At 57.2% G+C, this 115,343-nt stretch carries 90 protein-coding genes (1 of these 90 running past the window's edge); 41 read left to right on the plus strand and 49 right to left on the minus strand.

What is annotated here, in order from left to right:
* Nucleotides 1-350 precede the first annotated feature (350 nt).
* Genes AS89_RS0107695 through AS89_RS0107710 form a run of 4 tightly spaced genes read right to left on the minus strand, consistent with a single transcriptional unit; the run spans nucleotide 351 to nucleotide 8,901 of the window.
* Nucleotides 351-4,112: a type I restriction endonuclease subunit R gene (locus AS89_RS0107695; RefSeq protein ID WP_010131921.1), complete on the minus strand. Its 3,762-nt coding sequence runs from the start codon at nucleotides 4,110-4,112 to the stop codon at nucleotides 351-353.
* Nucleotides 4,109-5,962, minus strand: a complete 1,854-nt coding sequence (locus AS89_RS0107700) for an RNA-binding domain-containing protein (protein ID WP_010131922.1) — start codon at nucleotides 5,960-5,962, stop codon at nucleotides 4,109-4,111. Before AS89_RS0107700 ends, AS89_RS0107695 begins: the two co-directional genes overlap by 4 nt.
* 43 nt (nucleotides 5,963-6,005) lie before the next feature.
* Nucleotides 6,006-7,316 carry a restriction endonuclease subunit S gene (locus tag AS89_RS0107705; protein WP_010131923.1) on the minus strand — a complete coding sequence of 437 codons (1,311 nt, stop codon included), beginning with the start codon at nucleotides 7,314-7,316 and terminating at the stop codon, nucleotides 6,006-6,008.
* Nucleotides 7,306-8,901, minus strand: a complete 1,596-nt coding sequence (locus tag AS89_RS0107710; protein ID WP_010131924.1) for a type I restriction-modification system subunit M — start codon at nucleotides 8,899-8,901, stop codon at nucleotides 7,306-7,308. Before AS89_RS0107710 ends, AS89_RS0107705 begins: the two co-directional genes overlap by 11 nt.
* Before the next feature lie 329 nt (nucleotides 8,902-9,230).
* Here AS89_RS0107710 and AS89_RS0107715 point away from each other — a divergent pair, with 329 nt between their 5' ends.
* On the plus strand, nucleotides 9,231-9,659 hold the full coding sequence (locus AS89_RS0107715) for a DUF1810 domain-containing protein (RefSeq protein ID WP_010131925.1): 429 nt from the start codon (nucleotides 9,231-9,233) through the stop codon (nucleotides 9,657-9,659).
* Nucleotides 9,660-9,788: 129 nt separating this feature from the next.
* A complete protein-coding gene (locus AS89_RS0107720; RefSeq protein WP_010131926.1) occupies nucleotides 9,789-11,945 on the plus strand; it encodes an Ig-like domain-containing protein in 2,157 nt (718 codons plus the stop codon).
* A 77-nt stretch (nucleotides 11,946-12,022) separates the two neighbouring features.
* On the opposite strand, the gene AS89_RS0107725 is transcribed toward AS89_RS0107720, so the two are convergent.
* Nucleotides 12,023-14,071: an NADPH-dependent 2,4-dienoyl-CoA reductase gene (locus AS89_RS0107725; RefSeq protein WP_010131927.1), complete on the minus strand. Its 2,049-nt coding sequence runs from the start codon at nucleotides 14,069-14,071 to the stop codon at nucleotides 12,023-12,025.
* A 229-nt stretch (nucleotides 14,072-14,300) separates the two neighbouring features.
* Between AS89_RS0107725 and AS89_RS0107730 the strand changes: the two genes are divergently transcribed.
* Nucleotides 14,301-14,945 (plus strand): TetR/AcrR family transcriptional regulator, encoded by a 645-nt coding sequence (locus AS89_RS0107730; RefSeq protein ID WP_081475697.1) that lies wholly within the window; start codon nucleotides 14,301-14,303, stop codon nucleotides 14,943-14,945.
* 53 nt (nucleotides 14,946-14,998) lie between these two features.
* On the opposite strand, the gene AS89_RS0107735 is transcribed toward AS89_RS0107730, so the two are convergent.
* The 6 genes from AS89_RS0107735 to AS89_RS0107760 all read right to left on the minus strand — a co-directional run bounded on the left by AS89_RS0107735 (nucleotide 14,999) and on the right by AS89_RS0107760 (nucleotide 21,259).
* A complete protein-coding gene (locus AS89_RS0107735) occupies nucleotides 14,999-16,084 on the minus strand; it encodes a DUF3570 domain-containing protein (RefSeq protein ID WP_010131930.1) in 1,086 nt (361 codons plus the stop codon).
* A 182-nt stretch (nucleotides 16,085-16,266) separates the two neighbouring features.
* Nucleotides 16,267-16,497, minus strand: coding sequence for a DUF4266 domain-containing protein (locus tag AS89_RS0107740; protein WP_010131931.1), 231 nt, complete (start codon nucleotides 16,495-16,497; stop codon nucleotides 16,267-16,269).
* Nucleotides 16,498-16,500: 3 nt separating this feature from the next.
* Nucleotides 16,501-16,986 carry a TlpA family protein disulfide reductase gene (locus AS89_RS0107745; RefSeq protein ID WP_010131932.1) on the minus strand — a complete coding sequence of 162 codons (486 nt, stop codon included), beginning with the start codon at nucleotides 16,984-16,986 and terminating at the stop codon, nucleotides 16,501-16,503.
* Between the two features lie 38 nt (nucleotides 16,987-17,024).
* Nucleotides 17,025-17,681, minus strand: coding sequence for an outer membrane beta-barrel domain-containing protein (locus AS89_RS0107750; protein WP_029249880.1), 657 nt, complete (start codon nucleotides 17,679-17,681; stop codon nucleotides 17,025-17,027).
* A complete protein-coding gene (locus AS89_RS17155) occupies nucleotides 17,651-18,490 on the minus strand; it encodes an SH3 domain-containing protein (protein WP_010131934.1) in 840 nt (279 codons plus the stop codon). The genes AS89_RS0107750 and AS89_RS17155 overlap by 31 nt, the downstream gene beginning before the upstream one ends.
* A 45-nt stretch (nucleotides 18,491-18,535) precedes the next feature.
* On the minus strand, nucleotides 18,536-21,259 hold the full coding sequence (locus AS89_RS0107760) for a PD40 domain-containing protein (protein WP_010131935.1): 2,724 nt from the start codon (nucleotides 21,257-21,259) through the stop codon (nucleotides 18,536-18,538).
* Between the two features lie 463 nt (nucleotides 21,260-21,722).
* Between AS89_RS0107760 and AS89_RS0107765 the strand changes: the two genes are divergently transcribed.
* The 15 genes from AS89_RS0107765 to AS89_RS0107835 all read left to right on the plus strand — a co-directional run bounded on the left by AS89_RS0107765 (nucleotide 21,723) and on the right by AS89_RS0107835 (nucleotide 39,900).
* Nucleotides 21,723-22,835, plus strand: coding sequence for a hypothetical protein (locus AS89_RS0107765; protein WP_010131936.1), 1,113 nt, complete (start codon nucleotides 21,723-21,725; stop codon nucleotides 22,833-22,835).
* Between the two features lie 4 nt (nucleotides 22,836-22,839).
* The gene (locus AS89_RS0107770) at nucleotides 22,840-25,422 is read left to right on the plus strand and encodes a LamG domain-containing protein (protein ID WP_010131937.1); all 2,583 of its coding nucleotides are present in this window, start codon (nucleotides 22,840-22,842) and stop codon (nucleotides 25,420-25,422) included.
* An 87-nt stretch (nucleotides 25,423-25,509) separates the two neighbouring features.
* Nucleotides 25,510-27,081: a twin-arginine translocation pathway signal protein gene (locus AS89_RS0107775; protein ID WP_010131938.1), complete on the plus strand. Its 1,572-nt coding sequence runs from the start codon at nucleotides 25,510-25,512 to the stop codon at nucleotides 27,079-27,081.
* A 48-nt stretch (nucleotides 27,082-27,129) separates the two neighbouring features.
* Nucleotides 27,130-28,137 carry an FAD:protein FMN transferase gene (locus AS89_RS0107780; RefSeq protein ID WP_010131939.1) on the plus strand — a complete coding sequence of 336 codons (1,008 nt, stop codon included), beginning with the start codon at nucleotides 27,130-27,132 and terminating at the stop codon, nucleotides 28,135-28,137.
* 191 nt (nucleotides 28,138-28,328) lie between these two features.
* Nucleotides 28,329-28,892 carry a hypothetical protein gene (locus tag AS89_RS0107785; protein ID WP_010131940.1) on the plus strand — a complete coding sequence of 188 codons (564 nt, stop codon included), beginning with the start codon at nucleotides 28,329-28,331 and terminating at the stop codon, nucleotides 28,890-28,892.
* Nucleotides 28,893-28,911: 19 nt separating this feature from the next.
* The gene (locus tag AS89_RS0107790; protein ID WP_138976381.1) at nucleotides 28,912-31,050 is read left to right on the plus strand and encodes a tetratricopeptide repeat protein; all 2,139 of its coding nucleotides are present in this window, start codon (nucleotides 28,912-28,914) and stop codon (nucleotides 31,048-31,050) included.
* Nucleotides 31,047-33,950 (plus strand): tetratricopeptide repeat protein, encoded by a 2,904-nt coding sequence (locus AS89_RS0107795; protein WP_010131943.1) that lies wholly within the window; start codon nucleotides 31,047-31,049, stop codon nucleotides 33,948-33,950. The genes AS89_RS0107790 and AS89_RS0107795 overlap by 4 nt, the downstream gene beginning before the upstream one ends.
* Entirely contained in the window at nucleotides 33,937-34,593 is a 657-nt protein-coding gene (locus AS89_RS17160; RefSeq protein ID WP_010131944.1) for a tetratricopeptide repeat protein, read from the plus strand. The genes AS89_RS0107795 and AS89_RS17160 overlap by 14 nt, the downstream gene beginning before the upstream one ends.
* A complete protein-coding gene (locus AS89_RS17165) occupies nucleotides 34,594-34,893 on the plus strand; it encodes a hypothetical protein (protein WP_010131945.1) in 300 nt (99 codons plus the stop codon).
* 99 nt (nucleotides 34,894-34,992) lie between these two features.
* On the plus strand, nucleotides 34,993-35,679 hold the full coding sequence (locus AS89_RS0107810) for a MotA/TolQ/ExbB proton channel family protein (protein WP_010131947.1): 687 nt from the start codon (nucleotides 34,993-34,995) through the stop codon (nucleotides 35,677-35,679).
* A gap of 51 nt (nucleotides 35,680-35,730) precedes the next feature.
* Nucleotides 35,731-36,270: an ExbD/TolR family protein gene (locus tag AS89_RS0107815; protein ID WP_010131948.1), complete on the plus strand. Its 540-nt coding sequence runs from the start codon at nucleotides 35,731-35,733 to the stop codon at nucleotides 36,268-36,270.
* Nucleotides 36,267-36,788, plus strand: a complete 522-nt coding sequence (locus AS89_RS0107820) for an ExbD/TolR family protein (protein ID WP_010131949.1) — start codon at nucleotides 36,267-36,269, stop codon at nucleotides 36,786-36,788. Before AS89_RS0107815 ends, AS89_RS0107820 begins: the two co-directional genes overlap by 4 nt.
* A 12-nt stretch (nucleotides 36,789-36,800) precedes the next feature.
* On the plus strand, nucleotides 36,801-37,820 hold the full coding sequence (locus AS89_RS0107825; protein WP_010131950.1) for an AgmX/PglI C-terminal domain-containing protein: 1,020 nt from the start codon (nucleotides 36,801-36,803) through the stop codon (nucleotides 37,818-37,820).
* Between the two features lie 410 nt (nucleotides 37,821-38,230).
* A complete protein-coding gene (locus AS89_RS18170) occupies nucleotides 38,231-39,028 on the plus strand; it encodes a LuxR C-terminal-related transcriptional regulator (RefSeq protein WP_010131951.1) in 798 nt (265 codons plus the stop codon).
* Nucleotides 39,028-39,900 carry a LuxR C-terminal-related transcriptional regulator gene (locus AS89_RS0107835; protein ID WP_010131953.1) on the plus strand — a complete coding sequence of 291 codons (873 nt, stop codon included), beginning with the start codon at nucleotides 39,028-39,030 and terminating at the stop codon, nucleotides 39,898-39,900. Before AS89_RS18170 ends, AS89_RS0107835 begins: the two co-directional genes overlap by 1 nt.
* A gap of 254 nt (nucleotides 39,901-40,154) precedes the next feature.
* Here the strand turns inward: AS89_RS0107835 and AS89_RS0107840 are convergent, their stop codons facing one another.
* The 9 genes from AS89_RS0107840 to cysK form a co-directional block, all read right to left on the minus strand.
* Nucleotides 40,155-40,544, minus strand: coding sequence for a DUF2237 family protein (locus AS89_RS0107840; RefSeq protein WP_010131955.1), 390 nt, complete (start codon nucleotides 40,542-40,544; stop codon nucleotides 40,155-40,157).
* Between the two features lie 2 nt (nucleotides 40,545-40,546).
* The gene (locus tag AS89_RS0107845) at nucleotides 40,547-41,164 is read right to left on the minus strand and encodes a DUF2939 domain-containing protein (protein ID WP_081475700.1); all 618 of its coding nucleotides are present in this window, start codon (nucleotides 41,162-41,164) and stop codon (nucleotides 40,547-40,549) included.
* A 43-nt stretch (nucleotides 41,165-41,207) separates the two neighbouring features.
* A complete protein-coding gene (locus AS89_RS0107850) occupies nucleotides 41,208-42,290 on the minus strand; it encodes a M48 family metallopeptidase (protein WP_010131957.1) in 1,083 nt (360 codons plus the stop codon).
* Nucleotides 42,287-43,684, minus strand: coding sequence for a YjgN family protein (locus AS89_RS0107855; protein WP_010131958.1), 1,398 nt, complete (start codon nucleotides 43,682-43,684; stop codon nucleotides 42,287-42,289). The genes AS89_RS0107850 and AS89_RS0107855 overlap by 4 nt, the downstream gene beginning before the upstream one ends.
* A gap of 234 nt (nucleotides 43,685-43,918) precedes the next feature.
* A complete protein-coding gene (locus AS89_RS0107860) occupies nucleotides 43,919-44,503 on the minus strand; it encodes an outer membrane protein (RefSeq protein WP_010131959.1) in 585 nt (194 codons plus the stop codon).
* Between the two features lie 89 nt (nucleotides 44,504-44,592).
* The gene (locus AS89_RS0107865) at nucleotides 44,593-44,868 is read right to left on the minus strand and encodes a type II toxin-antitoxin system HicB family antitoxin (RefSeq protein ID WP_010131960.1); all 276 of its coding nucleotides are present in this window, start codon (nucleotides 44,866-44,868) and stop codon (nucleotides 44,593-44,595) included.
* A gap of 119 nt (nucleotides 44,869-44,987) precedes the next feature.
* Nucleotides 44,988-45,194 carry a hypothetical protein gene (locus tag AS89_RS0107870; protein WP_010131961.1) on the minus strand — a complete coding sequence of 69 codons (207 nt, stop codon included), beginning with the start codon at nucleotides 45,192-45,194 and terminating at the stop codon, nucleotides 44,988-44,990.
* Nucleotides 45,195-45,418: 224 nt separating this feature from the next.
* On the minus strand, nucleotides 45,419-46,258 hold the full coding sequence (gene cysQ, locus AS89_RS0107875) for a 3'(2'),5'-bisphosphate nucleotidase CysQ (RefSeq protein WP_010131962.1): 840 nt from the start codon (nucleotides 46,256-46,258) through the stop codon (nucleotides 45,419-45,421).
* A 156-nt stretch (nucleotides 46,259-46,414) separates the two neighbouring features.
* On the minus strand, nucleotides 46,415-47,332 hold the full coding sequence (gene cysK, locus AS89_RS0107880) for a cysteine synthase A (RefSeq protein ID WP_010131963.1): 918 nt from the start codon (nucleotides 47,330-47,332) through the stop codon (nucleotides 46,415-46,417).
* 158 nt (nucleotides 47,333-47,490) lie between these two features.
* Here cysK and AS89_RS0107885 point away from each other — a divergent pair, with 158 nt between their 5' ends.
* From AS89_RS0107885 to AS89_RS0107935, 11 genes are all read left to right on the plus strand, one after another.
* Nucleotides 47,491-48,177, plus strand: coding sequence for a lysoplasmalogenase (locus AS89_RS0107885; protein WP_010131964.1), 687 nt, complete (start codon nucleotides 47,491-47,493; stop codon nucleotides 48,175-48,177).
* 62 nt (nucleotides 48,178-48,239) lie between these two features.
* Entirely contained in the window at nucleotides 48,240-48,896 is a 657-nt protein-coding gene (gene yrfG / locus AS89_RS0107890; protein ID WP_010131965.1) for a GMP/IMP nucleotidase, read from the plus strand.
* 196 nt (nucleotides 48,897-49,092) lie between these two features.
* Complete coding sequence (locus AS89_RS0107895) at nucleotides 49,093-49,473, plus strand: RNA-binding S4 domain-containing protein (RefSeq protein ID WP_010131966.1); 381 nt, start codon at nucleotides 49,093-49,095, stop codon at nucleotides 49,471-49,473.
* 242 nt (nucleotides 49,474-49,715) lie between these two features.
* Nucleotides 49,716-51,251: a S1C family serine protease gene (locus tag AS89_RS0107900; RefSeq protein ID WP_010131967.1), complete on the plus strand. Its 1,536-nt coding sequence runs from the start codon at nucleotides 49,716-49,718 to the stop codon at nucleotides 51,249-51,251.
* Between the two features lie 84 nt (nucleotides 51,252-51,335).
* Nucleotides 51,336-51,800 carry a DUF4124 domain-containing protein gene (locus AS89_RS17175; RefSeq protein ID WP_010131968.1) on the plus strand — a complete coding sequence of 155 codons (465 nt, stop codon included), beginning with the start codon at nucleotides 51,336-51,338 and terminating at the stop codon, nucleotides 51,798-51,800.
* 242 nt (nucleotides 51,801-52,042) lie between these two features.
* A complete protein-coding gene (hslO, locus tag AS89_RS0107910; RefSeq protein ID WP_010131969.1) occupies nucleotides 52,043-52,921 on the plus strand; it encodes an Hsp33 family molecular chaperone HslO in 879 nt (292 codons plus the stop codon).
* Nucleotides 52,922-53,311: 390 nt separating this feature from the next.
* Nucleotides 53,312-54,859 carry a phosphoenolpyruvate carboxykinase gene (locus AS89_RS0107915; RefSeq protein WP_010131970.1) on the plus strand — a complete coding sequence of 516 codons (1,548 nt, stop codon included), beginning with the start codon at nucleotides 53,312-53,314 and terminating at the stop codon, nucleotides 54,857-54,859.
* Between the two features lie 156 nt (nucleotides 54,860-55,015).
* On the plus strand, nucleotides 55,016-55,696 hold the full coding sequence (locus AS89_RS0107920) for a D-Ala-D-Ala carboxypeptidase family metallohydrolase (RefSeq protein WP_010131971.1): 681 nt from the start codon (nucleotides 55,016-55,018) through the stop codon (nucleotides 55,694-55,696).
* 36 nt (nucleotides 55,697-55,732) lie between these two features.
* Nucleotides 55,733-56,461: a D-Ala-D-Ala carboxypeptidase family metallohydrolase gene (locus AS89_RS0107925; protein ID WP_010131972.1), complete on the plus strand. Its 729-nt coding sequence runs from the start codon at nucleotides 55,733-55,735 to the stop codon at nucleotides 56,459-56,461.
* A 96-nt stretch (nucleotides 56,462-56,557) separates the two neighbouring features.
* Complete coding sequence (locus AS89_RS0107930; RefSeq protein ID WP_010131974.1) at nucleotides 56,558-57,679, plus strand: AI-2E family transporter; 1,122 nt, start codon at nucleotides 56,558-56,560, stop codon at nucleotides 57,677-57,679.
* A gap of 87 nt (nucleotides 57,680-57,766) precedes the next feature.
* A complete protein-coding gene (locus AS89_RS0107935) occupies nucleotides 57,767-58,309 on the plus strand; it encodes a DUF3833 domain-containing protein (protein ID WP_010131975.1) in 543 nt (180 codons plus the stop codon).
* 40 nt (nucleotides 58,310-58,349) lie between these two features.
* Here AS89_RS0107935 and AS89_RS0107940 read toward each other — a convergent pair whose 3' ends face one another.
* From AS89_RS0107940 to glnA, 7 genes are all read right to left on the minus strand, one after another.
* Nucleotides 58,350-59,159 carry a bestrophin-like domain gene (locus AS89_RS0107940; RefSeq protein ID WP_010131976.1) on the minus strand — a complete coding sequence of 270 codons (810 nt, stop codon included), beginning with the start codon at nucleotides 59,157-59,159 and terminating at the stop codon, nucleotides 58,350-58,352.
* 98 nt (nucleotides 59,160-59,257) lie between these two features.
* The gene (locus AS89_RS0107945; RefSeq protein WP_010131977.1) at nucleotides 59,258-60,052 is read right to left on the minus strand and encodes a bestrophin-like domain; all 795 of its coding nucleotides are present in this window, start codon (nucleotides 60,050-60,052) and stop codon (nucleotides 59,258-59,260) included.
* 84 nt (nucleotides 60,053-60,136) lie between these two features.
* Nucleotides 60,137-60,472: a zinc ribbon domain-containing protein YjdM gene (locus AS89_RS0107950; RefSeq protein WP_010131978.1), complete on the minus strand. Its 336-nt coding sequence runs from the start codon at nucleotides 60,470-60,472 to the stop codon at nucleotides 60,137-60,139.
* Between the two features lie 133 nt (nucleotides 60,473-60,605).
* The gene (gene glnG / locus AS89_RS0107955; RefSeq protein WP_010131979.1) at nucleotides 60,606-62,018 is read right to left on the minus strand and encodes a nitrogen regulation protein NR(I); all 1,413 of its coding nucleotides are present in this window, start codon (nucleotides 62,016-62,018) and stop codon (nucleotides 60,606-60,608) included.
* A 59-nt stretch (nucleotides 62,019-62,077) separates the two neighbouring features.
* Entirely contained in the window at nucleotides 62,078-63,151 is a 1,074-nt protein-coding gene (glnL, locus tag AS89_RS0107960; RefSeq protein ID WP_010131980.1) for a nitrogen regulation protein NR(II), read from the minus strand.
* 394 nt (nucleotides 63,152-63,545) lie between these two features.
* Complete coding sequence (locus AS89_RS0107970) at nucleotides 63,546-64,226, minus strand: DUF4124 domain-containing protein (RefSeq protein WP_010131981.1); 681 nt, start codon at nucleotides 64,224-64,226, stop codon at nucleotides 63,546-63,548.
* A 250-nt stretch (nucleotides 64,227-64,476) separates the two neighbouring features.
* Nucleotides 64,477-65,883, minus strand: coding sequence for a glutamate--ammonia ligase (gene glnA, locus AS89_RS0107975; RefSeq protein ID WP_010131982.1), 1,407 nt, complete (start codon nucleotides 65,881-65,883; stop codon nucleotides 64,477-64,479).
* A gap of 391 nt (nucleotides 65,884-66,274) precedes the next feature.
* Between glnA and thiI the strand changes: the two genes are divergently transcribed.
* Complete coding sequence (gene thiI / locus AS89_RS0107980; RefSeq protein ID WP_010131983.1) at nucleotides 66,275-67,747, plus strand: tRNA uracil 4-sulfurtransferase ThiI; 1,473 nt, start codon at nucleotides 66,275-66,277, stop codon at nucleotides 67,745-67,747.
* 154 nt (nucleotides 67,748-67,901) lie between these two features.
* Here the strand turns inward: thiI and AS89_RS0107985 are convergent, their stop codons facing one another.
* The 4 genes from AS89_RS0107985 to AS89_RS0108000 all read right to left on the minus strand — a co-directional run bounded on the left by AS89_RS0107985 (nucleotide 67,902) and on the right by AS89_RS0108000 (nucleotide 78,623).
* Nucleotides 67,902-68,477: an energy transducer TonB gene (locus tag AS89_RS0107985; protein ID WP_158217350.1), complete on the minus strand. Its 576-nt coding sequence runs from the start codon at nucleotides 68,475-68,477 to the stop codon at nucleotides 67,902-67,904.
* Between the two features lie 25 nt (nucleotides 68,478-68,502).
* Nucleotides 68,503-70,584, minus strand: a complete 2,082-nt coding sequence (locus AS89_RS0107990; protein WP_010131986.1) for an alpha/beta hydrolase family protein — start codon at nucleotides 70,582-70,584, stop codon at nucleotides 68,503-68,505.
* 70 nt (nucleotides 70,585-70,654) lie between these two features.
* Nucleotides 70,655-73,444 (minus strand): TonB-dependent receptor plug domain-containing protein, encoded by a 2,790-nt coding sequence (locus tag AS89_RS0107995; protein WP_010131987.1) that lies wholly within the window; start codon nucleotides 73,442-73,444, stop codon nucleotides 70,655-70,657.
* Between the two features lie 100 nt (nucleotides 73,445-73,544).
* Nucleotides 73,545-78,623, minus strand: coding sequence for an autotransporter outer membrane beta-barrel domain-containing protein (locus AS89_RS0108000; protein WP_010131988.1), 5,079 nt, complete (start codon nucleotides 78,621-78,623; stop codon nucleotides 73,545-73,547).
* A 420-nt stretch (nucleotides 78,624-79,043) separates the two neighbouring features.
* On the opposite strand from AS89_RS0108000, the gene AS89_RS0108005 reads away from it, so the two are divergent.
* From AS89_RS0108005 to AS89_RS0108020, 4 genes are read left to right on the plus strand one after another with little or no spacing between them, the layout of a single operon-like run.
* Entirely contained in the window at nucleotides 79,044-79,898 is an 855-nt protein-coding gene (locus tag AS89_RS0108005) for a MipA/OmpV family protein (RefSeq protein ID WP_010131989.1), read from the plus strand.
* 2 nt (nucleotides 79,899-79,900) lie between these two features.
* Nucleotides 79,901-80,266 (plus strand): DUF3019 domain-containing protein, encoded by a 366-nt coding sequence (locus tag AS89_RS0108010; RefSeq protein ID WP_010131990.1) that lies wholly within the window; start codon nucleotides 79,901-79,903, stop codon nucleotides 80,264-80,266.
* Complete coding sequence (locus AS89_RS17180; protein ID WP_010131991.1) at nucleotides 80,266-81,018, plus strand: response regulator transcription factor; 753 nt, start codon at nucleotides 80,266-80,268, stop codon at nucleotides 81,016-81,018. Before AS89_RS0108010 ends, AS89_RS17180 begins: the two co-directional genes overlap by 1 nt.
* Nucleotides 81,018-82,217 (plus strand): sensor histidine kinase, encoded by a 1,200-nt coding sequence (locus AS89_RS0108020; RefSeq protein WP_010131993.1) that lies wholly within the window; start codon nucleotides 81,018-81,020, stop codon nucleotides 82,215-82,217. Before AS89_RS17180 ends, AS89_RS0108020 begins: the two co-directional genes overlap by 1 nt.
* Nucleotides 82,218-82,253: 36 nt before the next feature.
* Here the strand turns inward: AS89_RS0108020 and AS89_RS0108025 are convergent, their stop codons facing one another.
* On the minus strand, nucleotides 82,254-82,811 hold the full coding sequence (locus AS89_RS0108025) for a hypothetical protein (protein WP_010131994.1): 558 nt from the start codon (nucleotides 82,809-82,811) through the stop codon (nucleotides 82,254-82,256).
* 2 nt (nucleotides 82,812-82,813) lie between these two features.
* Nucleotides 82,814-83,995: a TIGR03032 family protein gene (locus AS89_RS0108030; RefSeq protein WP_010131995.1), complete on the minus strand. Its 1,182-nt coding sequence runs from the start codon at nucleotides 83,993-83,995 to the stop codon at nucleotides 82,814-82,816.
* A gap of 395 nt (nucleotides 83,996-84,390) precedes the next feature.
* Between AS89_RS0108030 and AS89_RS17185 the strand changes: the two genes are divergently transcribed.
* Nucleotides 84,391-86,877, plus strand: a complete 2,487-nt coding sequence (locus AS89_RS17185; RefSeq protein ID WP_010131996.1) for a transporter substrate-binding domain-containing protein — start codon at nucleotides 84,391-84,393, stop codon at nucleotides 86,875-86,877.
* Between the two features lie 384 nt (nucleotides 86,878-87,261).
* On the plus strand, nucleotides 87,262-89,070 hold the full coding sequence (typA, locus tag AS89_RS0108040; protein WP_010131997.1) for a translational GTPase TypA: 1,809 nt from the start codon (nucleotides 87,262-87,264) through the stop codon (nucleotides 89,068-89,070).
* A gap of 63 nt (nucleotides 89,071-89,133) precedes the next feature.
* Here the strand turns inward: typA and AS89_RS0108045 are convergent, their stop codons facing one another.
* The 4 genes from AS89_RS0108045 to AS89_RS0108060 form a co-directional block, all read right to left on the minus strand.
* Nucleotides 89,134-91,020 carry a C39 family peptidase gene (locus tag AS89_RS0108045; RefSeq protein WP_010131999.1) on the minus strand — a complete coding sequence of 629 codons (1,887 nt, stop codon included), beginning with the start codon at nucleotides 91,018-91,020 and terminating at the stop codon, nucleotides 89,134-89,136.
* A 256-nt stretch (nucleotides 91,021-91,276) separates the two neighbouring features.
* Entirely contained in the window at nucleotides 91,277-91,837 is a 561-nt protein-coding gene (locus AS89_RS0108050; protein ID WP_010132001.1) for a glutathione S-transferase, read from the minus strand.
* 128 nt (nucleotides 91,838-91,965) lie between these two features.
* The gene (locus AS89_RS0108055) at nucleotides 91,966-92,742 is read right to left on the minus strand and encodes an outer membrane beta-barrel protein (protein WP_010132002.1); all 777 of its coding nucleotides are present in this window, start codon (nucleotides 92,740-92,742) and stop codon (nucleotides 91,966-91,968) included.
* A gap of 285 nt (nucleotides 92,743-93,027) precedes the next feature.
* Nucleotides 93,028-93,561 (minus strand): macro domain-containing protein, encoded by a 534-nt coding sequence (locus tag AS89_RS0108060; protein WP_010132003.1) that lies wholly within the window; start codon nucleotides 93,559-93,561, stop codon nucleotides 93,028-93,030.
* Between the two features lie 81 nt (nucleotides 93,562-93,642).
* On the opposite strand from AS89_RS0108060, the gene AS89_RS0108065 reads away from it, so the two are divergent.
* Nucleotides 93,643-94,776 (plus strand): GGDEF domain-containing protein, encoded by a 1,134-nt coding sequence (locus AS89_RS0108065; protein WP_010132004.1) that lies wholly within the window; start codon nucleotides 93,643-93,645, stop codon nucleotides 94,774-94,776.
* A gap of 30 nt (nucleotides 94,777-94,806) precedes the next feature.
* On the opposite strand, the gene AS89_RS0108070 is transcribed toward AS89_RS0108065, so the two are convergent.
* Entirely contained in the window at nucleotides 94,807-95,196 is a 390-nt protein-coding gene (locus AS89_RS0108070) for an acyl-CoA thioesterase (RefSeq protein ID WP_010132005.1), read from the minus strand.
* A 228-nt stretch (nucleotides 95,197-95,424) separates the two neighbouring features.
* On the opposite strand from AS89_RS0108070, the gene AS89_RS0108075 reads away from it, so the two are divergent.
* A complete protein-coding gene (locus AS89_RS0108075) occupies nucleotides 95,425-97,104 on the plus strand; it encodes an NAD-dependent malic enzyme (protein WP_010132006.1) in 1,680 nt (559 codons plus the stop codon).
* Between the two features lie 51 nt (nucleotides 97,105-97,155).
* Here AS89_RS0108075 and AS89_RS0108080 read toward each other — a convergent pair whose 3' ends face one another.
* From AS89_RS0108080 to AS89_RS0108115, 7 genes are all read right to left on the minus strand, one after another.
* Nucleotides 97,156-98,067, minus strand: a complete 912-nt coding sequence (locus tag AS89_RS0108080) for a polyphosphate kinase 2 family protein (protein WP_010132007.1) — start codon at nucleotides 98,065-98,067, stop codon at nucleotides 97,156-97,158.
* Entirely contained in the window at nucleotides 98,054-100,636 is a 2,583-nt protein-coding gene (locus tag AS89_RS0108085) for a plasma-membrane proton-efflux P-type ATPase (RefSeq protein ID WP_100169307.1), read from the minus strand. Before AS89_RS0108085 ends, AS89_RS0108080 begins: the two co-directional genes overlap by 14 nt.
* 343 nt (nucleotides 100,637-100,979) lie before the next feature.
* A complete protein-coding gene (locus AS89_RS0108090; RefSeq protein ID WP_010132010.1) occupies nucleotides 100,980-101,759 on the minus strand; it encodes a P44/Msp2 family outer membrane protein in 780 nt (259 codons plus the stop codon).
* 215 nt (nucleotides 101,760-101,974) lie between these two features.
* Entirely contained in the window at nucleotides 101,975-103,126 is a 1,152-nt protein-coding gene (locus AS89_RS0108095) for a PQQ-dependent sugar dehydrogenase (protein ID WP_010132011.1), read from the minus strand.
* A 153-nt stretch (nucleotides 103,127-103,279) separates the two neighbouring features.
* Complete coding sequence (locus tag AS89_RS0108100; RefSeq protein ID WP_010132012.1) at nucleotides 103,280-105,184, minus strand: DUF885 domain-containing protein; 1,905 nt, start codon at nucleotides 105,182-105,184, stop codon at nucleotides 103,280-103,282.
* 167 nt (nucleotides 105,185-105,351) lie between these two features.
* Nucleotides 105,352-106,206 (minus strand): mechanosensitive ion channel family protein, encoded by an 855-nt coding sequence (locus AS89_RS0108105; protein WP_010132013.1) that lies wholly within the window; start codon nucleotides 106,204-106,206, stop codon nucleotides 105,352-105,354.
* A gap of 148 nt (nucleotides 106,207-106,354) precedes the next feature.
* Complete coding sequence (locus AS89_RS0108115; protein ID WP_010132014.1) at nucleotides 106,355-107,395, minus strand: NAD-dependent epimerase/dehydratase family protein; 1,041 nt, start codon at nucleotides 107,393-107,395, stop codon at nucleotides 106,355-106,357.
* A gap of 206 nt (nucleotides 107,396-107,601) precedes the next feature.
* Here AS89_RS0108115 and AS89_RS0108120 point away from each other — a divergent pair, with 206 nt between their 5' ends.
* Nucleotides 107,602-110,061, plus strand: coding sequence for an Ig-like domain-containing protein (locus AS89_RS0108120; protein WP_081475702.1), 2,460 nt, complete (start codon nucleotides 107,602-107,604; stop codon nucleotides 110,059-110,061).
* 63 nt (nucleotides 110,062-110,124) lie between these two features.
* On the opposite strand, the gene AS89_RS0108125 is transcribed toward AS89_RS0108120, so the two are convergent.
* Nucleotides 110,125-112,272 carry a prolyl oligopeptidase family serine peptidase gene (locus tag AS89_RS0108125; protein WP_010132016.1) on the minus strand — a complete coding sequence of 716 codons (2,148 nt, stop codon included), beginning with the start codon at nucleotides 112,270-112,272 and terminating at the stop codon, nucleotides 110,125-110,127.
* Between the two features lie 96 nt (nucleotides 112,273-112,368).
* On the opposite strand from AS89_RS0108125, the gene dtd reads away from it, so the two are divergent.
* Nucleotides 112,369-112,815, plus strand: coding sequence for a D-aminoacyl-tRNA deacylase (dtd, locus tag AS89_RS0108130; RefSeq protein ID WP_010132017.1), 447 nt, complete (start codon nucleotides 112,369-112,371; stop codon nucleotides 112,813-112,815).
* Here dtd and AS89_RS0108135 read toward each other — a convergent pair.
* Entirely contained in the window at nucleotides 112,746-113,954 is a 1,209-nt protein-coding gene (locus tag AS89_RS0108135) for an aminopeptidase (RefSeq protein WP_100169308.1), read from the minus strand. The genes dtd and AS89_RS0108135 overlap by 70 nt on opposite strands.
* Between AS89_RS0108135 and AS89_RS0108140 the strand changes: the two genes are divergently transcribed.
* Nucleotides 113,953-114,186, plus strand: coding sequence for a hypothetical protein (locus AS89_RS0108140; RefSeq protein ID WP_033230172.1), 234 nt, complete (start codon nucleotides 113,953-113,955; stop codon nucleotides 114,184-114,186). The genes AS89_RS0108135 and AS89_RS0108140 overlap by 2 nt on opposite strands.
* A 42-nt stretch (nucleotides 114,187-114,228) precedes the next feature.
* Here AS89_RS0108140 and AS89_RS0108145 read toward each other — a convergent pair whose 3' ends face one another.
* Nucleotides 114,229-115,011 carry an esterase/lipase family protein gene (locus tag AS89_RS0108145; RefSeq protein WP_138976383.1) on the minus strand — a complete coding sequence of 261 codons (783 nt, stop codon included), beginning with the start codon at nucleotides 115,009-115,011 and terminating at the stop codon, nucleotides 114,229-114,231.
* A 94-nt stretch (nucleotides 115,012-115,105) separates the two neighbouring features.
* Nucleotides 115,106-115,343 carry the end of a twin-arginine translocase subunit TatC gene (gene tatC, locus AS89_RS0108150; protein ID WP_010132022.1) on the minus strand. Its footprint extends 503 nt past the window's final position, so only the last 238 of its 741 coding nucleotides appear in the window; its start codon lies off the right edge, out of view; its stop codon occupies nucleotides 115,106-115,108.

Raw genomic sequence — 115,343 nt, forward strand, 5'->3', positions numbered from 1 at the left:
CGAAAACGGCCGCGTACCGAAAGGGTGCGGCCTTTTTTGTATGGTTTCGAAGGGCGGTTGAGAACTACCACGGTTCGACTAATTGCGAAAGCAATTAGCAACGAGCGCAAAGCGCGAAGCCCGCAGGGTCGTAATAGCCCAAAGGCTATTACGATTCTTCCGCCTAACCACCAATCCTGCCCGCCCAGCCACACCCAAATAAAAGCTTCTTAGATTCCATCCGAATTACCGGCGTAAGATTCACTCTTCCCGACACCTCGTCCCGAACGAAGTGCGCTACCAAGCTGCGCTACTCAATAAGGCCTAGCCATTTAATGCCTAGTAGCAACATCTGACGTCCGAATCTCACCTCAATCACCCTGATCTCTTAGCACTTGCCGTAAAGAAACATCTAACAATATGGGGCTACTCTGCTCTTTATTATTTTTCTTCCAACGTTTAGTTAGATCACTCTTCATGCGCTCAAAACCATCTGAATACTTCGGATATTTTTCAAAAAAGGCGAGAATAGAACCCACCCCTTTTCCAATTCCAATCCCTAGCACAAGCCCGATAAGCAGTTCTACGCTTCCCGACCTTGCAACCTTCAAACAAAAATAACTTTTAATACCAGATTCACTTAGCGCTTCTTTTTGCTCTCTAAACGCCGCATCCAGAATTGAAATAGAGTGAAAATAAGAAGTTAATATTTCAGGGCTAACTACACCTAGGCTAAACAACTCCTGATATTTTCCCGTGGCACTCAAACCAACGAAGTCCTTTTCATAGGGCTGATCGAGTGAAATCGTTATTTCACCGAACTCTACCATGCCAGGAACACGCATAATTTGATCATAGCCATACAAGGCTCGGTCACCGACAACTATTGGAGAGGGCGCACTAAACTTCTCGTGCGCACTAAGCTTTTGATACCTCTTGAAATTCTCCGCCTGTTCGAAAATTTCCTTGTAGACCTCATCGCGATCCACCGGCGGGTAGCCGTGTTTGGCCAGCACCAGTATCAGACCGACTTTCAGTTCGGCTTTGATATCGTCGCGCTGACTCCAGTCGGTGTACTTAGACTTGTCATCCACCACGTCTTTCACCGCCTTGGATAACTCCAGCAGCTGGTCTTCCGGGTAGCTGAAATCGTATTTCACCGCGAGCTTTTTCAGGATGTCGTAAAAGGCTTTCTCTTCCAAATCAATACCGAGATCGGCAAAGGATTCCTTCTCCCGCTTCAGCGCCTGGATCAGATCCATGATCTCATCAGAGAAATCTTCCAGTACCTCACTCACCAGCACATCGTCTTCTTTGCGCTCGTTGTAGTGATCTACCAGCTGGCGGAACCTCTCCGAGAAATCCATCCCCTTGGTTTTGTTGATCTTTTTAAAGTCTTCAATCGCCTTGGCCAGCAGTTTCTGCAAGAGCTTGATCTTGGTGTTCGGCAGTTTGATTTTTTCGATCTTGGCTAGATAGTCGTCGGCGAAGATATCCGTCTCACCAGCGTCGTCTTCGCCCAGCTTGAAGATTTCCTCCACGCCGTCTGCTTTTAGTGCCTCGGTAATCATCTCGCGCACGCGGGCATTCATCTGCGCCACGTCGGGGGCATCGCCCTTGGTGAGCTTGAATACGATGGAGCGTACCGCCAGGTAAAAGTGAATCAGATCGCGCTCACTTTGACTGATACGGTCTGAACCGCAACAGATGTCGTAAGCGGCTTTGAGGCGCTTTACCAGCGCCATAAAGCGCTTTTCGATCTTGTCGGTGAGCTGCACATACTCGGCGGCCATATTCAGGCAGTTGAGCTGCTCCAGCGGGCTGCCGGTAAAGTAGGGTTTGCTGTCGAACTTGTGGAAGATCTTGCTCAGCAGGTCCAGGTGATCCTTGACTACGATCACCGACTGGGCGATCTCCTCGATATTCTGCTGGTCGGCCTTGTTGTAGTGGGCCAGGGCCAGGTTCATCTGCTTCTTGATGCCGATGTAGTCCACCACAAGGCCCTTGTCCTTGCCCTCGTACTTGCGGTTAACGCGGGAGATGGTCTGGATCAGGTTGTGGCGCTGGATCGGCTTGTCGATATAGATGGTATCCAGGAAGGGCACATCGAAGCCGGTGAGCCACATATCCACCACAATGGCGATCTTGAAGTTGGACTTGGGATTCTTGAACTGGCGGTCCAGCTCCTTGCGATACTCCTTGGTGCCCAGCATGTCGTAGAGCGCTTTGTCGTCGTCCTTGCCCCGGGTCATGATCATCTTGATCCGCGCCATGGGCTTGAGCTCTTTGCGCTCCCTGTCCGTGAGCTCGGCGCCCTCTTCCGCCGCGAGTACTTCGTTCCACTGCGGGCGCAGCGCGATCACCTCTTGCCAGAAGCGGTAGGCGATCTCGCGGCTACTGCACACGAACATCGCCTTGCCCTTGACGGTGGCGCCCTCTTCCAAACGCTGTTCGTAGTGGTGGACAAAGTCGAGCGCCAGCGCCTTAATGCGATCCGGGTCGCCGAGGATCGCATTCATATTGGCGCTGGCCTTTTTGCTCTCCTCGATCTGGTAGTCGCTGGTGCCGGCCTCGGCGCACTCGGCGTAGTAGTCCTCGATCTCCTTGAGCTTGTCGTTATCCAGCATCACCTTGGCGGCGCGACCTTCGTAGACGATGCGCACGGTGATCTCGTCTTTCACCGACTCGGTCATGGTGTAGCTGTCCACCACCTCGCCGAACACATCCAGGGTGGCGTCGATGGGGGTACCTGTAAAGCCCACATAGGTGGCGTTGGGCAGGGAGTCGTGCAGGTACTTGGCGAAGCCGTAGGTGCGCTTGACGCCCTTGTCGGTGACGCGCACCTTCTGGTCCAAGTTGATCTGGCTGCGGTGGGCCTCGTCACTGATACAGATCACATTGGCGCGCTCGGTCAGTAGCTCGGTGTCTTCGGTGAACTTGTGGATGGTGGTCAGGAAGACGCCGCCGCTGTTGCGGCCCTTCAGCAGTTGCCGCAGGTGTTCGCGGCTTTCCACGCTCACCACATGCTGGTCGCCGATATAACCCTTGGCATTGGTGAACTGGCCGGAGAGCTGGTCGTCCAGATCGGTGCGGTCGGTAATCAGCACAATGGTGGGGCTGGCAAACTCCACGCTCTTCATCAGCAGGCGCGTCAGGAACAGCATGGTGAAGCTCTTGCCGCAGCCGGTGGCGCCGAAGTAGGTACCGCCCTTGCCGTCGCCGTCCGGTTTGCGGTGCCGCAGGATGTTCTGGTACAGCCGGGTGGCGGCGTAAAACTGCGGGTAGCGGCAGACGATCTTGTCTTCGCGCTTGGACACATCCGGGAAGTAGACAAAGTGGCGGATCACTTCGCGCAGGCGCGCCTTGTCGAACAGCCCCTCGAGTATGGTGTGCAGGGCGTTGATGCCATCCTGCTCGATGGTCTCGTCACCGGTCACCTTACGCCAGGTGTAGAAGAAGTCGTAGGGCGTAAACAGCGAGCCCATGCGCGAGTTGACGCCGTCACTGATTACGCACAGGGCGTTGTATTTCATCAGTTCGGGAATATCGCGCGCATAGCGGGTGGTGAGTTGCTTCCAGGCATCATAGATGGTGGCGTTTTCGCGGATCGCGCTTTTGAATTCGAACACCACCAGCGGCAGGCCGTTGATATAAAGAATGGCATCGGGGATGCGCTTTTCTTTGCCCTCGATTTCCAGCTGGTCGACCACCCGATAGATATTGCGCTCCTGATAATCCGGCAGCTTCTGCGCCACCAGTGTTTCCACCTCGCCCTCTTCGGGGATGCGCCGCTCCGGCAGACCGGCATAGTCGATCAGCTGGATATACAGGTCTTTCTTGCTGCGATCTTCGCGCTTCAGTAGAAAGCCATCCGCCACGCGCTTGTGGATGGCCTTGTTGCTGTCGTACAGATCGGCGGCGGGCAGCCGCTCCAGTTCGGTGATCACCGCCTCGATTTCCGCCGGGGTGACCTGGTCCTCCGCGTAACGCTGGCGGAGAAAGCGGCGCAGGTCGTCTTTGATCAACACCTCGGTAGCCGCGCGCTGCAACTGGCCCCCGGGAGTATTGCGGAAGCCCTGCTGGTCCAGCAGGGCAATGATTGCCTGCTCAAGTTTCGCCTCGGTGAAACTCATTCTTCACCGTCCCGATTGGTGATGTAGGCCTGACTTGGGTGATTGGGCATGGTCGGATACTGATAGCGCAAGCGCTTGTCTTTAATCATTGGCTGCAAATAGTCTTTGCGAACCACCCCCTCGGAGCGCTGCAAAAGCTCTATGAGCTGCTCAAGCGTGCAAGGCTGTTCCGCGCATAGCGCGAGAATCACTTCCTCAACCAAAGGTTTTGCCGCCTTTTTCGTGGAGGCGACGGGATGTGCAATAGACCTGAGTCGATCCAAACCCCCAGAGCTATCGCTCAAACCCCCAGAGCTATCCCCCAAACCCCCAGAGCTTGTATGCGCCTCATAAACGTCATCCAACCGTGCTTCCGCCAGGAAATACACCGTTCCGCGACCGCTTCCACCCTGGAAAAGTAGTTTTTGCTCAACCAGACGAGCAAAAATGGCCGATAGGTCACGAGGGTGAATATCGATTACCGACATCATGCGGCTGTGATCTACCGTCTTCTCGATATGCGCAGTGACTAGGATCAGACGCTCGCGATCATCCAAGCCGTCGAATACTTCCTCGCCCAGCTGCTCGCGTAACTCCTGTATAGCCTCTTCCGGCACCAAGCTAAGGGTATGTAACTCCAGCAATGTTTGCTGGGAGGGTTGCTCCTGCTCACGCAATAAAGGCGTGCGCCAATGCTGGCGCCGCCAGCCGTCAAAGATCTTGGGAAGACCCGAGCCCGCACTTTCACCGAGACCGATATAGCGGAACATATCCTGAATCAACCGATTGCGGCAGTCGCTCTCTCCACCTTTCAGCGCCAGCTCTACCGGGATACGCATATTGCCGGGATTGCGGAAACCGAACATATCCGGCCGTTTGACCACCAGAATGGATGCGCGGCCACTATAGTCCGCGTGCACTAGTGCGTTGACCAGCGCCTCGCGCAATGCCCGATGCACAAAGGTTTCGTCCTGGCGCTGATCGCCGTGCACCTCAAACGGCACCTTAAGCTCCGCGGTCAGCTTGCGGATAACCCGCTGATAGAACTCAAACAAATTGCCGGCCCAGGCACCATCCAACGTCAGCCGATCAATCCAACCAGCATCGCGGCGGGCCTCGGGGCGCTCCTGATAATCCAGCATGTAATTGGGAAATGCCTCCTTGATGGAGGGTAGCTTGCCAAACATCAGCAGACCTGCGCGGGTAGGGCCTGCGTGACCACTCTCCCGGTCTCTACGCCAGGCGCCTATCGAGCGCAGGAATTCAAGGGTATCCAGCTCATTCCAGGGATGATCCGGTTGCAGGTTGGCGTATCGCTGGCGGTAATCGCGGATGGACGCTGCATCCAAGTCTTCCAACCCGAAACCGCGCAATACGACATTATCGCGACTATCTTCGACCTGCTCGGCCAACATGCGCTTGACCACTTCCTCCGGCGCACGAATATCCGTACTGTTAAAGCGCTTGTAGGTGCCGCCTATAGGATTGCCCTTGATAAAAACCGGGCGAGCCTCGCGGGCGGCGCGGGGTACATGGACGTGAATAATGGATTTCCCATCAATCTCGATACAACGAACCCCACCCTCCAGCAATACATTGCCACTTACCAGTGAGCGATCGTTGAGATTGCTCCAAATTTCGTCGATGACTTTGCCGGTATTCTGGATGCCCGCCAGGGAAAACTTCCCATGCTTATCTTCCTCCAGTCCCAGAAAAATATCGCCGCCCTGGGTATTAGCAAAAGCGCTATAGGTTTCCCACAGGCTTTTAGGACAGGCGCCCTTACCGTCGCGACCCTGCGCCAGCTTGCACTCCACATCCGTGCTTTCTTTCAGAGCCGCAATATCTTCCAGGCTGCTAATTTCAATCATGGGGCGAGGCTCCTTAATATTCTTCCGTGAACCGGGTCATGGACTAGATCACCTCGGCAAGCTGCTGTTCTGCTTCAGGGATTTCAAGCTGTCCAGAAAGAAGCTTTGGAAGTAAGCTGTCGCGGACGTTTTCCAAAGTTTGATTCTGGGCTTCATTTTCATACCGCTTCGTATACAACGAAGATACAAATTTATCGTATGCTGAAACCAGGTCTTTTGGAGGAAGTACTACTGAAACGTTATGAACGTAGTTTCTATTAAGGGTTGGCACAGCAGACCCAGAGTTGTACTTTTCTAAATCCATCGATTTAAGGAGGTAGTAGGCGTGATACGGAGAGGACCGCTTAAACTCTTTCACCCAGAGCGTTGTGTTTAGCGGCCAAAAATCTCGTTCAACAAAGCATACCTCACCGAGCTTACCGCTTCTGCCTGTTGTTATTCCTGGGCCACTGACTTTGAACTCATTGTGAGTACCGTCTTGACCCGAAGCAGCCATCAAAGCGAATTCACCGTCGGTTCTGGAACTTTTAGGTAAATCAAATCCCCTTTGAAGCACCAATAAATCTTCAAGCACCCCAAATTCCCATCCGTCCGGAATCCAACCCATCTTTTCAGTAAATACAAAACTGCTGGGAAACAGCTGCTGAATCTCGGCGGGTAGGGGCTGCGCGGTGGCTCCTGTGGCGGTGCGCATTTCTTGTCTGGCGCGCGCTCTGGCTTGCAGAGCGTCGGGGATGGAATTGCCGGCGGCCAGGGCGTTGTCGATGACCGGATCAAAATCCACAAACCAGCTTTTAAACAGCGCCTGGGCCATGGATTCCAGGGTGGTGTTGATTTTGCGACTGACTTCAATTTTATCGTCAAGAGCACCGATAATCGCAGATACCTTCTTCTGTTCAGGTAGCGAAGGAATTCTTATCGGGAAAGAAGGCAGCTCTTTTAAAGCTATACGGTCAACTGTCGCTCCGCTATTAGTGCGAGCAAAAATTTCTCTCTGAAAGTCAGGACCTAAGTAAGCAAAAAGAAGGTAGCGGGGATCAACCTTGTCCCGTTTGGGACGCAGTAACCCCATCCTTCTCCCGAGACAAGCACGAATACCACTCGGCATTAATGCGGCTTCTCCAAGCCGGGTTTCGTATGAAAATAATACGTCATCCTCTTCTGGAGTTACACGCTTCGTCCATTTGACAAACTGCTCCTCACTGATTCGAGCTGACTTAGAAAGGTCTAACCGTCCTTTCTCTAAGCTAGAGATGCTTAAAAAATAAGGACCTTCTTCAATTTTCTTTGGTGTGGCATGCGGACCGTCAAAGACTTCGGCTATTTCACCAATCGTTGTCCATTCACTCCCCATAACCTAACCCCGCCAGCTTCTGCTTAATTACTGAATCCAGCTGTTCCGCTTCCGCCATCTGCCGGTAGAGGGTTTGGGTGAGATCGCGCATCTTTTCTTCAAACAGTTCACCGTCGTCCTCCACCTCGGCGGCGCCCACATAACGGCCGGGGGTCAGCACATAGTCGTTGGCTGCAATATCGTCCAGGGTGGCGACCTTACAGAAGCCGGGAATATCCTGGTAGTCGCCGTCTTTGGCTTCGCCGCGCCACGCGTGATAAGTGCGGGCGATCTCGGCGATATCGTCGACGGTCAGTTCCTTGTGGATGCGGCTGATCATGCTGCCCATATTGCGGGCGTCGATAAACAGTGTCTCGCCCTCGCGGTTGCGGTGGTTGCTGTCGCTGTGGCCGGGGATGACTTCGGCCTTCTTGTTTTTGGTGATAAACCACAGGCACACCGGAATCTGCGTGGTGTAGAACAGCTGGCCCGGCAGCGCGATCATGCAGTCCACCAGGTCGTTTTCGATGATCTTCTTGCGGATCTCCCCTTCGCCCTTGGTGTTGGTGCTCATGGAACCGTTGGCCAGCACAAAGCCGGCGACGCCGTTCTCGCTGAGCTTGCTGATCATATGCAGGATCCAGCCGTAGTTGGCATTGCCGGTGGGCGGCACCTCGTAACCGGCCCAGCGCGGATCGTCGGTGAGTTCGTCGGGGCCGCGCCACTCCTTCAGGTTGAACGGCGGGTTAGCCATGATGAAGTCGGCCTTAAGGTCCGGGTGCTGGTCCTTGAAGAAGGTGTCGGCGGGCACCTCGCCCAGGTTGGCGGTGATGCCGCGAATGGCCAGGTTCATCTTCGCCAGCTTGTAGGTGGTGCTAGTCTGCTCCTGGCCGTAGATTGAGATGTCTTTCTTGTTGCCCTGGTGGTTCTCCACGAATTTCACCGACTGCACGAACATGCCGCCGCTACCGCAGCAGGGGTCGTAGATCTTACCGTGGTAGGGCTCGATCATTTCCGCCAGCAGGTTGACCACGCACTTTGGGGTATAGAACTCGCCGCCGCCCTTGCCTTCGGTGGCGGCGAAGTTGCCGAGGAAGTATTCGTACACACGCCCGACGATATCAGTCTCGCTGGCTGCGCCGCCTTCTTGCTCCACCACCGTGTCGATATTGTTGATGGAGTCGATCAGCGCGGCCAGCTTGCTGCCATCCAGCCCCAGGCGGGAGAAGTAGTTGTCCGGCAGCGCGCCCTTGAGCGCCTTGTTGTTCTTCTCCACCGTGAAGAGGGCGGTATCGATCTTGATGGCGATATCGTCCTGCTTGGCGTTTTGGGCGATGTAGTCCCAGCGGGATTCCGCCGGCAAGTAGAAGACGTTCTTCATGGTGTAAAACTCCACCATGTCCACATAGTCACCCTGGCCCTCGGCAATCAGCTCGCGCTTGCGCTGTTCGAACTTGTCGCTGATGAACTTAAGGAAGATCAGCGACAGGACCACGTGCTTGTATTCAGAGGATTCCACGCTGCCGCGGAGCTTGTCGGCGGTATCCCACAGGGTTTGTTCGAAGGATTTTTGTTTACTGGATTTTGCGGCTGGCTTTCGGGCCATTACGTTTTACACCTTTTGCGACCCGCGAGACACGATTAGCCCTCGCGAATACGATTAAATTTTGTGCAATCTTTAAGGTTGGATGTGAATTATTCTGCCGGAACTGGCGGGATATGTCTCTAAGCCAAACGAGCTATTGGGTCGAAAACGCCACCCCCAACCATTGTTGTAATCAACGGGTGGCTTTAATCGAATCCATGCGCACAGAATGGCCGGGGCAGAGGGATTCGAACCCCCGCCATCCTGCTCCCAAAGCAGGCACGCTACCAGCACCCCCAAGGTGGCCTATCTACACTCAAATCTGAGCCCCAGGAGGCTTGGAAACAACCATGAACGACCCACACAACCTACAGCGCTTCCTAGACGCCCAAGCAATCTGTTACCCCGAGGCCCTCGCCGAAATCCGCGCTGGTAACAAACGCACCCACTGGATGTGGTTCATCTTCCCGCAAATCGACGGCCTCGGCCGCAGCTCCACTGCCCGGCACTACGCGATAAAGAACCGCGAGGAGGCAGAGGCCTATTTAGCCCACCCGGTTCTCGGCGCCCGTCTGCGCGAATGTTGTGCGGCTCTTCTTGCCGTACAAGGCCGCAGCGCTCATCAGATATTCGGCAGCCCGGATGATATGAAACTGAAATCCAGCATGACGCTGTTTGCGATCATCGATGGTCGCGAAAGTCAGTTTAAGCAGGTGCTGGAGCGTTATTATTCTGGCGAGCTCGACAGCGCAACGCTGAAGTTAATCGAGCAAAACTAATTAACACCAAAATATTTCTGCCTCCGGCCAATTACTCCTGTGCCCCGCCTTTGGTCGAGCTTTTCTGGCAGCGAAAACCACATATAATCGCCGACCACTCAAAACAAAATAGTCATAAAGAAAAATATAATGATTGAGCAACAAAAGATCCGTGCTGGGCTTCTGGCGAGCTTTGCCTTGCCCTTATTCCTTACCGGCTGTGGCGGCGGTGGTGGTGATAGCACTCCAGCGCCACCCAATGCGACCGCGCAAAGTATTAGCCTCGACGAAGACACCAATATCGAAGGCCAGGTTTCCGGCACCGCACAAGCCGGCGGTGCCCTGACTTTTGAGCTGCAGCAGGGTCCGGAAAATGGGCAGTTGAGCCTGAGTGGTACTGCGTTCAGCTATACCCCCAACCCGGATTTCGCAGGCCAAGACAGCTTCAGTTTTGCCGCCGTCGAAGATGGTCGCCGCTCCTCGCCAGCGACCGTCACCATCACCGTCAACCCGATTAATGATGCCCCGGTTGCCACTAGCGGTAGCTTCTCTACGGATGAAGACATCGTATTGACCGCGATGCTGCCGGTTGAAGATGTGGACGGGGATCAGCTGAACTACTCGGTAACCGCTGAGCCGGCAAACGGTGAGCTGCAGATTGCTGCCAGCGGTGAATTTAGCTACCAGCCGGCCAAAGACTTTTTCGGCACCGATGAGTTTCGCCTGACCGCCAGTGACGGTGAATTTGAAACCGACGAAGTCACCATCACCCTCACCATTGCAGCGGTAAATGACGCACCGGAAGTGCCCGAGCAAATTTCCGCGAGCCTGACTGCAGGTGCGACACAGACTATCGATTTACAGATTGTCGATGTCGACAGCACCGATCTCACCACTACGGTTGTTGAACAGCCACAAGTAGCTGAAGTGGCGAGTATCGATAACGACCTGGGCAGCATGAACCTGTCCACTACTTACGGCACCTGGGGTGCAGACCAGCTCGCATTTATTACCAATGACGGTGAGCTGGACTCCAATACCAGCGTAATGAATGTCGACATTGCCGTTGCCCAGACTACTACTGATGAAGCTGTAACGACCCTGAGCTCCGCGCGCAGCACCACCATCGATATTCTCGCCGATGGTCCGGAAGGCATGCTGGCCATGACCGGCCTGTCTTACGGCGAGCTTGGCGCTACTGGTTCTGGAGTGCAGCAGCAGTATATTGCGTTTGTCGATTCGGCCGGCGTGCCGGCTGTTTCTGGCTACATTCTGGCGGGCAAAGGTATTCCCATTCCACTTGCTCTGGGTGTAAATGACAGCACCGCCTTTACCATTGCTGCAGATGAAAATAACCAGCTGCTGTTCGGTGCGCTTTCCGCGGCTGGGGCATTTACCACCAATTCCGCGCTGCCATCATTTGAAGGGACAAACTATATCCAAGTAACTGCAGAGTACGTGGTAGGTGACGGCTTCATCGTGTTCAGTAATGACGGCGTTATCCGCTACTACGACCAGCAGGGTAATGCGCGCTGGAGCCAGCCTCTTACCCATGACTTGGGTTTTGAGATCGGTGCCTGGCATACCCATGACATACGCATAGACGGCAACAACGCGCATTTTGTCGGCATGCTGATGTCGTGTGACCAAGACTCTTGTGCATCGATGACGGGCGCGGGAAGTTTCTCGCTAAAACTGAACCTGGCAACCGGAGAGATCGCCGAGCTGTATCAGCCGAAAACCAGCAGCATGGCTGGCTACCACCTGCAGATCACCAGCGACGGCCGCGTGCTGATGGCGCACCGCAACCAGCTTACCCTGCTGGCAACTGACGGCTCCACCGAGTGGGTGCAGAGTGTCAATTATGCCGATCTCTCGCGCATCGGCCTGACGGAAGCGGAAGACATCATGTGGTGGAGCCACGATATCAACAATGACTCTTCCACCGTTACCCGCCTGAGCATCGGTGGGGAACTGCAGGCGCAAAGCTCGTACAACCATGGCATTTCCTACCCATGGGCCGAGGATATTGTTGTCGACAAATATGGCAATACTTTTATCAAGCTGACCGACCGCTACAACGATCCGGACTACAACGGCGATCACGTTGTACTGCATTACGACTACACAACCGGTGCACAGTGGGTGCAGCGTAATGAGGGCCAGTATCAGCCACAGTCTTACATCCCACCAGTAATGGTATTGAAAGACGAGCTGCAGTTATTTTCCGGGTTTTATGACTACTACGGTGTTTCCGATGGCGATGCTTATCTGCAGAAGCTGACCATCGACCGCAATATTCCGTAATTCTCTATTCCTTAATACCCTGCAAAAAAAGCCCCCGCACACTGCGGGGGCTTTTTTATTAAGGTCTGCGCCACTTTTTACATTGAGGCAGCCAGACGCATTCCTTGGTCAATCGCTCGTTTGGCATCCAGCTCGGCCGCTTCATCCGCGCCGCCGATCAGGTGATACGGCTTGGTCAGGCCTTCTACCAGTGCTCGCGCCGGCTCCTGGCCGGCACACAGGATGATGTTATCCACATCCAGCACCTTGGTTTCTTCGCCAACCTTGATGTGCAGGCCTTCATCATCGATTTTCACGTATTCACAACCGGGGATCATATTCACCCCTTTGTTGGCGAGGCCGGTGCGGTGTATCCAGCCGGTGGTTTTACCCAGGCCGCCGCCCACTTTGCTGGCCTTGCGCTGCAGCAGGAATACTTCGCGCGGTGACGCGGGCACTTCGGCCTGCACGCCTTCGATACCGCCACGCGCTTGCAGGCTCATGTCCACACCCCATTCGCGCATAAATGCAGGGATATTCTGTCTGGTGGCTTCGCCGGCGTGAGTCAGGTATTCGGATACGTCAAAGCCGATACCGCCGGCACCGATGACCGCGACTTTTTTGCCAACCGGTTTTTTGTCTTTCAGTACCTCCAGGTAACCGAGTACTTTTTCGTGCTCAACACCGGGGATTGGCGGTACACGTGGGGTAATGCCGGTGGCCAGGATCACTTCATCAAAGTCACTGTTGTTCAGCTGCTCGGCGGTTACCGGAGAACTCAGTTTGAGGGTAACGCCGGTGATTTCGATACGACGCTGGAAGTAGCGCAGGGTCTCGTAGAACTCTTCCTTGCCCGGGATCTGTTTGGCGATATTGAACTGGCCACCGATCTCGCTGGCGGCGTCAAACAGGGTGACGTCATGGCCACATTCTGCGGCAGACGTGGCAAAGGCCAGGCCCGCAGGGCCGGCACCGATGACCGCGAGCGTTTTCACGTTGCTGGTGGGCAGCAGGTTCAGTTCGGTCTCGTGACAGGCACGCGGGTTTACCAAGCAGCTGGTCATCTTCATGCTGAATACGTGATCCAGACAGGCCTGATTACAACCGATACAGGTGTTGATTTCGTCTGCACGGTTTTCCGCCGCTTTCTTGACGAATTCTGCATCTGCGAGGAACGGGCGCGCCATGGAAACCATGTCGGCATCACCGCGCTGCAGCACTTCTTCGGCCACTTCCGGGGTGTTGATACGGTTGGAGGTGATTACCGGCACGGACAGTTCCTCGCGGAACTTGGCGGTAACCCAGGTAAACGCGGCGCGCGGTACCTTGGTGGCGATGGTGGGGATGCGCGCTTCGTGCCAGCCGATACCGGTATTGATAATGGTGGCACCAGCTTTTTCGATGGCTTTACCCAGGGTGACAATTTCTTGGTAATCGCTACCGCCCTCAACCAGGTCGAGCATGGACAGGCGGTAAATAATAATAAAGTCTTCACCCACCGCTTCGCGCACGCGGCGCACCACTTCTACCGGCAGGCGCATACGGTTTTCGTAGCTGCCACCCCAGTCGTCGTCGCGCTGGTTGGTACGCGCGGCGAGGAACTGGTTGAGGAAGTAACCCTCGGAGCCCATGATTTCCACACCGTCGTAACCGCTCTCTTTGGCCAGCACGGAGGTGCGCACGAAGTCGACAATCTGCTGTTCAATTTCTTCTTCGGTTGCGGCCTGCGGTTTGAACGGATTGATCGGCGCCTGGATGGCAGACGGGGCAATCGGATTTTCGTTAAACGCATAGCGGCCGGTGTGCAGGATCTGCATACAGATTTTGCCGCCTTCTTTATGCACCGCGTCGGTAATGATGCGGTGGTCTGCGCAGTCCTCTTCGCTCCACAGCATTTTGGTGTGCTCGTGGGTGGCGGCGCGCTTGTTGGGACCAAAGCCGCCGGTGACGATTAGGCCAACACCACCGCGGGCACGCTCGGCAAAAAATGCAGCCATACGCGCGTGGCCGTTGGGGGCCTCTTCCAGGCCGGTATGCATGGAACCCATGAGTACGCGGTTGCGCAGAGTGGTGAAGCCCAGGTCGAGGGGCTCGAGCATTTTCGGGTAAGGATTGTTCGCGGCGGTATTGGTATCAGTATTGCTCATCACGTTTTCCCTTGAATCTGTTTTTCGTTGGCGCATCACGCGAAGCCAGCGGCTACTACACACGCGCTCGTTACTTGTGGTGACCGGGGAGCCATCGGTACCTGGCCTGTCCATAATTTGCGCCATCTCGCGGCGCTGTCTAGATATTGTCTTGACACTGTCAAAATGCGTATTGCTACCATATGCTCAGGTTTTGACAGTGTCAAGATGGCCTGATAGATTGCGCGACATGACCACATCTTCCACACGCAACGCATCTAGTAGTTCAAGCCGCTCTGGTAGCTACCACCACGGGGACCTCCGTAAGGCCCTGGTGAACGAGGCTGTGCGCATCATTCGCGAGGAGGGTGAGAAGGCGCTGTCCATGCGCAAGCTGGCGCTGAACATCGGTGTTTCGCGCACCGCGTCATACCACTACTTTGCGGACAAGCAGGCGCTGCTGTGTGCCATCGCGGAGGAGGGGTTCCGGCGCTTCAATGTAATGCTGTCGGAGGTGCACCACGCCGGCCAGCGGCCGCCGAGTGCAAAGAGCATGCGGGATTTTGTCGCGGGTTATGTGCAGTTTGCGACCGAGCAGACGGAGTATTACGACCTGATGTTCGGCGGGCATATCTGGGAATCGCGCACGTCGACCGACTCCCTGCGGGAAGAGTCCCACAACAGCTTCCGCAATTACGTGAGTAGCGTGCGCAGTTGGCAGGAAAATGGGCTGATTTCAGACAAGGTGGACGCGCTGCGGTTCTCTCAGGTGAGCTGGAGCACGCTGCACGGGATCAGCCGGCTGATTATCGATGGTATTTACGTGGACTCTGCGGCAATCGAGCCGATTTGTGAGAATGCAGCGGAGATGTTCTGGCGGGAGCTGGAGCCCTAAGCTACTCCCATCTCAACATCCAAACATCCCGCCATCCCACTATCAAACTTTTCTCAGAACCACATCGACCAGTAAGCGCGCACTACGTGTGCGTTGAAGTTGTAGGCGGGTTCGTCACCGGGCAGTACGCTGTCACCCCCATTGTGCACGCGCACATCGTGGAAGTTATCGTAATCGAATAACACGTAATCCCAATACAGGTTCAGGGTATTTTTGCGATTGAACGGTGCCCAGCGATCCGGCACCAAGTAAGTGGCACCAAAGCCGATCGCGGTGCTGGTGAAATCACTGAGCTCTTTATCCCGCGCGCGGAAGTTGGTGGCATCCACATAGGGGAACAGATCGCTATAGAAGTCGGCGCCCTTCTGTTTGTAGAAGCGCAACTTGCCTTCAAGAATCAGGTTTTCACTTTCCAGCGGATGGGTATAGCGAAACTCCAGGTTATCGGAGTTGATGCCCCAGCTATCCGCGTAGCGCCGATATTCTGTTTTTACTGCCGCCCGGTAGGGCAAGCGGTATTTCGCGCGCAACGCCACCGCATCACTGTTGCGGGTGGTTGGGTAGAGCTCCGCCTGGTAGCTGAAACCAAGCGCGGAAGACGGATCCAGGTAGCGCACACTGCGATACGGATTATTCAGGAAACCCTCGTCAGCGACGGTTTCGACGCTCAGCTCGGCAATCAGCTTGGTGGTGAGGATCTGGCTCCAGCTCAGGGAATAGCGGCGGTGCTCCGCATGGGCGAGAAACTCTTCATCGCCGTTGCGCATCACATCGTCGCTACCATAGGTGGCGCGCATGGACAGGGTGCTGAGGTCACCGAAAAAATCCTGCGAGATACCAAAACCGACGGTTTCCGCCTGGTAGTCGTTTTCGCTGGAATTGGTATAACTCAGGCTCATGGTGGTTTTTTCCACCAGATAATCGGCCCCTACGGAAAACTCATCCCGCTGCTCGGTATAGCGACTGGCTGTTGCCTGTACGTCGATGGAAGCCCCGGAAATCATATCCACATAGTAATTGGCCGACAGCGAAACATTGTTGCCAATGTTTTTGCGCACCAGCACCGACGGCCCATCGATGGTAACGCCACCACCACTGTAGGAGTGGTACAGGGTATCGAGCCGCTCCTCCGGCAGCACCGCAGCTTTCGCAGTCGATACCAGTAAAACTGAACAAAGTAAAAATTTCGTGAGGGCGTAGCGAGCGAACGAAATTTGGTGTGCGCCGGAACGCAGGCACCGCAGCGCACACAAAGTGCGTGAGGATGGCGAGTACCGCCGACCGCCAAAGTTCGGAGCGCAGTAGCTCTCACGAAATTTTTTTAGTTACAGCCACAGCCGCCTCCTGACCCACCTTCAGCACCACGGGCAGCCTCACGCGCTTCGTATACGTGATTCATAAAGCCGGCCGCCACCGGGTCCCGCTCAAAACTCATAATCGGGTCGGCGAGGTAGTGCCGCTCGTAGGGCTGCACCCAGGGTTCGGGCATTATGGTTTCGCAGCCACCCAGCAGTAACAGAGCCGGCAGTAACAGAAGCGCGCGCTTGGTCATGGCTTATTCCCGGATCAGTTCCTTGATGATTTTTTTGTACTCGGCTTCGTCACCGGTGCGGTAACCCTTGTGCACGTAGCGCACGTTGCCATCGCGGTCGATAAACACGGAGCTCGGCATGGCCTGTACGCCGAACAGCTTGCTCACGTCACTTTTGGAATCGAACAGGACCGGGAAATCCACTGGGATTTTATTCAGCATGGCCTGCGCGTCTGCCGGGTTGGCATCCACGTTCACACCCCACACCTGAAAGCCCACCGGCTCGTAGCGCGCGTGCAGGTCGTTCAGCAGTGGCATTTCTTCACGGCAGGGGCCACACCAGGAAGCCCAGAAGTTCAGCATGATCACTTCGCCGCGCTGCTCACTCAGCTTCAGGTTGCCATCTTTCAGCGAGGCCAGGGTGAAATCGCTGGCGGGGATCTTGGCGAAAACGGGGGCAGCAGCCAGCAAGGCTGCGCTGGTGCAAAGGGCGGCAATCAATTTACGCATGGATTGACTCCAGTAGTGTCTGTCTAGTTATTGTGTATTCAGAAATAAATCGAAACACCCAGTTGGGCGGAGAGATTGTTGGTGGTCAATGGCTCACCAAAGATCTCGTGTTCAAAAATGTGGTCGCGCACATCCAGGCGCAGGGCCAGCCAGTCCTGCGCGAGCATACGCACGCCGACACCGACGTTATAGGTGAAGTGTTCTTCACCGGCGAAGTTGGTATTGCCGGCGCCGCCGATCAGATACAGATTGCTGTTGAGCGCGAATTTATCCAGGATGAAAATTTCCCCAGGCAGGAAGTTCCAGGCTAGGGACAGGTTGTACATACTGAGATCGCGCTCGTCGTCGGTGAGCAGCGGCGCCGAGCCACTCAGGCGCTCGTAACTGGATTCACCCAGGGTGGCCTGGCCGTAGGCCGCTTCCATAAAGAAGTCTTCGTTGATGTGGTAGGCAAGGCTACCGCCGATCATGCGGTTGGTACCGAAGTCTTCGACACTGAGGATGCCACCGAGATAGACCGTGAACTCAAAGTCTTCACTATCGATCTTGGCCTCGCGAATCTCACGACGCTCCAGATCCGGCGAAATAATATCGTCGATATCGCCCGCGCTTTGCGCAAGCGCCGTGGAGGACATAGTACCTGCCAGCAGAAGGCTCGCGAGCTTTACATAAATACGTCGAATCCGAGTTTCCACTCGACTATCTCCTGGTTTTCTTCCCGCGAGGTCAGCAGGTAATGATTTGCAACTTCCGCGCGCAGGGCAAAGCGACGGGATAAATAGGTGGTGACGCCGATACCGGACAGCATGGTGGTGTCCTGGCGGTCTTCGGTGGCGACGATGGTGGCGTTGGGTGAGGTGATATTGATTCCGGTGCCGAGCAGGAAGTACGGGGATAGCCGCCACTGCGGAAAGGGCTGGTGCACCACCGCCACCTGGAAGGTGCGGCTATCGGAATAGGCGCCGATGGTCTGCGCTGCGCGCAGTTCCGCGGACAGGTTGCCGGTAAAGCGGTAGCCAAGGGACAAGCCCATGGAATTGGCACCGGCAAAGTCACCGTAGGCAAAGCCCATCCGGAAGCTCTGGTCCCGGTAGTCGTCGATACCTGGGGTGGGCACCACTACCTGTTCGCCCTCGGCGGTGTAGATTTCGTCGAGGTCGGCAATTTTGGCCCAGCCGGTTTTACCGGTGCGGGTCATAACCTTGACCCAGTCGGTACGGCGCTTCAGCAGCCACAGGGGCTCGCCATACTCCACTACATGATCGATCACATAGCCGCGGCCGGGGCCGGTGAATAAGTTGAGGAACTCCGCTCCGACGATAACTCGTTCGGTATCGAACGCCAGCGTCTCCGGCTGTCGGTCTTCGAACTGACGCGCGGAAAAGCTGTCGGTGACGAATACCTCACTCGACTCTTCTACCGAGTCACCAATCGTTTCCGGCTGCGCCGCGACGGTTGAGGAAAAACTCCCCAAGCCCCCCAAGATACATAGGGCCGCGGTCATTGCCACAGCCCTGCTTGCTCTAATATCGAGCTGCCTGTTCATTATTTAGTTAACCGGCGCTTCAAATGGATTGTTGTAATACTGCGCACCGATATCCAGCCATTCGGAAATCAAACGCAATTCCGCAGCAGACAATTCTCCCTCATGTATGCCCCCCGCTTCAAATACATTGAAGAAACGGCTGGCGTTGGCACCGTTGGTGTTCATGATCCGCTGAATATTGACAGTAACCATAACAGGAATCGGGTTGCCATCGGCATCGAGGATCTGCTCGCCGTTTTCATCGACCTCAAATAGCGGGTTACCGTCGTCATCGGTGTCCTGCACCAGCACATTCTGTACCGCGCCATCGCGCAGCTCTTCGGTGGGATTGTCGAAAATTAACTCAACATAGGAGGTGCTGTAGTTGTTGTTCACACCAGACGGGTCGCCGCGGAGATCCAGCTGCCCTGGCGGTACCTGCGCCATGCCCGCGGCATCGCGGTTGCTGTGGCAGGCGGTACAGGTGCGATCTTCCAGCACCGTACCCATGTCATCGGTAATTTCACGGGGCAGGTCCCAGATGGGCTGAATATGGTCGGGGTAGTGAATCACCGTGCGGCAATCCGCGCTCCAGCTGCTCAAACAGGGAAGAGTGGTCGGCGCCGGCGTGGTCAGGTCGCTCATCAACAGCTCGCTCGACGGATCCTTGGCGCGCAGCGCCGGGTCGGTCCAGTTGTCGGCAAACTTCAGGTCGCCCTCCAGCTCCGGGTGCCCGGCCACGCGCGCCAGCAGCTGCGCCATGGTTTCCCCCATGTCGGCAGTGAGGCCCGGCTCAGTATTGGCGAAGGGGGCGGCACTCGTGGGAGCACCGGCCCAGGCGGATTCCGGTTCCATATCCGTGCGCCCGTGCGGCACTTCGCTGTCTGCGAGGTGACAACCCTGGCACTTGCGCAATTCGCCAGCGCGGAACTGCAGCCAGTTGTTGTGACGACCGAACAGGCGGCGGCCATTTTCATCCACCACGGAAATGGCCAACGGGGTATCTGCCGGTACTTTTACCCGCACCGAGCCGTCGGGTTGAATCGGGGTATAACCAATGATTTCGCGCATCAACTGGCTGCGGTTGCGGCCAAACGCCGAGCGGTCGAAGTCCAGCACATCATCACTGGGAATGCCCACCGCCTTGACCACGCGCAGGAAGCGCGCCGGGCGCTCGGCGGCGGTGGTCTGCAGCGGGTCGGCAAGGACATCGATGTCCAGCAGCTGCATGCCGTCGATATCGTAAACGCTGCGAATATCCAGCACCGCCATGCCTTCATCGAAAAGATCGCGGTCAATATCGATACCGGGGATCGGCTGCGGGATAAAGGTCGGCACCGGGCGGGTATCCGCGGTAACCGCTTCGCTAATCATGATGCCGTCTTCCGGCTGGATGATTGGGCGCTGGGTGCCCTCGGCATAATCGTAAATCCACAGGCCGTAGAGCGGGTCGGCCGGTTCGATGTCCGGGGTTGCCAGCCACTCGTCGGTACAGGGCTGGGTAATGCCGGCCTCGGTTTCCGTTGCGGTGCCCGGCTCGATCACCCGGCACTCGCTCCAGCTCACCAGCAGACGACTGGTGCCATCGTGAAAGGCCCAGGCATTGGCAAACAGGCCGTGGGGTGACAGGCCGCCGTCGATAATGACCTGCTCCACCGACAGGGATTCCTGCCCCTGCAACACACCCTGCTGCTCTGGTTCGCTGTAGGCCTCAACGAAATTTTCGCCGTCGATCACCACCATGTCGCCGCCGTAGGCAATGCCCTCTGGTGCGCGCAGGGTCACGAGAATACGCCCATCCGGCATCTGCTGTGGCTTGCTGAAGGTAGCGGTAACCGGGTCGGTACCGGAGCCTGTACCGGTGGCCTGGCTGTGGTAGCCGTAATACAGCTGCAGGTCGGTACCGTCGGGCTTGACCGTATACAGGCTGAGGCGGTCACGCCCGCCCATATTGTCCCAGCGGTTGAACAGGATGCGGCCATTGGCCAGGACGGTCGGCGTAAGATCGTGGCTCTGGTTATAGGAAATTTGCTGGATATCGCTGCCGTCAGCTTCCATCACATGCAGCACGAATGCCGGGTCGTCGAGCCCTTCCGCCAGTGCGGAGAACTGCGGCTTGTTGTCATCCAGCAGCAGTGCGCGGGAGCGGCGCTGGCGGGTGGAGGTAAACACCAGGCGCCCATCGGGCAGGAACGCCGGGGAAATATCGTCGCCCTCCTCGGCAATCAGGTCCGAGGAAATAACCCGGGTAAGCTGTGCAGTCTCAAATTCGTATAGCCAGATATTCCAGCTCGGCTGCTCGTCATCATCCAGCCCTTCAATATTCGGCGCGCGCATGGCAAAAGCCAGCTGGCTACCATCGGCGGATACCGTCAGGTCTTTCACATCGTAACCACCCTCAAAGACGATGCCCGCCTCTTCATCATTGACGAACAGGCCCTCGGTCAGGGAGCGCTCTGGGGCGGTGGCAGTGGCGCGATCGCGCAGCAGTAGCTCAGCACCTGGATTGAAGGTGGCGGGGCGGTAGATGCTGTCGGCCGCAAGCGCACCCTCTTCATCCCGCGGTAGCGCGCGACGCACATACACCACCGGGTAATCCACAACGACGGGGTCTTCTGCCTGATCGCCTCCGAGGCCAGAACCATCACTTGAGCCACCGCCGCAACCGGCCAGTGCAATCGCAGAAAAAATAGACAGTAGTGACAATTTCCGACGGGCGGCCAGGGTCCGTGCACCAAAAGTTTTCAAGAACTCGTCCTCTTTACCCGCTACATCGTTCCGCGACGGATAATTACTCAATGATTTATTGTGAATTTTTAATGACAACCCGAGGGGGGAACGCAGTAACCACTCACCATTTACATCACAGCCTCACTGCATTTTGCTGGATGCTCGTCTGACAACGCAGCGCGATTTACCTTCGATTCTCCCGCCGGCAAATTTCGATCTCAAGCAATGCGCGGGGAAATTGCCAACCAGAACACGCTTTATATTTTTTCCGCTGGCGAATCCCTTGGTCTTCTTTACTATCTCTTCCACTCGCAATGTATACAAGTTGTACGGTACGACCGTCCGACAATAACAAGACGCAAAACGCTCCATGATGAAAATGACTTCGTCCGCTACCCGGGCGCTGCTTGCAGCAACCGCCTGCCTCAGCGCTGCTATCTCTTTGCCGACATTGGCTGGGCCGCAAGAGCAAGCGGCGCAAATGCACAGCCGCCTGACCGGCGTGAAACCCAGTGTCAGCGTACTTACCGAAATGGCCGAACACATTGCCAACGGCAATGCCGCCAGCGCAGCCCAGCTGGCAATGGAAAATGATTCTTTCTACAACGTAACCCTGAAGAACCTGGTTACGCCATGGACCAATCGCGACGGCGACAATTTTGCGCCGTTGAACGACTACACCGCAACCGTGATCGGCATGGTGCGCGACGATGTGGACTTCCGTGAGATTCTCTCTGGCGACATTATCTATACCGGCGCCTCCGGTTTAGGCCTGCCCGCCTACAACAATGCCAACAACGATCACTATGCGGCATTGGAAGCCGCTGGCTACCCACTGCAGACCACCCTGGAACGCCAGGCCCAGTCGTCAGTAACCGGCTTGCCCAGCGATGCCACCGCCGGGGTAATGACCACCCGTGGCGGCGCCAAGGCATTTTTCTATGCCGGCACCAATCGCGCCATGTTCCGCTTTACCCTGATGAACCACCTGTGCCGCGACCTCGAGCAGGTGCACGACACCTCGCGACCACCGGATCGCATTCGCCAGGACGTGAGCCGCAGTCCCGGTGGCGACAGCCGCGTATTCCAGAACAATTGCGTCGGCTGCCACAGCGGCATGGATCCGATGGCCCAGGCCTTCGCCTACTACAACTACGAGTACGATGTGGAAAATGACCCAACCGGCGAAGACGGCCGGCTGGATTACAACCGCAGCGGCGATACCGACCCCAGCACCGGCACCCGAGTGCAGGCCAAAAACCATATCAACAGCGCCACCTTCCCCTACGGCTTTGTCATTCCCGATGACAAGTGGGACAACTACTGGCGCGAGGGCCCGAACCTGCATCTCGGCTGGAGCGATGCGTTGCCGGGCAGCGGCAACGGCGCCAAGTCCATGGGCCAGGAGCTTGCCAACAGCCAAGCCTTTGCCCAGTGCCAGGTCACCAAGGTGTTTGAGCAGGTGTGCCTGCGCGCACCGGAAGACAGCGCCGACCGCAATCGCATCAGCAGTATCACCGACAGCTTCACCAGCAATGGCTACAAGCTGAAGCAGGTGTACGCCGACACTGCTGTTTACTGTGCGGGGGAGTAACGCCATGAACTACGAGACTCCAGCGACCAGCACCAGCCACAAGAATTCCCTGCAGACCATGTCCGATTTTTGCCAGCTTGTTGTGCGCCCGCGCCTGCGCCGGGCCGCACTGTTATCCACCATTCTCAGTACCGCCGTGCTGGTCGCCTGTTCCGGCGGCAGCGGGCAGTCCACCGAAGAACTGCCCAACACCAATCCCGATTCCGGTGATACCAGCTATGCCGGCCCGGCCCCGGAAAGTGAAGACGTACAGAACTACAAGCGCTATATCTGGGACAACCTGGCGGCGGAAAACCGCTGTGGCAGCTGCCATGTGGAAGGCAACCAGAGCCCGCGCTTTGTGCGCGGTGACGATATCAACCTCGCGCACAGCGAAGGCCGCGACCTCGTCAACCTGGGTGCGCCGGAAGAATCCCGCCTGGTGACCAAGGTGGCCAGCGGCCACAACTGCTGGCTCGCCAGTGCCGATGCCTGTGCGGACATTATCACCGGCTACATCGCCGACTGGGCCTCTGCGGCTGGCTCGGTGGCCAGCACGATTACCCTGACGGCACCCACCGAGCGCGATGTCGGCGAGAGCAAAAGCTTCCCCGAATCCAGCGGCAACTTCGAGAACACCATTTATCCGTTACTGGAGCAATACTGCTCCAGCTGCCACAGCGAAGATGCCGGTACCGCACAACAGCCGTACATTGCCAGTAGCGATGTGGACCAGGCCTATGAGGCGGCGAAGTCGCGGATTGACCTGGATAGCCCGGAGAACTCCCGCCTGGTAGTGCGCCTGGGTAGCGACTTCCACAACTGCTGGAGCAACTGTGCGGACAACGCCGATACCATGGCTGCGGCAATTCGCGAATTTGCCGACGGGATTTCGGTAACCGCGGTGGACCCCAGCTGGGTAATCAGCAAGGCGCTGTACCTCACCGACGGTGTGGTAAGCAGTGGCGGTGGCCGTATCGACAACAACGCGATCGCACTGTACGAATTCAAAACCGGCAGCGACGACATCGCCTACGACACCTCCGGTATCAACCCCGCCATCGACCTGAAGCTCTCCGGTGACTACGAATGGCTCGGCTCCTGGGGTGTACAGCTGACCGGTGGCAAGGCCCAGGCAACCACCGCCACCAGCAAGCGTCTGTTCGACACCCTGAGTGGCACCGGCGAATACACCATCGAAGCGTGGGTAGCCCCGGCCAACGTGGTACAGGAAGGCCCGGCGCGGATCGTCAGCTACTCCGGTGGCAACGATATCCGCAACTTCACCCTCGGCCAGGCGATGTACAACTACACCTTCCAGAACCGCAACGATGCCAGCACCAATGCGGATGGCATGCCGGCGCTGATCACCGACGATATGGCCGAACGCGCGCAGGCAACCCTGCAGCATGTGGTGGCCACCTTCGACCCGATCAACGGTCGCCGCCTGTATGTGAACGGTGAATTCACTGGTGACGAAGACCCAGTAGAGCCGGGCCTGCTGTCGACCTGGGACGACACCTTCGCGCTGGTACTGGGCAGCGAAGTCTCCAACGAAAACCAGTGGCACGGCTCCGTGCGCCTGCTGGCAATTCACTCCCGCGCACTGAGCCAGGACGACATCCTGACCAACTACGATGCGGGCGTGGGCGAAAAATACCTGCTGCTGTTCAAGGTCGAAGAAGAGACCAACGTGCCGGAAGGCTACGTCATGTTCGAGGTACAGCAGTTCGACAACCACGGCTACCTGTTCAGCGAACCCAAGTTCATCAGCCTGGAAGACGGTGTTACCCCGGACGGTATTGTGATCCAGGGTATGCGCATTGGCATCAACGGTCGCGAGGCCGTAGTTGGGCAGGCGTGGGCGAACCTCGACACCACGGTGAGCGCAGCGGATTACGATGCGGAGACCGGCCAGAAATTGTCTCCCCTCGGTACCATCATCACCCTGGAGAAAGGCCCCACCTCGGACGAGTTTTTCTTGACCTTTGAACGCCTGGGCAATCAAGAGTTTGTCCGCGTGGAAGCGACTCCGGCGGCACCGGCCGCTGCGGCCGACCTGGCGCCGCAGCCACGTATCGGTATCCGTCGCTTTGAGCAGATCCATGCCGCGCTGTCTGCCGCCACCGGTATTCCCAGTGCCCATCCGGAAGTGGTGGACACCTGGGAGAAGGTGAAACAGCAGTTACCGGTCGAAGCGGATATTCAGGGTTTCCTCGCCGCCCAGCAGATGGGTATTACCCAGCTGGCAGTGAAGTACTGCAGCACCTTGGTCGACGACAGCAGTGCGCGCGCCAGCTACTTCTCTGGCTTCGACTTCTCTGCTGCGGCGGACACGGCATTTAACACCGACACAAAGCGTGCCCAGGTTCTCGACCCGCTGCTGGAAAACCTGCTGGGCCGGCCGATCACCTGGAGCGCTGCCGTGGGCGGCCACACCGCGCAACTGGGCACCGCACCGGATGAAAGTGCGGTGCGCACCGAGCTGAATGGGCTGATCGACAAAATGACCGCCTGTGGTACTGGCTGCAGCGCCGACCGCACCGCCACCACCGTCAAGGCCGCCTGTGCCGCCGCGATGGGCAGTGCGATGATTTTGATCCACTAAATTTTTGCGCCTGCGCTTCGCCGAGCGGAGCGCAACGACAACCAAACGCAATTAAAAATACGCAAGACCCGGGAACCCGGAAACGTCATGAGCAAGAAAAAACATTTTGAACTGGACCAACCACTGCGCCATCCGGACCACCACCGCCCGGTAAGTCGGCGGGACTTCCTCGGCCAGGGTTTCCGTGCCGGTATGGCGACCGTGCTGGGCGGTTCCGTATTCAGCCTGTTCGCCAATCCGGCACAGGCAGAAGTCAGCCTGTCGTCAGACTTGGAAGCCATTCGCGGCCTGTGCGGCGTCAGTAAAAACGGCGCAGGCAAGATTCCCTTTATCTGCTTTGACCTGGCCGGTGGTGCCAACATTGCGGGCTCCAACGTGCTCGTCGGCAAGCAGGGTGGTCAGTTCGACTTCCTGAGCACCGCGGGTTACAGCAAGCAGGGCCTGCCCGGCGACATGGTGCCCTCGCTGACCGACGGTACCGGCAACCCGCTGTACAACACCGACCTGGGCCTGGCATTTCACAGTGACAGCCAGATGCTGGCGGGCATCCTGGAAAAAGTCTCTCCCGGTACCGCGGGTGCCATTAATGGAGCGGTGATTCCGGCACGTTCGGAAAACGATACCGGCAACAATCCGCACAACCCCATGTACGGTATCAATCGCGCGGGCGCCAACGGTTCACTGCTGGCCCTGATCGGTTCCCAGACCAGCGAATCCGGTGGCAACTCCATGGCGCCGATGGACCTGATTAACCCGGAAGTTCGCCCCACCAAAATCGACCGTCCGTCGGACGTTACCGGCCTGGTAGACGTGGGTGACCTGGTTGGCCTGCTCAGCCAGGAAGACACGGTTGCGGTGATGGAATCCATGTACCGCATCTCCAACTCCAAGCTCGGCAAGGTCAATACCCGCGTCACCAACGATGCCGTGATTAAAGACCTGGTGAAGTGTGGCTACATGAAGAGCGCCGATCTCGCCGCGCGCTTTGGCGACCCGTCTGCACTGGATCCTGCGCTGGACCCGGATATTGTCGGCCCTGCCGGTATTTTCAGCTCCAGTGAATTCCTCAGCGATCGCGAGTTCCAGAAAGCAGCGTCCACCATGAAGCTGGTGATCAATGGCTATGCCGGTGCTGGCACCATCACCATGGGCGGTTACGATTACCACACCGGCGATCGCGCCACCGGCGAGCTGCGCGACCTGCGCGCTGGCCGCTGTATCGGTGCCTGCCTGGAATATGCACGCCGGGTTAACCAGCCGCTGATGGTTTATGTATTCAGTGATGGCTCCGTATTTAGTAACGGTATGATCGATGACTCCGCGGAAGGCCGCGGTAAAGGTGTGTGGACCGGCGACAACCAGCAAACCGCTGCGTCTTTCTTCCTGGTGTACAACCCTGCAGGGCGCCCGCAGTTGCTGGGCGGCAGTGCTGATGAGCAGGCACGCCATCAGCAACTGGGTTACATGCGCGCGTCCGGTGATGTGGAAACTGCCGGTAGCCCGGCGGCGAACAACGTCAACCAGCTGGTGCAGACCGTGGTACTGAACTACATGGCGCTGCACGGCGAACAGGGCAACTTTGGTAGCCTGTTCCCCAATCACGGCCTGGGCAATGCCAGCCTGATGGACAGCCTGACGGCGTTCCAGCCGATCATCTAATTAATAATGAGTTAGCGACGTAACAAGATGTACCCGATTCGCCTTCTAATGTTGGCCTGTTGCCTGTGTGGCGCCGGCACGGCACATGCCGAGTGGCACTACGACAAGCAGGCCATTATGGGTACCGAGGTACATCTGCAGTTCTGGCACGAGGACAAGGCGCAGGCGACGCAGATTACCTCCGCAGTGATGGACGAGTTTCGCCGTATCGATGGTGCGCTTTCGCCGTACAAGGAAGATAGCGAGCTGTCGCAAGTGAATCGCACCGCGGGCAAGGCAGCGGTAAAGGTATCCGATGAGCTGGCACGAATTGTGGATAAGTCCCTGTTCTATAGCCGGCAAACGGGCGGGGCCTTCGATATCACCTATGCGACGGTGGGCAGCCTGTATAACTTTCGCGAGAAAAAACAGGCAGACAAACAAACCACCGACAGCCTGCTCGATGCTGTGGGCTACCAGCATATCGAGCTTGACCGCGCGTCAGGTACACTGCGCTTCGCTGACCACCGTACCAAGATTGACCTTGGCGGTATCGCCAAGGGCTACGCGGTGGACCGTGCTGTCGATATTCTGAAACATTACGGTGTTACCAATGCCAATGTAAGTGCCGGTGGCGACGCCCGCCTGATTGGCGACAAACGCGGTAAACCCTGGCTGGTTGGCATTCGCCACCCCAGAGACAAAAGCAAAAATGCCGCGGTAATACCGCTGGAAAATACCGCCCTGTCCACATCCGGGGATTACGAGCGGTTTTTTATCGATGACGACGATCACCGGGTGCACCACATCTTCAACCCGGCCACAGGAAAGCCCACCGAAAGTGCCAGCCAGCACCGCGGCCAGAGCAGTGACGCTCAGAACGAAGATGTACAAAAATTAATTAGCGTTAGCGTGATTGGCCCGCAGGGTTTCGATACCGATCCACTCTCCACCAGTGTTTTTGTCCTGGGCAAAAGCAAAGGGCTCGCACTGATCGAGCGCATGGACGGATTTGAAGCCATCGTGATCGATGCCAACCGCCGGATGTTTTTCTCGAGTGGACTTGGCAACCCCTGAGCAGGTCACGATGAAAAGTGCCCGGAGAGAATCCGCTTGGACCCAAAGGGCTAACGCAAAAGAAATACGTGCACCAGCACGACAAAAATGTGAATAAAGTCACACACAAGGTGTGACACCCTGACATAATCGCGCCCCCGTTTGTGCGAATAATTAACGACAATCGAACACTCTATTTTTCAGGTTTTACCATGTTCTCCCTGCGTCACCTTCCCAGCCCAAGCACCGGTATCCGTACCAAATTCGGTGCGCTGCTTACCGCACTCACTTTGATGACCGCAGGGCAGGCCTTTGCCCAGGAAGGCGACTTTCCCGCAGAGGACCTGGAGTCCCTGAAAAAAGAAGTGTTGAAGCTAAACCGGGATCTGCTGGTACTGGAAGAAGACCTGCTGTTCCCCGCGCAAAGCCAGGTGGCGGTGTACGTTTCCATGGACGTTGGCCACTTTTTTGACCTGGACTCGGTAAAGCTGCATATCAACAACAAGCTGGTGGAAACCCACCTGTATACCGAGCACCAGAAAGATGCCCTGTTCCGCGGCGGCATCCAGCCCCTGTTCAAGGGCAACCTGAAGTCCGGCGAACATACCATTACGGCGTTTTTTAATGGCACCGGCCCCGAACAGCGCGAATTCAAGCGCGCCGCCAGCCTGGACCTGAAAAAGACCGATGAACCCGCAGTGATCGAACTGCGGATTTCCGATGCTGGCAGCAAGCAGCAGCCGGAGTTCACTGTCGTCGAATGGCCGGCACCCTGAGTTTCCCATGGGGTCTGCTGTGCTTAAACAAGCTTCTCTGGCGCTCGCGCTGACCGGCATTATTGCCGGGGCCAGCCCCTGTTTTGCGCAGGAGGCGCCTGCACCAGAGCCTGCCGCGGCGGCGGGCAAGCAAAAATTTCAACAGGCACAGGACATGCGCTACGGCGCCGCCCTGTACCACTACTTTCAGGGCAACACCTTTGATGCCCTGAGCACCCTGATGGTGTCCGACCTGCGCGGCGGAATCTCCCATCATGCGGACAACGCCGACCTGATCCGCGGCGGTATCAGCCTGGCATTTGGCCTCGAGCGCCAGGCAGCCACACTGTTCGAGCAACAGCTACAGAAAGCCGTCGATGAAGAAAATCATCAGCGCCTGACGCGCTTTCGCCAGATCGCCTGGATGAAGCTTGCAGAGCTGAATTATCGGCACCAGAACTGGGACACCGCGGCCCAGCAGCTGGAAAAATCCGGAGCCATCCACGAGACCACCCTGACCCTCAACCTGGCGATCCGCAACAACGATCTCGGTCAGGCCGCGCAGCTGTTGCGTATGGCCGACCTTCCGGTGGCGGAGCGCGTGCTCGGGCACAACAACCTGGCCGCAGCGTTTGCACGCGGCGAATACTTCCCGGCAGCGGCCGAGGAATACCAACGCGCAGCCGACCTGGTGGACACCGTCACGCTGGATAAAGATCTCGACGAGGCACTGCGCGAAGAGCTGTATATCCTGCGGGACAAAGCGCGCATCGGCGCGGGTTACGCCCTTACGCTGCAAGGGGATTACACGTCGGCAGCTGATGAATTCCGCCGGGTGAGGCTCGACACACCCTGGTCAGCGGATGCGCTGCTCGGCCTCGGCTGGGCGTCGGTGAATGGCCAGATGCACACCCAGGCGGTGGATGCGCTGGGCTACCTGATCCGACAGAACCCGTTGCTACCGCAAGTACAGGAAGCACTGCTTGCGCTGCCGTACACCTACGAGGCACTGGACCGCCCGAAGCTCGCGCTGCGCACTTACCAGAGTGCCGAGCAGCAATACCAGCGCGCCCTTACCGACCTGAACAATCTGCACAGCGCCGCCGCACAATTGCAGTTCGCGGAGATTGATGGCGACGAAAAAATCGACCTGCAGCGCTATGGCTGGCTGGAAGATGCAGAAACCCCCGCACTGATTCGCATGAACCAGCACTACCTGCTGCAGATGATGCAAAGTGATCGCCTGCAGCTGCAATTGTCGGAACTGCGCGATCTGCAACAACTGCGCCGGGTGCTGGATCGCTGGCAGCAACGCCTGCCCGAGTTTCACAACCTAATCGAGGAACGCGAGCAGCGCCGACTCACTATTGTGCAGGCACACGACAGTGCCCAGTACGACCAGCAGGTACAAATCGCCGAGCAGCAACTGGATGAATTACAGACGTCGCTGCAGCGTATCGAATCGGAAAAAGACAGCCTCGCCTTGTTAGCCACGCAAACCGGCGAGACGGCAGAGTTCCTGCAAATGCTGCGCGAAGCCGAACAGCGATACATGCGCTTGAGTCGCGCGGGCAAAACCAGTAACTATCAGCAGCAGACCCTGGCGCGCGCACGTGGCATTTTGCAGTGGCAAGCGTCGGAGCAGTACCACCAGAACCTGTGGGAAAAACGCAAAACCATCACCGAGCTGGAAAACGTCCTCGTCGATGCCGCGCGCAATCAGCGCCAGGTCGCGCGCATCGCTGCCGAAGCGCCACAACTCAACCTACTGAGCGGCAGCGTCGACGATGCCGGCCTGCGCATCAATCAGCAGCGCAATGCGATTGACCGCGCCAGCGCGGTCATCGAAACCCAGATTCGTTCAGACCTGCAGAGCGCCCTGAGCGGCGCCCGCGACCGTGTTGAGCAATATATTGCGCACACGCGCCTGGCCATCGCCCGCATTCAGGATGCCGCCATGCAAGGCCAGTACGACCTGCCCACCCCGCCCGCAGCCGAAGCGGCGACGGAGATAGAGCCTTCAGCGGGTCAAGAGCCTTCAGCCGGAGAAGAGCCCTCAGCGGGTCAAGAGCCCTCAGCGAATAGAGAGCCTTCAGCTGAACAAGAGCCCTCAGCGGATAGAGAGCCTTCAGCTGAACAAGCGCCCTCAGCGAATCAAGAACTGGAGCCGGCACTGTGAGTGTTTTGTTTTCACGCCCGCACCGCAAACAATTGCTCGCTCTCGCGGTGTGCGCAACGGCAGCACTGGGCGGCTGTGCCGGTTATGTGGATAACAGCAAGACCCTGGCGGACCTGCCAACGGCTGCGCTGCCACCGGAGCCTCTGGTCGCCATGCCCAAGCTGGAAATTCCGGCGCTGATCAACAGCTACCAGAAAGCGCTGTCTTCGCAACAGGATCCCAAGACCCGCCGTCAGATCCAACTGCGCCTGGCGGACCTTGAAATGGAACGCCTGGAACAACAGCAGGAAGACAACCCGGAAATGGCCGTGGCCTATGCCGAGGCCGTGCGCCATTACGAAGCGCTGCTGAAAACCTCTGCTGACGACGATTACCTGGCCTACCGCCTGGCCCGTGCCCGCGCCCTCGATGGCAATGCACCGGGCGCCCTCGACGCACTGGAAACCATTGTTCAGCGCAACCCGGAGTCGCCCTTTATTGCCGAGGCGCTGTTCCGTCGCGGTGAAGCCGCCTTTGGGCGCAAGCAGTACCGGGCCGCGGAGCGCGATTTTGCCGAAGTGCTGTCCGAGGGCGATACGCCCTTCGCGCGCAACGCCCGCTACATGCTCGGCTGGAGCCAGTTCAAAGATGCGCGCTACAAGGCCGCCAGCGAAACGTTCCTGACGCTGATGGATGACCTGCTGGCGGAGAACAGCGAAGAGCAAAAACTTCTCGGCCAGCTCGATAAAGGTGAGCGTCGCCTGGCCAACGACACCCTGCGGGTTCTGGCACTGGGCTTCAACTATCTGGGCGGTGCCGAGGTCATCGAGTCGTTTGTCTCCGACGCAGGTCCGCGCTCATACCACCACCTGCTGTACCGCGGACTGGGTGACTGGTATGCGGAAACCGAGCGCTACCGGGATGGTGCACAAACCTTCCTGACCTTCGTGTCGCGCTACCCGCAAACCGACCAGGCGCCGCAAATGCATGTACGCGCGGTAGAGATCTTGCAGCAGGGCAACTTCCCCAGCGAAGTGATCCCGGCGAAACGCGAGTTTGTTGCGCGCTACGGCAGCCGCGCCGGTTACTGGCAAACGGCGGCGGAACCAAAACGACGGTTGCTGGAGGTGCATCTGAAGCCCTGGCTCGAGGAGCTGGCACGTTTTGACCACGCCCGCGCCCAGGCCCTGGCCAAAGAGGCACAGAATCCGAAGAATCGCGGCAAGGCCGCGGCCCGGGCCCAGCAACAGTCGCGCGAAGCCTTTATCGTTGCCGCCACGCTGTACCGCGAATTTACCGACACCTTCCCGGACGATCCCAAGACCCCGGAGCTGACCTTCCTGATGGCGGAAAGCCTGAATGAAGCCGGGCAATATGCGCAGGCATTTGGCGCCTATCGCCGGGTGGCCTGGGGCTTTTCCGCAGAAACTGGCAACACGCCGCCACAAGCGACCGAAGCCGGTTATGCGGCGATCCTGATGGCCGGGCGTGTGTATGATGCCGAAAAGCAGATCAAGAACAATGAAGAGCAGGCCAACCTCTGGCTCGACCTGAAAACCGAAACCAGCCTGCGTTTTGCCGACAGCTGGTCACAGGATCCCCGTGCATTGCCGGCCCAGCTGGATGCGGCCCACAACTTGTTTGCCCAGTATCGCCACCAGGAAACCATCGATGCGGCCATCAAGGCGGCTGGCTGGCAGCCACCGCCCAACCCCAAACAGCGCCGCAGTATTCTGCTCCTGTTAGGCCACAGCCAATTTGAAACGGAAAACTACCCGGCAGCGGAACTGGCCTATGCCCAGTTGCTCGGCGGCATGGCCAGCGACGACCCGGATTACACCAGCACCCGCGACCGCTTGCAGTCATCCATCTACAAGCAGGCGGAAGTGATTCTGAGCCAGGTGCCGCTGACCACCGACAGCATGGAATTCGTGGCACCCACGGAAGAAGCGATTGAGCTGCTGTTGCGTGTGCGTGAGAGCGGCCGTTCCGCAATCGCGGCAACCGCGCAGTACGATGCGATCAACCAGCTGATGCGCCTGGAGCGTTGGCCGCGGGCACACACCGAGCTGGTGGACTTCCGCAAATTTTATCCACAGCATGAGCTGACACCGACGCTGACCGCCAAAGCCGTCGTGGTGTACCAGAGCATGGACCTGCCGGAAGCCGCGGCCAGGGAATTGCTGGTGCTGGCACAAACCGATAGTGACCCGAATGTGCGCCGCGATTCGCTGTACCTGGCGGCGGAGCAGTTTGAGGTTGCGGGCAAGCGCGCGCGTGCCATTGATGCGTACCGCCAGTATGCCCGCGACTGGCGCGAGCCGGCGCTGCAAAACCTGGAAGCGCAGCATCAGCTGGTCACCCTGTACGGCAAAGCCGGCGACCAGTCCGCGCGTAACCAGTGGTTGAAGAGCCTGGCGAGCAACAAGGTATCCGAGCCGCGCGGCCGCTACCTCGCTGCGTTTGCGCAAAATGAACTGGCGAGCCAGAGCTTTGCGCGCTTCGAGCGGCTGGCGCTGACCCTGCCGCTCAAACAAAGTCTGCGCAATAAAAAGCAGGCGATGGAAACCACCGTTGCGGACTACAAGAAAGTACTGGAATTTGGCATTGCCGAATTTACCACCGCAGCCAACTATCGCCTGGCAGAAATTTATCGCCAGTTGAGCCGCGACCTGATGGATTCGCAGCGCCCCAATGGCCTGAATCCGCTAGAACTCGAGCAGTACGAAATCCTGCTGGAAGAACAGGCCTATCCGTTCGAGGAAAAAGCCATCGAACTGCATGAGGCCAACATCAAGCGCACCGCCGATGGCGTCTACGACGAGTGGATCAAGAACAGCTTCTCCTCACTGGAAAACCTGCTCCCCGCCCGTTACCGCAAACCCGAATCAACTGTGGAGTGGAGCGATGCCGCCTATTAATCGCGACCTGCGCGCAGGTGCCGCCCTACTGGCACTGGGCGCACTACTGCTCAGTGGCTGTGCCAGCAACCCGGGTACGCCCGACGCAGACGCGGTGACCTCGCCCAGCGCCGACGGTGCATTGGTGAAACGGGTGGCCTCACCCAACCCCTACCTGAGTGCAGCATCCGGCGTGCCTTCTGGTGCGCAACAGGCACTGGCGAACGCGCGCGGTTACTTCGAACAACAACAGTTTACAGCGGCGGAAACCGAGCTCCAGCAAGTGGTAAGCCAGTGGCCGGAACTATCTGGAGCCTGGCTCAACCTGGCGAAAGTGCAGCTGAAGCTGGAACAACCGGAGCAGGCAGAGCAAAGCCTGCAACAGGCGGTTACTGCCAACGCCAGAAACGTGTTTGCCTGGAACTCCCTCGGTGTATTGCTGCGTGACCAGGGGCGTTTTGACGAAGCGCGCGAGGCGTATCAGAGCGCGCTGAGCCAGTGGCCCGACTTTGCCATGGGCCACCGCAACCTGGGAATTCTCTTCGACCTCTACCTGCACAAACCGGAACAGGCCTTGCATCACTACCGCGAAGCCCAGGCACTGGAAACAGAGGAAGACCGGATGCTGAAAGGCTGGATTATGGATCTGGAGCGCAGACTGTAAATGAAACCGATCAAACGCGTCCGTATGGCAGCTGCTGCCATTAGCTGTACCTTTGCGTTGCTTTCAGGCGCGGCACTGGCGCAGGAAGATGACGGTGATGTTATTTCACTGGAGTCCACCATTGTCGGTAGCCAGGAACAGCCCAAAGTGCTGTACATCATTCCCTGGAAGCAGGCCACCAGTCTGGAGAAAATCGAGAGCACATTGCCCAATGCAATCACCCATAGTTTCCAGCATCAGGAATACTCGGAATTGCACCGGGAAATTAAATTACTCAAGGCCGCAGATGCCAAAGAATAAATGGGGCTACTAGTACCAAGAGACTAGCGCCCAAATAACGTTTTCAGAAATACATTCAACTTAATCACAACAAGAATCTTTACGTCCCGGAGATTTACCATGGAGTTTTTCAACACACTGCTGCGCTTTTTCCAAAATGGCGGCGCCTTTATGTATCCCATCGCACTGGTGCTGGTCATCGGTATTGTGCTGGTTGTGGAGCGCTGGGTTTTCCTGTCCCGAGCCAAGCTCGCCAACCTTCGCGCCTACGGCCAGGTTTTGCCAATGATGCAGCAGCGTAATTTCGCCGCCGCGCTCAAGTTCGCCCAGGGTGAGAAGGCTCCGGTAGGCCAGATCGTTGCCGCCGGCATCAGCACCGCCCAGCATGCGCGCAAAGATGAAAACATTGCGATGGCCATCGAAGAGAGCATTCTCGAAGCGGTGCCGCGCCTGGAGAAACGCACCAACTACCTGGCCACCCTGGCCAACATCGCCACGCTTCTGGGCCTGCTGGGTACCATTATCGGCCTGATCGCCGCGTTCACCGCGGTAGCCAATGCCGACCCATCAGAAAAAGCCACCATGCTGTCTTCCAGTATCTCGGTTGCGATGAACACCACCGCCTTCGGCCTGATTTCGGCCATTCCCCTGCTGCTGGCTTACTCCATGCTGCAAAACAAAACCAACGAGATCATCGACAGCCTGGAAATGGCCGGCGTGAAGTTTCTTAACCTGATTACCCTGACTCGCGGTCAGAAAGCCGAAGCGGCGGCGCGCCCTGCGGCCAAAGCCGGTGCCCCGGCTTAATCCCCCGAGCGCTAGACCCGTAAACGTTAAGAACTAGAACAAGAGAGAGCCATGGCTATCCGACGCAGGCTGGAAACCGACCCGGATCTGGACATCACCTCTTTTATGAGCCTGATGACCGTTCTGGTGCCGGTATTACTTCTGAATATGGTGTTTTCCCATATCTCCGTACTGAACCTCAACCTTCCGGGACTGAGTGATGCCAGTGCGGCGGAGCAGAAAGAAAACCAACAGCTGGAAATGGTGCTGCGCGCCGAATATATCGACATCAATTATCCGGCGGGCATTCGTGTGAAGCGAATCCCCAACCGGGACGGTGAGCCGGATTTGAAACTGGTGTCTGATGTGTTGCAGGAAATCAAACGCGCCCTGCGGGATAAGGATATCGACAAGAAAGATGTGGTGATCCTCTCTGAACCCGGGACCTCTTACCGCACGCTGGTAAGTGCCATGGACACCGCGCGCTCTTTCCGCGCGGTGGTTGCGGCTTCCGTAGTAGACGCGGAGCTGTTTCCACAGATTTCCCTCGGCGACGCGCCCCAACAGGGTGACGCAGCGCAGGACAAGCAGCTGGCAGGCAACGCATTATGAAAGCGACGATCGGCGGCAAGCTGAAAGGGCGCAAACAGCGCCGGCATAAAGAAACGAAACTGAATCTGGTATCCCTGATGGATATCTTCACCATCCTGGTATTTTTCCTGTTGGTGAACTCCTCCGATGTGGAAGTACTGCAGACGGACAAGACCATCAAACTACCGGAATCCACCTCCACCCAGAAACCGGAAACCACCACGGTAGTGCGCGTGAACGGCGACCAGCTGTTTGTGGGTAACCGTATGATTGCGACGGTTGCAGACATCTCCGCGGACCAGGAGCAGATCGAACCGCTGCTGAACGAGCTACAGTACCTCGCCAGCCGCGCGGAACCCCTGCCGGAAGAGAAACAGGACCTGGGGCGCCCGGTGACCATTATGGGTGACGAAGAAGTTCCCTATGCGCTGCTCAAGCAGATCATGAACACCTGTGCGGCAGCGGACTACCGGGATATCGACCTGGCGGTAACCCAGACGACACCGCAGGACCCAGCGGCACCCGCCGCTGGCCAGTAAGGAGGTATGCACATGACAACAGCCTCCCAAGCAAGCGGCCGCGCGGCGTTGATGCCGTGGCACTACTACAACTCAAAACTCCCCTGGGCCTCCACGGAAGAGGAGGACCAGCGGTTTGGCAAGTTCCTGCGCTCCGGTTTTATCGCGTTCGTGGTACTCGGTGCCTTATTCACATTTATTCCGGCGCCGGAACTGACCCGTGAGCAAAAAGAACAACTGCCACCGCAGTTGGCGCGGGTCATTCTCGAGAAAAAAGAGCTGCCCAAGCCGGTGGAAAAACCCAAGCCGAAACCGGTAGAGAAAAAGGTTGAGAAGCCCAAGGAAGTTAAAAAAGAAAAACCCAAACCGGTGGAAAAGCCCAAGCCGAAACCAATCAAGACCGTCAAGCCAAAGCCACTGAGTGAAAAGGCCCCGGCAGCAGAGGTTGCCAAGGCGCGGGAGAAGGCGGCAAATAGCGGCCTGATGCAGCTGCAGGACGACCTGATGGATATGCGCGATAGCCTCGACGTATCCCAGGTAGCCAATGCCAACTCCCTGGCGAGCGGCGCCGCCAATGCACAGAAGATTGATCGCTCGATGATCAGCGATAAATCGAAGACTGCCAGTGGTGGTATCAATACCGGGCAGCTCAGCCGCAACACCGGCGGTTCCGCCCTGTCTGGCCGCGAAACCACTCAGGTGGAAGTGGCGGAGGCGACGGCGGCGGCCGAGTCCAGCGGTAAGCAGGCGCGCCGTGAACGCGGCTCGCGCGGTGAAGAGTCCATTCGCCAGGTTATGGAAGCCAACAAAGGCGCGATCTTCGCGATCTACAACCGCGCCCTGCGCCGCGATCCGACACTGGCGGGCAAGGTTACCGTGAAACTGGTAATCGAGCCCAACGGGGTTATTTCTGCGGTAACGCTGGTAAGCAGTGAACTGGAAAACGCGGACCTGGAGCGCAAGTTGCTTGCGCGCATTCGCCTGATCAACTTTGGCTCCGCCAATGTGGAAAAATCCACCCTCAACTATTCCATCGACTTCCTGCCGTCCTGATCGCTAGCGGTCACCTGTACCGGTGAGCCCGGGTCTGAATGTAATCAGCCGGGCTCATCGGAACCCTTCACCGAAATCTTTCATCGAATCCCGTCATCGCCACCCGATTCTCCCACCTGCCAGCCACCTAATTACGCACTAGCGGGGCTCATCTGCCCATTTTCCGCACAGGACACTCCCGTACTTTCCTGTATTTTTTGCCAGCACGCGCGCTTTTTTAAGCTCATCCGGCAAATGGGATTGCAAGATGCGCCCAAGTTCTGGTACAAGTGTCTCACTATAAATGTGACGACGTTCACAATAACCTCAGGGGATGGCCGCCCGACGCGTGCTTCATTGTGTCGGCTACGCCACAGGCCAGATGTTGATTCCGCCGGATGGTTCGCGGAAAGGTAAAAGGGACAGCCACAGTGGCCATAGAAGAAAAAGAAAAAGTGCCGGATACGGGACTGCTCACCGATGTATGGGAACAGAGCCAAAACGTGTTCGCCAAGGGGAAGACGGACCTGAGCAAGGTACCGGTAGACGAGCTCGTGGGCCGGGTGTTCAGTAATGGCCCTCACTACCACTATGTATTTGACCTGTTCGACCAGGAACTGGTGTATATGAGCCCTCTGGTGGAGCAGGTGCATGACCTCAAGATTGGTGACATGACGTTCCAATCGATTCTCGACCAGATTCATCCGGACGATATGGAGTTCGTTGCCAGCGCAGAGGCCACAGCCATACGCTTCCTGCAAGAGCGCATCGGTATGGATAAGGTCACCAGCTATAAGGCGTCCTATTGCTTCCGCTTCCGGGTGAAAGGCGGCGAATACCGACTGTTCAACCACCAGTCCCTGGTGCTCGAAACAGACGACCATGGCCGGGTCAGCAAGGCGCTGAATGTACACACCGATATCTCCCACCTGACGACGAAAAATAACTACCGTGTGTCCCTGATTGGTCTGGATGGGGAACCTTCCTTCCTCAATCTCGAAGTGGCCCAGCACTCCAAAGCCGCGCAATCCCAGCGGCCAAACTTTACCGAACGGGAATTGTCGGTCATCCGGCTGGTATCGAAAGGCCTCACCAGTGCGCAGATTGGCGAGGCGCTTTCCTTGTCGGAATACACCATCAAGAATCATCGCAAGCGCATTTTGAAAAAGGCCGGCTGCCAGAACATGAGCCAGCTGTTGGCGAACTGTGTGGGCGCAGGCGTGATTTGATGGACCTCCCCGTTACCCTGCCACCGAAGGATCTGCACGAGTCGCGGGACACCAGGGAATCGCGGGATGCCGCCCACCGTGTACACGCTAGCGCGCGGCACAATGTGGCACAGCAGCGACTAGAGCTGGATCGTTTTATCAGTGCGAGCTTTAGCAGCGGCCCCTGTTATTACTATGTGCTGGATTTTCGCAATCTCGACAAGCCCTTGCTGGTTAGCCGGGATATCCAGCCGCTGCTGGGATTGGATCCGGAAAACACAACGCTCGAGTCGTTACTGGTGCGGCGACATCCGGAGGATATTCCGTTTGTTACCAGGGCCGAAGAAACCGCCTTCGCCATTTTGCAGAACCGGATTGGCATGGCACGGATCACGGAATTCAAAATTTCCTACTGCGGCCGCCTGCGCGTGGCCGATGGTAGCTACCGGCTGTTCAATCACCAGACCATTATTCTTGACGCCGATGAACGAAGCGGTGTCGCTCGCACGCTGGGCATTCATACCGATATCAGCCACCTTGCCGAGCGGGGGGTGCGTAAACTATCGTTGCTGAATCTGCATGGCGGGGAAAGCTACCGGAATATTGATGTATTCGATAACCCCGAGCACTCTCTAACCACCCCGTCACTCTCCAACCCGCCATTCGCCGCGCCATCACTCAGCACCTCCCTTTGCACCCGACGCGCATTTACCCGGCGCGAAATGGAAATTGTGCAATTACTTGCGCAGGGAAAGACTAGCGCTGCCATCAGCGAGTTACTGGGAATTTCGGCGCACACGGTAAAGAATCACCGCAAAAATATTCTCAAAAAAGCCGCTTGCAAGACGACAGGCCAATTAATTTCGCAGTGTCTAAATGAAGGACTGATTTAGGACAAAGGTCGAATCAGCGAGGAAAAGAGGTGGGTAAATAGGTCCGAATGGGCTATTGCCCAGAATCTTGAATAGGCGCATCCTAAATTCTGAGCAGACCGCACGCTGATAACACGGGCGGCCGAGATAAGGATTTCGCGCTCACCAACATATTTCATCCTGTGAGTTGGTTACAGCCGCGAGGCTGGCTCTGGGTAGGCCCGGACGGCTTACCTCAGAGCATTTTTTTCTGCAGCACCGCCTTTCTAATTTTCCTAATTCAAGTCCACCGCGTACCGACGCAACACGTCCATGGGTACAATCTCCAGCGCCTTGACATGAGTGCGCTGCAAAAACACGCGCGGTGCCATGTCGGCTTTCTGCGCTTCCAGCCAGCGGGCCGCACACAGGCACCAGCGGTCTCCGGGATTGAGCCCCGGAAATCCAAATTCCTCCATCGGCGTACTCAGATCGTTGCCGCGCTCAGCGGAAAACTTCAGAAAATCTTTGGTCACTTCAACGCACACCGTATGTGAACCAAGGTCCTGATCATTGGTATTGCAACAGCCGTCGCGAAAAAAGCCCGTCAATGGGTCGCTACTGCATGGCACCAATGGGTCGCCAAATACGTTCAATGACTCGTGCATTTCCAAAGTTATTGCCATGATTATTCTCCACCGGGTACTTCATCTACCAGTTCAATATCGACCAGCTGCCAACGCAGTCCATGCCGCTGCAAACGCAACATTACACGATCGAAAGTATCGCGATTGCCGCACACCACCTCCACCGTATTTAGACCGGTAAAGTACCAGTGTTGCAGCCGCCAGTGTTGATCGTGTTCACCGTCGGCCGCTGCGACGGGTTTGCCCCCGGGTGTAGCGGGCTGCGAGCCCTGGGTGCGGGATGGAGGGCTTGTGCGCGAGCTACCCAACTCGCGCTCGAACTCGCGCCAATCTTTTTGCCCCTGAATAAACTGCACAATACCCTGGGGGCTGATCAAGCGTTCCAGTAGCGGGCCCACCAACAGATCGGCTCCCGCATTAAATAAATCCCCGAAGGCTGGGGGGAGGTCCTCGCCAATTGACTGACGGAGCTCGTCGCGCAAACGAACTTTGATATTTTGTCGCAGCAGGGGGAAATCCACATAGCGCTCGAGCTTGGCCATATCCTCCTGCTGGGCGGCAGCAATCAACTGATGCGCCGAATACCAAGGGAGCGCCACATAGCCCATCACCAGTACGATTAAAACGACCGCGACCCGCAATAGCCACCTAGCCATCATTCTCCCTCGTCGGCATTACCCTGCCGCATTCAAACCAGCAAACTCACTCGCGGGTAATCGCAATACGCTCTTCGAGATGCGGGTGGGTGCTCAGGTAGCGCAACCAATCCGCATTGTCATCCGCAGCAGTATCCGCCGTGCTCTCTTTGTCATCCATATCCGTTGCTTCGCACTCTTCCCAGTCGCAACGCTTGCTGTGATACAGCTTGGTTAGAATACTGGCGAGTGCATCCGGCGAGTGGCCGCGCTCGCGCAACATCTCCACCGCATAATCATCGGACTCCAGCTCGAACTGCCGGGAGTATGAGAGCTGGGTAAATACGATCGGTGCCGTGAGCAATACATCGCCCAACGCCGACACCTCACCAGTGACTAGGGCCAGGGTCAGGGTAAACGCAGAGGCCTGTATTACCTGTCGCAACGAATGGCGATGCGCCACATGGCCAAGCTCATGGCCAAATACCGCGAGTAACTCTTCGTCCGTATCCGCGAGGGCAATTATCTCGTCGGTAAAAATAATGGTACCGTCGGGCAACGCAAACGCATTCGCACCCTGTGCACCACCACCAAAGAAATGCAGTTTCCGAATATCGTAGTCCGGTGCAAATTCCTGGAAAGTATCGCGGATTTCCTGCTGGCGTTCTTCACTCAGCGCGGTTTCGGTAAACGAATACTCCTGCAGAAACTCCAAGGTTTCCTGCGCCGATTGATCCAGCAAATTATCCGGCAATTGATAGGCCAATGCCTTACTACCGGCGGGAACGCCCCAGGCAAAATAACCCCAGATCAGCGCGGCCACCACCACTGCAGCCAGCGCCACCATTGCCAAGTGGTTTTCCAGCCGGTGGATCAATGCATAACCGCGACCGCCAATGGCTGCACTCAACATATCCAGGTGCTGGTGGTCATCACTTTCAAACTGACCCGCCTGGTTCGCGAAGCTCAGGTAGCGCGGCGTGCGCCCCAGTTTTGGCGACAGGCTCAGGTGATCCAACTTGGCTCGTAGGAGCTCTTTGCCGTACACCAGCAAGTGGACGCGGTCACCGAGGCATTGCAGACGGGCGGGCAAAACGGCGCTGGTTGCGCCGTCCTGCCATTGCCCTGTTATGGTGTATTGCTTATTCAAAAGCCGACTTCCATATCGAATACATCGCCAAATTCCTCACCGAAGGCGGATTCATCAGGCTGGCTGATCGCGGCAAACTTATCCAGATCCTGCGCCACATCCACAGCGGTATGTTCCGCCGCATACTGTGCGACGCGTACCTTGGCCCATGGAATATAAAAGCCCAGTGTGATCACCGTGAGCAGGAAGTTGCTGATCATCAACCAGCCATAGGATTTCATCTGGTAGCGCGCCTTGAAATCGTGCGAGGACAGGCTGGTGTTGTTAAAGATCAGGTTCTGCATATTAGTGACAAAATACAGGATACCAATCGCATAACCGATCAGCATGGCAACGCCGGTCAGTGCCGCCAGAGGCGAGTAGATAAGACCTAGCACCAAACCAATGACCGCACCGGCAATAACGCCGGCGATACCAATACCGATGGCGATAAACACCAGACCGTAAAAATCACCCACACTCGCGCGGAATGAGAAGCTCTGGTTACCGTAACGGTGATGCTCAATTACGTAGCGCTTTTGCTTGTAGATCATAAAGGGGCTCAATAGGCCCAGGCTCAGCATGGACAGAATCGGCCAGCCGAGAAAGTTGATCAATGCATCGACATAGCGCCCAACAAAACGGAAGCGAATATTGCGGTAGGTACTGTTACGCGCATAAAACGCGAAGGTCCGGTTCAGCACCCACGGAAAAACAAAAACCAGGCCGATTGCCAGCACAATCGCGGCGCCAGGTGAAAAGGACTGCAGTACCAGGAAACCGATCAGCAATGCGACGGCAATCAGACGGCCGATCAACATTTTCACCGGGTCTGCGGTGAACGCGAAACTCGCATTATCAAGGCTGGTGTTACCGTAAAAATACTGCGCATTACGCACCTTGGCCCAGGGCGCATACAGGCCCAGGGTAACCAGCGTCAACAGGATGTTTACAATCCAGATTTTAAAGTATTCGTAGCCATTACCCGAGAAGACAAAACCCACATGGCGCTTTTCGGTTGCACCCTCGCTACCGCCACCAGAGGGCGGCATCTCGCCGTCGCCGGCAACCGTGGCCTGGCGTGCGGCGTTTGGCGCTGTTGCAGCCGCAGCTGCCACATCCGCGGCCTCATCGGCAGTAGCGCCCGCGCCCGCAGTTTCCACGGCCAGTGCCTCTGCATGAATCTGTGCGGGAGCGCGCTGGGCACCGATACCCAGGTCGGCGAGCTTGCGCTCGTAGCGAATCGCCAGGTCTTCGGGAATATCCCGCTTTACCACCGTTGGGGCTGCAGCGAACATCTCCGCTGCGCGTTCTTCAGTGATACCCGCGTAGCGTGCCAGGGCAGCAATGGCTTGCTCCCGGCTTTTCCCCCCAACCGCTTCACCGGTAATTTCAATATTGTACTTATTGTCCACTGATCATTCCTTGTTCAACTTTTAGTTATTACAAATGCATGATCATGATGCCACATTTGGCCTCAACACACCTGTTTCGACGCCAGATACCGGAGATTCGCGGACGGGAAGCAGGAGGCGTCGCGTGTTAATGGGAGGCGACGGGGGAGTAGGTATCGAAATTGGGGAGGTACCTGCCGACCATGAAATCTATGCCCGGCAGGAATATGGGGCTTTCTTTACCGCAAGGCGGTGCTAGAACCGGTAGCTGAAATTCAATGTCAGGGTACGTAAGTGCCCCAGGTCAAAGCGCACATCTTCCACGCCATCAAAGAAGTAGAAGCGCGTATCGACATCGTTGTACATGTACTCGATCGAGGTATCGAAGTCCTGGGTCCACTTGTAGCGATAACCAATACCGGCATTCCAGTAATCGTCATCGTAGTCGTTGTTAATCTCGTAGATGAAACCGTCGCGCTGGATGTTATCCACATCAAACTCACCGTAGTTCCAGCCAATCATCCAGTACAGGCACTGGACATCGCAGGTAACGGTAAAGTCGACTTTAGCGCCGATGCCCCACTGATCGATGTTTACGCTGCCATCGTCGAAGCCGGTGTAGCGCAATTCAACCTGCCAGATACCCGCTGCAGGCGTGACACCAATGCTGGCATACCCGGCAAAGTCCTGTTCGTCATTGATCTGTAGTTCGCCGGCACCCAAACCAACACTACCGACAATGAAATATTCACCATTGCAGTAGCCATCGATGGGGTTATTCCACTGTGCCACCGCGGCACTGGAGGCGAACAGCGCGAGAAGAAATACCAAAGTTTTCATTATTTGACTTCCCTGTTTACGAGCAATGAATCAAAACATCCTTTTTTGATTCAGAGATCCTGGCGTGAAAATTCGGGCCTAACGGATTGCTAATTACGAGAACTGAAGGCGTTCTGCTCGATGTCGATGATTGCCCAGATGCCCCCGGTAAACGCCGGATTTTGGCGCAGCGTTTCCAGGTCGCCTGGGGTTGGCGGTACATCGCCGGCAGCATGCAGGTCGTCGAGCCGCGCAACGATAGTCTCCGCCATTTTCTGTAGCGTGAGTTCGAGCGTGTCACCGTGGCAATGGCAGTGGGGCAGATCTGGCGCGATGGCACCGTAGCCGGCAAATTCGATATTGTGTACCACAACCGGGTAACGCATGGGCTTTCTCGTTTCAGTTAGCTTTTATCCCATCAAGCGTAGACCCAATTATTCGAGATTGAGCAAATTTCTCTGCAAAGAAAATAAATGTGCGACGCGTGCAAAAAAGTGTGCGAACGCTAACGAGGAATTCGCCCAAGTAAGGCGCGGCGGGAAAAGATCATTTCCCGGTAGGTTTGCTGTAACGAGTGGTCGGGCAAGTGATCCGCGCTTTGCATGTCCTGCAATTGGCGCGACAGCCAGGTAATTTCAACTTGCAGGCGCTGGCGCAGATGCCGGGTTTCTGTTTCGTTGACGTTTACATGGGTACTGCGGAAATTGGTCATGGCTTACCCTGCGGTTCAACCCGATGGATGGAACCGGCCACCGGAATACTGCAGGGAAATTGCTTGCCCGCAGTATCAACAGCTGTCAGGAATTCAGGCAACGACGCCTAAAACAACAGCAGTGGCCGAGATACATCTTTAAGCCTAGACCAAGATAGGCAATTTTACCGGGAGGGTAAGGCGGTGGGGCTGTATACCCCGCCACCGAGGTGTTGCCGGTGTGTTTATTCACCCAGCAACAAAGATTTCCAGGCAAAGGACTTGTCACCAATCACGTAGAAAAACGGATTCAGCAACTCGTCTTTCTGGTTGTAGCGCAGCAGGTCAAACTTGTCATCAACCACGATACCGCCCGCGGCTTCCACCACGGCTTGCGCTGCTGCGGTATCCCACTCACAGGTCAGCGCCAAGCGCGGGTACAGGTCCGCGGCACCTTCGGCCACCAAACACAACTTGAGCGAGCTGCCCATGTTCTTCAGGCCGGTTTCACCCAGGGAGCCTTCAATGCGTGCCAGCAGTGCGTCAACGGCGCCGGCGCCATGGCTGCGGCTGGCAACGATTTCGATCGGTTGCTTGTCATCCAAACGCGGCTGCATCGCGCGCACCGCGATGGACTTCTCTCCGCCGGCATCACGCTTGATCGCGCCGAGGGATTTGGCACCGGCGTAGGTGATGTCCAGCACGGGCACATGCACCACCCCCAGCACCGGCTCGCCGTTTTCAATCAGCGCCACGTTCACGGTGAACTCGCCATTGCGGCGGATAAATTCCTTGGTGCCATCCAGCGGGTCGATAATCCAGTAACGGTCCCACTGGCTACGCTCCGCATAGGCCGGCATCTCGCCTTCTTCGGACAACACCGGCACACCGTCTAACAGTTGCGCCAGCGCCGGCTCGAGAATCTTGTGCGCCGCCAGGTCTGCAACGGTCACCGGGGAATCATCAGATTTGGTTTCCACCTCCAGTTCACCGCTGGCGTTGTACACCCCGAGAATCGCTTCACCGGCTTCGACCGAGATCGCGATCACCTTATCCAGCAGTTCCCTGCTCACTACGTTTGCCATGATTCCCCCAATACAAAATTATTCAGTTACTGCATCGGCCGACGCGAAGGTGGTCGACAGCCCAAAATCGGTAAGCGGGAATTATACGTGCGCCGCGGCAGGATTTGTGGCTTGATCCGGCCGCGGCGATTACAGAGGCCAATTTCGAGGTTGTGATCAGGCGGTGAACAGGTCTTCGATAGACAGGTAGCGCTCACCGGTGTCATAACTGAAGATCAACACCCGGCTACCCGGTGCCAGTTCGGCCTCTTTTTGCTTCACTGCGGCCAGCGACGCACCGGAGGAGATACCCACAAAGAGCCCCTCCTTGAGCGCGCACTGACGGGCCATTTCGAAGCTGTCTTCCTCGCTCACCGGCACAGTACCATCCAGCGCCTCGCGATTCAGGACCTCGGGAACAAAGCCCGCACCAATGCCCTGCAGCCGGTGCATGCCCTTTTCCTTGCCCGCGATCACCTGAGATTTCTCCGGCTCTACGGCAAACACTTTCAGGTCAGGTATGGAGGCTTTCATCACCTCCGCACAGCCAGTGATATGTCCACCGGTACCCACACCAGTGATCATGTAGTCCAGGCCTTCCGGGAAGTCAGCCAGGATCTCCTTGGCCGTGGTGTTGCGGTGCGCACTCACATTGGCGGGGTTGGTGAACTGCTGGGGCATCCAGCTATTGTCATGCTCGGCGAGAATTTCCTCGGCCTTGGCGATGGCACCAGGCATACCGTTTTCCTTGGGAGTGAGCACCAACTCAGCGCCCAGCGCCTTCATGATCTTGCGGCGCTCAACCGACATGGACTCGGGCATGGTCAGGATCAGGCGATAGCCCTTCACCGCGGCCACCATAGCCAGGCCGATACCGGTGTTGCCGGAAGTCGGCTCGACAATGACGCCGCCAGGCTTCAGCGCTCCGGACTTTTCCGCATCTTCGATCATGCCGAGGGCGATACGATCCTTGATGCTGCTGCCCGGGTTAAAACGCTCCACCTTCATCCACACCTCGATATCGTCGCGAAACAGATGGTTGATACGCACGTGGGGGGTATTGCCAATGGTTTCGAGGATGTTATTTGCCTTCATCTGTCGCTCCCTGAATCAATAAAAGGTGATGGTCTCAGTAAAAGTGGACTAGTGGTCGAAAATGTCACCGCCTGTCGGATTGTACGACACGGCCATTTCGCCAATACTCGAGCAAGAATACTCCCCATATCACCAAATATAAAAACTGGAGCAACTCAATGTCCGAAATAGCGATGCCCTCCCCATCTGCCGCCGCGCCCAAGCCCACCCCCCTCGCGCTGTTCGCGGTGTCGGCCGCTGTCTACATCGCACTGCGTGCCGCAGGCGTGGAAGCCCTGTGGATGGCAGCGCTTAAGATAGTGCCCATCGCGACCCTGCTGTGGATCGCAGCCACTTCTCTGCGTGGCCTTACGCGCACTCTCACCCTGGTCGCGCTGGCATTCTCCGCTACCGGTGACGTACTGCTGGCGGTGCCTTTCACCAATCATTTTGTATTTGGCCTGGGCGCCTTCCTGCTGGCGCAGCTTACCTATGCGGTTAACTTCCTGCGGGCAACCGATCTGGGCAGCCGGCGCTTTATGCTGCGCGGCGCGGCTCTGGTCTTGGCCGCACTATTACTGGCGCGGCAGGTGTTGCCCGGCGCCGGTGAGCTGGCGCTGCCGGTGGCGTTTTACATTGTGGCGATTGTATTTATGGCGCTGGCGGCAGCGGCGCACCGCAGCGGCTCATCCTTGCTGTTCGCGGGTGCCGTGACGTTTATGGTGTCGGATGCGCTGATTGCGCTGGACCGCTTCGTGGACCCGGTTCCCATGGCGGGTATGTGGATCATGGTCACCTACTACGGCGCTCAGGCACTGCTGGTGATGGGACTGATTCGCACGGATTTGGCGGCGCGGCAGGCTTGAGGGCATAATAGCCGGCCATTTTTTGTGCAATAGCGGGCGCCAGCCCGCGGAATAGGTTGGTTATGCTGGATTGGAGCCGGATCGATACGGTGCTGTTGGATATGGACGGCACCCTGCTGGATCTGCATTACGACAATCATTTCTGGATGGAGCACCTGCCGCTGCGCTACGCCGAGGCCAATGGTATTTCGGTACCTGAGGCGCAGCAGCTGGTGATCGAAATGACCGATGAGTTGCGTGGCACCCTGGACTGGTACTGCCTGCAATACTGGTCGGACGTACTGAAGCTGGACGTGCTGGCGATCTACCGGGAGATCGAGGACCGCATTGCCCTGCGCCCGCACACCGACAATTTCCTGCGCAGCCTGCGCAACATGAAAAAACGCGCCCTACTGGTCACTAATGCGCACCCGGATGGTTTGAGTCACAAGTTGGCCATTACCGGTATTGATCAGTGGCTGGATGAGATTGTTTCATCCCACGATCTGGGGCACGCGAAAGAAAGCACACTGTTCTGGCACTCATTACAAGAGCGCCAGCCGTTCAACCCGGAACGCACCCTGTTTGTGGATGACAACCTGCATGTGTTGGGCGCGGCGCGGGACTACGGTATCGAGCACTTGCTGTGTATCCGCCAGCCGGACAGCAAGAGCCCCGCGCGGGAGATTTCCGACTTTCCCGCGATTCATGATTTTGATGAGATTCTTCGGGCCCCTTAGCTTTTCCTTGTTAGTGCTCTCGACTCGCGCCCTGTGGCGGTCGCGCACTGGGTGGCGTTTTTCAGGACCACTGTAAACCCATCCCTGGGCGTTGCGGCGCAAACTTCCTGTTTGCGACGCTCCTGAAAAACGCCACCCAGCGCACGACCTTCTCATCTGACCTTTTTACTTCGTAGATTCTTTTATTTGATTGCTGATGGATAAAGTTCGTATTGATAAGTGGCTATGGGCCGCTCGTTTTTTTAAGACCCGTAGTATCGCCAAGCAGGCTATTGAAGGCGGCAAGGTGCATGCGGGTGGCCAGCGGGTGAAAGCCAGTAAAGAAATCACCTCCGGCACGCTGCTCACTATTCGTCAGGGCTGGGATGAACGCGTGGTGGAAGTTATTGCGCTATCTGACCAGCGTCGCGGCGCAGACATCGCGCAAACGCTGTATCGCGAGACGGAAGAAAGTATTGCCAAGCGCGAACAATTTGCCGCCGACCGCAAGGCCAATAACGCAACGATTTCGCATGAACGACCAAACAAAAAACAGCGTCGGCAGATCCATAGGTTCCTGCAAGAATCACAGGACTGAGTACAGGTGTGAAATGCGAAGGCCAAGTTGCGGGTGGAGCTTTTCAGGAGCGTCGCAAACAGGATGTTTGCGCCGCAGCGCCCAGGGATGGGTTCACAGCGGTCCTGAAAAGCTCCACCCGCGACTTGGCGGCCACACAGGTCCAGTGTGCCCATCAGAGCGTACCGAACTCAGCCAGAGCACAAAACCGCCAAAGTGCTAAACTGCCCCAAACTAACGAATAATCAAGACGCGACGCCGCAATGAAACACCTGCTGACTCTTTGCCTGCTGATTCTCTGCTTCTCCCAGATCGCCCACGCGGACAATCGCGAACGCGAGCAGCTCAAGCGCTCGATTATCAAGATCTACACCACTGCCGCCGCCCCCGACTACTTCAACCCTTGGGCACTGCTCAATGCCCAGCAACTGTCGGGCTCCGGCGCTGTGATCGACGGTGAGCAAATCCTTACCAACGCCCACGTCATTGCTAACGGCAGCTTCATCCAGGTGCAGCGTCATGGCGATGCGCAGAAATTCCGTGCGCGGGTCAAATTCGTCTCCCACGACGCCGACCTGGCGCTACTCACCGTCGACGATGAAAGCTTCTTTGACGACACCCGCCCGCTGGCACTCGGCAACCTGCCAGACTTACAGGAAGAAGTGACCGTCTACGGTTACCCCATTGGCGGCAAATCCCTGTCCATCACCCGCGGCGTACTGTCGCGGGTCGAGCACCAGTATTATGCCCACGCAGAAAGCTACCTGATGGCCGGGCAGATCGATGCCGCCATCAACCCCGGCAACAGCGGCGGCCCGGTAATTTCCGGCGGTCGTATTGTCGGTGTGGCGATGCAGACCAACCACAGTGCCGGTGCCGAGAACCTGGGCTACTTTGTGCCGCCCAGCGTGATCAGTCATGTGCTGGAGGACGCCGAGGACGGTGTGCACCAGGGCTTCCCGGAGCTGGGTGCAGTGACCCAGAGCCTCGAGAGCCCGTCGATGAAAGCTGCGGCCGGGCTGGCCCCGGACCAGGAAGGGGCGCTGGTGGTGCGCGTATTTGAGGATGCACCCGCCGCGCAGGTACTCCAGCCCGGAGATGTACTGTTGCAGGTGGATGGCTTTGATATCGCCGCCGACCGTACCATTGAGTGGCGTGAGCACCAGCGCACCAATTACCACTACGCGGTGGACCAGTATCATGTGGGCGATGAGCTGCCGGTGCGCTTTGCCCGCGACGGCGAGATTCTCAATGAGACCATCACCCTCGCCGCCACCCCGCCATCGCGCTCGCTGGTGCAGGGTGAGAAGTTTGACCAGCGCCCGCGCTACTACATCTACGGTGGCGTGGTGTTTGTGCCGCTGAATATGAACCTGATCAAGCGCTGGGGTAACAACTGGCACTCCAAGGCGCCCATCGAATACCTGCACGCGCGCAATCAGTGGTCCAGCCCGGAGCAGCAGGAACTGGTGGTGGCGCTCAAGGTGCTGCCGGCACCGGTGAACCTGGGCTACCACGACTGGAAAAACTGGATTATCGGCTCGGTGAACGGGGAGAAGATTCATGACTTCCAACAGTTCGCGCAGCTCATGGAAAGCAGTGAAACCGGCTTTGTCGAGCTGAAAGACAGTGCCGGCTACCGCATGGTGCTGGACTCTGCCGCTGCCCGCGAACAACAGCCACTGATTCTGCAGACCTACCAGATTCCCGAGCGCCACTCACTCGGCCTGTTCGGCACGCTCGCAGAAGGCGCGGATGAGCCGACTCCTGACGCGGCAGAACTGGGGCAGGTAGAATAAGCGGCTGTCGCCCGCACCCTGCGTAAAGGGTCGGCTGGGACTTTGAGCGGGAATTGGAAGTGCAGGTCACCTCAGGGGGGAGCCGTGATTAGCTTTTGCAAACTTCGCGCACACTGGTTTATTCCGTGTGTGCTCGCGCTTGGCGTATTTGCTACCAGCCCCGCAATGGCGGGCGAACTTTACCGCTGGGTGGACGAGGACGGTAAGGTGCACTTTGGCGACCGCCCGCCGGTGGAGGCTAAAGCGGAGTCGCTGGAGGGCCAGCTCAAACCGGTGAACAGTGCCGAGCCCACACAGCGACAGGGCCTCCCCAACAACACGCGCAAAAACCAGATCGACCAGGAATATGCCGCGCGCAAGCAGGCGGAGAAAGCCAAACAACAACGCGCGCAGCAGAAAGCCTGCAACTATGCCCGCAAGCAACTGAAGATCCTGCAAGGCCCGGTGTACTTCGTGGATGCGGAGGGCAACGAGTCGACCATCAGTGAGCGCCAGCGTGTCGACGAGGCGCGCAAGCTCGAGGCGCAGATTCGCAGGAACTGTGGATAAAATAGGGTGCAGCCAGGTCACGCATAATGCACCCGTCCTGCTGCTCCATTCCCCGGCTTTCAGCAGCCGCTTTTCGCATCTGCGTGCATCAGCCTGCGCACGTAAAAACCGCAAACCCTCCCGAAGTACAGCACTCTTCGCCACCACTGCAGCGGCTATAGTGACATTAAGGTGGCATTTATCGCATTTCGCGCGCACAGCGCCTAAAATCGCCTCCCCCAAAACCTAGCGAGGCAAACATCATGTCGGATCAGTTGGAACGCTTTATCTTCTCCAAGCACGATATCCGGGGCCAGGTGGTCACGCTTACCGATGCTTACCGGGAGGTACTGGAGCACAACCAACTACCGCTGCCGGTACAGAAACTGCTGGGCGAATTCCTGGCGGCCTCCTGCCTGCTCGCCACCACCCTGAAGTTTGAAGGCATGCTGATGCTGCAGGCCCGCGGTGAGGGCGATGTGCCGCTGCTGGTGGCGGAATGCAGCCACCAGAGTGACGTGCGCGGCCTGGCGCGCGTGGCCGAAGGTGCGGAAATCGCTGAAGACGCCAACCTGCGCGACCTGGTGGGCAACCGCGGCACTCTGGTCATCACCGTCGACCCGCAGCAGGGCGAGCGCTACCAGGGCATTGTGCCGCTGGAGCGGGAAACCCTGGCGGAGTGCCTGCAGGATTACTTTACCCAGTCCGAACAGTTGCAAACCCGCTTCTGGATCGAAACCAGCGCCGACACGGTGGGCGGCATCATGCTGCAGGTGTTGCCGGGCAATAACGCCGCCAGTGCCACGGAAAATGAAGACGCTTGGGAGACCGGGGTGCAGCTGGCCTCCACCGTCACCGCCGAGGAGCTGCACGGCGTGCCTCACGACGAGCTGCTATTCCGCCTGTTCCACCAGATGGAGCCGGCCACCCTGGGCACCACCAATATCCGCTTCAAGTGCAGCTGCTCCGCCGAGCGCAGCGCGCGCGCCCTGATCGCCATGGGGCCGGAAGATGTGTACCGCCTGCTGGAGGAGCAGGGTGGTGAAATCACCGCCGACTGCCAGTTCTGCAACCGCACTTACAAGTTCGATCGCGACAAGGTCGAAGAGCTGTTCAATGCGCCGCCACACACCCTGCATTGATCGGATGGATACCGGCACCTGTGCCGGCGCAGATAATTTCGCAAACGCGCCCCCAAGGCGCGTTTTTTGTACCCGGTGCTCGACCAGCCAACTCCGCACGCGCGTTACCACCGTTTGTAGTGAAAACTACATAACACCCAATATTCTCCAAAACTATGAAGTAAAAAAACTACATCACTGTGTTGAATAAATTTTTGCGAAAAATTCCCCAAATAAACCGATTTTCGCTCAAAATTTATACGGGCATTCCTGTGAAGAGATTTTGAATTTTGCAATAATGCGCGCGCCAGCCGGCCGGTCGCGCAACATAACCACGACAGTTGGTCGCGAACTCAGGTGGCACCCCCTACTATTTATTTCAGTGATACAACTTCAATGGGTAATAAGCGAATGGCACAGCAAAACGAGACGGTGCAGGCGTTCTCCAACCTCTCCGCAGCGCAATTAGTCGAACAGGCACTGCAGCGTGGTGAGGGTCACCTTACGCACACCGGCGCACTGCTCGCAGTGACCGGCGCCCGCACCGGCCGTTCTCCCGCAGACCGCTTCGTGGTGGAAGAAGCCTCTACCGCTGACAGCATCGAATGGGGCAACGTGAACCGCCCCTTCCCCGCCGACAAGTTCGATGCTCTGTGGAGCCGCGTCGAAGACTTCGTCTCTAGCCACGACAGCTTTGTACAGCAGCTGCACGTCGGCCAGGACGAGAATCACTATATCCCGGTGAAGGTCACTACCCAGACCGCCTGGCACAACCTGTTCGGCCGCAACATGTTTATCCGCGCCGAAAAGTACAACCCCAAGGGCAAGGAAGAGTGGCGCATCCTGCACGCAGCCAACTTCGAGTGCGACCCGAGCCGCGACGGCACCAATTCCGAAGGCTGTGTAATCATCAACTTCGCCCAGCGCAAAGTACTGCTGGCGGGCATGCGCTATGCCGGTGAAATGAAGAAGGCGATGTTCTCCGTGCAGAACTTCCTGCTGCCGGAAAAAGACGTAATGCCGATGCACTGCGCCGCCAACGTGGGCGAAGACGGCGACGTATGCCTGTTCTTCGGCCTGTCTGGCACCGGTAAAACCACCCTGTCCGCTGACCCGGCGCGCTACCTGATCGGTGATGACGAGCACGGCTGGGCCAAGGGTGGCGTATTCAATATGGAAGGCGGCTGCTACGCCAAGACCATCAACCTGAGCCAGAAGAACGAGCCGGTCATCTGGGATGCTATCCGCTTTGGCGCCATCGTTGAGAATGTGGTAACCGACGACGCGGGGGTACCGGACTACGACGATACCAGCCTGACCGAGAACGGCCGCTGCTCCTACCCGCTGGAACACGTGGAAATGCGTCAGCTGAAAAACCGCGCCGGCGAGCCGAAGAACGTGATCTTCCTGACCTGTGACGTCACCGGCGTACTGCCTCCGGTCTCCGTACTGTCCAAGGAAGCGGCCGCCTACCACTTCCTGTCCGGCTACACCGCGCGTGTGGGCTCCACCGAGCTGGGTGCAGAAGCGGGTATCCACCCCACCTTCTCCACCTGTTTCGGCGCACCGTTTATGCCGCGCGCCCCGCGTGAATACGCCGACCTGCTGATGAAGCGTATCGAAGACTTCGACTCCAAGGTGTACCTGGTCAACACCGGCTGGACCGGTGGCTCCGGCGACAATGGCAAGCGTTTCCCGATCCCGGTGACCCGCGCCGTGGTTGCCGCAATCCAGAGCGGCGCGCTTGAAAATGCGCAAACCGAGCACCTGGATACCATGAACCTGGATATCCCCACCGAAGTGCCGGGTGTGGACAAGTCCTACCTGAACCCGCGCAACGCCTGGGCGGATCAGGCCGCGTACGACGACGCCGCCAGCAAGCTGGCCGGCCTGTTTGCCGAGAACATCGAGAAGTTCTCGGTAAGCGATGACATCAAGGCGGCCGGCCCGCAAGCGTAAGCAACCCGGCACTCCCCCTTGATGAAAAAGGCGACCATTTAGGTCGCCTTTTTTGTGGGCAACATTTGCGCCACGGCAGCTATAGTGAGTAGAGGGACTGTTTTTGCGCCGCTGTGCGCAACAACGGTTATTGGTTTCTCATCACGGTTAGCACAGATGCCATTGAGCAACCCATTTTCCAAAGCAAAACGTCGCTACGAACACCTGCCACCCAACCAGCAAACCAACTGGTGGGTGATTGTGGGCATTGTCGGGCTGCTGCTCTCCCTGCTGCTAATGCTGTGGCTCTATCTGCAGTACAAGGCTATGGAGAAGCCCTATTACGAGCTCAAGGGCTACCGCGTCGCCAACGACGACAGCCTCAAGGCCTTCCTGCGCGAGGGCAACAACCGCCGGACCCTGAGCCAGCTCTCCGATTTCCTCAACCAGTCCGGCGTGGGGGATGCCACCAAGGTACCCAACCTGCTGCGCCAGGGCTCCGACTGGCTGGATGTCAAAGAACCGCCCTTCGCAATCCCCCCGCAAGAATACTGGCCAAATATGGTGGCCACCCTGAAGCTGATTCGCGATGAGGTAGTACCCGCGATCGGCCCTGTGGATATTGTGTCGGCATTTCGCACCGACGATTACAACCACAAGGCGGGCGGCTCCAGGAAAAGCAAACACAAGAGTTTTTGTGGCGTGGACCTGGTGCCGCGCTCCAATATCGGCCGCAAGGAATTGGTTGAGGAATTAACCAGTTTGCACACGCGGCTCGGTCCCGACAGCAAGATGGGGCTCGGCCTGTATAGCGGCGTGCGTTTTCATGTGGATACCTGCGGGTTTCGCCGCTGGTAATTGTTCTCCTGGTTCAGAGGTTGAGTAGTAGCGCCTATGGATATCAAAGAAAGCGCCGATCATGAATTTATTGATATTCATATCGAGCGCCGGCGGGTGATCTGGATTGTCGCGGGAGTACTGATTGCATCACTGATTCTGGTGGTGCTCACCGTAGAAAAAGCCCGTGAATTAGCCGAGCGCATTGTGAGCCCGGTTGCGCATATCGAACCAGAACCGCAAATAGTCGACCCGGATGTGCCGATGATCTTCCGCATCAAGGGCTACACCGCGGCATCCGGGGCGGCATTTGAACGCTTCCTTGAAGAGGGCGACAATCGCGCGCGCTTCGAAAAACTCGAGCGCTTCTTGACACTCAACGACGTGAACGAAGTGGTGCCGCCCTACGAACTTATGCGGCAAGGCACCGACTGGCAAAAAATTGGCGAACCGCCTTTTGCCATACCGCCAGAAGATGCCTGGGAAACCATGGTGGACACATTGCGAGTAATGAAGGATTACATTATCCCGAGCATTGGTCCGGTGGTTGTACTGTCCGGCTGGCGTACGCCGAGTTATAACGCCAAGGCCGGCGGCGCCCGCACCAGTAAACACCTGCATTTTTGCGGGCTGGATATGATCCCCGAGGATGACTACACCCGCCGACAGCTGGTGCCCAAGTTGCGCCGCATCCATAAAAAAGTCGGGCGCAAGTGGAATATGGGCCTGGGGATTTACAGCGGCATTCGCTTTCACGTGGACACCTGCGGTTACCGACGCTGGTAATGCACATGACGATCTGGTTTCATAAGCTGTTACGGCTTCATGATTGTCCATGCTCGATAACACTTAATAACGCTTAATAACAATAGGGAAATACCAGTGCAGGAAATACTGGAAAGACGTTCATTTATTATCGCTCTGATTCTGGTCACCATCGCGTTCCTGCTTATGGTGCAACCATTTTTTATTGCGATTTTCTGGGCGTGTGCGATCGCACTGATTTTTTACCCCTTTTACAAATACCTGTGTAAACGCTTTCCCAACTGGCGCAACATGAGCGCGCTGCTAACGCTGATCTTCTGCTTTGTAGTGGTGGTCATTCCTGTGTTGCTGGTTGCCAGCTCCTTTATCAGCGAAGTAGCGAACCTGTACCACAAGGTGCAATCCGGTGAAATAAACCTCGGCGCAAGGGTGGAAGAGGTGCGCAGCGCCTTCCCGGGTATCAACGCCGCAATGGAGCGGATCGGGCTGGATTTTCAGCAGCTCAAGGAGCGTTTGCTGGAAGGGCTGATGACCCTGGGCAGCCTGATTGCAAAGAATGCCCTGGCACTGGGCCAGAATACGCTGAACTTCTTCGTGAGCCTGGGCTTGATGCTCTACCTCACCTTTTTCCTTATCCGTGATGGCGACGCCCTGGTGGACCTGCTGATCCGCGCACTGCCATTGGGAGACGAGCGCGAGAAACTGCTGCTGGATAAATTCGCCGAAGTCACGCGCGCCACCATCAAGGGCAACCTGGTTGTGGCGGTCACCCAGGGCACCCTGGGCGGCATTATCTTCTGGGCGCTGGGGCTGCCCGCGCCACTGCTGTGGGGCGTGGTAATGACCGTTCTGTCGCTGCTGCCTGCGGTGGGTGCGGCAATCATCTGGTTCCCCGCCGCGCTCTACCTGTATGCAACCGGCGATATGATCAAAGCGACTGTGCTGATGCTGTATGGGGCACTGGTAATTAGTCTGGTGGACAACATTCTGCGCCCCATCCTGGTGGGCCGCGACACCAAGCTGCCGGACTATATGGTGCTGTTCTCCACCATCGGCGGCCTGATGATGTTCGGCATCAGCGGATTCGCCATCGGCCCGCTGCTGGCGGCACTGTTTATGGCGTTCTGGCAGATTTTTATGCGGGAATTTCTCAGTGAGAATGATCCGACTCCAGCCCCACAAGTGGCGCGCCTCACCGAGAGCGACAGTGGCCCCAAAATGCCGAAGCAGGACGACTAGTCCTGTGCGGGGCAGGGAAATCCGAACCACGGCCTAAAGCGTATGCTTTAGTTAAGATTCTTGTATTTTTGACTGCGGAGAAACGTCATGATTAGGGCCCTCGCACTGGTGGCAACCATGGGACTGGCAATTGCTGGTTGCAGTGCGCCTGGCATCGAAACCTATGCGGATAAAACACCGCGCTTTGTTGCAGAGGACTTTTTCTCCGGGCCGATGAAGGCGTACGGTGTGGTGAAAAACCGCAGCGGTGGAGTCACCCGAAAATTCGTCGCCGATCTCGAGGGTAGCTGGGAAGGCGGCAGGGGTGTACTGCGCGAGAAGTTCGAATTTGATGACGGCGAAATCCAACACCGCAACTGGGTCATGGTACCCAATGCGGCAGCCGCCAACGCGCCGGTACGCAGCTACACCGCAACGGCCGAAGACGTGGTAGGACCGTCCACCATGCGCGTCGCCGGCAATGCGGTATTTATGCGTTACGTCTTGCAGGTCCCCTACAAGGGGCGCACCCTTGAGGTGAACGTGGATGACCGCATGTACCTTGTGGCACCGAACGTACTGATCGCTGAATCAAAACTCAGCAAATGGGGATTCAATGTCGGCGAAATTCAGCTGACAATTGTTAAGTAATTCCACCCATTCATCCCTCCACGCGAGTCCGGCCTGAACGCTACAGGCCGAGCCGCCTGCGTCGCTCCGACTCCTCCAGAATGAGCCCCATTTCTGCCATCGGTGTCTGGTCCACAATGATGGCCCCTTCCGTGGCGCGATCCAGGTCGGCAATCAATACGATAACCGTGGCAAAGGTTAGGCCCAGGGTGACCGCCAGCTGCAGCGAGCCGCAACGACTGACACCAAACTGAAATCCCATGGCGAGCATGGCGAGGCCGGTCAGCAAATACAGCGCCAGCCAGATCGGGCCAGGGATACGATATTCCAGGCCAATCACGATACGGGAATTATGCGAGTTAATCAGGTCCGTCACCGGGTCGACGAAGTGTCGCAGGTAGGCCCCCTGGTAGCTCTGACGTACATGCGCATCGACCAGTGCCCATAGCTGGTCCTGGATCACGACACTCTCGGCCAGCCCCTCCGGGGTAATTTCATCTTGGCGCGGATTGAAGAAGCGCAGATCGGTGTATTCCAGCAGCAGCTTTTTTGCCTTGCGCGCCGCTTCCGGCGCAAGGAAGTCTGCGTGCAGGTAGGCCGTATGAATCGCATTCACCTCATCCAACAGCAGATTTTTGCGTGTGTCGTAGCGCGTGGCCGACATATTAAAGGTAAACGCGAGGAGAAAGGCGAGCAGCCCGAGTGTTGCGGTCACCGCACTACCAATAGACGGTTCCTTTTCCGTGCCCAGGCGGCGTATGTAGCGGCGCCCCAGCAGCAACCCAAAGCCCATAGATCCCACCACGAGGACCACGGTAAAGGTGTACACCGCCGTCAATGGTACCGTATGGAAAAACTCGTCTGCGACCATGTGCCACTCAGCTTCCTGTGCCCGTTTGTGTCGCGATCTGACGGCGCAACTTTTCCGCCAGTGTGTGCATGGGTGCCTGGTACACCATCGCCAACTAACTATTGCTGCGGGTTGGTCATGCGCTCTGCCAGAGCCCGCATCGGCTCCTGATTAACCACTAGCAGACCTTCACCCGCCCGATCGAGGTCGGCGATCAGCAAAATCACCAGCGCAAACGCAAGCGCCAGGGAGATCGCGACTGGCGCGGAACCTCGTGCATTGATCCCCAGCTGCACCCCCAACCCAAATACCGCCAGTGCACTGATGGCATAAAGCGCTGCCCAGATGGCCCCAGGGATCTGGTAAATCAATCCGACCTGTACCCGTTTTGCATGCAGGTCAATCACCTCATTCAACGACTCATAAAACGCCCTTACATGTATTGCGTTCACTGCGTCGTTGTCCTGGCTGCTACCCAGCAATTGCCAGAGTGCGCCGTGGATTTTTTCGCTGCGCTCCATCGCTGCATACGTCTCCACCATGCTGCGGCGCGTTGGGTCGGTGCTGCGCACCTCGGCATATTCGGTCAGCAGCTGCCGCACCCGTGCACGCTCAGCGTCAGGCAAGAAGTCTGAGCGCAGGAACGTCGTTTCAATGGCGTTGACCTCGTCCAGCAACAACGCCTTGCGGTCACTGAAACGCTCGGAGGTCATATTGAAGGTAAGTGCCAGCATAAACGCAAGCAGGCCAAGCATGGCCGCGACGGCGCTGCCTATGGAGCTGTCCTCGTGAGCGGTGCGCTGCCGCGCTAACCGATGGCCCACCAGATAGCCGAGGGATAGCGCCACCAGAATCAGTAGCACGGAGACAAGGTAAATAATCGAGAGCGGTAGTGTGGTAAGAAAATTGAACATTTACGCTTGAATCAGGCAGTAATCGTTAAGCCATTCTCAAGTCTGGTTCAATCCGATGCGCTCTGCACACAATGCGAGCGAGTTTCAGGCCTTTTTTACGAACTCAGACTTGAGTTTCATGGCGCCAATTCCATCAATCTTGCAGTCGATATCATGGTCACCTTCGACCAGGCGAATATTCTTTGCCTTGGTACCCACTTTGACCACCAGCGACGAGCCTTTTACTTTCAGGTCCTTGATCACCGTAACCGTGTCGCCATCCTGCAGCGGGTTGCCGTTGGCATCGCGAATATTCAGGGCGTCGTCATCCGCCGCATCGGCAGCACTCCATTCATGTCCGCACTCCGGGCACACAAACAGGCCCCGGTCTTCATAGGTGTATGTGGAGTTGCACTGCACGCAATTGGGTAATTCGCTCATAGCTTTGGTTACATCATGTGGGAAGAACATGAGGATAGTGGATTTGCTGGGGCGCTAGCATAGCGACCAGTGGCCCCGCTGGGAATACGGGGCGCGTCCTGGCTCTATTTAGGCTGCGAGAGAGGGAGCGGCGTTAGTCTTCACCGCCGTTCATCCCCAGCTCTTTCAGCTTGCGCGTCAGCGTGTTGCGCCCCCAACCCAGCAGTTCCGCGGCATCGCGCTTGCGGCCAGCGGTGTGCTTGAGGGCAATCTCAATCAGTGCGCGCTCGAACGCGGGCACCGCCTCGCTGAGGATCTCGCGCTGGCCAGTGGCCAGGGCCTGGTCGGCCCACAGGCGCAGCGCTTTTTGCCAGTCCTGTGGTGCCTCGCTGGTGGCACCCTGCTGGTGCAGTTCCGGCGGCAGGTCGTCGATATGGACTTCGCGGCCCGACGCCATGACGGTGATCCAGCGGCAGGTATTTTCCAGCTGGCGCACGTTGCCCGGCCAGTCGAGCCCGGACAAGTACTCCTCGGTTTCCGCGGTGAGGATTTTCGGCTCGACACCCAGGTCCTTGGCGGCACTGTTGAAGAAGTGGCGCACCAGGCGAGGGATGTCTTCACGACGGTCGGAAAGTCGCGGGATATGAATGCGGATAACGTTGAGGCGGTGGAACAAATCCTCACGGAACTTGTGCTCCTCTACGAGGCGCTCCAGGTCCTGGTGCGTCGCGGCAATAATGCGCACATCCACTTTTACCGGCGTGTGCCCGCCGACGCGATAAAACTCGCCATCGGCCAAAACCCGCAACAGGCGGGTCTGGGTCTCGGCAGGCATATCACCGATTTCATCCAGGAACAGGGTGCCGCCATTGGCCTGTTCGAAGCGCCCGGCGCGCTGTGCACTGGCGCCGGTGAACGCACCCTTTTCATGGCCGAACAATTCGGATTCCATCAGGTCCTTGGGAATCGCCGCCATATTCAAGGCAATAAACGGCTGGTTCTTGCGCGGACTGTGGTTATGCAGTGCCGCCGCCACCAGTTCTTTACCGGTACCGGATTCACCATTGATCAATACCGTAATGTTCGAGTGTGACAGGCGGCCGATCGCGCGGAACACCTCCTGCATCGCCGGCGCTTCACCAATGATTTCTTTATTGCCGGTGCCATTTTCGATCACCACCGGCTCTTCCGGCTGCTGCTCGTTGGCCAGCGCCAGCGCGCGGCGGGTCACCGCCACCGCCTCGTCCACATCAAACGGCTTGGGCAGGTATTCGAACGCACCGCCCTGGTAGGCGGCGACCGCGCTGTCGAGATCCGAGTGCGCGGTCATAATGATGATGGGCAGGTTGGGGCGTTCCGCCTGGAAGCGCTGCAACAGTTTGAAGCCGTCGGAACCCGGCATGCGGATATCGCTGATCACCACATCGGGCGACTCACTGTAAAAGTCATCCAGCGCCCGGTCGCCGTTCTCATAACAGGTCGTGTCAATGCCGGCGCGGGATAGTGCGCGCTCGAGCACCCAGCGGATGGAACGGTCGTCATCAATGATCCAAACACGGTTGTTCATAATAATTTTCCGGCCTGCGTTCTCAGTCAAAAATCTGTGCGTATTCGATGCTGTCGCGGCTACTCAGAAGCCAGCGGCAGATAAATCTGGAATTCCGTTTGCCCGGGCTCGCTCTCGCATTTAATCAGCCCGCGGTGCTGGTTAATAATGTGCTGCGAAAGGGACAACCCCAGCCCGGTCCCCTCTGCGCGCCCCGAAATCATCGGGTAAAAAATGCGTTCGCGGATGTCCTCCGGGATACCCGGACCGTTATCCACAACGTCAATGCGGCACACCAGTGAGCAGTGGCGGCGACCGATGGTGAACTGACGCTGAACCCGGGTGCGGATCACCAGGCTGCCTTTTTTCAGGCCAATGCTCTCGGCGATGGCCTGCATGGCATTGCGCGCAATATTCAAAATCGCCTGGATCAGTTGCTCACTGTCCGCCGGAATATCCGGAATCGATGGGTCGTAGTCCCGCTCGATAATCAGCGCGCCATTGCATTCGGCTTCGATCAGCTGTGCGACCCGCTCGGTGATGGTGTGGACATTGACCGGTTGCAGCTGCACCGGCTTGCGCGGCCCCAGCATGCGGTCCACCAGGTTGCGCAGGCGGTCGGCCTCTTCGATGATGATCTGGGTGTATTCACCCAGGCCGTCGTCGTCCAGCTCCTTCAATTCTGTTTGCAGTAACTGTGCCGCCCCGCGAATACCACCCAGTGGGTTCTTCACCTCATGCGCCATGCCGCGCACCAGATTGCGCGTGGTCTCCTGCGCGGAGAGCAGCGCGTCTTCACGCGCGATGCGCAACAGACGATCCATCGACTGCACCTCCAGCAACAACAGCCCAAGGTCGGGCAGCGGTGTCACCGAGTAGTCCACGGTGCATTCTTCGAGGTTGTGCAGCAGCCACAGGGCACGGCGCACCGTGTACTTCTCGCCACTGGCCAGGGACGCGCGTAACGCCTCCAGCGCCGCGGGGTTTTCCCGCACCACCTCTTCCAGCGGCTGGCCACCGGCCCGCGCATTGGATACCGCGATCAGGTTCTCGGCGGCGGAATTCAAATAGCAAAGTGCCAGCTTGTCATCGAGCACCAATACGGCCGAAGTGAGGTTGTCCAGCAGCAGGCGTAATTGACGATCGTTGAGCATTCCAGCTTCCGCAGTTGGGTGTTTGGCGTTGCGCGGTTGTGCACTTTTCCGGTTCGCCTAATGGCAGTGCAAGAAGCAAACCAAAATGGCGCAAAAAACCGATCAAAGAGAATGAATTAGAGGGCGCTGGCGGCCTCCGCCACCAATGAGCGCACCATTATTGTGCATTGAGTGAAAAATAGCCAGATCTGGTGTTCATTGCGGGGCAGCGCGTGCCGGCAGAGAGGGCACGGGGTAGAGAGGCTGAGGAGGATGGCGAAAGCGGCGCGAGGCAGAGGGACGCGAGGCAAAGGGACGCGAGCCAGACCGTAGCGGCTCATCAGGCGAGTACGCCCAGTCGCAGCGCGCACTCGGTATGAGTTACTCACTCGACTGGAGTGAGTGCTCGCCGCTATTAACGGGGCTGGGGACTGGGCGGTTTCGCGACACCGGGTACCTGCTGGGCCTTGGGCATCTGCGGCGCTTGCTGCGCCGGGAATTCCGGTATCTGCCCGCCCGGTCGCTTCACGTGGACCTGGATAGTTTGCGACTGTGCCAGTGGCTCGCCAGTGGCGCTGTACAGCACCGCCTGAATGGTGTGAGTACCGCGCTCCAGCGCAGAGATATCCAGGCTCGTACTGGAGGAGCCACCACTCCAGCGTTGGCCGTCGACCACCGCAAAGAAGCGGTAACCATCCCGCGGCACCGGATTCACCGCCACTTGCAAGACGATAAACCGCTGGCCGGGGGGAATGGTTGCATCATCCGCCGGGCTGACAATGGCAAAGCTGATTGGCCCCAGGTCTTCGCGCTGGCGCGCTTCGCCAGACCGCGGGGACAGCTTGCGTGTGGGCAGCGCGCTTTTGGGGGCGATTGGCTGGACATTGATCGGCCCAATCTCGACCTTTTCCACCTTTTCGCCCGCCGGCGCGGTATCACTGAAGGTTATCCGGCCATCGGGCCCGACAATCTTGTACACGGAGCCCGTAGACGAGCCAGAGCCACCCTTGGTGTTGTCGGACTGGTCCTGGGCGCTCGCGGTGGCCGTCAGCAGAACGGCGAATGGCACTGCAAGCAACGCGGTCAGTTTGATCATGGTCGCTCCCGCAATCGTGTTTTCAACCTACCTGTTTATTAAGGCTAGTGTACTCGTGAAACCGGGCACGGCGTACAGCACTTGCACGCATAACTGCACAAAATCCCCCCTGTAGGCGCATAAAAAAAGCCCACACCGTCAGGTGTGGGCTTTCTCGTCATCTTTGCGCCGTTCTCACCAGTCCCGTTGCGGGGACCCGGCGGCGGCGCGCTGATGATACTCCGTTTTACACAGAAGCGCCTGCGGCGTCTTACACGGAGTAGTACAGGTCGAACTCAACCGGGTGAGTGGTCATGTTCAGGCGCTGTACTTCTTCTTTCTTCAGCTCGATGTACGCGTCGATCGCGTCGTCGGTGAATACGCCACCTTCGGTCAGGAACGCACGGTCCTGATCCAGTGCGTCCAGAGCCTGCTCCAGGCTGGAAGCAACGGTCGGGTACTCGGCCAGCTCTTCCGCCGGCAGATCGTACAGATCCTTGTCCGCAGCGTCGCCAGGGTGGATCTTGTTCTTAACACCGTCGAGGCCAGCCATCAGCAGAGCGGAGAAGGCCAGGTACGGGTTAGCAGTCGGATCCGGGAAGCGCGTTTCGATACGCTTGCCTTTCGGGCTCGGTACGAACGGGATACGGATGGACGCAGAGCGGTTACGCGCGGAGTAAGCCAGGATTACCGGGGCTTCGAAGCCCGGAACCAGACGCTTGTAGGAGTTGGTAGACGCGTTACAGATGGCGTTCAGGGCACGCGCGTGCTTAATGATACCGCCAACATAGAACAGCGCAGTTTCAGACAGTCCAGCGTAAGCGTCACCAGCGAACTGGTTTACGCCGTCTTTGCTGAAGGACTGGTGCACGTGCATACCAGAACCGTTGTCGCCTACCAGCGGCTTCGGCATAAAGGTCGCAGTTTTACCGTAAGCGTGCGCTACGTTGTGTACCGCGTACTTCAGGATCTGAACTTCGTCCGCTTTCTTGGTCAGGGTGTTGGCGCCAACGCCGATTTCACACTGGCCAGCAGTACCCACTTCGTGGTGATGTACCTCAATTTCCAGACCCATGGCTTCCATAGCGGAACACATGGCAGCACGCACGTCGTGCAGGGAGTCGACCGGAGGAACCGGGAAGTAACCGCCTTTAACGCCCGGACGGTGGCCCATGTTGCCGTCGGTGAAGTTAGCGCCGGAAGACCAGGCCGCTTCTTCAGAGTTGATTTTGTAGAAGGCGCCACCCATTTCGGCACCCCAGGTGATGTCGTCGAATACGAAGAACTCAGGCTCCGGACCGAACAGTGCGGTGTCGCCGAAACCAGTGGACTTCAGGTATTCCTCAGCGCGCAGTGCGATGGAACGCGGGTCGCGCTCGTAGCCCTGGCCAGTGATCGGATCAACGATGTTACAGCGAATGATGACAGTCGCTTCGTCGGTGAACGGGTCCAGGAAGGCAGTTTCGTCGTCCGGCATCAGGATCATGTCGGATTCGTTGATGCCTTTCCAACCAGCGATGGAGGAGCCATCGAACATCTTGCCTTCTTCGAAGAACTCACCGTCAACTTCCTTAGCGGGAATGGAAACGTGTTGTTCCTTACCTTTGGTATCGGTGAAGCGCAGGTCTACCCATTTAGCTTCGCTCTCTTTGATGAGCCCGAGCGTTTTCGCTGACATTACAGTCCTCCAAGAATGAAAAAGTTATGTTCGCGCCAATTCGCTTTATCTTGTGGCAACAGTAAAAGCAAAGAGTGTGCCAAATTGGGGCAAATTGACGGCAACGGGGTTTGGGGAGTCGGATTTAGTTGCTGCGGCGAACAATCGAATAGAATTCATCCAACCCGAACCAACAATATGACGCCAGCTAGTTCCGGTGGACCTCAGCATTCCCAAAAATGGTGCCCCCAAACCTCCGCCCGCACCATTTTAGGGCGGGAATCATGCATTTGGCACCACTTTGGTGCCACAAGCAAAATCGTGATAGCGAGTTTATAATTCGCCACCTCTTCCGGGAAGCCAGTAAATCCTTTCCGGCCTCAAATTCAACCGCGGTTCCGGCACATCCCTTATGCACTTTGTCGTTAAATTTTTCCCAGAGATCACCATCAAGAGCAATCCCGTGCGCAAGCGCATGTCGCGACAGCTCGCGGACAACCTGCGCAAGCTGATGCGGCAGCTGGATGACCGTATCAAGGTGCGCAAGGACTGGGAAAAAATCGACGTGACCGCACCGGACGCAGTATCCCATCTTTCCGAGCGGATTGAGGGGGTACTGGCGCACACCCCGGGCATCGCCAATTTTGCTCGCGTGCAGCAGTTCCCGCTGGGCGACCTCGACGATATCTACCAGAAGACCCTCGCCATCTGGGGCCCGCAGCTGGCCGGCAAGACATTTTGTGTGCGGGTAAAACGCACCGGCAAGCACGATTTTAAGTCCGGGGACGTGGAGCAGTATGTGGGGGGCGGCCTCAACCAGAACACCGGCGCGGCCGGGGTTAAGCTGAAAAAACCCGACATCACCGTGAAACTGGAAATCCGTCACGACAAGCTGAATGTGATCGAGGAACTGCACCAGGGCCTCGGCGGTTTCCCGCTCGGCACCCAGGACCCGGTCATTTCGCTGGTGTCCGGGGGCTTCGACTCCACCGTATCCAGCTACCTCACCATCAAACGCGGTATCCGCACCCACTATCTGTTCTTTAACCTGGGCGGTCGCCAGCACGAGCTCGGGGTAAAGGAAGTCGCATTCTACCTGTGGGAAAAATATGGCTCCTCCCACCGGGTGCGCTTTGTCACGGTACCGTTTGATGAAGTCGTGGCGGAAATCCTGGAGAAGGTGGATGACTCCTATATGGGCGTGACCCTGAAGCGCATGATGCTGCGCGCAGGCTCGGTCATCGCCAAGGAACTGGAGGTGGACGCGCTGGTAACAGGCGAAGCCATCGCCCAGGTTTCCAGCCAGACATTGAAGAACCTGTCGGTCATCGACAGCGTCACCGATACCCTGGTGCTGCGCCCACTCATTACTTCCGACAAGACCGACATTATTCGCACCGCGCGCGAGATCGGCACCGAGGAATTTGCCGCGAGTATGCCGGAGTACTGCGGGGTCATTTCGGTGAAACCCACCACCCGCGCGAAAATGGAAAAAGTCGAAAGCGAAGAAGCGCGCTTTGACTTTTCCGTGCTCGACCGCGCGGTGGGCAACCGGGTAATGCAGAATATCGATGAGGTAATGGACGACCTGGGTGAAGACGCTCCACCGGTGGATATCTTCAAAGAACCCGGCGATGCCATCATTATCGATATCCGCCACCCCACCGAGGAAGAGGTAAACCCGCTGGAAATCGACGACGCGGAAGTGGAGACCATCCCGTTCTACCGCCTCAGCACCGCCTTCCAGAAGCTGGATAAGGACAAACAGTACCTGCTGTACTGCGCGCGCGGGGTTATGAGCCAGCTGCATGCGTCGCACCTGCTGGATGAGGGCTACCGCAATGTAGGTGTGTTCCGCCCGGAGATTCCGCACCAGGGAAAATAATTCCCGTCGCTACCCGCTGCCCGCAAACGTAAAAAGGCCCGGTATCACTACCGGGCCCACTGGGGGATGCCCGCGGTGATTGTTCGATAAATCGGGCCGCGGGACTTTAGCTACGCCGAATAAAGCTACGGCGCTCGATCAAGAGAAGTGTTACCTAAGACGAGTGAATAAAGAACAGATCGTAAAAGGGACCAGACCATCGCGGCGTGTAAATTTCCGGCGAGCCGCCGGCGCCTTTTGTTACGCCATTACTGATCGCACCTTGGTGTGAGGAATTCTCTTCTTCAGCGCACGCCGCACTATCCTTTACCTCTCCACACGCTTCAGTTTTGAAGATAAAAGGGAACAACCAGGTGCGACCACTGACAGCCTCTTCCATGGGTACAAACTGCCAATTTCTTACCGCATCAAGTACCGGCCCAGCGTAAACCAGCATGTCCTCTGAAGTCTGATCACGCAGCGCCACAGCGGAAACACTGCCGTCCTTTTCAATATCAAAAGACACTAGTAAGGCGCCTTCCAGCTTGTCGGCAAGCGCTTTTTCGACTTTTGCATTTTCAGAAAAATCCGGACGTTCGTAGTACCAGAACTGGACACCAGCTGCGCGAAATTCCTGTTGGCGATCGCGGCGAACCTGATTTTTGTAGTCGTTAATGCACGCAGACTCTTGTGCAAAGCTGGCGCAATCAGGACGCTGCCAATCCAGGGCGAGCGCCTGGCTGGCGGCCAACAGCGCCGCGCTGGCCAGCAGTGACTTAACCACGCTTCACCCCCTCGTAGTATTTGTACTCGAGACCCAGAGCGCCTTCAGGCACACAGTCACTGGCCGGCGGGTCGGTGGCCTCGCGATCACCAATATGCCGATCGAAGAAGTCGATCATGCGGCAGTAAATTTCCAGCTGACTGTCTTCCTCACGGGCGCCATGGCCCGCACGCGGTGCCACGAGCGTCTCCAGCGCGTGCTCCTGCTGTTCCAAAGCATCGCGCATAGCCTCGTAGTGCGCCCAGTGCACGCGCACATCGCGCTGTCCCTGAATCAGGAATACTGGTGCCTTGATACGATCCACATTGGCCGCCGGGGAACGTCGCGCGCGTTCTTCTGCATCAGTACCGACGGCGGCTTTCAGGTATGTGCGGCCCGCTTTACGCAGGGGAATATCCCCCTCGGTCATAAAGATATTCAGGTCGTACACCCCCACATAACCGATACCGCACTTGTACAGGTCCGGCTCTTTGGTGATGCCCATCATTGCCGCGTAGCCACCGTAGGAGGCACCGTAGATACACACGCGCTCCGGATCGGCGATACCAGCCTGAATCGCCCAGTAAGTCGCATCGGTCAGATCATCCTGCATCTCACGCCCCCACTTACCGTACCCTCCAAACAGGAACTCACGGCCATAACCGCCGGAACCGCGATAGTTCACATGCATCACCGCATAACCGGCATTGGCGAACACGATGCGCTCCTTGTTGTAACCCCAATAATCACGAGGACCGTGCGGGCCACCGTGGGGGAGGATGATCAACGGTAGGTTTTTCGCTTCCTTGCCGACCGGCAAGGTGATGTAGCCATTGATTTCGAGACCATCTCGCGCATTGAAACGCACCGGGTGGGTGGCTGGAATCGTGGCAGGGTCGATCCATTCCGCCTGGTTGGCGAGGAACTTGAGTGCACCATCAAACTGGTTATATACGTAGTAACTGCCGGGATGGCGGTCGTCACCAATGTGCACCACCCACTCGTTGCCATCGCTGGTGCGGTTCAAAATCTTGATGACTTTGTTTGGGAAAGTCCCCTGCAGGCGTTGGTGGGTTTTAGCGTAGTGGTTCTCTTTATCGATATAAACCACCTGGGGATAATCGTAATTGATCATCGCTCCCCACGGGTTGCCATCGTCATCATTGTAGGTCTCGTCGTAGTCGACTTTCGGATGACGATACACCAACTCTTTCTCGCCGGTCTTTACGTTGACCTTGTACAACCCTTTGGTCGGTGCTTCGATGGTATCTGTGTACCACATAAAGCCGTCTTCGCGGGTCCAGGAAACCGGCGCAAACATACCTTTGGCATTGTGGTAAACGCTTTCTTCCCAATCACCGTTGTCTTGCTTGGTCGCAACCACGGTGTGATCAAAGCTGTCCGGCAGCCGGCCTACCCAGTGAGTAATGTCACCACCTTTGTTGAAGATCGGTTCTGCCAGACGGATCGGCGAACGTGCGATACGCGTGTTTTTACCGGTGTAGATATTCAGTTTGTAAATATATTGCAGCGGAAAGTCGAGTCCGGTACCGGAGGGATAAACCACTACACGGTAGTGCTTATCGTCAATTTTCCCAGCAAGGCTGGCGCTTTCATTACCGCCGTAATCATTGGTGCCAGTCCAGATCAGTTCCTTGCGCGAGCCATCCACATTCATTGCGGCGATGGAGCCGGAGCCGGAACCGGCACCCTCAGAGGTAGCGGACTTCATGCTGAAACTGAACAGCACGCGCTCTTTGTTCGCCCACTGGATATCGCTGACGCCGACCGAGCCGTCCATCTCGAGAGTGGATTTGATCTCCATGGTGCGACGATCAATGATCACGCCATCGGTCAACCCGTCCTCACGCACCTTGCCCGCAGCAAAGTGCCGGCCATCGGGAGAGATGCGAATATTTGTGTAGGCCACTGGACGGAACAGGTCCTCCATCGGCACTGGCAAGTTTCCCAGACTGTCTGCGTAGTTGCCGACATCCTGATTATTTTTATTTTCCGTTGCCTGCACTCCCTGGAGGCAGGACAAGGCAACCGCACTGATCACCAGAGCAGCTGCAGATATTTTTAGTATTTTCATCACTTAACTCCTGTGGCCGGTACCCGACAACAAAAATTGTCGGGTGCCGACCGACACCTCAAACAGGAACTCAGTTACTCAGGAAGTAGCTGAAAGAAAAGTTCACGCTGCGCCCGAGCGGGCTCTGCAGGTGACTCCAGTAGTACGGCCAGCGCGGGCTGGTGCTGTCGGTGGTGGGCATGGCATTGGTCAGGTTCTGCACCGTCAGGCCCATGTTCAGACGCGCACTCGCCTGATAGAACCCACTCAGGTTCGCGGTGTAATGCGGCTCCATTGCGTTGGTACCGGTGAAGTTGTCCACACGTCCCTGGCGCTGGATGAACAGTGCCGCGCCCACCGATTCAAATGCGGTCAGCGGGTTGCTCCAACTGAAGGTCAGATTGGTGCGTGTAGCCGGTACGGATTGCCCTGGCAAGCCAGTGCGCATATCAATCGGTTCATCACCTTCGAACTGTAACCAGTCGTAAGACAGCGTATTTACATACTTCAGCTGAACATCAAAGTTACCGTATTGCACCGAATCGAACGATGCATTGACCGTGGCATCCAGACCCTGGAGCTCGGTGAAAGCATTGTTTTGCGGTTCGATAATGATGCTCTCGACACGCCCGGTAGCATCGCGGATCACACGATTGCTCACGTCGGCACACAAACGGCTACTGCTCTGCAGAGTGCCAGAGGCACAGCGCCATTCCGTTTCCATCAGGCCAAATGCGCTCTCGGTTACCACCAGGTCATTCAACCGCACCTTGTACCAGTCCAGTGCAACGCTGACATTGTTGGTTGGGGTGAAGATCAAGCCCAGCCCCAGGTCTTTGCCACTTTCCTCTTCCAGGTCGTCGCGACCGCGGCGAGTGGAAACTACGTTGTAGGATGGGCAGGTGCCAGTGAAGTTCTCACCATCAAAACAGTCGCCGCCAAGCAAGTCGGTCACTACCTGGTAGCCGGTGGACTCGCCATAGATGTTGAACATATCCGGTGCACGGAAGGTCTGCGCGTAGCTACCGCGGAACTTCAGCGTATCAAACGGGCTATACAAGAATTTCAGTGAGGAAGTGTTGCGACCACCAATTGCGGTGGAATCGTCGTAACGGTCCATGCGCGTGGCGAAGGTCAGCTCCAGGTCTTCCAATACCGGAATCAGGAACTCAGCGCCGATCGCGCTGCGATCGCGGCTACCACCGGCCTCGATCGCACCAACGTTCAGCCAGCCATTGCCATTAAGGTTTAGAGAGCGCTCATCCGGGTTGATGTCGGTGGACTGGCTACCCCAATCGGCAACAATCGCCATGGTGACCGGGTTGTACAGCACACCAAAATCACTCAGTTCACCCACCGCCTTTAGGCTGATGGATTGAGCACTGGAGTTGGCAAAGGTCGTGGCCTGCCCCATCAGCGCATCGCGGTCTACAGAGGCATCGCGGAATACATTGTCCACCAGCTGGTTGTCGAAGAAACCGTTGTCGACCTGATAGATGTTTGGAGCCAGTTCGTTGACCTCACTGGCACCGTCGAGGAACCAGTCGCGCAGCACTTCCTCGCGGATGGCTCCATATTGCTGAGTCATGTTGTAGCGGGCCTTGGAGTAGACTACATCCCAGTTCCACGCGTTGTCGCCGAGTTCAATCTCACCTTCGAGACCCGCCATCAAAGTCCACATTTCCTGATCATAGGAGGAGGTGGTATAGCCCAGGTCGTGCGAGAAGGAGCGGCCGATATCAATTGCCTTGGTAAAGTCGGCATTGATCACGCGACCGCTCCAGTTGGATGCGCTCACCGAACTGCCCACATCCTGCTTGGACATCAGCACGGTGGCAAAGCCCTGGATGTTATCGGTGAACTGGTAGCGACCGTCGACAAACGTCGAGGTCCGATCCAGATCCGAACTCATGGCAATGCCGCGGGAGGCGTCGAAGTTGCAGCGGCTAGCGCCGTCTTCACTGAAGGTCTCGGTGGTAACCAGGCCGTTTTCTTCACAGCTGTATCCCAGTGGGGAAACCGCACCGGTATAGCCGTTCTCGAAATCCTGAATATTGGCACCGATACCGGTAACCAGGAAACGACGGTCATCGAGGTATTCCACTTCGTCCGCGGAAATAGCGTCTGCGGTGCGCTGCTCCAGGCTGAAGGTCACGGAACCACGCTCGAAGGCCTTACCGGTGACGAATGAGAGGTCTTTGGTAAAGCCGTAGCCATCCTCAAACGCACCCATGTTGGCGGTCACCAGCGTCTGCTCCATATCGCGCTTGGTGATCACGTTGATCACACCGCCCACTGCATCGGAGCCATAAATTGCGGAAGCACTGCCGGTCAGCACCTCCACGCGAGACATGGCAGTACCGGGAATAGTCCCCAGGTCTGCACCATTCTGCTCACCACCAAACGGTAGCGGGTAATCGGCAATTCGGCGGCCATTGACCAGCACCAGGGTACGGCCGGAACCGAGGCCACGCAGGTTGGCTTCACTGGCACCAACGGTAAAGCCCGACAGCAGATTGCCGGAGTTACCTTCGGTGTAACCGTTGTTAGACGCCATGGAGTCAATCACGTCGGCAACGGTGGTTAAACCACGCGCCTTCATGTCGTCTTCGTCGATCACGGTCATCGGGTCGGGACCATCGAACGTGTTGCGCGGAATCAGCGAGCCCGTGACCACCACGGTTTCGATCGCTTCAGAACCGCGCACGATGAGGCCTTCATCGGCATTCTGTACTGTGCTGGAGCGCTGCTCTTCGTTCTCTTCTTTCTTGCTTTCGGCTTTCTGCTCTTCGGCAGTAACCTCTTGTGCGTGCAGCGGCATGGCAACCGCCAGCCCGAGTACCGCCGCTACGCAAAGCGAGAGTCTCTTTTTCTCAAACATATTCAATTCCTGTGGGCGCTAGCCCATGCGAATTCTTTGACTTACCGAATAGCAGGGGCGCCGCGCGCCCCCGCTATTGCAACGAGTGCAATGGTGTGACTTACAAGCTGCGAGAAATCGCGAAGTGCCCGCTCAAGCCGTTCTTGTCAGTCTCACCACTGTGTACGCCGAGGCCGCTCTTGAAGGTCCACAGCTTGTATTTACCATCGACACCGAAGTCGATGTTGAGGCCGCTACCATTGATATCGCTGCCGAAGCGCACGTCGTTAGAAGTCAGGTCGTGGATCGCTGCATTGTTCACATCATTGGCGCTGAAGGTGGCATACGGAGACGCGAAGCCGTCAGCGAGCTTGAAGGACTTACGCAGGCTGAGGCCCAGACGTGCACGGTGGGTGCTGTTCAGCTCGTAGTTGTAGTCGTAGTTGCCATCAGAGCTACTGAAGGAATCCACTTCTACACCCACTTTTTCCCATTGTGCGAACGGGGTCAGTGCCATGCCGGATTCCATCAAGTAGGTCCAACCCGCTTCCATACTCACACCTTCCGCTTTACCGGATGTTGCGGCGGCAGAATCGTAGGCATGGATGTGCGCATCGAAATCAACTTGCTGCGCCATGGCGCTGACATAGAAGTCACGCAGACTGAACGTCGCATTCAGGGCAAAGGTTTCGGTATCCAGCGCGGCACCAGACTGCTGTGCCAGCTGGTTGCCATCGGCGGAGCCCTGACCAACCATCGGGCTGATAGACAGCCAGCTGCTACCCAGCTTGGCGTTGTAAGTGGCACCAGCCATCTGATTGCTCAGGAGCTGGGTATACGCCAGGTTCTGTGCAGCCAGGTCGGACTTGCTGTCGATATCACTGTCGGTGTGGAACACACTGGACCAGGCGTGCAGGCCTGCCACACGGCTGGTCTCGCCGATGTTGTTTGCCCGCTCACTATCGAAGAACGCAGAGGTGGAGCGCATCCAGAAGCTTTCCGCCAGGTGAGACACGGAGCTCGCCGCAGCACCCAGGTCGGACAGACCGGCGGTGTAGGCAATTACCCAGTTGCCGTTGCCATCCTGCTGCATTTCTGCTTCGAGGATGGTATCGGCAAAGTCACCACCGAGGGCGGCCAGAGAAACGCTATCCACTTCCTGTTCGCCATTGACGGTGAGAATGGCAGCGGTGGTCTGCGCGCCCTTACTCTGGTCGGTAACGTTCATGGCAATGCGCAGATCACCCGGCTGGGTGTCTCCGGCCTCATTCAGCAGGTCTACTACATTCAGGTCGCCGTTAATTACGATGCTGTCATTTGCAGTGGAGCTGACATCCACCAGGAACAGGCTGCCCACACTCTGGATGTTGGCAAAGGTCACGTCGCTGTTGATGGTTAAAGTGTCACCCACCTGATCATCCAGGCTGGAAATAGTGACGTAGTTGGCGCCGCCGGAGTAGTTGACCATGCTGCCCTGGGCACCCAGGTCGATCGCGCTGTCACCAGAGAAGACAATATCGCCCGATTCGTTGATGAAGGTGTTACGACCTGCACCCATGTCGATAGCTGCATCGTTCAGGGTGATTCTGCCAACGCCGGCAATGTTGCCGCTGTTGTCGTAACGGAAGCCATTGCGCAGCACATCGTCGCTGTCACCGGTGATGATAGAGCCGGTGATGTTGCCACCGTTGAATACCAGATTGGCAATCACCTGACCGGTTTCCATGTTCAGGTAGTCCTGCCCCTCCATCTCGATCGCCACACCGTTGTCGCCGGTAATAATGTTACCGGTGTTGGCAACCACGGTCGGGGTGGTACCGCTGAATACCTCGATGCCAGTGCCATTGTCACCAGTGGCAATATCACCGACGTTGTTCACGTAGGCGGAAGCACCAATGATGCTCATACCGGTGGAGTCGCTGCCAACTTCGATATCACCGGAGTTAACACCTGCGGCATAGATGGCGTAGGTGCGCATGCCGATGCTGTTGTCGCCGGTAGAAATTGCGCCAGCATTCTGGGTGACACCCTGGATGTAACCGATGGACTGCATACCGAAGGTATTGTCGCCGGTGGTAATCTGGCCGTCTTCTGTCTGTACCGCTGCAGAGAACACGAAGCCCTCGGCAGCGATGCCAGCGGTATTGTCACCGGTGGTGATATTGCCCACATTCACCAAGGTGGTGTAGAGGCTGCCCTGCAGACCCCCGACGGTACCCATAGCGGCAGAGCCCAGGGTGTAAGAAGTGGTGTAGAAGTCTCCGCTGCCGATGGTGATATCACCACTGTTGTAACCCAGGTTACTGGCACCGCCCACGGCCAAGCCGAAGCTATTGTCACCGGTGGAAACCACACCGGTGTTGGAAGCAACAGCCGTAGCCTGGTGGTCAAACGCACTGGTGAAAAATCCCGGGCCGGTGAAGTTGGTGGACTGGATACCGACAGAGTTGTCGCCAGTGGTGACGGTGCCGTTGTTGGCCGCCAGCGCGTAGGAATCCACACCCAGTACGACGCTGGACTGGATGCCCGCGGAGTTGATGGTGAAGTCAGTTTCGCGATGCTCGCTGGCTTCGATGGTGGCACCACTGCCAACCGTGACAGTACCATCATTGATCACCATGGCATCACCACTGACGCTGGTCGCGATCAGGCCCATGCCGATGTCGCCAGCGGTCACAGCACCGTCAGCGGTGTTGATCACGGTGTTGTTGGCCCAGCTGTCACCACCTGGATTCGCGGAAATACCCACGGAATGCAAGCGTACCGGGTTGAAGGTGTCATAGCGCTCACCCAGCACACCGTCGCCGACGGATACGTTGCCACTGTTGATGATGGTGGCTTCGCCGTAGGTAGCGGACAGGCGGATACCGGTGGACAAGTCGCCCAGGGCGATATCGCCGGTATTGATCACATTAGTCTCAAAGAACTCGATGCTGTCGCGATAGCTGAGGTCAGCACTCTTTTCTTCATTCCAGGCGGCAACACTTTCCGGGCCGTACATGGCGAACGGTACATCGGTACCCTTGAGGTTGCTGTTGGTGGTGGACACCTGGATGCCGACGCTGCGCTCAAGGTTCGGGTTGGTCGTAACCAGGTCACCGACTTCGTTGTAAACCAGTGCATCTTCCTTGACGGTGTTGCCGCTGATGCTACCGGTGTTGTAGACATTGGTATCGCCACCGAAGCCGGCGTAGGCATCGTTCAATACATCCCGGTCAAAGCCAGAGTAGATTTCCTCAGGGGAAATGCTGTCGTTGCCTTTCAAGCGGTGGTTGATGTAAGAACTGATCTGCAGGCCCTGGCTGCCCTCGCCGTCCAGCTGCACGTCGCCGCTATTGATCACCAGGGTCTCGCCGGCGCCTGAAGTACTGATACCGGTGCTGTTTTTACCCACGAGGATGCTGCCGCTGTTTTCGATAGCGGCGGCACCCAGGGTATTGGCACGGATACCGGTAGCTTCGGTAGCTGCGCTGATGTCGATGGTACCGCTGTTGACGATGGTGATATCACCCATGTCTTCAACGTAACCGACACCCTCTTTTACGGTGTGGTTGTAGTAGTGCTTGGTCGGGGTTTCCACACCATCGCCATTCAGGTCGTTGGTATACCAGCTGTCACCCGCAACAACGCCCTCGCCCGGGGCCACATTGGTCTCGTAAGGCAGCGGCTCACAAGCCGGGCCGAAGAAGCCACCACAGCCCGGAGTCTGGGCGTAGTCGACGTTATACTGGGTGCTGAAGCCAGCGGTGGCATCGGCGTCGATACCGGTACCGCCCACACCGGCGCCAACAGTAATGTCACCGCTGTTATCGATAACGATGGCATCACCGGAGGGGTTGTGGGCCAGGATACCGGTACCGGCCGCACCTACCGTGATATTGCCGGCGTTGGCAATCTCGATACGGCTGTCGCCACCATCGGCGTTGTAGATCTTGCCCACATAGTCGGTGGTGTTATGGGTGTAGGAGGTTTCCTTGTACTTGAACGGGCTGGCATTACCGGGCTCAAAAGTCACACCGTTATCCACGGTGTAACCGTACTGGTATACCAGCTCGGCACTGGCGCTGGTGGTTGCACTGATGCCCACGGAATCGGCACCCACACTGATGTCACCGGTGTTGCTGATGTCAATATCGCCGCTGTCGGTGTGGCTGCGCACACCAAAGGCCACGTCGCCGGCGTCGATGCTACCGGCATTGCTGATGGTGATATCACCACTGGCGCTGGCCGCATCGATACCCACCACGGAGGCCGAAGTCTCGAAGCGGTAGCGGTTGCCGGCGCGGTCCTGCTCGGGCAGGAATACCTGGTTGCGCTCAGCGTAGAGACGCAGGTCATCTACGCCGTCACCATCGGTGTCCACATCGATTGGAGTCATGGCGCCGCTGTTGATGCTGTAGCGGGTGTGGTACTCCACCTGGAGGCCGCTGCCCATGCTGATGTCACCGGTATTGGCGATATCGATCGCACCGGCGTCGGTCTCAGCGCTGATCGCGGCGATATCGTCGAACTGCAGCTCGCCCTCAGCGGCGATCACGATGCTCAGGTCCTCGATGGGACCGCCGTTGTCCTGCAAGTTACCGTCCAGCACAGACTCGTCGACACCCAGATAGCCGGCTAGGTCAGCTGGTACCACGCCGTCGGTAAAAGTGGTGGTGTCGCCCACCGCATTGCCATCGGCATCCAGCGCCACGGAACCCGTGTAGGTATAACCACTGTAATTACCCTGTGAGCCGCTCTTACGCAGGCCGTAATCATCGCCAAAGTGGATGATGTTTTCTTCGGGGATTTCGAGCGCCGCGCCAGCGCCCTGAGTCAAGTCGCCGTGGTTATCGATACTGACGGAGCCCTGGGCTTCCGCCTCACCAGAGGCTGGAACGATGGAGCTGACCTCAATACCGTTAGCGGTGCTGCCCTCGGCAACCACCACGGTAATATCGCCCGGCGTTACCTCACCGCTAACCAGGGTGGAGTCCTGAACTTGGTAGTTGATGGTCTCATCGAAAGCCCCGCTGCACTCCACGGTGCCGCCGGTGAATTCGGTGGAAATCGGATTGCAGGCACCTACCTGCTGCGCGTAAGCATTGTGCCCGGGTGCGCCCACCGCAATCGCGGTCACGGTGGCAGAAGTAAACAGAGCTTTGCGGACCGCAGAGGTCAGCTGGCTCGGGTTGCTGGGAAAGCCTTTATTATTGGCCATCGATTCTCTCCCCAAGTGGAATGGTTGCGTAAGCACGTTGTTATCGGAAGTTTTTCAGCGACCGATAAAACCACGGGGTGAATCAAGCTCTCCAAGGGTTTCACGTAACAGTTTGTAAACGCACCAGTCAGGTGCGCAGGGCGCGACGCACTGCCCGCGATTAGGGCAACCGATATCGCGGCGCAGGATGGCGATAGAAACAGGATGGGGCGGCCGCAGAACCGACCGAAAAGTCGGAAAATTGGCACAATCTATTTGTTTGACAAGCGTCCACTTTGCCACAAATAAATCTAAAAATTTCTGTTTTGTAACAGATTGTAAGGAATCCAATGGCGCTGTAGAGCGGCCAGTTACGCTGTGATACAAACGTTGAAAATAAAAGCAGCACAATAGTAATAACACAGCGTCGCCGCTCGCCAGATGACCAGAAGTACTCCATTAATCTCGCTGATTTTTCTCGGCGCCTTCGCCCTTGGCTGCGCACAAGCCCGGGCCATCACGCCGTCAGAAGTAAATGCACCCGAGTGGGAGGTCAACCTCGCCACAGGTTACGGCTTCCTGGAAAATCCACTGGCTGGAAAGCAGGATGCCGAGACTTATTTCCTTCCATCATTCAGCTATTACGGAAAACGTTTCTTTGTCAGTAACCTGACCGTCGGCTATAGCCTGCTGGAGAACGAACACGTTTATCTGGACCTGGTAGCGCGCCCCAACGACGACGGGCTCTTCTTCCAGCTGGACAAGACCGACGCATTCAGCAATGGCCTGATAACAAACTGGCTTACACAGTTTCAGGCGGCGGATCCCGCAGATGTAGAACGCAAGGTCTCTATTGTCGGCGGCCCCAGTGTGACACTGGTCTCTAAATGGGTGGATGTGTCCTTCTCCTGGTTTCACGACCTGAGTAACGTCCACCACGGCAGCGAAACCCACCTGAGCTTTGACAAACAATACCCACTTTTCGGCGGTGCCGTCGGTTTTGGCGTTGGCGCGATTCAGAAAGATGTAGACCTGGTGAACTACTACTACCAGCTCACCAAGGTAGAAGCGGACATTTTCTACAACCACTTGTTGCAAAAGTACCCCGCTGCCGATGCCACCGACACCTACGCACGGCTGCATTTTTCCTACCCCCTGGGCAAGCGACTCGAACTGCGCCTGGCAGCGCGCTATAACGACTACGATGAAGCGGGAAGAAACCTCGACTTTATCGAAAATCCGCATACCTTCAGCTGGTTTGCCGGCCTGCAGTACTCCTTTGGTAGCAGGCGCTGACCATGAAGCGGGCAATCCAAATATTGTTCCTGACACTACTGCCCGGCTTGGCAATGGCCGCGGAGTTACGTGCAACGCCCAGTATGTGCGCACTGGATGAGGGCGAGAGCCAGTGCAGTGTGTTGGTAAAACTTGCTTTTGAGGCAGACGACAAAGCGCGCTACTGCCTGTCCATTATCGGTCAGGGCCGGGTACGCTGCTTCTGGGGTGACAATGACGACCTGAAAGTGTACGTCAGCAGTGCCGGCGATATTCATTTTAAGGTGACCGTCAACGAGAACGGTCAGAGCGTAGCCAATGCTGTGCTCAAGGTGGCCCAGTATCAGCCCAAACGACACCGCCGCCGCTACGGTTGGGGGCTCCTGTGATGAACACCATGATTGATTCTGCAAATACTGCACGGCCCGTTGAGGGAGAAAGCGCGCCCAGCAAATACCGGATTTTGCTACTCGAAGATGACAAGCAACTGGCCGCGCTGATTGTGCGCTTCCTTGCCGAACGCCAGTGCGATGTGACCTATGCGGCCAGTGGCAGTGATTTTATGAAAGCGGTACACCACAAGGAATACGATCTGATTATTGCCGACGTGGTGCTGCCGGATGCCAGTGGCTTTCGCTTGCTTGAACAGTTTCGCAGCCAACTGCGCTGTCCGTTGATTTTCCTCAGCGCACTCAGCTCGGTGGACGACCAGGTAGCAGGCCTTCGCCTAGGTGCCAACGACTATCTGGTAAAGCCGGTTGATCCTCATCTGCTATGGGCAAAAATTGAAACTCACCTGCGCGCCTCGAACGGCCAGGTGCCCAGCAGCTCCAGTATTACGTTTGGCCCGCTCAACGTCGACCTGGTGAGCAGACAGGCTGAAGTGCACGACCAGCTACTTCCGCTCACCACCAACGAGTTCGATTTGCTGCAAATTTTTGCCGAGCAACCCGCGCGCTTGCTGAGTCGTGAGTATCTGTTCCGGCGCGTTATCGGGAGGGAGTTTGATGGGCTCGATCGTGTAATTGACATGCGCGTGAGTCGCTTGCGTAAAAAGCTGGATGCCATCGCCGATGGTGTTGCCATCCAGTCCATTCGCGGTCGCGGCTACTCCCTGAATACCGTTCAAAGTACTTCCTGATGCGCTTACAAATGTTGCGCATGGTCAGCGTGCTAGCGCTGGCCCTGGTGGTGGTTTACTCGTCCGTTGCGGCGCTCTATAGCCTCTACTCCACGGCTCCCGAGGAATACACCATCAGTGCGGCGCAACTGGCGCAGGCGCTCGAGAGAGGCGATACCCCCCTGGCCCAGAGCTACCCCGCAGACGCCATTCACTTTTCCGACGCACTGCGCCAGCGCCTAAATAATGGTGAAGTGGTAGGCCTGAATGCTGGTGATGGGCATATCCTTTTTTACCACCGCAACGGCAATACAGTGCTGGAGATAGGGCCGTTTCCCCATGAGCCGGCGCACAGTGTTACCCAGTGGCGGTTGCTGCTCATCGGCGCCATGCTGGTGGTTTTACTGTTACTAATCTGGCCGATGTTTAGCGATCTGAATCGTCTGCAAAACCAGGCCATTCGCTTCAGCAAAAAGCCCTTTCATATTCCAGAGCAACTGAGCCGCCGATCCCCCATTTTTCCCCTCGCAGAAACCTTCCGTCGTGCGGCCAATATCGTAACCAGCCATTTCCAGATGAATCAGGACCTGGCGCGCACCATCGCCCACGAAATCCGTATGCCGCTGGCACGAATCAAATTCCAGCAGGCGCTGTCGGCCGACGACCCAGAAAGAAAATCTGAAAGCGCACAAGTCATTGACCGCGCTACGCGTGATATCGAGCAGCTGGTTGAAAAATATCTGAACTTTGCCCAAGTCGAGGTGCATGAACAATTTCTCGCCCGGAAGCTCAACGCTCTTGAGACGTTTTTTGCCGACCTGGGTTCACACCTGGAGCACCAGTGCCCGGCTCTGGAAATTGCCTATTATTTTCCCGATGAAGATGCCTGGCTGGAGCCCGACTCGCTGACCATCGCGATTCAAAACCTGGTGGTTAACGCGGCAAAATATGCGCGAGATCGTGTCGACATTCGCTTTGAGTTTGATAGTGAAAAGGGTTTCTGCTGCCTTGCCGTGGAGGACAATGGACCCGGGCTGGGCGGTGACGCGCTGGAGCTCACGGATGCCTTTACCCGCTCCGCGACGGATGAGCAGGGTTACGGTCTGGGCCTGTACATCGTGAAGAAAGTAATGATGTGGCACGAGGGCGAGCTGCGTCTGGACCAGTCTCCGAACCTGGGCGGCACCCGCGCGACCCTGCGCTGGCCCAACCGGGCGTGACCCCGGTCAGCCCTGAGCGCGCGTAGCGACTAGAAACTACGCACTCTGAGCGGCGTCTTGCGCAGAAAGATTCTCTGTCACCGTCTCATCGAATTTTCGCCCATATACTGGATCACCATTGGGCAGGTATCCCACGGTAAAGAAACCAATTTTATTTCCTGCCCGCAGCACACTGCGGCGGGTGAGCTTGCGGTTCTCGGGAACCACGATCACGCCGAGAGGTTTGCGCGGTAACAAGCTGGGCTCCCAATCTTTGAGAATCCCATAACTCTGCGCCAGCATCTCACGCCACATCAGGTAGATGCGGTGCCCGGGCTGCACAAACTTGCGATAAAAATAATAGGGCTGGCCATCTCTCGGAGCGACCGCCACATACACAGAAGTGAGCGCGACAATGGCGCCGTCGCGCAGCACCATCACCACGACCTGCTGTGCACGGCGCTGCAATTCCGCTTCGGCGAGGCCTTCTGGCAGTGCATCGTTGCGGCGCCAGAAGTCGATCACCGCGCGTACGTCCTGTGGGGCAAGTTTGCGATAGACGTCGAAAAGCTGGTAGCCGCTGTAGTCCGCTAGCTGACGGTAACCGCTCTGCATGTTCAGCCGCCAGTACCTGCCTTAGTACCAGTGGCGTCCTCGTAGGTCACCATGGTCAGGTTTTCCTTACTCTGCTGGCCAATCCCCATCGGGCAGCGCACACCGGGCAGCACGGTCAGGTCGAACAGCTCAGTTACCGGGCCGTCGAGGCGAATCCAGTGGTCTACGGTACCGGTCTTGAGGTTGATAAACTGCACACCGCACCAGGCCTCGGAGTCCTTATCGGCCAGGTTCTGATCCAGCTGCAGGCCCTCAAAACGCTCGTAGCGTGGCTTGGAGAGACCGACGATAGCGTGATCGCCGTGAATCTGCAGGCCGCGCATAAAGCCCGGGCAGAAGATGTACGGCACGAAGGATTTGGTTTCGAAATCCACATAACCCAGGTAGCCAGTACCGCTGTTCAGTACCCACAGCTTGCCGTTGGCCCAACGTGGGGAGTGCGGCATGGACAGGCCTTCACATACAATCTCGTTGGTCTCGACGTCGATAATGATACCGCCGTTATCACGGCGCTCGCGCCAACCGTCGATAGTGTCGGATTTGCACACCGCGGTGACGTACTTGGGCTTGCCGTCCACCATTGCCAGGCCGTTCAGGTGGCAGCGGTCTTCCGGCACGATCTTGCTGATGAACTCCGGCTTCCAGATTACGCGGAAGCTGTGCGTCAGGCTTGGCTCGGCCAGGCAGTTGTACTTGGTGTTGACGAAGATGATCTTGCCGTCTTTCTGAATACCCAGCTCGTGAATATCCACCTCGCCGGTAAACTGCGCATTGCGCGGTACGTAGCAGGCGTCGAAGATCTTGTTGGCGACCTGTCCGGGCTGCAACACATTTTCAAAGCGCCACACCTGATACAAGCCACCCATGTAGATACGCTTCTGATTGCCGACGATACCCATGGCACGCTGAAAGATACGTTCGTGGAACGACAGTTTGCCGCCAGGCTCGGCACCGACCATATAAACACGGCCTGACTGATAGGAGGTAAATGCTACAGACAACTGGTTTTGGCGCATCCAGCCGGCGAGATTAGCGGAGCAGGATTTCTTTACCGGCTCTGGCTGCTTTTGTTGCTGCTGCGAGGCTTCACCTTTGTCGGCTTCGCTGTCTCCCGCTGTCGGATCGATGACTTCTTGGTCCGGTTTTTGCGCTTCTTGCGGCTCAGTTACGTCTGCGTTGCTCATGTGCTTCACCCAGTTACCTCTAGCATGCCCTGCTGCGCAAGGCCACTTTGTTATTCTCTCGCTGCAGTTACCTGTAGCAGCCAAGCACTGTACCCCGCCCAACATCTCAACTGGCACGGCCCTTTGTAACAATTTGTAGCCTGGCGCGATCGGCCTTATCGGTGCGTGACTTATCATTCGCCGTAACGTGGAAAGCAGTTTTACCCATGCCCAGTTCTGCACGCTGATTTACTATTTCTACCCACAAAACCAGTTAGTCAGGCTAAAAACGGCGCTCTGATGTGTAGACGGACAAGCCCCCAAACAACCGCAAGCAGCCGCGCCGATCACCACTGAGCGAACTGGTGTCCCACAACTAGACTAAAGATATTCCTTCACCAATCCGGGATGGACCGATGGCCGTCAACTTGCGCGCACCTGTGGGGCTTTGCCTAGTCTGCATACTGTTGTTCTGCGGAGGTTGCGAGCGCGCTGCGCAAGATTCGTCGCCTAAGGAACAGGCCGCGAGTAGCGCCGAATCTGGCACCGAATCTGACACACAGGGCCAGACACCCACCGACGCCGACGAAGCTACAGACAGCGACACAGACACGGACACCGCTGCCGATGAAGAAACGGAACCCACGGCCATCGCCACCGCTGCCGGCCTGAACCATGAAAAGTTCACCGGCAAGGCGGCAGGAAAAGACGACCTGCGCCCCAGTGCCGCGTGGGACCCGGACACTACCGCCGAATACCCCATAGGCGCGTTCAACAACTATATCGAGACCGGTGACCTGGACGCGATCAGGAAGCGGGGCATGTTGCGCATCCTGATCGATATCGCGAATACAGACTCGCTACACCGCGCAGCGACGCAACAGGATATCGAGATCGAACTGGCACGGCGCAAGGCCGAACTGCTGGGCCTCAAGCCGGTGGTGCTGTTTGTGCAAAATTTTGACCGGCTAATTCCTTTGCTGGTCGAGGGTAAAGGGGACATTATCGCGAACAACCTGGTGCCCACCAAAGAGCGCGCACAACTCATTGATTTCAGCAAGGCAACCGGCAAGACGCATGACACGCTGATATCTCGGGAGGATGTTCCCGAGGTCAAACCTGGTGATTCGCTGCAGGGCAAAACACTCGCGGTCACCAAGGGCACGGTGTTTGAGACACGCGGGCGTGAAATTGCCGAGCAAAATCCCGGAGTGAAACTTGAGGTGGTTACGAAAAACTATGTCGAGCTGGCGATCGATGTATCACTTGGGCATATCGACTTTACCGTGATTGATGAACAGATCTTCGATCTGGTGCAGCAATTCCGCGACAACCTCAAAAAAAATGTGGTGTTTGAGCGCGAAGACCCTCTCACCATTGGCATCCGCAAGAACTCGCCGCAACTAAAAGAAGAGCTGAATAAGGCCATCCGCAGTATAAAACTTACCAGTCCCTACACGCGTCATGTGGGTGACCTGGACAAGATCAAGGAAAGAGGTGTAATCCGCGCGGTCACACGCAACCATCCAGGCACCTACTTTATGTGGAAAGGACGCGTGATGGGTTACGAATATGAATTGCTGCAGAAATTTGCCAAGGACCTCGGCGTACGCCTGGAAATCGTGGTTGCCCCTACACACCGGGAAATCTTCACCATGGTGCGGGATGGCAAGGCAGATATCGCCGCAAGCCTGATCTCCGACACCGAGGCGCGCGACGAGGCGGGTATGGATTTTGGGCCACACTACATCAAGGAAGCCGTTTCGATTGTGGGTCAACCCGGCGACAAGCTGGAGAAGCTGGAAGACCTGAACGGCAGGACCATCCATCTGCTGCGTTCCAGCAGTCAGTACGAGCTGCTTATGGAGCTTTTGCAAGAGCGGCCCGAATTCCGGGAATTAAAGATCGACATTGAGCTGGTATCCGAAACCCTGACCATTCCACAAATTCTCGATCGCGTGGCCGATGGTGAGTACGATCTGACCATTGCCGACGACATTACGGTGCGCCTGGAAAAACATTGGCGTGACGACATCGTCAAAATTTATGACCTGAAAATTGAAGATAATTTTTACGCGTGGATGGTTCGCGAAAGCAATCCGGAGCTGCTCGCCGCGGTAGAGAAGTTCTTCAACAAACCAAAAATTGTGAAGTTACGGGAAACTCTCTACAAAAAATATTTCGACCAGCCACGCCGCACTCGCGATGAAATTAAATCCCTGAGCGAAAAAGGTGAAATTTCCCCTTACGACAAACTGGTAAAGAAATATGCCGAAGAATTTAACTTTGACTGGCGACTGATCGTTGCGCAAATGTTTCAGGAAAGCTCGTTCAACCCGAAAGCGAAATCCTGGGTGGGTGCACGGGGTCTGATGCAGGTGATGCCGGATACCGGCAAGCAGGTGGGTGAAAAGAACCTGTTCGACCCTGAAACCAGCGTGCGTGCCGGGATGAAGTATTTACGCTGGCTGTACCGCAAGTTTGAGGACAAGGGTATCAGCCCCGAGAACCGGATGTGGTTTACGCTCGCTTCCTATAATGCCGGGCTTGGTCACGTATACGATGCGCAGGATCTGGCGGAGGAAAAAGGCTGGGATCGCAACATCTGGTTCGACAATGTGGAAAACGCCATGCTGCTGCTGTCGGAAAAAAAGTATTACTCCAAGGCCCGCTATGGTTATGCGCGCGGTCGTGAACCTTACGACTACGTGCGCAAAATTTCCCAGCGCTTCCGCACCTACGCGTCGTTGCTTGAGGCGTACCAGCGCCAACAGGATATCGGCGCGCTGCACTGTATAGTGGCGACAGCGTGGCCGGACTGGCTCGGTGACTATGGGTCGGAAACCGACGGGCCCCGGTGTGGGCAGGCACGCGAGGCACCCACACTGGCCAAAAGCCATTGATGCCAACGGCTGCGACAAGAGGTAATACAGGGGTGCTTCGGCGAGCAGCCGCACACACGGGCAAGCATGCCACGTGCTACCAAACAGCGATTTTTTGTGCTTAAAGCGTCATTCCTGGCGTAATTTGAGCCCATTGGATCGCTTTTGGCGCTCTGGCTAGGTCTTAATCGGCGGGACGTGTGGACGGCTCTAGCGCCAACAAAGCGACTTTTTCGCACAACTTTTCACCAGTCCAACTCCCAATTGCCACATTTCAGCTCTATAATGCGCGCGCCTTGGCCGGATAGCCGCTGTATCTCATCTCAGCCCAGCCCCCGCCTGACCTAATTCTCTGGTGCGACCTAGTGGTCGCGCCCAATCACGCATTACGCCCAGAGGCCCCCAGTGATAGACAATCTTCGCAATATCGCGATCATCGCCCACGTTGACCACGGCAAGACCACCCTGGTGGACAAGCTGCTGCAGCAGTCCGGCACCCTCGACCGCCGCAGCGCCGATTCCGAGCGCGTGATGGACTCCAACGATCAGGAAAAAGAGCGCGGTATTACCATCCTCGCCAAGAACACCGCGATCAACTGGAACGACTACCGCATCAACATCGTGGACACCCCTGGGCACGCCGACTTCGGTGGTGAGGTAGAGCGCGTACTGTCTATGGTGGACTCGGTGCTGCTGCTGGTAGACGCGGTAGACGGCCCCATGCCGCAGACCCGCTTCGTAACCCAGAAGGCGTTCGAGCAGGGCCTGAACCCGATCGTGGTTATCAACAAGATCGACCGCCCGGGCGCGCGCCCGGACTGGGTAATGGACCAGGTATTCGACCTGTTCGACAGCCTCGGCGCCACCGACGAGCAGCTGGACTTCCCGGTCATCTACGCCTCTGCCCTGAACGGCATCGCCGGTACCGACGAAACCGATATGGCGGACGACATGACCCCGCTGTTCCAGATGATCGTCGACAAGGTTGAGCCGCCCAAGGTTGACCAGGACGGTCCCTTCCAGATGCAGATCTCCGCACTGGACTACAACAGCTACGTGGGCGTGATCGGTGTTGGCCGCATCACCCGCGGCACCCTGAAGCCGAACCAGCAGATTGTGGTACTGGACCGCGAAGGCAACTCGCGCAAGGCCAAGGTTCTGCAGGTCATGGGTTACCTGGGCCTGGAGCGCGTGGAAGTGGAACAGGCCAGCGCCGGTGACATCGTGTGTATTACCGGTGTGGGCGAGCTGAATATTTCCGACACCCTGTGTGACCCGGAACACCCGGAAACCCTGCCGGCGCTGACCGTGGACGAGCCCACCGTAAGCATGACCTTCCAGGTAAACGACTCCCCGTTTGCCGGCCAGGATGGCAAGTACGTCACCAGCCGCAACATCAAGGAGCGCCTGGACCAGGAACTGATCCACAACGTGGCACTGCGTGTGGAGCAGGGCGACTCTCCGGACAAGTTCAAGGTATCCGGCCGTGGTGAACTGCACCTGTCGGTACTGATCGAATCCATGCGTCGCGAAGGCTTCGAGCTGGGTGTATCCCGTCCGGAAGTTGTACAGAAAATTGTCGACGGTGAAGTACAGGAGCCGTACGAGCAGGTAGTGATCGACGTCGAAGATCAGCACCAAGGTTCCATTATGGAAGAGCTGGGTCTGCGCAAGGCCGAGCTGACGAACATGGAGCCGGACGGCAAGGGCCGTGTGCGCCTGACCTTCGTGGTACCGTCGCGCGGCATGATCGGTTTCCGTAACCAGTTCCTGACCCTGACCAGTGGCTCCGGCATCATGACCAGCATTTTCGACCACTATGGTCCGGTGAAGGAAGGTGACGTAACCAGCCGCATCAACGGCGTGCTGGTATCCATGGTGAAAGGCAAGACCCTGGCTTACGCCCTGTACGCACTGCAGGACCGCGGCCGTCTGTTCCTGGGCCACGGTGAAGAAATTTATGAAGGCCAGATCGTCGGCCTGCACTCCCGCGACAATGACCTGGTAGTTAACCCCACCAAGGCCAAGCAGCTCACCAACGTGCGCGCGGCGGGTACCGATGAAGCCCTGACCCTGACTCCGCCGGTGCGCCACACCCTGGAGCAGGCGCTGGAGTTTATCGAAGACGACGAACTGTGTGAGGTAACTCCGAACCACATTCGTCTACGCAAAAAAATTCTGCAGGAAAATATGCGTAAGCGCGCGAAGAAGTAATTTCTTCCACGCACAAAAAACGGGGCCAACTGGCCCCGTTTTTTATTGGCTCAATACAAATATTTATTCGTAAATGTGCAGCCACAGATCGTCGCCGGTGCCATTGTCGTTGATGGCGTATTCAAAGGCGTCTTTCGGGTAGCGCACACCCTCTCCGGAAACATTCGAGTTGTAGCTGCCCCACTTCTGCAGGTTCCACTGCCCGAAGGGATCGTTCACGGTGTAGTAGTCACCATCAAAATCGGTTACCACCATAATGTGGCCCGGGTTGGTGAACCAGCCGTGCACAATCGCCAGCTTGCCGGAGGTCACTGCATCGCGCAGTTCCTGAATAGTGCCGTTAGTTTTACTGTCCGCACGCTTGTTGCTGCCGGCGCGGATCGCCATCTGGTTAAAGCCCCACTCCAGGTCCGGCACGGTTTGCAAGACACCCCCGAGCTCCTCGTACAGGTAATCCGGAGTACGGCCATTCGCGGCTGGGCTGGTGAAGCCGAAATAGTCGGTGACCATCGCCAGTGAAGTGATCGAGCAGGTACCGTAGGGATCGTAGTAGTTTTCGGTTTGCTGCCAGTAGGGAATCGCAACCGGCGCCGGCGGATCTACCGGATCGGCCACCACATTGGCATCACCCAGGTAATCATTCAGGTCGTTGTTACCGGTGTTGCAGTCGGTCGCATCAAACTCGGACATGTTCCAGTCGAGTGCTGCCCAGTCATCCCACACCACCTGCGGCACGGAGCCGCCGGGTACACGCCAGATTGAGGTATTCGGCCCCGCCGCTTCGAGGAAGTCGGTGAGCTGCGCCGGAGTGATGTCGTCGTACTCGGTGGAAACGATATGCCAGATCGGCTTCTGCGCGCCCATCTCACGGTACTCGCAATTACCCGCAGCAATCCACTGCTTGGCGGCCTGCATGTAGGGCTGGCCCCAGACTTCAACGTAAGTCTGCGGCATATGGAAATCCACATACTGGTCGATGATGCCCACATTCATACCCTGATCCATCGGGTTGCCCCAGGTTGTGGTGCCAATGGGGAAACTGCCGGAGAAATGTCCATCGCGTTCTGCATCGTCGCGCGCGGATAGCATTGCCTGATAGATGCTGTGCAGCTCGGTGGTGGTGTTGTTGAACTCTACTTCCACATCCAGCACAAACCCGACGTAACCGTATTTGGCAGCATAATAAAGTGCATCCGCCTGCGCACTTTCATTGCCCGGATAATTGTAGGACCAGGCCCAGGGCTCAATACCGCGAGAACGATAAATATCGGTGGTGGTGGTTGAGCAGGCATCGGCAAACAAGCCACAGTTCTGCGAGCCGTCGGCAATCTTGATAAAAATACGCTTTACGCCCATCGCCGCCAGCTCATCTGCCAGCTGGGTGTGGGTGCGACCAAGACCGGCCTCATCGATGTACCACAGCCACACACCGAACTTATTCACCAGCTGCGGCGCGGGATCCGGATCCGGTGCGTTGGCAATTTCATCTTTTACCGCGAGATAGAAATTTGCCGACCAGCGATTGGTATAACAGGCAGTGCCGCCACCCAGGCGGTCGCAGGCCTCAACCTCTTCGCCCTTGAAATTGCCGTACACATTATTTTCCGCACCGCTTACCTGTTCAAAACAGTGGCCGCCGTAGGTTGGCGAGCGCACCGTATCGTCCGGGCAATTACCGGTGCCGCGCAGGTTTGTAGTGAAACTGCGGGACCAGCGCAGCACTTCAATATTGGTTCCCTGTACCGGATAGGTATAGGTATTGGTACACGCACTACCACCGCCATAGGCAACACACTTGTCGACCATAGCATTGGTAAATGGGCCAAACGCATCGGTTTCTGTTGCACAAAAATCTAGCGAGGAATCGAAGGTGGAGCCTTCAGGACACAGGGCGTGTCCTTTCGCGCAAAACAGTAGCGCCGCCACCAGAAAAACGTTTCTGAGCGTCATGGTTTTTTCCTGTATTTATTTTTTTAAAAAAGGAAAAGACAAGGGACCGCAGAGCGCACAGCCATTATTATGGCGCTCACCGCTATCTCCTTAGCGTGTTATATGACGGGCGGGTTTTTAAAAAAAATCAGAATCTATCGGTGGGAGCGATTGCAGAGAGCAAATTACTTGAACAAATGTCTGGCGATGCGACAAAAAACAAATAGAAATCTGCGAAGAGGCAAACCTACTGGTCGGCCTCTTCGCCTTAGTACAATTATGCGGGTGGAGCGGTCGCGACAAAAGCTGCATCTTCGCCAGCAAGTTCCAACAGGCGCACCAAATTCGAGTGCCCCTCAATGGAGAAGCGATTACGGAACTGGCCCCAGGCCACACCCACTGCGACGCGATAGTCCGCATCACCAAATGCACCCACCGCGGGAATCGGCGCTGAATTCAGCTCATGTAAAATCAAGTCGACACGCTTTTGCTGGCGCCGGGTGTATACATTCTCGTTCAGGTCGAGACCGCTGCGCTCCAATAAAAATAAATTTATCGCGCTGTCCAGCAAGGTGTTCGCAAGGCAGTAACGATCAAGGTCTTTCACATCCGTGATAAATTCCTGCCCCGCCTTCTCGCGCACATGCTTTACGATGGGTGTGGAATCGGTAAGCGTGAGCGCGCCATCTTCCAGAAAGGGAACCCGCAGGGTTGGGGTTCCAGGATCCTTGCTGGTATGGATATCCAGTTCGGCCATTTCCCAGTCAAGGCCCGACTGCATCAGGGCAATTCGGCAGTGGCGAACAAACGGTGAGGTGAAGCTTCCAAATAATTTCATAGCGCGCTGGTTCCTGTTACAAATCCATGCCCGGGAGGCGGGAATCTGCATAATGACGAAAAGAACGATACGCAGCAAATAAAAAACGGGCCTTACGGCCCGTTTATTCGTCACCAACCAAGCCTCAATTAGAAATTGAAGCGGGTGCCGAGTTCAGCAATGAAGCTGCTCACTTCCATGTCAAAACGCGCATCGAACAGATCCGCATTGACGCGGATGTCGTCGGTTTCGCGCCAGCGCAGGCCACCGAATACGGTCAGCTGCTCGGTTGCGTCAAAGTTAACGCCCGCCATTACTTGATAGGCAAACACGCTGTCGCTGTCATCAATGATTGTTACGCCAGACGGACGATACTCAACATCCACATCGGCATTACCAATACCGGCACCGATGTAGGGCTTAAAGGGGCTGCCCAGGTCGAAGTCGTAATACACATTGGCAAACAGATATTTTGCGTCAAATTCACCACGACCATTGGCAACCAGGTCGGTAACACTCACACCCAGGTTAGCCGGTGCGCCGGTCACCAGAACACCAGCATCTTCACCGCCGAGGGCGATGCCCGCAGTGGCAACATTGCTGTGGGATTCCACATCGTTCATGGAGCGTGCGAACTCCGCTTCGAAACGCATCTGGCCCATGTTGTAACCAAGTGTCAGGCTATACGCGGCACCACTGTCGATATTGGTGTCCCAACCCACATCGGTGCCCGCGGGGAGCGCAACGCCCGCCGGCAGGGTGGTGCCGGGCCCGGTAACGAATTCACTGCTGAAGCTGCCGCTGGTCGCAGTGTCGTCCATATCGCTGTAACCAACGTTACCGCCAATATAGAAATCTTCTGCCTGTGCAGAGATAGAAATTGCGCTCACTGCCACGGCAAGAACGAGTTTATTTTTACTGAACATAAAAGAACTCCGGTATTTATTGGACGATCCAGATCACGAGTTTGATCTTGATCATTGATGATCGCGTTGGGAGTACGGAGCCTTTCGGGTGACGGATTGGTTCTATCGGAAATAATCTGAAAATTCGTGAATCAATGTGGCTTTCGCCACATTGTCGGATGCCTTGATGATCTGAAAAAACGTATCGACGTAGAAGCGCTATTAAGCTGCAGTGCCCGCGGTTTTACCTCTGGTGATTCATTCCGCCGCGGCAGATCAGAGGGGCGCCAATGTGCTGTGCATTGATCAGGGTTTACTCGCGCCGTTAGCGTAGAAGCGCGCGTCGACCTGGCGCCAGGTAGCGAGTGCCTCCTGTGAGTGCAAACACACGGTAAGCTCTGCAAACACATCCTTGGCCGCGCGCAGGGCGGCCAGCCCCTGGTGGGCGGCAATTTCGTGGGGAAACCGGTTGGTGCCGGCGCCGAGTGCGGGAAACACGACGCGGTGCAGGCCCTGCGCCCTGGCCAGCGCCAGCACACTGTCATAGCACGCCCGCAACTGGGCCACACCCTGTACACCCCACTGGTCGCCACTGCTCCACTGTGGGGTGACGGTATGGATCAGGTGCTGTACGCGAAGATTGGGCGCACCACTCATGCGTGCCTCACCCACCAAGCACTCTGGCAGTTGCGAACACTCACTGACCAGGTCGTCCCCCGCCCGATCATAGATCTGTGCGGACAGCCCACGTCCCCGAATCAGGTGCTTGTGGGCAGGACACACCAGTGCATCGGCCTCCAGATTGAGAACGTCTTCACAAATCAGCAGCAGCCGCCCCATGACCCTCTCCGCGCCAGTCCCATTCGCCTTTACTATAGCCCGCTGAGCGCCCGGTGTTTGCCGGCGTGAAATACACGGCCAATGGCAACGGCCGCACAGAGTACTGGCGACACCATGGGAATCACTGCAGCACCCACCCACGATATCTTGCGCAACGACAGCGCCGACCCGGTCGCGCAGGCACGCGCACTGGAGTTGCGCCGCCGGATTCAGGCGTCTGGCTATATGCTGATCTTTGCCTTGGCGATTACCGGTGCCATGGGTGTCATTGCGCTGATGTCGGCCGATGTGGTGCTGTCGGCAACCCTGTTTGCCGTGGCCGGCATCATTCTGCTGTCCTATGTAGGGGTAAATGTGGCTGGCCCCAGCCGCAAGACACCGATGCTGGTGGGCGCCCTGTTGCTGGTCCTGTTTTTCTATCTGCTGCTGTCCGGCGGTGTGAATAACACCGGGTTGATGTGGGCGGTCATGCTGGTGCCGGGCTTTATCAACCTGTACGGCTACAAGTGGGGCACAGTAACCCTCGCCGGCGTGGGCGGCGCCACCGGCATGATCCTGTTCTATCCGGATTTCCCCGGTCTGCTGGCGGAATATGACACCGCCCATCGCGCGCGTTTCATCGCGGTATTCGGCGCCCTCACCGCGCTGACGGCAATCCTCGACAGCAGCCGGCACCAGACCCAGCAGATGCTGCATAAGCTCACGGCGGAGCTGGAGAATCACGCCAGTACCGATGCCCTGACCGGGCTGGCGAATCGCCGCGAGGCCTACCGCGCCATGGACGAAATGGAGCGGCGCAATCGCGAGCTGGCCGGTCGCTACACCGTGCTGATTGGCGACCTGGACAGCTTCAAGGCCATTAACGATACCCACGGACACTGTTTTGGCGACCGCATCCTGCGGGATGTGGCGCAGACACTCCGGGACAACACCCGCGCGGATGATGTGGTGGCGCGCTGGGGCGGCGAGGAGTTTTTGATTCTATTGCCGAATACCGACGTACAAGGCGGCGGCATCCTGGCTGAAAAGCTGCGCCACAAGGTGGAGGCGCTGAGTGAGCGCTACGAGGAAGGAGTGAAAATCTCCATCAGCTTCGGCGTCGCCGAGGGCGGCGCCAACGCCAGGCAGGGCGGACAGAGCCAGCTGCTGGCGGAAGCCGACTCTCGCCTGTATCGCGCCAAAGACCGCGGCCGCAACCAGGTCATCAGCGCCTAATGACGGCAGTCGCCGTTTCAGTCACCCACTTTACGTGAGGTGCTCCAGCAATTTCTGCTTAACCTCGGCAGGAATTGGCGCCTTGGCCTGCTGCGTATAATCAAAGTGCACCATCACACAATCCCCCTGCGCCACCAGCTGGTCTTTCTGCCACACTTCCTGGTGAATGGTCATTGAGGTATTGCCCACGTTACTCAGGCTGGTGCGGATCTCCACCGGCGAGTACAGGTAGATCTGCGCGACAAAATCCACATCCATCTTCTTCAGGATCAGATTCCACTTCTGCAGGTTCAGGGTGGGATTGAACAGCTCGAAGATCGGAGTGCGTCCCTGCTCAAACCACACCGGTACCACGGTGTTGTTGATGTGCCCGAGGGCGTCGGTTTCGCTGAAGCGGGGTTCGATCTGAAAGCTGAACATGAAAATCCTTGCAAAGTTTTGTGTCGTTTTGCGAGAGCCTACCGCACTTTCTTTTCTAATTGTTCTTTTCAGAAAAATTCCGCTTTTACCTCCGGCCCGGGGTGGGACACGGGCACACAAGCCTGCGTAAAATGCGCCCCAGAATTGCCTGCGCGTCAATGACAAAGGCTGTCGCGCATATGACTGTTTACCACCATATTGGTCGCCGAATTACCTGTTTACTTATTTATGAGCCAGAAAACCAAACGCCCCCTGTATATCCCCCACGCCGGCCCCTCGCTGCTGGAGATGCCGCTGCTAAACAAGGGCAGCGCCTTCACCCTACAGGAGCGTATCGAGTTCAACCTGGTGGGCCTGCTGCCCAACAATGTGGAATCCATCAGCGAGCAGGCGCGACGCGCCTACCACCAGTACCAGCAGTGCAGCACCGACCTGGAGCGCCACATTTACCTGCGCGCGATCCAGGACGACAACGAAACCCTGTTCTTCCGCCTGATCGAACAGCACATCGAAGAGATGCTGCCGATCATCTATACCCCCACCGTGGGCGCGGCCTGTGAAGAGTTCTCCAATATTTACCGCAATCACCGCGGCCTGTTTGTGTCCTACCCGGACCGCAAGCACATGGACGACATCCTGCGCAGCGCGACGAAGGAAAACGTAAAGGTCATCGTGGTCACCGATGGCGAGCGCATCCTCGGCCTCGGCGACCAGGGTATCGGCGGCATGGGTATCCCCATCGGCAAGCTGTCCCTGTACACCGCCTGTGGCGGTATCAGCCCGGCCTATACGCTGCCGGTCACGCTGGATGTGGGCACCAACAACCGCACCCTGCTGAACGATCCCATGTACATGGGCTGGCGCAACGAGCGTATTTCGCAGGAGGAGTACGATGAATTTATCGAGGAATTTATCGCCGCGGTAAAACGTCGCTGGCCCAAGGTGCTGATTCAGTTCGAAGACTTCGCCCAGAACAACGCCATGCCGCTGCTCAACCGCTACCGCGATGAGGTGTGCTGCTTCAATGATGATATTCAGGGCACTGCTTCGGTAGCACTCGGCACTATGCTCGCCGCGTGCAAGGCCAAGGATGAAGCGTTGTCCAAGCAGAAAGTGCTGGTGGTAGGCGCCGGTTCCGCTGGCTGTGGCATTGCCGAGCAAGTGGTCTCTGCCATGGTTGGTGACGGGCTCAGCGAGAGCAAGGCCCGCGAGCGCATCTTTATGTTCGACCGCTATGGCCTGGTCACCAATGAGATGAAAGGCCTGCACGACTTCCAGGAGAAGCTGGCACAGAGCACCGAGAAATACCCGCAAGCGCCGGAGTGGGACCTGCAGGCCCTGATCGAACACGTGAAGCCCACCATCCTGATCGGTGTATCCGGCCAGGGCGGCCTGTTCACCCAGCCGGTGATTGAGGCGCTGCACAAGGGCTGCAAGCGCCCACTGGTAATGCCGCTGTCCAACCCCACCTCGCGCGCCGAGGCCACGCCCCAGGAAGTACTGGAGTGGACCCGGGGCGAAGCCATGGTAGCCACCGGTAGCCCATTTGACCCGGTGGAGGTCGACGACAAGCGATACCCCATTGCCCAGTGCAACAACGTGTATATCTTCCCGGGTGTCGGCCTCGGCGTGATCGCGGCCAATGCCAACCGGGTTACCGAGAATATGCTGATGGCCGCCTCCAATGCGCTGGCCGAAAACGCGCCGGTGGTGAAGCAGGGCAGTGGTGCATTGCTGCCAGCGATGTCGAATATTCGTGAAGTGGGCAAGGCGATTGCCATGGCGGTGGGCCTGCAGGCGCAGGAAGATGGTGTGGCGCCGGGCATTAGTAGGGAGAAGCTCGAGAAGAATATCGAGAAGAACTTCTGGTCGCCAAACTATCGCCGCTATCGTCGGGTCGCCTTCTAAGGCTGCCCGCTGCATTACTTCGTCTGGCCGCGCCCGCGGCCGGACGATGTATTATTTACCATCTTTTTTCTTTTCCCCGTCTTTTTTCTTTTTCCCGCCGTTTTTCTTCGCCCCCTTGCCGGCTTCTTTACTCACCGCTTTATTCAGCGCATGGTATTTCTTGCGGATGCTGTCGATGTCTACGCTGGGCTTGGGGAATTTCATGTCCAGCGACTCCAGCGCGTGCAACACGATTTGCGATACCGCCAGATTGCGAAACCACTTTTTGTTGGCCGGGATAACAAACCAGGGCGCTTGCTCAGTGCTGCATTTTTCCAGTACATCCTCAAATGCCGCGGTATAGTCATCCCAGTACCGCGCTTCGGAGTAATCCGCTTCACTGATCTTCCAGTGTCGCGCCGGATCGTCGATGCGTTTCTTAAATCGCTCCAGCTGCTCATCGGCATCGATATGTAGGTAAAACTTGAGCACGGTGGTGTCATTGTCGGCGAGTAGTTTCTCGAAATTATTGATGTGCTCGTAGCGGCCGGACCAGGTTTTTTTCGGCACGATATTGTGTACCCGCTGGATCAGGACATCCTCATAGTGCGAGCGATTGAAGATTGCTACATGCCCGCGCCGCGGGGTGACCTTGTGACAGCGCCACAAAAAATCGTGCTCCGACTCCGCCTTGGACGGCTGCTTGAACCCGGTTACCGTACAGCCCTGGGGGTTCATCGAACCCAGTACATGGTTGATGGTGCCATCCTTGCCCGCGGCATCGCGCCCCTGCAGGCAGATCAACAGTGAGCGCTTGTGCTCGGCGTACATCAGATACTGCAGCTCGCGCAGCTTGGCCTTGTACGCCTGGGTTACCGCGACCGCCGCATCTTCATCCTTTATATCACCGTGATACGAGGCATCGATTTTGGCGAGATGTACCTTGCTCCCGGGCTTGATCCGAAAATCGTCAAAGTAATTCACTACGTGTCTCCGGATTTTTTTCCACACCACCGAGATGCCGATAGAGCACGCGCTTGACGACATCCAGTACAAACATCCAGGCAAGTAGGTAACACCACACCAAACCGATAATCGCCCAGGGTATTTTTGGCACCAGCCAGCCAAAGCCACACATCAGCACCGCGAGTACCTGGGTGCCAAGGATGGCGATCACCAGCGGCTGTGCCGGCCAGGGCTTGGCATAAAAGGCATGACGCGCACGCACCACAAACAGCAGCAGGTGACCGCCGGCGACGATCTGTAGAAAGACCACGGTTTGCAGCTGTTCCTTGCTGAGCGCGATCCATGACTGCCACTCTTTATTGCCGAGCCACTCCATACCAATCAATAAAAGCCCGACCGTTTGCGCAATCGCAAACAAGCCCAGCACGCCGGCACCAAACAGCAGACGATGCATTTGCCAGTGCACCGGGCGCGCCGGTTCGCGAGTGTTGTCATAGGCAATGGTCATGATGGGCACATCATCCAGCAGCGCGATCAGCACGATCATCACCGGTGTCAGTGGGGAAAACCCAAAAAACACTGTGGCGATCACCACCACGGCCATGATGTCCAACGTCATGGCCACGCGAAACAGCATGTAGTTGAGGATACGCACGAAAATTCGCCGCGCCTCATCAATGGCATCCACTACCGTGGACAGGCCCGGTGCAGTGAGAATGATCGCTGCCGCCGCACGTGCGGCGTCGGTGGCACCACTCACGGCAATACCGCAATCGGCCTGCTTGAGTGCCGGGGCGTCGTTGACTCCATCACCGGTCATTGCCACCTGGTGGTGCTGGCCCTGCAGTGCTTTCACAATCGCGTATTTGTGCTCGGGAAACACGCGGCCAAAGCCATCGACCTGTTCCACACATTCAATGCTTTTCTGTGGCAGGTGATCGGGGTTCAAGTCCTTGGGAAATACATCCGCAGCATTCAGGATATTGGTGCCGATACCCACCTGCTGCGCGATTTCCTTGCCGATGGCCACGTCGTCGCCGGTAATCATTTTTACTGCGAGCCCATGCTGCCGCGCCCGGGCAATCGTTTCGCGGGAGTCGTCACGGGGCGGATCCTCCAGTGACAGGATGCCGAGAAACGACCAGTGATCGCCGTCATTTGCTGACCTGGAAACGGCGAGCGCGCGCAAGCCATGGTCGGCCAGATCCGCCACGCTCTGCGCAACTTTTTTCGCCGCCTCGCCCTCCAGCGCACACAATTTGGCGATGGCCTGGGGCGCACCTTTGGCGAAGCACAGCGCATTGCCGTCAGCGTCAGTTACTTTGGCGAGCGTGTACTTGGTGACCGGGTCAAAGGGGGTAAAGTCGCCGCGGGTATATTGATTCAGTGCGGAAGGGTCCTTCACACCGGCGGTGATGGCACAATCAATGGGGTCGCTGGAACCCTCTTCCGAGGCCAGCGCGGCACCGACGATCAGGGTGTCAGCATCCTCTGCGTCAAACAGTTTTGGTTCGTGTAGGGTGAGCTGATTTTTGGTGAGGGTGCCGGTTTTGTCGGTACACAGCATATCCACGCCCGCAAGTTCCTCGATCGATTCGAGACGCGACACAATGGCTTTCTTGCGCGACAACGCCAGCGCACCCAGTGCATTGGTGACGGTAACCACCGATGGCATGGCCACGGGAATCGACGCGATCAGCAGTACCAATACCAGGCGCAAAATATCGACCGCGCTGGACCAGTGCCAGTCCTTCGCCACCACGATATCGTGGTACAGCTCGTAGCCCACCAGGACCAGCGCCAGCAACAGACAGAAAAAAATAAGGAAATCGCCGATCTGGGTCATGGCGCGCTGCGAATGCGACATGCCTTTGCCGGCACTGGCTACCAGCGTGGCAGTGCGCCCGAAGAAGGTGTTACTACCGGTACCGATGACCACGGCACTCATGGCACCGCGCTTGGCGATACTCCCCGAGTAACCGATGTCGCCGACCTTCTTATCCACCGGCAGTGACTCGCCGGTAAGCGCGGCCTGATCGATACTGATGAACGCGCCATCAATAAAGCGTACATCCGCGGGCACTATCTGGCCCAGGTGCACGCGCACGATATCCCCAGGAACTAAATCCGCGGCATCCACGGCCCGATAGTCACCATCGCGCAGTACTTCCGCCTTGGGCGCCATGCCGGCTTTCAGCACGGCAAGCGCGCGCGAAGCCTTGCGCTCCTGCCAGAAGCCGGCAATCGCGTTGTACAGCAGTAGCAGGGTAATAATCGCGAAGTCGGCCCAGTGCCCGATAAGCGCCGACAGCAAGGCGGCGGCTTCAATCATCCACGGGATCGGGCCCCAGAAATAATGCAGGAAGCGACGCCAGGCACTTTCTTCTTTTTCACTAATGGCGTTAGGACCAAATTGCTGCAGGCGTGACTTGGCGTCCGCACCACTGAGCCCAGCGGAGGAAGTCGCCAGCGCCGCAAACACACTCGGCAAGTCTGCCTTTTCCAGGTCAACCTGGCCGGGCGTGGCAGAGGCTCCCGATCGTGCTGTTGTCGGCTTCCCGTCACCGGGCGATGTCGAAGTAGCCAAGGTTTCCCCAGATCACCATAAATGCGGGCAGCCGCTTTCACGGCGCCATATGTTTAATCTAGCAGCTGGGGTTGGTTTTGCCGCCTGACGGTGAACAGGAGGAATGGGACGGGAAGAAAAAATGCCGCCTTGGTGAAGGCGGCACAAATGGGGCAACTCGCAGGCGCTCAAGGGGATGAGCACCCTAGGAGGGAGAGACAAAAGACTGCAAAGGGGGTCTGTGCTTTGTCTCGAGGATTTCTACGCGGTAAAACCGAGGTTGGATTACTGGGTTGGCAAATTTTTTTGCCGGCAAAAAAATGCCCGGGTCTGGCCCGGGCATTTTTGTTTGAGCACACTGAATTTAGAGGTGCCAGCGGGCGCCCAGCTCAAACTGCCAGTTTTCACTCTGGACCGTGAAGGTGGCCGGAAGCAGGCTGGAGCGCACGTCAATGTCGTTGGTGTCGCGCCAACGCAGGCCGCCGAAGAACGACAACTCGTCACTGCACCAGTAATTCAAACCACCCATGACCTGATAGGCAAACACGCCGTCGTCGTCATTAATAATGCGCACGCCGGAGGGCTGGTAATCCACATCGACCCAGCCATAGCCCACGCCCACCCCCACATAGGGCGACCATTGTCCGCCCATGTCGAAGTCGTAATAGCCATTCACAAACAGGTAGTCTGTCTGGAAGTCACCGCGTCCGTTGGCAACCAGGTCGCCCACGGAGATGCCGAGGTTCGCACTGGCCCCGGTGACCAGCACCGCCGCATCTTCGTTATCGATATTGATGCCACCGACGCGCACATTATCGTGCCTGTCGACGTCATTTTCGGTATAGGCGTACTCCGCTTCGATACGAAACGCATTCATTCGCCAACCCAGCGCGAGATTGGCACCCCAACCACTATCCACATCGGTTTGCCACTGTACGCGGGTGCCCCGTGGAATCACCGCACCGGCAGGAATCGTTGTGCCGGGGCCGGTAACAAAATCGGATGTGAGCCGGCCATTGGTGCCGGTATCGTCCATGTTGTTGTAGGCAATCGAACCGCTAACGTAGAAACCATCGTCGGCATACGCAGCGATGGATGTGGTGGCCGCCAGTAGCGCAGCGCAAAGTGCTTTCTTCTCAAACATGTTGTACCTCTTCCGTGTAAATCCATTCCGTTATCTATACGAAGGCTACGCCCCGTCAGACGCCCCGGGATTGGCACACTGGAATATTTACGCGCAGGTTTTTTTATCCTGCGGCACTCGCTGTCATTTCAATCATTGGGAATCACTGAAATAAAAAAAGCCCCGCCGTAGGGCGGGGCTCACTGTACGTGGATATGTTCTGTGTTCAGGCAATATCAATCCGTAATCGGCTCCAAGCGATAGAGCCCAGCATCGTTTGTATCGTTCACCAGGTACACATAGCCATCGCTACCTTGCCGTACATCACGAATCCTTCCTACCTGCCCTTCGAGCAAGGTTTCAGTTTCAGCCACTTTGTCGCCATCGATTACCAAGCGCACCAGCTTTTCGCTACCGAGGCCGCCGGCGATGAGGTTGCCCTGCCAGTTGGGGAAACGCGTGCTGGTAACCATCGCCAGGCCCGACGGGGCAAAGCGCCCGTCAAAAAGGTACACCGCATCGCGAACGCCGGAGGCCGACGGCTCGCCAATCGCGGCCTCACCGCTGTATTCAAAGCTCTTGCTGACGATCGGCCAACCGTAATTAATACCAGGCTCAATTATGTTGAGTTCGTCACCGGTGCGCGCACCGTGCTCGGAGGCCCAGATACGGCCATCCGCCGCAACCGTCATGCCCTGAATATTGCGGTTGCCGTAGCTGTAAATTTCATCAAGACCGCGCTTGTCGCCCAGATACGGGTTGCCATCAACCGGGGCACCGGTCTCACTCATGCGCAGCACGCTGCCGGCATGGTCGCCAAGATCCTGTGCACGCTCGCGTACCACGCCGCGGTCACCGATGCTCATCAGCAAGCTACCGTCCGGCAGCCACGCCAATCGCGAGCCGTAATGCCGCCCCGGGGTGGAGTAACGATCCTGTTCAAATACCGGCTGCACATCGACGAGGCCCTGGTCACCCAGTTTGGCACGCACCACCGCAGAGGCGGACTCCGCACCATTCTCTGAAGGTTTTGAATAAGTCAGGTAGATCCAGTCATTGCTGCCGTCACCAAATTTTGGATGCAACACCACATCGAGCAAACCGCCCTGGCCCTTGGCAGATACCTCGGGCACGCCGCTTAAGTATGTGGTCTCGCCATTGTCGACCAGTGCCAGACGCCCGCGGCGCTCGGTCACCAGAAAACGGCCATCGGGCAGCTGCGCAACCGCCCAGGGGTGATGCAAGTTTTCGGCGAGTTGTACGATGCGGAATGCCTGCTGATCGCTGGCAATTTCTTGCTCGACGACCTTTTCCGCATGTGCCGGCAGTGCCAGGCACATCGCAGCAGCAACGAGACCGGTGCGCAAAAAACTGACCGGGTTTAGCATTTTGAGTTCTCCATAATCCTGTTCAGGTGGCTGGGTAGATTTTTATTGCGTATCTATATACGCAAATTTATACGCAACGTTGTTGGCACTAGCCCACTGCTAGCGCAAAAAAGCCGGGCAGGGCCCGGCTGTTTCGATAAACCCGCGTGAGGATTAGCCTGCAGTGGTGGATTGCTGTTGCTCGGCAATCCAGTTTTCGACGCGCTGTTCCAACAGCGGCAACGGCAGGGCACCACCACCGAGAATGGTGTCGTGGAAGCCGCGGATGTCGAATTTGTCACCCAGGGTTTCCTCCGCTTTACTGCGCAGCTCTTCGATTTTGAGCATGCCGATCTTGTACGCGGTAGCCTGGCCCGGATAGGTCAGGTAGCGACGAACCTCGGAGCGCACCGCAGTCTCGGGAATCGCAGAGTTTTCCAGGAAGTACTCCACCGCCTGATCCTGGCTCCAGTCCTTGGCATGCATCCCGGTATCCACCACCAGGCGGATGGCACGCCACATTTCTGCGGTCAGACGACCGAAGTCATTGTAGGGATCCTGGAACTGGCCCATTTCCTTGGACAGCTTTTCCGAGTACAGCGCCCAACCTTCGATATAGGCAGTGGAAAACGCATTGGTGCGGAACTTGGGGATATTCTCCAGTTCTTGCGCAATGGAGATCTGCATATGGTGGCCGGGGTTAGCCTCATGATAAGTCACGGTTTCCATGTCTGCGGTAGACAGTGCGCTCATATCCGACATATGCACGTAGTAGGTGCCGGGGCGGCTGCCGTCCGGGGTGCCCGGTACATAGTGCTGTGCACCACCAGGTACTTCGCGGAAAGCCTCTACACGCTTAACCACGAGCTTGGCCTTCGGCAGAATACCAAAGTACTCAGGCAGTTTGGCATCGATGCCAGCGAGGAAACCTTCAACCTTGTCGAGGTACTCTTTGCGGCCCTCATCGGTGTTCGGGTAATAGAACTGGTCGTCGGTACGGATAAAGGCGAAGAACTCCTGCAGGCTGCCGTCGAAGCCAACCTTGTCCTTGATCGCTTCCATTTCTTTGCGGATACGCGCCACTTCATCCAGACCAATCTGGTGCACTTCTTCCGCCGTCATTGGCTGGGTGGTGTGGTTGGCCAGGCGGTTGTTGTAGTAGCTATCACCGTCAGGCAGGTGCGAAACGCCCTTGGGCACCTCATCCGCATTAACCTTGTCTTCCTGCAGCCACGCGATGTACGCATCATAGGAAGGCTTCATTTGGCTGGTGAGTGCGGTCTCCACCTGGGCCAGCAGGTCTTTGGCGGTGGCCTCGTCAATGGTGCCGGCTTCTTGCAGCGCCGCAATCTTCTTCTTCGCGTCTGCCATGAGCGGCGCGTCGTCGCCATCGCTGAACGGCTTACCGGTAGTCACCTTTTGCGCGCGCTCGATGGCCAGGTCATAGGTAAACTGCGGCGGGCGGATTTCCTTGTTTGCAGACACCTTGGCGCGGTCCAGCAGCTGGCTTAACGCCGTGCTGATGCCACCGATACGGGTGATGTAATCACGCATGTCCTGCTCGGTATCCACCTTGTGCTGATTGATCAGGAAGGTGGGGAACTGCGCCTCCGGGCCGCCCAGCTCACTGGCGAAGTAGCTGTAGTCCCAGAACGGCAGGTTGGCCTTTTCCAGTTCGTACTGCTGGATCCACAGGTCATAGGATTCCTTGCCCTCGGTGCTCAGCTTGTCGTAGTCGAACTGCTGCTGCATCTCGTCGACGGTGGCTTTTTTCCACGCCAGCTGGCTTTCGGCCGCGGCTTTGGTCATATCGTCGATTTCGCTGTAGAGTTCCTTGCGGCCCAGGTAGCTGAGCTGTATCGGGCTGAACTTCAGCTCTTCTTCATACTTGGCATCAAACCATTCAGTCAGGCGTGTAGTCTCGTCTTGCTGGCCGTCTTCTGCGGTCACTGGCAACTGGCTGGCCTGCTCACCGGCTTGGGCGGCATCGGCCTGCTCAGCTTGTTTCTTCGGGTCTTCACCCTGCTGGCAGCCGGCAACGGCTGCGGCGATAACCAGACTCAGGAGCGCTTTGCGCATAGTTTTGCCTCTCTGTTGGGACCGTGTGACTCACAGGGAGCAACGGTCGGACTCTTTGAATAAGGATAAAATTTGGCCGGGGAAGATGGCAGCACACCGCCGAAACGTCGACGCCTCTGCGATGAAACCGCCGTCATGCGGGACGAATGGCGAGCACCGAATGCTGGTCAGCGCTGCGCGGCATCCTGCTCCGCCACGATCTTCTTCGCATCCCCGGAAACGATATGCAGCTGGCGCTGGGGGAAGGGAATCGTCAGGCCCTCCTGCTCCAGTGCGGGCTTGAGCTTTTTCATCAACGCCCAGTACACATCCCAGTACTCATCGGTTTTTACCCAGGCGCGCAGATGCAGGTTTACCGAGCTGTCCGCCAGTGCACGCACCGCATAGGCAGGCTCGGGTTCCGCAAGAATACGCGGTTCCTGTGATACCAGCTCGTGCAGCACGCGCATGCCGGTTTCAATGTCGTCGCCGTAGGCAATACTGGCAATGATTTCGATCCGACGGCTGGCGTTGCGCGTGAAGTTCGTCAGCGTCTCACCCCATACCTTGTCGTTGGGTGCCGAGATACGCAGGCCATCCGGTGTGTCCATCTCCGTGGTAAAGAGGCCAATCTTGCGCACGGTGCCTATGGTGCTGCCGAACTGGATTGTTTCTCCCACACGGAACGGACGCAGCCCCAGCAACACAAAGCCCGCGGCGATACTCTGCAGTGTGTCTTTCAGTGCGAGGCCCACCGCCAGGCCGGTGGCACCCAGCAGAGCCACCAGCGAAGTGGTGTTTGCGCCAAAGATATCCAGTATTACCAGGCCACCAACAACATAGGTGGCCCAGACCGCAAGGGTCTCGAGCACCGGCACCAGCGTTTCGTCGATACCGCGCTCGCTCAGGCGGTTGACCGCACGCGACACCAACTTGGCGGCAATCCAGGTGGCCGCCACGGCCAGCAGGGCCCACAGAATGTTCAGCCCCACCGTCAGTAGTACCGGTCCAAGTTCTTCCAATTGAGCTTGCAAGCTCTGCATACATTGTTCTCCCAATTCCTGTGGTTGCAGCTATCTCTGGCCTACTGGGGGGCCGAGAAAAAGAAGTGCTGCACCAGCTGTAAAATCAACAGTATCGCCACCAGGATAAAGATAATATTTTGACGGTTCATCGGTACTTTCCCTGCTTTTATTTCGCCTGTGGCAGCTGCAGTAGCCCCTCGGCCACCAGCCAGTCACGGGACTCGGTCAGCATCTGTTCGAGGCTCACGCGGCTCTGATAACCCAACGCCTGTTCCGCCCGGCTGCAATCCGCCAGGGCGCGCCCGGTCAGCATCTTCGCCTTTTGTGGGGTTACCGCAGGCTCCCGCCCGCTCAGGCGCGACGCCATATCAGAGATGTGCGCCATTGCGTGGATTACCGGCGCGGGCGTAGTGCGCTTGGGCGCAGGCACCCCGACCAGCTTCGCAATGAGGCCAAAGAACTCCAGAAAACTGGCATCGGTACCGGCGAGAATATAGTTTTCGCCGCTGCGCCCGCGATGGAACGCATTGATGTGGGCGCGCGCCACGGCACCGGCATGGCAGAATGACCCGGCACCGGGCGGTACTCCGGGCAGCCTGTTTTCTGCCAGCATAAAAAATGTCTGCGCCCAGCTCGAGACATCGTACTTGCCGACGATAGCGCAGGGGTTGAGGAACACAACGTCCAGCCCGTTGGCCGCTTCCCGTAACACCGCTTGTTCCGCATGCATTTTCGAGTAGTGGTAATGGAAACGCGGGTTGCTGGCGAGCTTGGGGCTGGCTTCGCTGATCACTGCGTTGTGGTAGCCATAGGCCGAAATTGAACTGGTGACAATCATGCGGCCGCGCCGGGGCTCCGGCTGCGCCGCAAAATGCTCGCGCGTCGCACGGGCCAGGTTCGCCGAGCCCTCCACATTATCTTGCCACTGCTGCGCATCGCCACCGCGCCACATACTGGTGTTGCCAGCCAGGTGAAACACGGCATCAAGTTCTTGCGGGAGTGCTGCCCGCAGCGATTCGATATCGTCCAGCGATGCGGCAACCGGCGAGGCACCCAGCGCATGCAAGCGCGCCGGGTCCGAGCTTGGCCGGTGCATAGCGGTCACCTGCCAGTCATCCGCCACCAGCTGTTCGATCAGGTTAGCGCCGAGAAAGCCGGTGCCGCCGGTGACGAACGCCCTTCTGCGCCGATGCTCAACGTCGCTCATCAATATCTATTCCCAATACGAATCCAATCCACATGTTCACGCCTCGTCCCCCAGCACCCCTCAATCCCCTCTAATTCCCGCCCCCAGCACTACGGCATCCATCAAAGGTCGGATTTTATCCGGGGAATTGCGCGCCTAATATCTAGGGTGGACCAAAAAAGCGGTTCTATTTTGCTACTGCACCGACCCAAAGGAAACGGTATTCCATGCATCAAAGAATAATAAGACCCATCGCATTCTACTCCCTCCTGGCATTGTCCCTCAGCGGCTGCGGCGGCGGATCCAGCAGTTCCGGGAGTGACTCCCCGGCACCAGTAACTCCCAGCAACAACGCACCGATTGCTCAGGACGATACGGCCAGCGTTGAGGATAGTTCCACAGAGTTGACCGTGGATGTATTGGCAAACGACTCGGATGCGGACGGCGACCAGCTGAGCATCAGTGAGGTCTCAGACTCCACTCAGGGCGTTACCCCGAGTATCGTGGACGGATCCATTGTCTATACACTGCCAACAGGATTTACCGGGGAAGATACATTTACCTACACCGTCAGTGATGGTGCCGACACGGCAACTGCGACGGTAACCGTAACTATCACTGCCGCCAACAGCATCCCAAACGTCGTGGATGATAGCGTGTCGGTGCTGAACCTAGCTAGCGACCTCACTATTGATGTTCTGGCGAACGATACCGATGACGATGAGGACGCGCTGCAAATTACCGCTGTCGGTGTTTCCGAGCAAGGCGTTACGCCACAAATCGAAAACCAGCAAATCCGCTACACCCTTCCATCCAATTTCACCGGCTCAGACAGCTTTGAATACACGGTCAGCGACGGTACCGATGAAGCCAAGGCCACGGTGTCCGTGAGCATTATCCCGGGCCTGACCATTAGCGGCAGCGTTCAGGGTGCCGCCGACGCTGAACAGGAAGTCGTGGTGCATATTGGCAGTGAGAGCTATCCAGCTGCAACCGATCAGGCCACATTTTCAGTGGATGTACCAACGCCGGCAGAATCGGATGTCATTTCGATTACCGCGACCATTCAGCAAGATTCGTCCGACCAGCCGCTGGTCCTCAAGTCCTATGCGGGTTGGGGCACACAAATTGTCGATGCCGTGATGGATGGGGCAGTGTCTGAATCAGAACTCCCCACACTGTACCTGAGTGCCGCAAGTACCAGCGCAGCCGCAATGATGGAGCGAGCGGCGGGAGAAGCCATCACGACCCAGGCACAACTTGTCGAATTCTCACAGGTGTTAGCGCAGGATCTTCTTCTGGAAAGTGCCATCACTATGGTGTCACTGCTCGAGGGAGACGCCTGGCCTGAATTTACCCACGCTGACAGTTACGCGCTGTTAATGGACTTCCCCACGGCGGTCCAAATAGCCGAAACACTCAAGGCGTCCAACCGCGACAAATACAACAGTTATTTCTCTTCGATCGTTGATGACACCAGACAAGCCTCACCGCTGGCCATTGCACCGGCGCAAGAACTTCTGTTTATCGAGGGGCCCTCGTCGATACGCCGCCCATATGGTTTCGCTGTACAAATAGCGGAAGAGTCAGGCAACAACGCTTATCTCGCAGAGTTTGGTTCATTAAAAAATGACGACAACCAGATCACCTACAGCATTGATGACAGGACGATCACCCTTGATGTGGCAAGCCTATCACCCGCCTATACCAGTGATGAGGCCTCGGTAAATTGCCCGGCTGTTGCAAATCCTGTCGCCTACTCGATTGCGACTAAACGGGAACTCACGAAATATCTCGACACACCAGCATTCTCCGCTTTCTCCATGGTGGAAACGCATAAGTGTGTTGAATCGGCACAAACATTCACCGTGCCAAACCGCTTTTACCAAATCAACACGCACTACTCGGGAGATTTCTCACCACTCGTGACCGGTACCTTCGCAACAAGTAGCTATCGCGATCTAGATGAAAACACCTTCCTCAAAACTAGCCGCTGGCAAGCAGCGATTAACACCGCGAATGGATCTGGCAACTTCACCCAGAGATTTGATTTCAAAAACAGTGTTACCGACACCGCAGAACTCGAAATACTGGAGAATGGCCGACTCTCCATGACAACGGGTCGCGGTGACAGCATGGAGTACATACCACTCGGAATGGATGGTGCTGCCATCAGAACACTGGCGATCCTGCGCCGTGACGACAATTCCATCGCGAGCTTCGGTGGTGATCTACTCGTTCCCGTCAAGCAACCGGCACAGCTGCCGCTACCGGCGCAACTTAACTATGGCGACTCCATATTCAGCATCGTAGACCCAACATCGGACTATCATGACCTGGGATTTGCTTTCGACTTCCTGCTGGATGGCACCGGCACGGACAAAGAACGATTCGCTACCGAGTACGCATCAAATGGCAATGTGTTCAGCTGGTTTAATCAGGGAACGTACGTTGAAATGCGCTATTACTATGATCGCAACACAAAAACCTTTCGGACGGATTGCACCGGGGTCTCAAGCACCTGCGACCTGAACAGGTTCCGCGAGTTTGAATTGCTGAACGTCGAAAATGGCAATTATTATATTCGCGTCTTCAATGAAACGGATCGAACGTCGATAACCGGTACCTCCTTCAATCCATATATATTCCAGTACTCTTACATTGACCGGTTTACGCTTGGGCAATAATTGCCATTAAAGCAGAACCAAAAAGCGGCATAGCCGCTTTTTTGGTTCTGCGAAATGAAAAATCTACTCAGGCTTCATCCCCAACTGATCTGCTAAAAACGCATACTGGTTAGTAAAGTCTTCCACCTGCATCCACACCGGCTTACCGGCACCATGGCCTGCGCGGGTCTCTACCGCGAGATAGATGGGGTTATCGCAACCCTGGTCCCGCTGCAGTGCCGCAGCGAACTTATAGCTATGCCAGGGCACCACGCGATCGTCGCGATCGGCGGTGGTGATCAGGGTGGCGGGGTAGCAGGTGCCCTTTTTGGTGTTATGCACGGGGGAGTATGCATAGAGCGCGGCGAACTCGTCCGCGTTTTCCGACAGTCCGTAGTCACTGGACCACTGGCGCGCGTTAGCCGAGGCGGTATGGTAGCGCAGCATGTCCAGCACGCCGACAATCGGCAGCGCCACTTTGAACAGCTCCGGGCGCTGTACTTGGGTTGCCCCCACCAGCAGGCCGCCATTGGAGCGGCCCATAATGCCGAGCTTCTCCGGTGAGGTGACTTTTTCGTCGATCAGCCATTCGGCCGCGCCGATAAAATCATCGAACACGTTTTGTTTCTGCAGCTTGGTACCGGCCTTGTGCCAGGCACTGCCGTATTCACTACCGCCGCGCAGGCTCACCATCGCCAGCGTGCCGCCCATATCCAACCAGCCGGCGAAACGGGTGTAAAAACGTGGCAGCTGCGCGGCATTGAAGCCGCCGTAGCCATACAGCAGGGTGGGATTTTGCCCATCCTTTTGCATGCCCTTTTTATGTACCAGGAACATCGGTACGCGGGTGCCGTCCTTGCTGGTGAAGAAATGCTGCTCGACCACGTGATCGGAAAAGTCCGCCGGATATTTGGGTGCTTTTACTTTTTCGCTCTTGCCGGTGGTCACATCCAGTTTGTAGATGCTCGGCGGCGTCAGGAAATTGCTGAACTCGAAATAGGTTTCGCTATCATCCGGGTCGCCGTAAAAACCGCTCACGGTGCCCATGCCGGGCAACTGGAGTTCGTACTGTTGCTCGCCATTCAGATCGGTTACCACCACCTTGGATTTCGCATCTTCCAGATAGTGCAGCACCAGGCGACCACCGACCAAGTTGGTGTCTTGCAGGGCGTTCTTCTGTTCCGGCACCAGAATTTTCCACTGGGATTTTTCCGGCTTATCCAGGTCAATCGCGATCACGCGACCATTGGGGGCGTCGGAATTAGTTTCGAAATAGAACGTTTTGCCGCTATTACCGAGGAAGGTGTATAGGGCGTCCCAGTCGTCCAGCAACTTAACCACGTCGGCACTGGGCTTGGTCAGGTCCTGATAATAAATACCGTTGCTATCGTAGCCATCGAAAATCGGCAGCACCAGATAGTTCCCATCATCCGTTACCTGTGCACCGGGATTGCGCGTGGGGTGGTCGGTAATCTGGTAGACCAGCTGATCCTTGCTTTGCGGTTCACCGATTTTGTGGAAATAGATCGCCACCTGTTTGCTGTCGTCGGCGCTGCCGTCTTGATTGAACGGGTAACGGCTGTAATAAAAACCGGATTCATCTTTGGCCCAGCTGGCACCACTGAATTTAATCCCGGTGAGGTGGTCTGGCAGCATGCGGCGGGTTTTCAAATCGCGCACATGGTAATCGGTCCAGTCGGTGCCACCATCGGAAGTGCCATAGGCCAGGTAGCGGCCATTGGGGCTGACCGCATAGCGCTTGGCCGCGATGGTGCCATCTTTACTCAGTGTGCGCGGGTCCAACACCACGCCGCCTTCCTGGTTGATATCGGTGGTACTGTAGAAAACACTCTGGTCCCAGGTGCCGTCGTTGTACTGATAAAACACCTGTCCGGCCTTTTTGTAGGGCACACCGTAGCGTTCGTACTGCCACAACTCGGTCAAACGTTCATTGATCTTCTGCCAGCCGGGCAGGGCTTTCAGCGTGGGCAGGGCGAATTCATTCTGGGCCTGCACCCAGTCTTTTACTGGCTTGGATTCCTGATCTTCGAGCCAGCGATAGGGATCACTCACCTGGGTACCGAAATAGGTATCCTGCTGGTCAACCGTGGCGGTTTCCGGGTATTGCTGGGCGGGCTTATCGCTGCTCGCGCTGTTCACGGTGATGGCAGCCACCGCGGCAATCACAGGAATCGCAGCCCCCGCGATCAGGGTCAGGGCAGTTTTGTTCATCGGGATTTCCGGTTTTTTCTTGAGGGTCAGTGGGCTAATCTAGAAAATTCGCCGCCGCGCATCCAGCGGTCAGCAGCATTTTAGAAGAGGTTGTCGATGAAGGGCCTGATTCAACGGGTAAAACACGCGAAAGTGGAAGTCGGTAGTGAATCTGTCGGCGCCATCGATCATGGCATTCTGCTGCTCCTGGGTGTGGAAGCCACTGATTCCGAGGAAACCGCGGACAAGCTCCTGCACAAGGTACTGCACTATCGCATCTTCGGTGACGAGCAGGGCAAAATGAACCTCAATGTGCAGCAGGCCGGCGGTGGGCTACTGGTGGTGAGTCAGTTCACCCTGGTCGCGGATACCGCAAAGGGACTGCGCCCGAGTTTCAGCCGCGGTGCCAGCCCACAGCAGGCCAATGAACTGTATGAATACTTCCTGCGGCAGGCGCGGGCAAGGATGGCCGATGCACTGCCGGTAGCAGGCGGTCAGTTCGCCGCGGACATGCAGGTATCGCTGTGTAATGATGGCCCGGTGACTTTCTTGCTCGAGGTCTGAGTCGCATTCGAGCCCAGGATACGCTTGCTCAACGCGTCCAGGCGCGCCTTGCGCTCCGACTTGGGCAGCGCACCCAATTGCTCCACCGCCCGATAAAACGCTTGCCAGTCACTACCGCTGTCCCGATATAGCTGCACAAATGCCGGCACCTGGGACTGGTACTCACTGACCAGGGCCAGGGTCGCGTTATTGGTTTTCTCAATCATCCGCGCGAATTTTTCATCCTGGGTCCAGCCCTCCGATTCCTTGCGGTAGCAATAGCGCAGGCGCTGCAGGGTTTGCGCCTTGCGCTGGCGCTTTTCCGGCACACTCAAATCCGACGCGTACAGCGACTGCAACTGCCGGCGCGCGCTCACCATCAGACCATTTACCCGTCGCGCCTGCTCCACGTTGGCAACTTTCGGCGCGGGGAGGCCATTACGGCGCCGCCAGTCCGGCAGTGCGATGCGTGAAACCGCGGTGGCAAAACTCTCATTAAACTGGGTATCACCGCCAATATACAGCCGCCGGTGCGCCAGCTCGTGAAACAGCAGACTGGCGAGGCGGTCCGGCTTCCAGTCCACAAAGCTCGACAACACCGGGTCGTCAAACCAGCCCAGGGTACTGTAGGCGGGTACCGGTCCCAGATACACATCGTAACCCTGCGCCTGCAAACGTCCTTCCTGCACCTGCGCATCGCGCTTGTTGAAATAGCCGCGGTAACTGGCGCAGCCGGCGATGGGATAACACCAGCGCTTGGGCGACAAAGAGAATTCCGGCGCTGCCACTAGATTCCACAGCGCATACTCCTGCTCCAACTGGGTAAATTCGCTGTAAGCGGAGCCCACCGGTAAATGCAGCTCGCCGGCGGCGTAAGCGCGTATCGATTGCACCCATTCCAGTTGGCGACGCAGTTTGGGGTCGGTTGCTTCATCGCGCAGCAGGCGATCAATGGGTTCGCGCCCGGCGAGGATTTTGAGCTGGCCGGTGGCAGCCTGGGAATAGAAATGCACCGTTTCACAACCGGCCAGTAGCATCGCTATCGAGAGTGCCACCAGCAACGACGACAGCCGCGTGAAGCGACGCCAAATACGCGCCCCGCGGGACAAACCAACTAGGTTTATGGTGAGAGAAAAGGTTTTTATGTGGGAGTCGTCCATGCCGCCCGTCGCTGCCGTGTCGCTGGTATTTTCGCTGGTGCTCGGTGTCGTATTATGGATTTATTTGATCCGGCTGAGTTTTGCCCGTTCCAGTGGCATGGGTGTGGTCGCGCTACTGCTGCCGCCCCTCGCCTTTGTTCAGCTGTTAACGGATCCGGAACACCGGGAGCAACTGCTCGTGCTGTTTGCATCCATTCTATTGTTCAGCAGCATAGCCGTTCTCGAGCGCTAGCGGCGCGACTTTGCTCGCCAAACTGACGCACTATGCAGGCGGTCATTGGCGACAGTCAAAATACTCCACCTTCTCACCAACGAACCGCCCCTCTGTGAGGTAACTCACCACCTGTTTTATGACCTGCTGGCTGCCAGTCAAACCGTTATGGGTTAATGGATAGGTGACGCGAGCGCAGGTGCCCTGCACGTAAGTGCTCGGCACACCCACGATGCCATCGTCGTTACCTTCGATGATTGCCGAGAATAAAGGATTGAACGAGCGGGTGCCGGCGATAACCCCCAGTGGAAACCGCACCGGACCAAGGCGGTTGGGCAGGCTGCGCGCGTCGATACCCATCTGGTTGCCGGCCGGTCCGTTCACATCCTTGATGATGGGAATGCACGAGAGGAAATTCCCCAGGCGACTGCCCTGATTGGGCGGGCCAAGCATGACTGCACGCTCAATAATACTGGCATCGCGCTGATCAAAATACTGGCGCAGGAGCAGGCTGCCCATGGAGTGGGTGACAAAATAGACCGGCGTTGCGCCCACCTTTTGGCAAGCCGCCAGCCCACGGGGTACGGTCATCTCGGCCAGGATTTCTATGGGATGTTGTTTGGACGGGTAGTTGAGATTTGCGGTGTAAAAGCCGGCATCGCGCAGTGCCGCCTCAATGTCCGTCATTGATGAGGCGTCTTTGGTAATTCCGTGCAGGAGAATGGCACATGGGGTCGGGGAGGGTGGCTGTTGGGCTGTCGCGGAAATCGACCCGAGCAGCCACAGGACCAGTAAGCCAATCGAGCCAAGAAATACACCTGCAGGCCGCGCTGCCCATTTCGTCATGTCACCGTCACCATTTGTGTCGTCGCGTGCGAGGCAACTGTGCCTCCGCATAAGAACATACGACAAATCAATCAGGGCGGATGGTCGCAGCCAGTTACTGGGCCTCTATTTCCTCAGGTTTGCCGCGTTTTACCCAGCGACCAAAGAAAATCCCGACTTCAAACAGAATCCACATGGGCACCGCAAGCAGCGTCTGCGAGATCACATCCGGGGGGGTCAGCAGCATGCCCATGGCAAAGCAGGCGACGATTACATAGGGGCGCTTGCGCGCCAGATCCTTCGCGGTCACCGCACCACTCCAGATCAGCAACAGGGTGGCGATCGGGATTTCA

The sequence above is a fragment of the Microbulbifer agarilyticus S89 genome, assembly GCF_000220505.1.
GTDB lineage: Bacteria > Pseudomonadota > Gammaproteobacteria > Pseudomonadales > Cellvibrionaceae > Microbulbifer > Microbulbifer agarilyticus_B.

Excerpts from the sequence above, each read along its gene's own strand:
- AS89_RS0107695 (WP_010131921.1), bottom strand. The coding sequence starts at position 4,112 with ATGAGTTTCACCGAGGCGAAACTTGAGCAGGCAATCATTGCCCTGCTG.
- AS89_RS0107700 (WP_010131922.1), bottom strand. The coding sequence starts at position 5,962 with ATGATTGAAATTAGCAGCCTGGAAGATATTGCGGCTCTGAAAGAAAGC.
- AS89_RS0107705 (WP_010131923.1), bottom strand. The coding sequence starts at position 7,316 with ATGGGGAGTGAATGGACAACGATTGGTGAAATAGCCGAAGTCTTTGAC.
- AS89_RS0107710 (WP_010131924.1), bottom strand. The coding sequence starts at position 8,901 with ATGGCCCGAAAGCCAGCCGCAAAATCCAGTAAACAAAAATCCTTCGAA.
- AS89_RS0107715 (WP_010131925.1), top strand. The coding sequence starts at position 9,231 with ATGAACGACCCACACAACCTACAGCGCTTCCTAGACGCCCAAGCAATC.
- AS89_RS0107720 (WP_010131926.1), top strand. The coding sequence starts at position 9,789 with ATGATTGAGCAACAAAAGATCCGTGCTGGGCTTCTGGCGAGCTTTGCC.
- AS89_RS0107725 (WP_010131927.1), bottom strand. The coding sequence starts at position 14,071 with ATGAGCAATACTGATACCAATACCGCCGCGAACAATCCTTACCCGAAA.
- AS89_RS0107730 (WP_081475697.1), top strand. The coding sequence starts at position 14,301 with ATGACCACATCTTCCACACGCAACGCATCTAGTAGTTCAAGCCGCTCT.
- AS89_RS0107740 (WP_010131931.1), bottom strand. The coding sequence starts at position 16,497 with ATGACCAAGCGCGCGCTTCTGTTACTGCCGGCTCTGTTACTGCTGGGT.
- AS89_RS0107745 (WP_010131932.1), bottom strand. The coding sequence starts at position 16,986 with ATGCGTAAATTGATTGCCGCCCTTTGCACCAGCGCAGCCTTGCTGGCT.
- AS89_RS17155 (WP_010131934.1), bottom strand. The coding sequence starts at position 18,490 with ATGACCGCGGCCCTATGTATCTTGGGGGGCTTGGGGAGTTTTTCCTCA.
- AS89_RS0107765 (WP_010131936.1), top strand. The coding sequence starts at position 21,723 with ATGCACAGCCGCCTGACCGGCGTGAAACCCAGTGTCAGCGTACTTACC.
- AS89_RS0107770 (WP_010131937.1), top strand. The coding sequence starts at position 22,840 with ATGAACTACGAGACTCCAGCGACCAGCACCAGCCACAAGAATTCCCTG.
- AS89_RS0107775 (WP_010131938.1), top strand. The coding sequence starts at position 25,510 with ATGAGCAAGAAAAAACATTTTGAACTGGACCAACCACTGCGCCATCCG.
- AS89_RS0107780 (WP_010131939.1), top strand. The coding sequence starts at position 27,130 with ATGTTGGCCTGTTGCCTGTGTGGCGCCGGCACGGCACATGCCGAGTGG.
- AS89_RS0107785 (WP_010131940.1), top strand. The coding sequence starts at position 28,329 with ATGTTCTCCCTGCGTCACCTTCCCAGCCCAAGCACCGGTATCCGTACC.
- AS89_RS17160 (WP_010131944.1), top strand. The coding sequence starts at position 33,937 with ATGCCGCCTATTAATCGCGACCTGCGCGCAGGTGCCGCCCTACTGGCA.
- AS89_RS17165 (WP_010131945.1), top strand. The coding sequence starts at position 34,594 with ATGAAACCGATCAAACGCGTCCGTATGGCAGCTGCTGCCATTAGCTGT.
- AS89_RS0107810 (WP_010131947.1), top strand. The coding sequence starts at position 34,993 with ATGGAGTTTTTCAACACACTGCTGCGCTTTTTCCAAAATGGCGGCGCC.
- AS89_RS0107815 (WP_010131948.1), top strand. The coding sequence starts at position 35,731 with ATGGCTATCCGACGCAGGCTGGAAACCGACCCGGATCTGGACATCACC.
- AS89_RS0107820 (WP_010131949.1), top strand. The coding sequence starts at position 36,267 with ATGAAAGCGACGATCGGCGGCAAGCTGAAAGGGCGCAAACAGCGCCGG.
- AS89_RS0107825 (WP_010131950.1), top strand. The coding sequence starts at position 36,801 with ATGACAACAGCCTCCCAAGCAAGCGGCCGCGCGGCGTTGATGCCGTGG.
- AS89_RS0107835 (WP_010131953.1), top strand. The coding sequence starts at position 39,028 with ATGGACCTCCCCGTTACCCTGCCACCGAAGGATCTGCACGAGTCGCGG.
- AS89_RS0107840 (WP_010131955.1), bottom strand. The coding sequence starts at position 40,544 with ATGGCAATAACTTTGGAAATGCACGAGTCATTGAACGTATTTGGCGAC.
- AS89_RS0107845 (WP_081475700.1), bottom strand. The coding sequence starts at position 41,164 with ATGATGGCTAGGTGGCTATTGCGGGTCGCGGTCGTTTTAATCGTACTG.
- AS89_RS0107860 (WP_010131959.1), bottom strand. The coding sequence starts at position 44,503 with ATGAAAACTTTGGTATTTCTTCTCGCGCTGTTCGCCTCCAGTGCCGCG.
- AS89_RS0107865 (WP_010131960.1), bottom strand. The coding sequence starts at position 44,868 with ATGCGTTACCCGGTTGTGGTACACAATATCGAATTTGCCGGCTACGGT.
- AS89_RS0107870 (WP_010131961.1), bottom strand. The coding sequence starts at position 45,194 with ATGACCAATTTCCGCAGTACCCATGTAAACGTCAACGAAACAGAAACC.
- cysQ (WP_010131962.1), bottom strand. The coding sequence starts at position 46,258 with ATGGCAAACGTAGTGAGCAGGGAACTGCTGGATAAGGTGATCGCGATC.
- cysK (WP_010131963.1), bottom strand. The coding sequence starts at position 47,332 with ATGAAGGCAAATAACATCCTCGAAACCATTGGCAATACCCCCCACGTG.
- AS89_RS0107885 (WP_010131964.1), top strand. The coding sequence starts at position 47,491 with ATGTCCGAAATAGCGATGCCCTCCCCATCTGCCGCCGCGCCCAAGCCC.
- yrfG (WP_010131965.1), top strand. The coding sequence starts at position 48,240 with ATGCTGGATTGGAGCCGGATCGATACGGTGCTGTTGGATATGGACGGC.
- AS89_RS0107895 (WP_010131966.1), top strand. The coding sequence starts at position 49,093 with ATGGATAAAGTTCGTATTGATAAGTGGCTATGGGCCGCTCGTTTTTTT.
- AS89_RS0107900 (WP_010131967.1), top strand. The coding sequence starts at position 49,716 with ATGAAACACCTGCTGACTCTTTGCCTGCTGATTCTCTGCTTCTCCCAG.
- hslO (WP_010131969.1), top strand. The coding sequence starts at position 52,043 with ATGTCGGATCAGTTGGAACGCTTTATCTTCTCCAAGCACGATATCCGG.
- AS89_RS0107915 (WP_010131970.1), top strand. The coding sequence starts at position 53,312 with ATGGCACAGCAAAACGAGACGGTGCAGGCGTTCTCCAACCTCTCCGCA.
- AS89_RS0107920 (WP_010131971.1), top strand. The coding sequence starts at position 55,016 with ATGCCATTGAGCAACCCATTTTCCAAAGCAAAACGTCGCTACGAACAC.
- AS89_RS0107925 (WP_010131972.1), top strand. The coding sequence starts at position 55,733 with ATGGATATCAAAGAAAGCGCCGATCATGAATTTATTGATATTCATATC.
- AS89_RS0107935 (WP_010131975.1), top strand. The coding sequence starts at position 57,767 with ATGATTAGGGCCCTCGCACTGGTGGCAACCATGGGACTGGCAATTGCT.
- AS89_RS0107940 (WP_010131976.1), bottom strand. The coding sequence starts at position 59,159 with ATGGTCGCAGACGAGTTTTTCCATACGGTACCATTGACGGCGGTGTAC.
- AS89_RS0107945 (WP_010131977.1), bottom strand. The coding sequence starts at position 60,052 with ATGTTCAATTTTCTTACCACACTACCGCTCTCGATTATTTACCTTGTC.
- AS89_RS0107950 (WP_010131978.1), bottom strand. The coding sequence starts at position 60,472 with ATGAGCGAATTACCCAATTGCGTGCAGTGCAACTCCACATACACCTAT.
- glnG (WP_010131979.1), bottom strand. The coding sequence starts at position 62,018 with ATGAACAACCGTGTTTGGATCATTGATGACGACCGTTCCATCCGCTGG.
- glnL (WP_010131980.1), bottom strand. The coding sequence starts at position 63,151 with ATGCTCAACGATCGTCAATTACGCCTGCTGCTGGACAACCTCACTTCG.
- AS89_RS0107970 (WP_010131981.1), bottom strand. The coding sequence starts at position 64,226 with ATGATCAAACTGACCGCGTTGCTTGCAGTGCCATTCGCCGTTCTGCTG.
- glnA (WP_010131982.1), bottom strand. The coding sequence starts at position 65,883 with ATGTCAGCGAAAACGCTCGGGCTCATCAAAGAGAGCGAAGCTAAATGG.
- thiI (WP_010131983.1), top strand. The coding sequence starts at position 66,275 with ATGCACTTTGTCGTTAAATTTTTCCCAGAGATCACCATCAAGAGCAAT.
- AS89_RS0107990 (WP_010131986.1), bottom strand. The coding sequence starts at position 70,584 with ATGAAAATACTAAAAATATCTGCAGCTGCTCTGGTGATCAGTGCGGTT.
- AS89_RS0107995 (WP_010131987.1), bottom strand. The coding sequence starts at position 73,444 with ATGTTTGAGAAAAAGAGACTCTCGCTTTGCGTAGCGGCGGTACTCGGG.
- AS89_RS0108000 (WP_010131988.1), bottom strand. The coding sequence starts at position 78,623 with ATGGCCAATAATAAAGGCTTTCCCAGCAACCCGAGCCAGCTGACCTCT.
- AS89_RS0108005 (WP_010131989.1), top strand. The coding sequence starts at position 79,044 with ATGACCAGAAGTACTCCATTAATCTCGCTGATTTTTCTCGGCGCCTTC.
- AS89_RS0108010 (WP_010131990.1), top strand. The coding sequence starts at position 79,901 with ATGAAGCGGGCAATCCAAATATTGTTCCTGACACTACTGCCCGGCTTG.
- AS89_RS17180 (WP_010131991.1), top strand. The coding sequence starts at position 80,266 with ATGAACACCATGATTGATTCTGCAAATACTGCACGGCCCGTTGAGGGA.
- AS89_RS0108020 (WP_010131993.1), top strand. The coding sequence starts at position 81,018 with ATGCGCTTACAAATGTTGCGCATGGTCAGCGTGCTAGCGCTGGCCCTG.
- AS89_RS0108025 (WP_010131994.1), bottom strand. The coding sequence starts at position 82,811 with ATGCAGAGCGGTTACCGTCAGCTAGCGGACTACAGCGGCTACCAGCTT.
- AS89_RS0108030 (WP_010131995.1), bottom strand. The coding sequence starts at position 83,995 with ATGAGCAACGCAGACGTAACTGAGCCGCAAGAAGCGCAAAAACCGGAC.
- AS89_RS17185 (WP_010131996.1), top strand. The coding sequence starts at position 84,391 with ATGGCCGTCAACTTGCGCGCACCTGTGGGGCTTTGCCTAGTCTGCATA.
- AS89_RS0108045 (WP_010131999.1), bottom strand. The coding sequence starts at position 91,020 with ATGACGCTCAGAAACGTTTTTCTGGTGGCGGCGCTACTGTTTTGCGCG.
- AS89_RS0108050 (WP_010132001.1), bottom strand. The coding sequence starts at position 91,837 with ATGAAATTATTTGGAAGCTTCACCTCACCGTTTGTTCGCCACTGCCGA.
- AS89_RS0108055 (WP_010132002.1), bottom strand. The coding sequence starts at position 92,742 with ATGTTCAGTAAAAATAAACTCGTTCTTGCCGTGGCAGTGAGCGCAATT.
- AS89_RS0108060 (WP_010132003.1), bottom strand. The coding sequence starts at position 93,561 with ATGGGGCGGCTGCTGCTGATTTGTGAAGACGTTCTCAATCTGGAGGCC.
- AS89_RS0108065 (WP_010132004.1), top strand. The coding sequence starts at position 93,643 with ATGGCAACGGCCGCACAGAGTACTGGCGACACCATGGGAATCACTGCA.
- AS89_RS0108070 (WP_010132005.1), bottom strand. The coding sequence starts at position 95,196 with ATGTTCAGCTTTCAGATCGAACCCCGCTTCAGCGAAACCGACGCCCTC.
- AS89_RS0108075 (WP_010132006.1), top strand. The coding sequence starts at position 95,425 with ATGAGCCAGAAAACCAAACGCCCCCTGTATATCCCCCACGCCGGCCCC.
- AS89_RS0108090 (WP_010132010.1), bottom strand. The coding sequence starts at position 101,759 with ATGTTTGAGAAGAAAGCACTTTGCGCTGCGCTACTGGCGGCCACCACA.
- AS89_RS0108095 (WP_010132011.1), bottom strand. The coding sequence starts at position 103,126 with ATGCTAAACCCGGTCAGTTTTTTGCGCACCGGTCTCGTTGCTGCTGCG.
- AS89_RS0108100 (WP_010132012.1), bottom strand. The coding sequence starts at position 105,184 with ATGCGCAAAGCGCTCCTGAGTCTGGTTATCGCCGCAGCCGTTGCCGGC.
- AS89_RS0108105 (WP_010132013.1), bottom strand. The coding sequence starts at position 106,206 with ATGCAGAGCTTGCAAGCTCAATTGGAAGAACTTGGACCGGTACTACTG.
- AS89_RS0108115 (WP_010132014.1), bottom strand. The coding sequence starts at position 107,395 with ATGAGCGACGTTGAGCATCGGCGCAGAAGGGCGTTCGTCACCGGCGGC.
- AS89_RS0108120 (WP_081475702.1), top strand. The coding sequence starts at position 107,602 with ATGCATCAAAGAATAATAAGACCCATCGCATTCTACTCCCTCCTGGCA.
- AS89_RS0108125 (WP_010132016.1), bottom strand. The coding sequence starts at position 112,272 with ATGAACAAAACTGCCCTGACCCTGATCGCGGGGGCTGCGATTCCTGTG.
- dtd (WP_010132017.1), top strand. The coding sequence starts at position 112,369 with ATGAAGGGCCTGATTCAACGGGTAAAACACGCGAAAGTGGAAGTCGGT.
- AS89_RS0108140 (WP_033230172.1), top strand. The coding sequence starts at position 113,953 with ATGCCGCCCGTCGCTGCCGTGTCGCTGGTATTTTCGCTGGTGCTCGGT.
- AS89_RS0108135 (WP_100169308.1), bottom strand. The coding sequence starts at position 113,954 with ATGGACGACTCCCACATAAAAACCTTTTCTCTCACCATAAACCTAGTT.
- AS89_RS0108145 (WP_138976383.1), bottom strand. The coding sequence starts at position 115,011 with ATGACGAAATGGGCAGCGCGGCCTGCAGGTGTATTTCTTGGCTCGATT.